A 115343-nucleotide genomic window follows, 5' to 3' on the forward strand; every position below is an offset into this window, starting at 1 on the left:
CTCCTCCACGTGCTCTACCGATCCACCCCGCACCTCGTACTCGTTGTCCCGACTCCTCTTTGCGCGCTGCCCCACCACGTTCTGGACAGGAGGGACCACGTTGCCGCGCAAACGCTGCTACCCCTCCGACACCTACGACGACGAGTGGGCGCTGATCGAACCACTGCTGCCCGTCCCGGCCTGCGACACCCGCACCGGCGGGCGCCCGGAGAAGCACCCGAGGCGGGAGATCGTCGACGCCATCCGCTACGTCGTGGACACCGGCTGCAAATGGCGGGCCCTGCCGAAGGACTTCCCGCCCTGGCGCACTTGTTACGGATTCATGGCCCGCTGGGCCGCCGCCGGCATCGTCGGACAGATCCGTGACCAGCTCCGCAAACGCATCCGCCGCGAGATGGGCCGATCCCCCGGAGCGGTCGCCACCGTAATCGACTCCCAGCCAGTCAAGGCCTCCGAGACCGTCGGACGCGACTCCCGCGGCTACGACGGAGCGAAGAAGATCAACGGCCGCAAACGCTACCTCGTGGTCGACACCAAGGGCCTGCCGCTGTTCGTCATGGTCACCCCGGCCGACATGACCGACCGCGACGCCGCGAAGGAAGTTCTCTTCCGACTGCGGCTCATGCACCCCGAAACCACCATCGCCTGGGCCGACTCCGGCTATGCCGGACAGCTCGTGACCCAACTGATCCAGCACTCTGAGACGTTGATCACCTGGGCCGCTATCACCCTGATAACCAGGCGAATCACCCGCCGATCCTCCCGCCGAAGCGGCCAGCCGGACTCCCGCGAAACCCACCGCGACTGACCCTCATGACGACGCTGGTCAGCGTCGCCACCCTCACTCCCCCAAGGCCATCTCCCCGCGAACTTTCTCATGTCCGACCGGCCCCCGCCGGAGGTATGCGTACAGGAAATCCCGACCAGATCACTCCGTCGCAGGCAGGCACTCGGCGAGCAGGCCGACGACGTCGCGCCAGGCTCGCTGCGCATGCCGTGGGTGGTAGCCGACGCCGGGGACCACGGGGTGGTCGACCGTCGGGTGGTGGAAGGCGTGCAAGGCGCCGCCGTAGACCGCGAGGCGCCAGTCGACGCCCGCGGCCTGCATCTCGGCGGTGAACGCGTCCCGTTGCGCGGGCGGCATGATCGGGTCTTCCGACCCGACCCCGGCCCACACCGGGCAGCGGATGCGCGCCGTCTCGCCCGGTCGGCCCGTGGTCAGTGCGTTGACTGTCCCGATCGCGCGCAGGTTGACGCCGTCGCGCCCGAGTTCCAGACCGATGGCGCCTCCGGTGCCGTAGCCGACGGCCGCGATCCGGTCGGGGTCGGTCCGCGGCTCGGCGCGCAACACGTCGAGCGCCGCGTGGCCTATGCCCCGCATCCGGTCGGGGTCGGCGAGCAGCGGCAGGCAACGGGCCAGCATCTCCTCGGGGTCGCTCAAATAGCGCCCGCCGTGGAGGTCGAAGGCCAGCACTACGTATCCCAGCTCGGCGAGCGCGTCGGCCCGGCGGCGCTCGACGTCGCTGAGCCCCGGGCCCTCTGGTCCGAGCAGCACTGCGGGCCGGCGGTCGACACCGGCGGGGAGCGCGAGGTGCCCGGTCATCGTCAGGCCGTCGGCCGGGTACGCGACCGTGCGTGTTGTAACCGTCGTCATGAGACTGGACGGTAGTGATTCGTCGAGCCCGGTTGGGCCGGTGTTCACCGCTGGCAGAACAGCGCGGGTGTGCCTCTGAAATGCGGTGATAGCTCACAAGATCCCTCACAAACCCCGTTCCCGTGGCAGCGTGATCGCCCGCCCTGGCCACGGTGCTGGAGGCGGACCTGCCGGCTCTTCCGCCGGGGGACCGGCGGATACACGATCTCCGAGACCGGCCACGAATCCACCAAGGTCACGTGAGACAGCGAGAACGTTGCGAGAGACGGGACAACCAGCAAACCGAGGTCGGCCCGTCAGCCGCCGACCTTGCCACCGAAGCCCCTCCGTTCGAATTCTGAGCTGGGCAAACGCGCACCGGAGCTTTGCAAACAGGCACTCATCCTGTGGAGGCGTGGGCGGGGACTGAAGCGGCTGACGGGCGGCCGCTCCGCCGTAGAAGGGCCGGGACGAATACAACTGCCGGCCCAGCAGACGCGCCCCCCGACGTTGTCTGCTGAGCACGCTGGTACGGACGGATTCCAAGGGCGACGACTGCAGCCATCCCGTGGTCGGGGTCGATGTCGAGATCGACCAGGTCGCGTTGTGGGCGGAGCCATTGATCACATGACCACTACTGCCCGCCGATGGTCGGTGGAAGGTTCTGTCGAGGAACATCGCGAAGACGATTTCGGCTCGACGGCGGGCAAGGCAGAGGAGTGCCTGGGTACGGTGCTTCCCCTGACCGCGGCGATGGTCCTGCTGGACAGCCTGGACCGTGCCATGGACGACCTCATCGAGCGGATGGCCGAGCACGGTGGAACTCAGTGCTCGGGCGCGGTGCGCCGGGGTAGATTCTCGGCGGGCCGCTCGTTCACGGTGTCGCGGTACGTCAGGCTTCTCGCTGGGGGGGCACAAATGGTCTGGTCACGTCTACGGCGCAGGCGGGCGGAAGTCATGCTTCCGTTCCCCGGTGCGTGCGGGCACCACCGGCACACCATCCGCACCGGGCGCCTGCTGCTCTACACACCTGACAACCTGCTGGACCTGGCAGCCGTGGCAGCGGCCGCTTCGGACCCGCAGGCCCAGCGGTGGCTCGGGTTCACTTCCCAGCAGGTCGTGGAGGATCCCAGGGTCAGACAGGCTCTGACCGAGATGCGTCCCGGCGACAACCACACGGTGCTCTCGTCACTTCCCGGGGATGCGCTCCAGCCGTACGAACCCCAGCGGCAGAAGGATTCAGTGCTGCTGGTCGCCGTGCGCCTGGACGACGGCCGGTACGCGGGCTGCGTCAACCTGGCGGTCGGCGAGAAAGCGATCGGTGGATGGCTGGCGCCCCACTCCCGTGGACAGGGCCTCGGCGCCGAGCTGTTCGGAGCGGGGGCGCTGCTTGCCCACGCCCATCTGGGGCTGGACACGGTACGGGCAGGCACGGAGGTGGAGAACACGGCGAGCCGGCGAGCCCTGCTCCGGGCGGGTTTCGTCCCGGGCGAAGGCCCGGACCAGCACACGCTCCCGGACGGCCGGGTGATCGACGCCTGCTGGTTCCGGCATCTGGACGGACCGATCTCACAGTGCGGCGGCGCCGGGCGAGGGAGCAGGGAAACACCGACGGTGTCCTTCGGTCACCTCACCGAGCCCGGCTGACACTGACGGTACGTCCGCTCCGGCCGCACCTTGCCCCTCTTGCCCCTCTTGCCCGGGTGGAGATCCCCTCGGCGCAGATCCGCCGGCAGCCGACCAGGGCGAGCGCGTCGAACCGGCCCTGGAGTCCCCGCGATCGAGCAGGGGACGTACCGGCTGCCGCAGACCTGCTTCTTCCGGGGCGGCCGCGCCTCGCCCCTGTGGCTGAGTGCCTCGGATTGACGGATTGGTGTCAGCCCTCGCTGGGCAGTGAGCAGGGGCCAAAGTTGTGTCATGTGCACGACTACCTTTCCTGCAAGGAGGTCCACCATGCACGTCCGTACGTTGACCGGAGGATTCGCCGCCGCCCTGGCCGTGACGTTTTCCCTGATGGGTGGCCAGGCCGTGGCCGCCCCAGTGGCGGACGCGGACGGAGCCTTGGCCGCGCGGGTGGTCACCTACGACGCCAGTGGCTCCGCGGAGTTCAGGTCCGCGGTCGACCGGGGCGCGGCGATCTGGAACGAGAGCGTCGACGCTGTCGAACTGCGGCCGGTCGCGGCCGGGCAACGCGCCAACATACGGGTCCTCGCGGACAACGGCTGGCCCCGCGCCATCACCACCTCCCTGGGCAACGGAACCGTCTACATCGGACGCCAGGCGGTGAACGAGGGCCACAACACCATCCGCATCTCGTCCCACGAACTGGGTCACATCCTGGGCCTGCCGGACCGCAAGCCCGGACCGTGCACGAGCCTGATGTCCGGTTCCAGTGCGGGAACCTCATGCACGAACGCCTATCCGAACACGGCCGAGAAGGCCGAGGTCGAAGGGTACTTCGGCGGTGCGTTCGCGCGGACGGCCGGAGCAGTACCGGTCAACTCCCTGATCGTGAACTGACACACGGCGCGAAACCCCAAGCGGGAGTGACCGTACGCCGCCCCGGAGCGCGGATCGCGTTCCGGGGCGGCGTGAGGACGCGGGCCCGGAGCGCGGATCGCGTTCCGGGGCGGCGTGAGGACGCGGGCCCGCTCACCCAACTGAAACGCCCCGCCGCCGGCAGCGGTTCACGGAGCGCGCCCGTGACGCCGAACACTGCCGCGACGGCCCGCGCACTGCCCAACTGCTTGAGCAGGGCAGCCGATCCGGCCACCGAGGTCCGAACTGCGCCGAGCCGCAGCGGCATGACCCGCGCGAGACGCGCGAGACCTGGTTCCGGCCAGCCGACCCCGACGGCATTCTGATCCCTTCCGCGGCGCTTCGTCGTTTCTCCGGGCCGTGCCGGGGGATTCCGGCGTTGACAGGTTTGGTTAATGGGATTGGCTTTTGGCTAACCATGTTAGCCAAACCTGGGGGATGTCATGCCCGAGTATCTTGCCGTCGACGGCGGCACGATCGCTTACGAGGTGGCGGGGTCCGGCCCGCTGATCGTTCTCGCGCACGGCATGGGCGACAGCCGCGCCGCGTACCGTGCCGTGATCCCGCCACTGGTGGCGGCCGGCTACCGGGTCGCCGCGGTCGATCTGCGCGGCTGCGGCGAGTCCAGCGTCGGCTGGCCTGCCTGGAGCCGCACCGCCATCGCCGGCGACCTGCTCGCCGTGATCCGCCACCTGGGCGGCCCGGCCCTGCTCGTCGGCCACTCGATCTCCGGCGGTACCGCCACCATCGCCGCCGCGCAGGAGCCCTCGTTGATCACGGCGGTGGTCGAGCCGGCGCCGTTCACCCGCAAGCAGTCGATCCGCCTCGGTGACCTGCGGGTGAAGCGCTTCCGGCAGGGCATGCTGCGGCTGCTCGGCACGGGCGCGTTCGGCAGCGTGCCGCTCTGGTGCTCGTACCTCGACGTGGCCTACCCCGGCGTCAAGCCGGCCGACTGGGCCGAGCGGCTCGGCCGCATCGACTCCCTGCTGCGCGAACCGGGCCGGATGAAGGCCATGCAGGGCATGGGCCGCAGCGCCCCGACCGACGCCGGCGCGCAGCTCGGCAACGTCCGCTGCCCGGTCCTGGTCGTGATGGGCACGCTCGACCCCGACTGGGCCGACCCGCACGCCGAGGGTTCGGCCGTCGTCGATGCCCTGCCCTCCGGCCTCGGCCGCCTTGAGATGATCGAGGGCGCCGGGCACTACCCGCACGACCAGTTCCCCGACCAGGTCGTTCCGCTCATACTCGACTTCCTCCGAGCGGACGCCGCCCGTGCCCAGGGCCGGCCTGGACCCGACGGCCGTGGTCGCGGCCGGTGCCGCCCTCGCCGACGAGGTGGGCCTCGCCAACCTGACGATGGGCCTGCTGGCCGAGCGGGTGGGCGTACGTACCCCGTCCCTGTACAAACACGTAGGCGGCCAGGAAGTCAACCGGCGCATCGCGGCCAGGCACTGAGCGAGGCCGCCGACGCCGTCGGCGACGCGGTCCGGGGATACGCGGGCCGCGACGCCCTCGCGGCCGCCGCGCTCGCCTTCCGCGCCTTCGTCCTGGAACACCCCGGCCGGTACGCCGCGACACTCGGCATGGAACCGTCCGGCCCGGACGATCCGCTGGCCGCCGCGAGTCAGCGGCTGCTCGCCGCGTTCACAGCAGTCCTGCGCGGCTACGAGATCACAGAATCCGACGCGGACCACGCCCTGCGCATGCTCCGCAGCCTCTGCCACGGCTTCGCCACACTCCAGGCAGCCAACGGCTTCCAGTGGAGCACCGACATCGACGAAAGCTTCGAATGGCTGATCGCCTTCACCGACCGGGGCCTGCGCGCAATCTGAGAACAAGGGCTGTTCCGATTCCGCTCAACGAGTCAGGATCCTGGTTGCGTACGGAGTGCGTACGTGCGTACGTGCGTACGGAGGAAGAGCGGGGTCAGGCTCCGCAGAACGGCATGGTCCGTACGTATCCGCCCAGGTTCTCGTCGTCGGTGCCCAAGAGGGCATCGGCGGACCCGGGCAGACACTCCACTCCCTCGATCTTGTACCGCGGGAACGTCCCGAGAACGGTCGGGGACGCCGCGAGGATGACCCGTACCCGGCCAGCAGCCGACACGCCCACCCGGCCCGCGTCACTCACTGCCGACTCGAAGGGGCCGTCGTCACCGGCGTCCGCCGCCGAACTCGTGATGATCCGGCCGGAGTTGGTCACCGAGATGTCGGAGATGTGCCGCGTGCCGGCGTCGGCCGGGTACGCCGCCCGGTAGGCCCGGCGCGTCACAGCGCCGAACTGCGGCTGACCCCACGGGGCGAACGTCAGGGGCGCCGCGTACAGCGTGGCCGGACGATCCGCGCCGGCGCCCCGGTCCGCCCACAGGGCCGCGAGCTTCCCGTTCTGGGCGACGAGTGCGAAGCTTTCGAAGTCGTCGCCCTCGCCGATCGCCGGCAGCGGCGAGTGGTCGACGACCGTCGCCGTGGAGCCGGTGACCTTCAGGCGGTACACAATGCCGCGGCCGGCGAGCGCCAGATACTCCCCCGGCATCCCCGGGATGGCTTCGATGGCCTCCAGGTCGACAGGTTCAGCACCGTCCCAGGTAACCGGGGAGATCCCGTCGGCGCCCTCCCGGTGAGTGATCCGGGACAGACGCTGCTGCCCGGACCGCTTGTTGTCATGCACAACCAGCGCGTGCACCCCAGCTCCGTCCCCGGTACGGCCCTCGTACGCGAGGCCGCTGACGCCGCTGCGGGCGTCGCCGCCCACCTTCTGCCATGCGCCGTCCGCAGCGGCGGGGACGGTGCCCAGCATCGTCAGCAGCGCAGTCGCCGCAGTGAGCGAGGCCATGCGCTGCAACATCGGGAGTTTCATGGGACCGCTCGCCTTCTGTGTCCGACAGACACGAGGTCACGCGCCGGGCGCCACGTTATTAATCACGGTCCGCCCGTCCCAGCGACGGTTACGCCATTCGGCGGAGCGCAAAGCCGCACTCGACAGGCACTCACCGCACAACCGAACGCCACCCCACCCCCACCCCCGCACGCCGCAGCGCCCCGGACGAGCCCCCCCCCGTCATCCGCAGCCCGTCATCCGCGGCCCGTCACCAGTCGTGGACCGTGCCGTCCTGGAGCCGGTTCACCGGCAGATACGCCTGCCGGTAGGGGTGGGCCGCGGCCAGGTCCTCGTCCAGTTCCACCCCGATACCCACCGCCTCGCCCGGGTGCAGATGGCCGTCGGTGAAGGTGTAGGCGTGACGGAAGACCTCCTGGGTCAGCGCGTTGTGGCCCGAGTACTCCTGGATGCCGAAGTTGTGGACCGCCAGATTGAGATGGATGGCCGCCGCCATACCGACGGGCGAGATGTCCTCCGGCCCGTGGATGCCGCTCTTGATCTGGTACTGGGCCGCGAAGTCGAAGAGCTTGCGCAGAGGTGTGACACCGCCGAAGTGGGTGACGGCGGAGCGTACGTAGTCGATCAACTGCTCGGTGACGAGGGTCTGGTAGTCGTGGACGGTGTTGAAGACCTCGCCGATGGCGAGCGGAACAGTGGTGTGCCGCCGTACCAGTCGCAGTGCCTCCTGGTTCTCGGCGGGTGTGCAGTCCTCCAGCCAGAACGGGCGGTACGGCTCCAACTCCTGGCCGAGTCTCGCGGCCTGAATCGGTGTCAGCCGGTGGTGAACGTCATGGAGCAGCGCCAGTTCCGGCCCGAACTCGGCCCGTACCGCCTCGAAGACCCGTGGGATGTGGCGCAGATACGCCTCCGTGTCCCAGTCCTCGACAAGGGGCTTCGCCCCCTGGTGCGGTACGGGCCTGTCGTCGGTGTCCGTGGTGTGCACCCCGTACACCGACTTGAGGCCGGGAATGCCGGTCTGGATCCGGATCGCCGGGTAGCCCTGGCTCAGCCGGGCGCGCACCGAGTCGAGGAGTTCGGGGAGGTCCCGGCCCTCCGCGTGGCCGTAGGTGCGGATGCGGTCACGGCTCGCCCCGCCCAGAAGCTGGTACAGCGGCAGCCCGGCCGCCTTCGCCTTGATGTCCCACAGGGCCACGTCGACGGCGGCGATCGCGGCCATCGTGACCGGGCCGCGGCGCCAGTACGCCCCCCGGTACAGCGACTGCCAGGTGTCCTCGATCCGGTGGGCGTCCAGCCCTATGAGCAGCGGTACGACATGATCCTCCAGGTAGCTCACCACGGCGAGTTCGCGGCCGTTGAGCGTGGCGTCCCCCAGGCCGGTGAGGCCATCGTCGGTCGTCACCTTCAGGGTGACGAAGTTGCGTCCGGGACTGGTGACGACGACCTTCGCGTCGACGATCTTCATGTATCCGCTCTTTCCGAGCCGGTGCTGTCCCGGCTGCGTCGGGGGGTGTGAGGGGAGGAACGGCCGGTCAGCCCTTGGAGGCTCCCGAGGTCAGACCGGCCACGAGGTACTTCTGACCGACGACCGCGGCCACCACGACCGGCACCGTGATGAGGGTTGCGGCAGCCATCAGGCCGCCCCAGTCGGTACTCGCGTAGGAGATGAAGTTGAACAGCGCCACCGGCACGGTCTGCGTACGGTCGTCGGCGAAGACGAGTGCGAACATGAAGTTGTTCCAGCTGAACACGAACGCCAGGAGCGAGGCCGTCGCCGTTCCGGGAGCCGCCAGGGGCAGGGTGATCCGCCAGAAGGCGCCGAACGCGGAGAGCCCGTCGGTACGGCCGGCCTCCTCCAGTTCGACAGGGAGCCCCGCGAAGAAGCTGATCATGATCCACATGATCAGCGGCACCGACACGAACATCTGGCTGAGGATCAGGACGGTATACGAGCCGACCAGCCCGATCTGCGCGAAGAGGTAGTACCAGGGCACGAGCAGGGAGATCGCGGGCACGATACGGGCGACCAGGACGAGGGAGCCGGTGCGGTGCATACGGAACCGGCCCACCGCCCAGGCGGCCGGTACGGCGATCACGGCGGAGAGCGCGGTGGAGACCACTCCGACCAGCAGCGAGTTCCCCATCGACCGCAGGATCTGGCCGGCCTCCACGATGTTGCGGAAGTTCTCCAGCGTGGGCGAGAACCACAGTCCGACCCGGGGGTCGGTCACCTGTACGTTCGTCTTGAAGGCCGCCGCGAACATCCACACGACCGGCAGCGCGAAGATCAGTGTCACCACGGTGATGGCGGCGCCGCGCAGCCAGGCCGGTCCACGGCGGCGGCCTGTGCGCCCGCGGGGCGCGGCGGTGGCGTGGGAGGCGGTCATGCGGCGTCCTTCCTTCCGGAACGGCGGCGCAGCAGCACGACGACGCCGACGATGAAGAGCGTGAACAGCACCAGCACGGCCGCGGCCAGACCGTACTCCTGGTAGTCGAAGGTGAGCCCGTACGCGTACACGTTGAGGGTCTCCGCCTCGAAGTCCGAGCCGCCGCCCGGGCCCTTGGTGGCGTAGAGGATGTCGAAGGTCTTGAGCGCGTCCACGGCGCGCAGGACGAGGGCGGTGCCGATCGCCGGGCCGAGCATGGGCAGGACGACATGGCGGAACCGCTGCCAGGCGTTGGCCCCGTCGACGAGCGCGGCCTCTTCGGGCTCCTCGGGCAGCGTGGTGAGCCCGGCCAGCAGGAGCAGCGTCATCATCGGTGTCCACTGCCACACATCGATGAGCATCAGTGTCGGAAGCGACTGGCTCACGGAGCCGAGGAATTCCATCCGGGGAATTCCCACCGAGGCGAGGAGATGGTTGGCGATGCCGTTGGTGGGGTCGAGGATCAGCAGCCACAGGATGCCGATCGCGACGGGCGTCGTCAGGAGCGGGATGATCAGGACCGTCCGTACCCAGCGCATTCCACGGAACGGCTTGCGCATGAGCATGGCGAGCGCCAGGCCCAGCACCGTTTCCAGCGCCACGGCTCCGACGGTGAAGATCACGGTCCGCTGTACGGCGGGCCAGAACCGGCGGGAATCGCTGAGCGCGTCCACGAAGTTCCGCAGTCCCACATGGTGTTTCTGGGCGTTCACCGCGCCGAAGGCGTCGGTGAGGCTCAGGTCGATGGTGAAGGCCAGCGGGAAGACGATCATCAGTCCGACGAAGGCGAGCGCCGGGGTGAGCATCGCCCACTTCAGCCGCCGGTTGGCCTGTTCGACGGTGCGCGGAGTCCGGCCGCGGGGCGGACGGGCGGAGTCCCGCGCCGTCGCGCTCGCACGGACCTCGGTGGTGGACATCAGGACTCCTTGTGGCGGTTGTCGCGGACGAGGAAATCGGCGAACTCCGCGTCGGCGTCGCGGATCACCGGCTTCACCGGCTTGCCGAGGATCCCGGCCACCAGCGGGCGCCCGACGATGTCCCGGGCCCGGCCGACCTGGAGCACCTGCGGGCGGTCGTGCCCGATGCCGCGCTCCGCGTTGATCCGCATCGCCTCGGCGAGATCGGGCGGGAACGACGCGAGCGTCTCGGGATCGGACCACACCGACTGCCGGGCACACGGAATTCCCGCGGACTGGAGCTCGGCGGCCATGTCCGGTCCCGCGGCCCAGCGGATGAACTCCCAAGCCTCGTCGCGCAGTCGGGAGAAGGTGTTGATACCGAGACTCCAGGACGGGATGTTGTGCGGACGGGCACCCGCGGGCCCCGCCGGGAACGGCGCGAAGCCCACGGTCTTCCCCACCGAGGAGATGGAGGGGTCCAGGAAGCTGCTGTAGATCGCGTCGGCGTCGATGTAGAACGCGGCCTTGCCCTGGGCGAAGATCGGCATGGCCTGTTCCAGGCTCATATTGGTGGCGCCGGGCGGGCCCGCCTCGTGGAGCAGCCTGCCGTAGTACTCGTACGCGGCGGTCGCGGCGCGGCTGCCGATGCCGGACCTGCCGTTCACGACGAAGTCGCCGCCGTACGAGTAGAGGTAGCTCGACCACTGGGAGACGGCGCCGCTGCGCTGCCCGCGGCCCACATACCCGAAGAAGCCCTTGCCCGGGTCGGTGAGCCGCATGGAGGCGTCCATCAGCTCGTCGAGCGTACGGGGAGGGTCGGCCAGATCCTTGCGGTAGTACAGCGCGGGGCGCTCGGTGACCACCGGGACGCTCAGCACCCTGCCCTTGGCCTCCGAGGCACCTCGCGGCGCCTTCTGGAAGTCCTGCCAGTCGAACTCCGCGTCGCCGTGGACCCGGTCGGTGAGGTCGGCGAGCCAGCCGTTGTGCGCGAAGACCGGCTGCTCCTGGAGGGCGCGGACCATCATCACGTCAACATCGGTACCGGAGGCGTTGAGCTTCACGTTGTAGCTGCTGGCGAGCTGGTCGGCGGTGAGCAGGGTCATGGAGACCCGCCGTCCGGCGCGCTCCTCGAACTCCTTCATCCGGCGGCGGACGGCCTGCGACCAGACATGATTGATCGCCATGATCCGCAGCGGCGTGTCCGCCGACGGTCTGCCGCCCCCGCGCGAACAGGCGCCGAGCGCTCCGGCACCGACGGCCGCCGCGGCTCCGGCGGCCAGCCTGCCGAAACCGCGCCGGCTGAGGAACTGGCTGCTCGTGGACATCCTCGTCCTCGTCTCTCTGCTGGTGATGCGTCCCGTACATCCGGCCACTGGTCCAACTGGTAGGACCAGTTTGGCTGTGCAGGGACGTTAACAGGCCATGCGGGTGCTGACCAGACCCTGGTCCGGACGGCGACGGAGTGATCTGCGGCACTCCAAATAAGGGCATACCGGATATCGCGAGACATCGCGCACACGGTGGCGGGCGTGCGCGCGAAAAGGGGCAGGCTAGCCGCCGGTTTGCCCGGTCTCTATCCGGTCCGGTGGTCGGATTCGGACAGCAGCAGCTCGATGTGCCGCCGCGCCATGACATCCACCTGGAGGTCGAGATCGGCGCCGTAGGTGCGCGTGCCGAGCAGGAGATGCTCCCGCATGTGCGCGCAGGCCAGCTCCTCGTCACGCGCGACGATCGCCTCGAAGATCTCGGGATGGTGCGGCACTCCCGGCTCCTCGATCGAGGGGTCCGAATTGGAGCGGAGCATCATCTCGAACATCATGCCGCTGATCGACGACAGCATGATCCGCAGGACCGGGTTGCCGCTGGCGACGGCGATCGCGTCATGAAAGGCGACATCCGCGCGCGCCTTGGTGACCACATCGGTCGCCGACTCCAGTGTGTCCTGCGCCGCCCGCATCGCCTCGATGTCGTCCTCGCCCGCCCGCCGGGTCGCCAGCCGGACCGTCTCCACCTCCAGCGGCAGCCGCGCCTCGATGAGCTGGCGCACCGTGGGCCGGCCCGTCCTGTAGAGGGCGTCGTACCCCCGGGCCTGCCCGGACGACTGGTCCCGTACGAAGGAGCCCCGGCCCGGCGCCACCTCGATCAGCTGCTGCGCCTCCAGCCGCTGAAGAGCCTCCCGTACCACATTCCGGCTGGAGCCGAACGTCGCGGCGAGCTCGCGCTCCGACGGCAGCTTGGCGCCGACGGCGATCGCTCCGGACCTGATGTCATGCTCCAGTTGACGCGCGATGCGCTCGGTGAGAAGCCCGCTCCGGGCACCGGTGGCGGCCCGGTGCGACTGCGAGGGCGGGGCAGGCGGCATAACCAGGAGGGTACAGCGTCCCCAAGAGGCGAGTCGCCGCCCGCGGGGCGGAGCGGGCGGGCGGGGGCACCACCCGGTCCGCCCCTCGTTCCACGAGCCCCATTTTCTGGACTTGCCGGTTCAATTTCTCCGGGTCGGCAGGAGTGCCCGAGCGCTATGTTGACCGCATGTACTCGACGCAGGTCTCCCGACATGTGAATGCCCCGCGTCCGGCCGTCTACCGGGCGCTTCTGGACGCGGACGCGATCGCGGCGTGGCGGGTGCCGGCCGGCATGAGCAGCCATGTGCACGAATTCGATGCCCGCGAAGGTGGACGGTTCCGCGTCTCCCTCACCTACGACGCGCCGACCGGCACGGGCAAGTCGGCCTCACACACCGACACGTACCACGGCCACTTCGTGACGCTCGTGCCGGACGAGCAGGTGGTCGAAGTGTTCGAGTTCGAGACCGCGGATCCCGCGCTCCAGGGCACCATGACGATGACGACCACGCTCACCGATACGGACGGCGGCACCGAAGTCCTCGTCGTGCACGACGGGATCCCCGACTCCGTGCCCGCCGCCGACAACGAGACGGGCACACGGATGGCACTGGCAAACCTCGCGCAGCTCGTTGAGGCGAACGGGCGTCACACGAGCTGACACCGACGCATGCGCGGGCGCGGTCCGGTCCGGGCCGGATGGTCCCGGCCCGGACCGGACTCGTACACCGGTCAGTTGAACGCGGCGGCGAACATGCCGGGCTCGTAGGAGCCTCCCCGCTGGTGCACGATCACGGCGAGCCGGTTGGCCGCGTTGATCAGGGCGACCAAGGAGACCAGCGCGGCGATCTGGTCGTCGTCGTAGTGCTCGCGCACCTGGGCCCAGGTCTCGTCGGACACACCATGGTGGGCGTCGGCGAGACGGGTGCCCTCCTCCGCGAGCGCCAGCGCGGCCCGCTCGGCCTCGGTGAACACGGTGGACTCGCGCCAGGCGGCGACCAGGTTGAGCCGGACCGCGGTTTCACCAGCGGCCGCGGCCTCCTTGGTGTGCATGTCGATGCACCAGCCGCAGCCGTTGATCTGGCTGGCGCGCAGCGACACCAGCTCCTGCGTGGACCTCGGCAGCGGCGACTGGTGGATCACCAGGCCCGCGTTGGCGAACCGCTTGGCGAACTTGACGGCGACCTCGTTGCCGAACATGTCGAATCGGGCATCCATGACTTCGTCCTCACTCACGGTCGTTGCACTGACGAACACGAGACGCCGGTGCCCCGCTCGCTGTGACAGGGCCGTGGTGTGACGTGCGACACCGCGCACCCGAGGTGTCGCTGACGCACCGTCAGTCCGCGTACACACTCAGCCCCGAGAGCTGGCCCGCCGGCCAGCCGGTGTTGGCGGTGAACTGCACCCGTACGTAGCGCGCCGACGAGCCCGCCGCGAGCGGAATGGTCACCGAGTTGCCGGTCGACGGGTTGAAGACGTACCCGGCCGAGGCGCTCAGCGGGGACATGGCGCCGCCGTCGGGCGCTGTCGAGCCGAGGACCGAGAGGGTCTGGGTACGGGTCGACCAGGCGGGGTTCGGGGGCAGGGACAGGACGATGCGCTTCACCGGGCGGGCCGCGCCCAGGTCGACCTGGATCCACTGCGGGAAGGCGTTGTTGGCGCTCTCCCAGTAGCTGTTGCTGTCACCGTCGACGGCGTTGCCCGGAGCGTAGTTCTGTGTCTGGCTGCTCGCGCTCGCCGGGCGGCGCAGCGCGAGGTCCCCGGTCGGCGGCGGCGGAGTCGTGCCGCCCGGCGGGGTGGGGCGGACCGGGGTCAGGGCCAGTTCGCCCTTCAGCATCCGCCCGCCGTCCCCGGTGAGCCGCAGATAGTAGTCCGACGAGCAGGCCGTACCGTCCTCGTCCAGCGCCCGGATACCCGAACCCACCGGAATCTGCGAGGAGTTCTCGGCGGTCTTCGCGATCTGGTTGCCCTCGTTGAACTCGTCGAACATGGAGATGTAGATCCCCGCGACCCCGAGCCGGGTCATGTTGTAGAACTGCCGCCACATGAAGTCGCCGTGCGCGCGGTGCCCCGACTGGAGATCACCCGGCAGGACACAGGGCTGGTAGTCGATGCCGTAGGCGTCACAGTGTGCCTGGTCGGGCGAGTTGACGTTGGCGTAGAAATTGTCGGCGCCCGCGATGTTGCCGATCCGGCCGACCATCCACGGCGAGAGCATGTCGAAGGCGTGGTACACGTCCAGGTATCCGGGCCGTGAGTCCTCGTTGCCGCTCCGCCAGTGGGTGGGCACCCCGCCCATCACATAACAGCCCTGTGCCTTGAACCAGTTGACGACATCCAGACACACCGGCGCCGACCAGGTCTTGTTGGGCTCGTTGAAACCGAAGCCCCAAATACCCACCACCGGCTTGCCGTTCTGCCGGGCATAGGCGGGCGACGCGGTGTACGCCTGCATCTTGTTCAGCCAGTCCGCCTTCATCTCCGGCTGCATGTTCGTCCAGCCGGTGGCGTCGTACATGATGTAGAACTTCCGCCCGTACCTCTCGGCGGCGCTGCGCACCTTCGCGGCCATCGCGTCCCGGGTCGCGCCCTCACCGCCGTTGGGGTTGAAGCGCTGGAGGGCGGCGGTGTCCATGCCGTACTGCTGCATCCACGAGAAGTGGGTGTCGACGGTCTGCTGGTCGTACGAGGAGAACAGCGCGGCCGGCTGACCGCTGCCCAGCGCCGGATAGGCCGTCCGGTACGTGTTGGTGTAGTCGCGTACGTCGGGCCAGCTCACGATCGCGGTGTTGGTCGGGGACGGCGACTGGCCCCAGTTCTGCGACCAGTGCCACCAGCCGTTGATCGGCGCGCCGTCACCGGAGCAGGCGAACCAGCCCTGGTAGCCGACGGTGATCTTGCCGACGACATCTCCCGGCGGGGAGGCCGCCGCCTGAGCGCTCTGGGCCTGGGCCCCCAGGCCCACCGCCGCTCCGGCACCTGCCAGTGCGGACGCGATGACGGTCCGTCGGGAAACGGCCATGGGATTCCTCGCAATCGGCTCGGTCCGGTCCGTGTCCCTACGTCCCGGCGCGCGTGGTGCGAACGCCACTCAACGTAGGGACACGGAAGGCCGTGAGCAAGACGAGGAACCGAAATTTATTGACCGGTCAGCGTCAATATCTGACGAAGTCGCCGAAATTACTGTTCAGGCGTTCGCCGAGACGGTCGGCACGTTGTATCCGTCGAGCGACAGCCGCGGCCGCCCCGAAGCAAGCGCCTCGGCGGGCCAGGACACCGTGACCGTCCGGGCCTCGTCGGGCAGCAGCCACAGATAGTTGTCGCCGTACAGAGCCGGCAGCACCCGGTCACCGGTCCGCGCGTCCCGCAGCGACAGCCTGACCATCGCCGCCACGGACGACCCCCGGTTGTGCACCCGTGCGGTCAGCTCCCTGCGCTCGCCCGACCGGCTCACCCGGCCCGGATCCACCGACACCTTGGTCGCACGGACCGAGTTGAGGGCCCGCATGTCCTCCGGATCGCGGTAGCGCCAGTAGGTGTTCTCCGACAGCACACGCCCGCGCGCGTCCGTGAGAGTCAGCCGCAGCAGATGGAACGCCGGCAGGTCCCCGGCCACGTCCGCCGTGAACACCCGGGTGGTCGCCGACGCCTTCAGGTCCGCCTTCTGCCGCTTCTCCGCACCGATCCGGCGGCCGTCGAGCCCGTAACACCGCGCTGTCACCACCGCGCCCGGGATGTCACGCGGTGTGTGGTTGACCGCCATCACACGCCAGTCGTTCGGGTCGGCCTGCACATGCAGGGTCTCGCACGCCGTCCGGGCGCCGTAGTACGTACCGTTGACATCGAAGTCGTAGTCGTACGTCTGCCACACCGTGCTGTACCAGGCGGGGTGCGACATCCACAGCATCAGACCGCTCGCGTCGTCCCACAGCCGCGCGTTCCACGCCTCGAACATGGCCCGCGTGTTCTCGTAGTTGACGAACTGCGCCTTCCGGCAGAAGTCGTCGAGACCCTTCGCGGTGCCGAGGCGCGCCTCGATCGCCGCCTGGTAGTTCTGCGGCGCCTGATTCCCCCGGGTGCTCCAGTCGTGGTAGAACCACGCACCGCCGATCGGCCACTCCGGCCCGTCGCCCACGAGATTGCGCATCGTCTCCGCCGTCGACACCGTGGGCATGCCGATCTCCGTGTGGAAGCCGAACACCCCGCCGCCGTAGGTCGAGGACGAGAAGTAGTCCGCCGGCTCGATCCAGCCGTACGGGCCGCCGCCGGACACAATCCCGCCCGCCGAGTTGTTCTGGTACAGCAGCCCGGGCGCCTCCGCCGTGACCGCCTCCCGCATCCCGGTGTCGATCGCCTCCGGCGGATTGCCCTCGTTGGCACCGCACCACACCACAACGCTGGGGTGGATCCGGTAGCGCCGTACGGTGTCCCGGGCGAGGCCGTTGAACGCGTCGTGGTCCGGCGGGTCCATGGCCCAGGCGTTGGGGAAATCGTTCCAGACGAGGATGCCGTGCTCGTCACAACTGGCGTAGAACTCCTCACGGTTGCTGCTCGCCACCCAGTTGCGGATCATGGTGAAGTTCATGTCCCGGTGCATCCGGACGGCCGCGTCCATGCGCGCCGCGGGCATGCGCCGCGCGAGTTCGTCCCAGCCCCAGTTGCCGCCCCGGCAGAACACCCGCACCCCGTTGACACTGATCTTCAGCGGTACGGTCGCGTTGTCGACGGAGGTCACATCGCGCCACGACTCGCCGTCGTCGGACACCTGGATGGTGTACGCGGCGGCGTACGCGGACTCCCAGACGATCGCGACCCGGTCGAAGGAGACCCGCTCACCGAGATCGACCTGGATCCACTCGCCGTCGCGGTACTCCGAGGACCAGCGCGTGGCGCCGTTCCCGTCCACCGCGTTGCCCGCCCCGCTGCCGCTCTCCGCGGACGAGGCGGTCGCGTCCTTGCGCAGCGCCAGGTCCGTACCGGGACGGCCGCTGTCCACCACGGACAGGCTCCACATCGAACAGCCCCAGCTCGTGGCCCTCTTGGTGCACAGCACCCGCACATGACGCGCTGTCTGAGCCGTGAACTCGGTCGTCTGCAGGCTCGCGCTGCCGCCGGTGAACGGCAGTGGTACGGCGGAGTGGTCGACCGCCTTCACCTCGGTCCACGTGTCACCGTCGGCGGACACCTCGACCGCGAACGTCTTCGCGTACGCCCGCTCCCACGTGATCACCGCCCGGTCGAACCGCACGGCGGAGCCGAGGTCCACCCGTACCCACTGGCCGTCCTCGAACGACGACGACCACCGCGTCCGCGGATTGCCGTCCGTCACATTGCCCGCCGCGTTGCCCGGGTCGTCCACGGAGGACGCGTTGGCCGGCTTGCCGAGCGCCAGATCGGTGTCGGCCCGGGAGCTGTCCATCACCGCGAGGCCCCACATCGACGAACCCCAGTCGGTGGCGCGCGTCCGGCACAGCACTCGCACATAACGGGCGGTCTGCGGGGCGAAGTCCACGGTCTCCGCGTAGGAGTCGGACGCCGACTGGAACGTCAGCGGGATGTCGTACTCGTAACCGAACTGCCGTATACCGAAACGGGTGGCACGCCGGTCGCTCTCGCGTCCGTCGGCCGACGCCACCAGGGTGAGGTCGTGGAGGTTCGCCTCGCCGTAGCCGTTGGGCCACCACAGCTCCGGATCGCGGAGCCGCAGCTCGGGATGGGTCGCGGGGGTGAAGGTGGCCTCGGCCGAGCCGCCGGCGGGCACGGTGACCGACTGCGAGACCTTGACCCGACCGAAGGACGCGGACACCGTGACACGCTTGTCGGTGGTGGCGGCGTTACGGACCGGGACCACAACGGTCAGCTCAGCGGTACGGGTGTCCGGCAGATCCGGCAGTGTGGTGTCCACACGCGGATCGCCGATGACGGCGTCACCGGTGGACCGCAGCCGTACATGGTTCCAGATCCCGGCGGCCCTGTCCCGTACGGCCGGCATCCAGTCCCAGCCGGAAGAGGCCAGATATGTGGGCGAATTGCGGTTCATCGTCGTCGCACCGGCGTCCACCCAGGCCAGACCCTCGGGCCCCTTGTCGGTCGGGCTGCCCGGGAACGGCATCGGGCTGATCCGTACCGCGAGGGCATGCTCGTCGGCCCCCGCCAGCAGTTCGGTCACATCGTACGAGCCACGGGCGAAGGGGAAGGTCTGAGTCGCCGCCCTGGTGCCGTTCAGCCAGATCTCGGCCTCGTGATTGATGCCGTCGAACTCCAGCCAGACCCGGCGGCCACGGCCGGAGTCGAAACCGCGCGGGAGCCGGAAGCGGCGCCGGTACCACCAGGCGTGGCGGGAGAGCGCCTCGGGGATCTGGAGGTTGTTCAGCCCCGCCACCGGGTCGGGAAGGTGGCCCTGGTCGACGAGCGAGGTGACCACGGTGCCCGGTACGGTCGCGGGCAGCCAGCCGCTCGTGTCCACAGCGGTCCTGGACAGTTCGGCGCCCTCGCCGCCCGCCCAGTCGTCCATGGTCAGGTCCCAGCCGGACTCCAGCGGTACGGTTCCGTCCGCGGCGACCTTCAGCGGCTCGACCTCACGACGGCGGGTCCCCCAGTCCGTCCATCCCGTGCCCTCCGGGCGCGCGCCGCGGCTCACGCCGTACACCTGGAAACCGTTGAGGCCCAGCGGGTTGGCGTTGGACCGCTTGTGTACGGTCATCCGCACCCAGCGCGCGGTGACCGGCTTCGGCAGCGTGATCTCCACGACCCCGCCCCGCCCGGAATCGGTGCGGTGGACCTGCGTCCAGGACCGGTTGTCCCGCGAGACCTCGATCTCGAACTCGACGGCGCAACTGGAGAGGATCTCCTGGCCCGTGGTGCGGTCGCGCGGGTTGCCGCCGGGGGCGTCGGTGTACGGCGGGTCATCGGCGGTCGCCTCGAAGACGAGCCGGAGCGACTCGACGTCGCACACGCCCTGGAGGTCGACGGAGATCCACTGCGGATCCCCGTCCGCCGCCCGCCACCCCGACCCGCGCACCCCGGCGGAGTCGAGCCGGTCCACGACGAACCGCCCGGGCGTCGGCGCGTAGTCGGTGGAGGAGACGGTCACGGGGCGGTACGCGGCAAGCTCGTCCTTGGTCCGGGCGGCGGCCGGGATGCCCTCGGTCGCGGCATAACTGTGGGCGGGAAGCACCATCCCCAGACCAAATCCGGCCAGCAGAGTGGAGCCTGCGCCAAGAACCGAGCGACGGGACGGCGGTGAGGGCGGGACAGACATCAACAGAAGCTCCGATCAGGCACGCTGCCACAGAATGGTGAACCAGCAACCGAATGACAACGATGTCAGATCGTGGTGCGCCCTGAGCGGCCTGTCAAGAGGTACGGCAGATTTCTGCCAGAAGAACCAAAGCGTACGAACCGCCCGCGGCGGGGCTCCCCCGGGCGGCCCGTCTCAGAACACCCGGACCGGGATCTCCGCCGGAGCCGCGAGCAGGTCCGAGATCTCGTCGTCCAGGCGGACCAGGGTGATCGAGGCGCCCGCCATGTCCAGTGAGGTGCAGTACTCGCCCACATAGCTGCGGCGGATCTCGATACCGCGCTCCGCGAGTTGCCGGTGCGCCAGCCCGTACACCAGATACAACTCCCCGATGGGAGTGCCGCCCAGGCCGTTGACCATCAGAGCCACACTGTCACCGGAGGTGTACGGGAGGTCGTCGACGACCGCTGTGACGAGTTCCCGCACCATCTCGTCCGCGGGCCGCAGCTTCTCGCGCCGCCGCCCCGGCTCGCCATGGATCCCCACGCCCATCTCGACCTCGTCGTCCGGCAGTTCGAACAGCGGGGAGCCCTTGGCCGGCGGGGTGCAGGCGGTGAGAGCCATCCCCATGGTGCGGGTGACGGAGTTGACCTTCGCGCCGATCCGGTACACCTCGTCGAGGTCGGCTCCACGCTCGGCCGCCGCCCCGACGGCCTTCATCACAAAGAAGTTGCCGGCCACTCCTCGCCGGCCGACCGTGTATGTCGAGTCCTGTACGGACACGTCGTCGTCGATGGCCAGTGTACGGACGGTGATTCCGTCGGCCTCGGCGAGTTCCTCGGCCATCTCGAACGCCATACGGTCGCCTGTGTAGTTGTTGACCAGCAGCAGCACGCCCTTCGGGGACGCGACCAGCTTGACCGTCTCGTACACATAGTCGGTGGGCGGCGCGGCGAAGACGTCGCCGGGGCACGCGGCGTCGAGCATTCCCCTGCCGACGCTCATGACATGGGCCGGTTCGTGTCCGGAGCCGGAGCCCTGGACGAGGGAGACCTTGTCGGCGCGCGGCGCGTCGGCGCGCATGATCAGGTTGTACTCGGGGACGTAACGGAGGCTGTCGGGGTTGGCGAGAGCCAGCCCCTGCAGCATCTCGGGCACATAGTTCTTCGGGTCGTTGACGAACTTCTTCATCGGGGTCGCTCCAAGATCTCGACGCTGAGGCACGGGAGGGGTGTTGAGGCACCGCGGAGGTGCTTGTGGCACGGGGCGGGTGCCGGGTCACGGAACAGGTACCGGGTCGGGGAACAGGTCAGGTACGCCGCGCCCATTCGTCGGCGATGCGCTCCGCGATGACCGCGATGGCCACGGCCCCCGCGTCGGGCGAGCCGATGCTGCGCTCGCCGGTGTAGCTCGGCCGGCCGCGTCTCGCCAGCATCGGGGTGGTCGCGTCGGCGGCGGTACGGGCGGCCGAGGCGGCGACCCGCGCGAGACCGACGGGGTCCGCGGCACCACCGCCGGTCCGTACGGCCCGGATCGCCTCCTCCAGCGCGTCGGTCATCGGGATCAGGGCGTCCAGCAGCGTCTTGTCGCCGAGGTCGGATCTGCCCCGTACCTTGATGCCCTCGGCGGCGGCGCGCAGCATGGCGACCGCGTCCGTACCGTCCAGTTCGGTCCGGTCGCTGACGGCTCCGGCCGCCCGGAGGAACGCGGTGCCCCACAGCGGCCCCGATGTCCCGCCCACGCGTTTGGAGATCACCAGGGCCACTTTCTTCAGAAAGGCCGACGGGGAGCTGCGGTCAAAGGTGTCCCAGTCGGCGAGTACGATCTCGAAGCCGCGCGCGAGCGAGTATCCGAAGTCGCCGTCGCCCACGACGGCGTCGAGTTCGCCGAATTCGCGTTCGTTGTCCACCGCGGTCTGCGCGATGGTTCTGACGACGAACTCCAGATCGCTGTTGGCCGTCGATTCGCTGCCCGCTGTCGGTGATGTCGCTGACATGTCGCTCCTGTCCGGCCTGTCGGGCCTGTTCGGCCTCTGTGGCCTGTCCGACCGGCCTGTTCGGCCTGGTGTCACTTCGCGCCAGGGGCGGCGGAGAGCAGGAATTCGAGATCGGCGAGCCGGACGAAAGGACGCGGGTCCGCGCCGAGGGGATCGCTCAGCACCTCCGTGGCGGTCTCCTGGGGCGCGGGGTCGCCGAGGGACGATACGACCAGCAGCGCGCCGGTGAAGTCCTCGTCACCGGTGTAGGCGCTGGGCGTGACGACGCACCCGAGGCCGGCGTCCAGCGCCGAGAGCATTCCATTCCGGCTGTCCTCGATCACGACCACGCCCGAGGGGCCGAGGCCGAGTTGGTCCAGCGCGTACAGATAGATGTCCGGGGCCGGTTTCTTGCGCGGGACGACGTCTCCGGCGAACACGGCGAAGCGCGCGGCGAGTTCGGGCCCCATGGCGAGTTCCAGCACACTCCGTACGGCGGGCTCCGCCGAGGTGGAGGCGACGGCCAGGGTCCATCCGGCGGCGTCGGCCTCGGCGGCGATCCGCCGTACCCCGGGCCGGGGCGGGATGGTGCCGCTCTGGATGATCCCGGTGTACACCTCGGTCTTGCGCCGGTGCCATCTCGCGATCTGCTGGTCGAGCGCGTCGGTGTCACTGGGCAGTCCGGCCGCGGCGATGAACCGGGGCGTGAGGAGCGTCTTCATCCGCTCCTTTCCCCCGCCGACCTTCACTTTCCCGGCGTATTCGCTGTCGCTCCAGCGCACGGGCAGACCGAATTCCCGGAACGTCTGGTTGAACGCGGGCAGATGCCCGTACCGCTCGGTGTCGGCGAGCACTCCGTCGCAGTCGAAGACAAGGGCGGGCATGGTGTCACCCGGCCCGTCCGGCGCTGCCGAACAGCGTCATGAGCGAGCCCGCCATTCCGATCACATCCTGGCGGACGGAACGGAACAGGGAGGGCGGATCCCATTTCTGCTTCTCGGCGGCCGATTCGAGGAAGGCCAGGCTCGACTTCATGAATGTCTCTTTGAGAGCGGTCGAGATATTGACCTTCGCGCAGCCACGGGCGATGAGGTCGTGGAACTGCTCGTCGGACAGTCCGCTGCCGCCGTGGAGTGCGATCGGGAGCGCATGGGCCGCGACAATGTCGGAGACCCGCTGGAAGTCCAGCACCGGTGCGCGCTTGTATGTGCCGTGGGCGTTTCCGATGGCGGGTGCGAAGACATCCACATGGGTTGTCGCGAGGAATTCCAGCGCCACGTCCAGGTCCTGCTGAGCGGCCGCCTTGTCGGTGCCGATGTCGTCCTCGACACCCGTGATGGACTCGATCTCGCCCTCCACATGGGCGCCGTACGCGCGGGCCTCGGCGACGACCTCGACCGTCTGCCGCATGTTCTCCTTCACCGGCAGGCGGGAGGCGTCGAAGAGAACGGAATTCCAGCCCCGCCGCAGGCACTCGCTGATGACCTCGCGCTCCGGACAGTGATCGAGATGCAGGGTGACCGGCACTTCGATACCCGCCGTCATGGACGTCCACATGGCGTACAGGACATCGCTGCCGATCGATCTGACCGTCTTGACGGATGTCTGCACGATCAGGGGCGACGATTTCTCCACGGCGGCCGCGAGGACCGCCTCCAGGGTGAGATCGTTGAAGATATTGATGGCCGGCACGCCGTAACGCTCTTTGAAGGCGTCGGACAGGATGTCGGTCAGCGGTACGACGGACACGGCGGACTCCTGGGCTCGGGCTCACCCCAATGGCCGTCCGGCCCTGGGGCGAGGGCCGGACGCTCCACGTCCATTCGACGCCAGTCGGCCGGGCGCCGCCACTCAGCCGGGATGCCCCCGGCGGGTCCCGCCCTGGGGCGCCGTGGAGTCGGTGAGTGCCCGGGGCGGCTCGACTCCGATTCCCCGGAGGAGACCCGCCACCTTGCGGTCCAGCTCCACGCCCACCTCGCTGACCTGTGGAATGCCGATGCCGGCGAAGACCGTGCTGGGCTGGTCGAGAGCGAAGACCGCCATGCCGGAGGCGTCGCTGTGGACCAGGATGCGCAGCGGCGCGTACAGCATGGCCAGAGGACTGTGGCGGAACATCTTTTCCGCGATCAGGTGGTTGCCGAGCAGATACTCGACGGCCTTGGTGTGGTGTCCCGCGGGCGCCATCAGTGAGGTGCCGTCGATGACTGCGAAGACGAGCAGGCCGTACGGTGCCTGGGCGTCGATGGCCGCCCGTACGTCGTCCCAGGTGCCGCCGGTATCGGTGATACGGAGCGTCGCGGCGGTGTCGAAGGCAGGAGCCGCCTCTTCGAAGCGTCGGCGGAACTCGTCGAAGCCCATCCCGGTCGGGATGTCGAGGCGGGTCATGGTGTGTTGCGTGGCGTGTGGTGCGGTGATGGTCATGGCGTCGGCCGATCTTTTCGAGAGCGCCCTTCATCACGTTACGAGCCGTCGGTGTGTCCGGCACCTTCTCCGGGGACGTCAGCCGCCGGTCCTGTCGGCTCCCGTGCGTGACGCGGGAGCGGGCGCCGGCGCGGTCAGCCGGCCGCGTGCAGGACGCGGCGGTTGTGGACGCGCAGCGCGAGTACGGCGAGATCGGTGAGGGGCGTGGCGACACCGAGGCCGCGGGCACGGTCGCACAGGTCGCCGAGCACACTGTCCACCTCCGTGTGCCGGCCTTCGGCGAGATCCCGCGACATCGAGGAGGTCATCGGCGATCCGGTGGCCGTCAGGGTGGCCCGGGTGGCCGCCAGTGCCTTCTCCGCCACCGGATGGCCCGCCGCCCGGGCGACAGCGGCCGCTTCGGCGAGGACCCCCTCCGCGAAGGCCGTCCCTCCCGGCACCGCCACGATGTCCCCCACAGGAGCCCGCATCAGCGAGGTCACCGCGCCGATCGCGGCGATGAAGACCCACTTGGCCCACATCGCGTCGACGATGTCGTTCCGTCCGCGCACCTCGATGCCGGGGACGTCGAACACCTCGACGACCCGGTCCAGCCGTGCGCTGGTCGAACCGTCCAGCTCGCCCGCCTCGATCTCGATGGCAGGGGCGAGCCGAACGATCGTGCCGTGGTCGTCGAGCTGGACGGCGACCCGGATGACACCGCCGATCACCGCGGTCCCGAACCGTCCGGTGAGTGCGTCGACATGCCGCATGCCGTTGAGGAAGGGCATGACGGCCGTGTCCGCTCCCACGGCCGGTGCGATGTCGTCCATCACCTGGGGCAGGGCGTCGGCCTTCACTGCGAGCAGGACCAGGTCGTACGGCGCGGTGAGCCGGTCGGCGGTGGCCACGTCCGGCCGTACCACCTGGGTGTTCCGGCCGTCGGTGATACGCAGACCGTGCTCACGGAGCTGCTCGGCGCGGGCGGGCCGGACAAGGAAGGTGACGTCGCGGCCGTTGTCGGTGAGACAGGCGCCGACCATGCCTCCGACGGCGCCCGCCCCCGCGATCAGGATCTTCATGTCGTGGCCTTTCACGCGAGGGGTCAGCACCGGCTGCTACGCGGGCGAAGGTACCCGACGGCGAGATCCCAGGCGGGGACTGACCCGCCGCCGGGCGGAGTGGCCGACGGCGGACCCCGACCCGGCCGCCGCACGGCGCTTCAACCGAGCAGCGGCTCAGTGCTGCCGAGGAGAGGGGCTCGCCCGCGACCGCCTCGGGCCAGCCGGGGTTACGAGGTCGCGAACGCCCGGAGGACAAGTGCGAGGAACGAGGAACAGCCGCTCAGGATCGGGTGGCCTCCCGGTGCAGGATCTGCGCCAGCTCGTGCGGCTGGGAGAACATCGGCCAGTGCCCGGTGTTCATCTTCACCAGTCGCCACCGCTCGCTGGTCAGCAGCCGGGCCACCTCCTCGTCCGGCTCGGGACCGTCGAGCAGGCACTTGATGTAGGTCGCCGGAAGCTCACCGAGCGGGCGCGGCAGCACGGCCGGTTCGGTGAGGCTGGCGCCCGGGTGCGGTGTCGAGCCGCCCACGATCCGGGCGATCTGTTCGTCGGTGAGGCCCTGGCCCGCGTATTCGGCCGCGGGCAGGGGTGCCCAGAAGCCGCCGTTCTCCGCGAGCGTGGCCTCGAACACCGCCCGGCCCTGCCACCAGCCGGAGGCGAACGACTCGCCGTCGACCGGAACCCCGGAGTCGACGAAGACGATACGGGCCAGCCGGTCGCCGATCCGTTCGGCGGCCTGGCCGACCGGGATGCCCGAGTAACTGTGCCCCACCAGCACGACCTCGCGCAGATCGTGCCGCTCCACCTCCTCGACGATGTCCTGGACATGGGTCTGCTGTCCGGCCGGCACACCCCGTCTGTCACCGAGGCCGGACAGTGTCAGGGGGTGGGTGCCGTGCCCGGCCGCGCGCAGTCCGGGCACCACCTCGTCCCACGCCCACGATCCGAGCCACGCGCCTGCCACCAATACGAATTCAGCCATGGTCGAAACGTAGCGCGAGGGTCTGACAACGCCCCCCGGCCACCCGCGCCCGCATGCCGTACGGGTTACCCGCTGCGCGCGGCGCGGAGAGCCGGTTCGGGGCGTATGGGCCAATGGAGACACCGTGCCGGCCGGCCCGGCGGCCCGGGCAACGGGCCCCGTCCGGGGCCGGCCCACCGGGCCGACCCGCCAGGTCACCTCACCGGCGCGACTCCGACTCGCGACTCCGACCACTGGAGACAGAATGAACTCCGCACAGCGCCCTCCTCTGCCGCCCTTCACCCGGGAAACCGCCATCGAGAAGGTCCGAGCGGCGGAAGACGCCTGGAACACGCGCAACGCCGAGAAGGTCGCGCTCGGGTACACCGTGGATTCCTACTGGCGCAACCGGTCGGAGTTCCCGATCGGCCGCGACAAAATCATCGCGTTCCTCACCCGCAAATGGGAGCGGGAGCTGGACTACCGGCTGATCAAGGAACTCTGGGCCTTCGACGGTGACCGTATCGCCGTGCGCTTCGCCTATGAGTGCCACGACGATTCCGGGAACTGGTACCGCTCGTACGGCAACGAGAACTGGCACTTCGACGAGAACGGTCTGATGCATCACCGCTACGCGTGCATCAACGACCTTCCGATCAAGGAATCCGAGCGCAAATACCACTGGCCCCTGGGGCGGCGCCCGGACGACCACCCGGGACTGAGCGCCCTCGGTCTCTGAAGTCAGGCCTTGACTATTGGACTCGCGCACCGAAAAGTGTCAGTTACCTCAAATGCATCGGAAAGAGAGGAATCTGCCATTCATGCAGCTCGCTCGTTCAGGCTCCTGATCGCTCCGAAGCGGCTTTCGCGACGGATGCGAGCAGAGGGCCGGCCGTTCGAGCCGGCGCTCCTCACCCCGCTGCTGACAATCGTGGTGATCACGGCGGCGGCCGTCCTCACCCCGCATCTGCAGTTCAACCGCCTGCTGGGAGTGGCGCCGGCGCTGGCCGCGGCCATGTACCCGGTGGGCGGCACGCTGGCCATCGGGCTGCTGGCCATGGTGGCCGACATCGCCCTCGGCCTGGCCACCGAGCACAACCTGAACCAGACTCCGGGCTACTTCACGCTGCTCGCGATCGCGGCCATCACCCTGGCCGCCGCGTACTCCAGCCACAAACGGCAGAACCGCGAGCGCACCCTCGCCGAGGTCCGCGCCGTGGCCGAGACCGCGCAGCAGGTGCTGCTGCGGCCGGTCCCCGCGCGCCTCGGCCAGATCGGCATCGAGGTGCTCTACCAGGCCGCCGCCGCGCACGCCCGGATCGGCGGCGACTTCTACGAGGCGCGGCAGACGCCGTACGGGGTGCGGCTGATCGTCGGCGATGTACGCGGCAAGGGGCTTCCCGCGGTCGAGGCCGCCTCGGTCATCCTCAGCTCGTTCCGGGTGTTCGTGCAGGACGCGCCGGACCTGCCCGCGCTGGCGCGGCGGCTGGAGACCAGCATCAACCGGTACTGCGACCATGTCCCCAGCGAGGATGTGCTGGAGCGTTTCGTGACCATCGTGCTGGTCGAGATTCCCGTCGGCGCGCCCGTCGCGCGCGTGGTGAACTGCGGGCATCCCCCGCCGCTGCTGCTGCACCGCGGTGAGGTGCGCGAGGTGGAACCCAGCCGGCCGTCGGCGCCCATGAACATGGCCGCGCTGCTCGGCGATCACTACCAGGTCGACATCATCCCGTTCACCGTCGGCGACCGCCTGCTGCTGTACACCGACGGTGTGAGCGAGACCCGTGACCGTACGGGGAGCTTCTACCCGCTCACGCAGCGCGTCCGCCAGTGGGCCTTCGCCCCGCCGCGCCAGCTCCTGGACGACCTCCACCAGGACATCCTCACGTATGTCTCGGGCGCCCATATGGACGATCTCGCGGCACTGGTCGCCCAGCGCGTCACCATGGCCCGCGGACTCGCCTGACCTTTCGCGTGATTCGGCGAACGCCCAGCAACGCCCTCGGCCGTGATCGTTCCGCTCGCGCGCCGACGACACATCATGTTCACATGGGAGCGCACAGTAGCCAACCGCTTCTGGTCAACTGGAGGAGTTGTCATGCGTAACCGTCACACCCTGCGCACCACAGTCATCTCGGCCGCGACGGCCGCCGTAATGGCCCTGGGCTCCGGAGCTGCGCTGGCGAGCGACTGGTACGGCTATCCGCTGTCCAATCAGAAGGGGCAGCCCCAGCACATCCGGGCCTGCGGCTGCAGCAATCTGGCCGAGGGCAACCGTGCCTCCTACTACTTCGACCACCGCGGCCAGGACGCCACGATGTACAACGACCGCGACTGCCCGAGAGGGCACGGGCACTACAAGTTCCGGGGCGACGGGGAGCGGAACGCGTCGTTCGGCTGGCGGAGCATCGAGATCCACTGCTGACGTCTGCCACTGACGGCTCCGCCCCCGGCCCCTCGCCTGTCACGGAAGGACGGCGAGGGGCCGGGGCGCGCGGCGGCGCGGGCACGGAGCGCTATTTCACCTCGGACGCGGCGCGCTTGCCGTACAGGGCGGCGCGCAGTGTCTTGGTGGTCTCCGCGACAGCGGCCTTGTCGGACTTGGTGTCCGCCAGCGCGTTGAGCATCATGAAGTCGTGGGTGATCGCCCCGTAGTGGATGTTGGTCACGGGGACCCCGGCGGAACGCAGCTTCGCCGCGTAGGCGTTGGCGCCGTCGAGCAGGACGTCGGAGTCGGTGATCACCAGTGCCTTCGGCAGACCTCGGAGCTGCTCGACGGAGGCGTTGAGCGGCGAGGCGAGCGGCTGGCTGCGGGATCCGATGTCCGGGGCGTAGGCGTTCCAGAACCACTCCATCGCGGGCCGGGTGAGCCAGCACCCCTCGGCGAACCGGTCGTACGACGCCGTGTCGAAGCGTGCGTCGACGACGGGGTAGAGCAGCACCTGCTGGAGGAACTTCGGTCCGCCGCGCTCCTTGGCCATGAGGGTGACGGCCGCGGTCATGTTGCCGCCGACCGAGTCGCCTGCGATGGCGAGCCGGGAGGAGTCGACATTGATCTCGGCGCCGTGGCGGGAGATCCAGTCGGCGACGGTGTAGGCCTGCTGGACCGGTACGGGGAACTTCGCCTCGGGGGACGGCGTGTAGTTGACGAAGATCACCGCCGCGCGGGCGCCGTTGGCGATCTGGCGTACGAGCCGGTCATGGGTCTGCGCGTTGCCGAGGATCCAGCCGCCGCCGTGGAGGTAGACGATGCCGGGGAGCGGGCCCTTCACTCCGGGCGGGCGGACGATCCGGATGGACACGGGTCCTGTCGGGCCGCCGGGGACGGTCCGTTCGGTGATCTCTGCGGGCAGCTTGTCGACGGGGCCGGCCTGGAGTTTGTTGAGCACCTCGCGCGCCGCCGCGTACGACAGGTCGTAGAGCGGTGTCCCGTCGGCCGCGGCGAGCTGGTTCAGGAACTCCTGGGCCTGAGGCTCCAGCTTCACCGGCGGGTTGCCGCAGGGGGCGTACGGAAATGCGGCCTGGTCGGCGGCGACACCGGGACGGCCGACGACGGATCCCGACGGGCCGGCCGCGGGTCCTGCGCAGGCACTGAGCGTGGCGGCCGCGGCGGTGACCGTCGCGACCAGGCCGTAGCGGGCCCTGTGTCGGGAACCCTTGGGTATGGATGGAGCCATGGCACGTCCTTTCCGGAAGGAGTGGGCCTTGGCGATCAGCTTGGGGCGGCGGCGGCCGCGGGGCACGCCCGGCTGGCCCAAACGAGTCGGACCCCCGGCCGGGCCCAGGAACTTCGCGCCGGGCTAGGCGGCGTTGAAGGATCAGCGGCGGCGTACCGGGGGTGCGGGGACGAGGCGTACGACCGTGTTGAGCAGGTGGTCGATCATGTCCCGCGAGGGCTTGTCGGTGAGGTTGGAGAGCAGCCGGGCCAGCGTATTGAGCAGGAAGGGCGAGCCCAGCACGGAGCGGTTCAGGACCGGCTGGAAACCCGAGCGGCTGAAGACGAGGTCGGCGGCGGCGTTGCCGAGACGGTAGTAGCGCCCCCAGCGGCGGTTCATCTCAACGGGGTAGTGGTGGAGCGCGCGTTCGCGCCTCGGCCCTTGCGGGAGGGCCAGGGCGAGCGTCACGCTCTCGGCCGCGACCTCGCCCGCTTCCATGGCCTGGCCGATGCCCTCGCCGTTCCACGGGCTGATCATGCCTCCCGAGTCGCCGACCAGCAGAAGCCCCCTGGTGTAGAGCGGATGGCGGTTGAAACCCAGGGGCAGGGCGGCGCTGCGGACCGGGCCCTCGGCGTTCTCCTCGCGCAGTCCCCATGCGTACGGGGTACGGGCCAGCCACTCGTCCAGCGCGGTGCGCAGGCCGGCGTTTCCGTACTGGCGATGGGGCAGTGCGCCGAGGCCGACATTGACCCGGCCGTCGCCCATCGGGAAGATCCAGCCGTACCCGGGCAGATAGCGGTCGGTCCCCGGAAAGCGGAGGTCGGCCCACAGCTCCAGATATTCGTCCTGGGAACGCTCGGGGCTGCGGTAGTAGCGGCGGGCGGCCGTGGCGATCTGCCGGTTCTTGTCGCGCTGGAGGCCCAGGGCGAGGGCGAGCCGGGCGGAGGCGCCGTCGGCGGCGATCACGATCGGGGCGCGGTACTCCACCGGCTCCTGTGCCTCGGACGTCGCGCCGACGCCGGTGACCCGGCCCGCGCGGTCCAGTACGGGATGGGTCACCTTCACTCCGGTGCGCAGCCGTGCTCCGGCGGCGACCGCGTGGTGGGCGAGGATGTCGTCGAAGTCATGCCGGCTGCGCGAGAGACCGAAGTCCGGATACCGGCCCAAGCTCGGCCAGTCGATGTGGACTTGGCGCTCCCCTTTCACCCACCGCATACCGCGGGAGCGCATCCATCCCGGGGCGTTGATGTCGATGCCCATGCGGATGAGCTGGTGCACGGCCCGTGGGGTCAGACCGTCCCCGCAGACCTTCTCCCGGGGGAAGTGGGACTTCTCCAGCAGCAGGACGTCGACGCCCGCCCTGGCCAGGTGGAAGGCGGCGGAGGAGCCGGCGGGCCCGGCGCCGACCACGATCACATCGGCTTCTTCCTCCGGGGCACGGCCGCCCGATTCCTCCGGGGCACGGCTGCCCGACGCCGAATCCTTTGTCGCTTCGCTCATAGGGGCACCTTCCTGGTACATGAGACAGCCGATGCGGCGCCGGTGACGGCACCCCTGCACGTCATCATCGGCCACGTACGGGCGAAGACGGAACCTGGCCTGGTTGCCCGGCCGACCGCGGGCCCGGGCTCGTCCCCGGCCCTGACCGCGCGCTCGGCCTCCCGATGGCCGAAAGGGTCCTGTACGGCCCCGCCGTCCGCACGGACCATCGTTTTACGGGCACCACTTACGGGCACCACGGCACTGAGGCCGTTCAGGGCTCGATGCCGCTGCTGCGAGACGTCATCCCGAAGCACCGGCCCACCCCCTGGAAGGCGGACATGGCCTCTTCGCCCCTGAACATCCTCTTACCCACCCCGGTCCAGCGCGGCGGCACGGGTCTGCCGAGCGGACGGACTCTGATGATCCATCCGCCGTACGTGCACGACAACTACCTCGCCCGGGACATCCCCTTCGCCCCCGACCGGCTGCCGTTCCTGCCCGTCGCGCCCTTGTACGCGGCGGAGTTGATGGAGCGTCACGGGATCGCGGAACCGACGCTGTTCGACTGCCAGCTCCACGATCTGCGCGAGGCCCCGGATCTGGAGGGGTACGACTCGTACGGGATCGCGGTCATGGGCGCCCAGAACATCGCCCCCGCCGCCGATGTCCACCGCTACCTCACCGTCGACCGCGCGGTGCCCGCCGAGCGCCTGCACATCGGCGGGCAGGGGATAGAGAAACTCTCCCGGGAGGAGTTCGGGCGGATCTTCCCCGGCTCGCAGAAGACCGACCGGCAGGCGCTGTCCGGGCTGCCCGGGGCCATGGACATCGATCTGCGGCGCCAGCTCGACCGGATCCCCGAGGCCGATCTGCGTGTCTATCTCACCCACGAGATGACGTTGCCGTTCAGCCAGGGGTGCATGTTCGGGTGCAGCTTCTGCGGGGCGCAGACGCGGAAGCGCGAGACGTTCTTCAACGTACGGGCCCATCTCGACACGGCCTGCCAGCTCGCAGAGCGGTTCGGTCTCTCGTCCCTGAATCTGTACTGCAGCTCGCTGGACTTCTTCCAACAGGCCCTGCCCGGCGGCGATCTGGAGCTGCTCACCGGGCAACTGGAGTCCATCATCGAGCTGAAGGAGCGGCACCCGGGGCTGCATATCGATCTGCACGCGCTGACCCGCGCCGACTCGTACAACGCCGCGATGAGTTCGGACCACGTCCGCGATCTGGTGCTGAACGCGGGCTTCAACCGCTTCGGTTTCGGTGCCGACGGCGCGGCCTCCGTCGAGGTGCTGCGGGCGATGCGCAAGCACGCCGACACCCTGCGCTCCGATCTGGTCACCGCGTTCCAGCACATGGAGGAGAACGGTCTGACACCGGAGATCCTCTATGTGTTCGGCATCCCCGAGGAGACCCCGGAGACACTGGCGGAGACGCGCGCGCTGTGCGGGCTGCTGCTGGAGACGTTCCCGTCCTCCGAGTACCGCGGCTTCCCCGCGAAGAACGAGATCCCCGGCAACGCCAACTGGAACCGTACGGGGTGGAAGGGCTCCGCGGCCCATCAGCGGCTGCTCGACGAGCCCGACCAGTTCCTGAACCTGGGCTTCGAGACGCTCGCCAACGAGATCTCCCACGAGGACCCGGAGATGCGGCTCCTCGTGAACCACTACGCCGTCGACATGAGCCGGCACGCACACGATCTCGGGCGTGTCCGCAGCTACTTGACGGTCCCCGTCTCCTCGCCGGGCGCGCCGGTGATGGACGAGCGTACGCTGGATGGCTTCCGTGAGATCGCCGCGAACTACGCTCCGGAGCTGACCGCGGACCTCACCACCGAGAACCTCTCGGAACGGCGTGCCGCGCTCAACTCGGCGATTCCGAAGGACTATTGAGGGCGCCGGTCACATAAGGGCGCCAGTGACACCGGACCCCCGGCCATCGGGGGTCCGGTCGGCCGGGTGTGTCGACCGGGTGTGTGCGGTCCGCTCCCGGGCGTTGTCAGGGGAACAGCAGGATCCCCACGAGCACCAGGATGACAAAGGCGATGAGGAACATCGTCCCCCTGCGCATCTTGTGGTGCTCGTAGACCTTCGGTCCCCCGCCGCGTGGCCGGTCCTCGGGAAGCCGAGGGTGTGCCGGCCGGTCTCGTGAGTAGAAGTCGGTGTCGGCCATGGGAACCCCTTAGAGGTCGTGGGTTCGCTCCGGGCCCCTCGTCCGGGACCTGGACAGCAGCCCCATATGGGCGATTTTACCCCTCTCCGACCCTGCCTTCAGGGGCCCTCAAGGGCCTCGGCCAGGTGAAGGGCCGTCCGCCTCGGGGCGGGAACCGGACGTGGCGGAAATGTGTCTGCCATGGGGACAGCGTGTGGGGCTACCGCGTGGGGGGAACGCGATGATCGGCACAGATATGAACGCATGGTCCGTCCCCGGATACACCGAGTCCCGTGAGCTGGGCTCCGGTGGCAGTGGGCGCGTCGTCCTCGCCGTCCATGACGCCACCGGCGTACCCGTCGCCGTCAAATACCTCGGCGAGAGGCTGCGGGCCGACGCCGGCTTCCTCCAGAGGTTCCGGGCCGAGGCGCGCCTGCTCAGCGGGCTCGATTCACCGTATGTGGTCAGGCTGTACGAATATGTCGAGGCACCCCAGGGCGCGGCCATCGTGATGGAACTGGTCGACGGGATCGCTCTGCGCGCGCTGCTGCGGCAGGAGGGTCCCACCGGTCCCGAAGCGGCGCTCGTGGTGCTCAAGGGCTCGCTGCTGGGGCTGGCCGCCGCGCACCGCGCGGGTGTCGTCCACCGCGACTACAAGCCGGAGAACGTGCTGGTCGCCCTGGACGGCTCGTCCAAGCTGGTCGATTTCGGTATCGCCACGGGCCGGGGCAGCACCCCGGGCGTGGCCGGAACGCCCGCGTACATGGCCCCGGAGCAGTGGAACGGCGAGCCCGCCTCACCTGCGGCCGATGTCTACGCGGCGACCGCGACCTTCTACGAGTGCCTCACCGGCCGCAAGCCGTTCTCCGGCGAGAACTTCGCCGAGCTGGCGCTCCAGCACATCGGCGCGCCCGTTCCCGAGGAGCAGGCGCCCAAGCCCGTACGGCCGCTGATCCGGCGGGGTCTGGCCAAGGAGCCTCAGGAACGGCCCCGTGACGCGGACGTGTTCGTCGCGGAGCTGGAGGAGATCGCCGGGGCGGCGTACGGACCGAACTGGGAGGAGCGCGGTCAGCGCAGACTCGCCGCCCTCGCCGCGCTTCTGCCGCTACTGTTCCCTTCCGGCGGGGGTCAGGCGGCGGGCACCACCGCGTTCGCCACGACCACGCTGGGCGACAGCGCCCCTGGCGGGGGCAGAGGGCATGGCCGGAGCTGGAAGCCCGGCGTGCGGGGAGCGCTGGCCACCGCCGTCGCGCTGATCATCGCCGCCGTGGCCGCCGTCGCGGCGGGGGCGGTCGGGAACAGTCCGGGGCAGACCACGGCTCAGGCGGTCACCACCGCGGGCCCGGTCGAAGACCCCGGAGCCACTCCGGGCGCCACATCCGCCGGGCCGTCCGGCTCCGCGAGTCCCTCGCCGACCGGCAGCGTGTCCACGAGCGGTTCACCCTACGCCTCGGACAGCCCGACCACCGGGACCAGCACACCTCCCGTGGCACCGCCGCCCCCGCCCTCCTCGCCGACCCCGTCCACGCCCACTCCCTCGGTCAAGCCCAGCACCACCGCTCCGACGACACAGGCCGTACAGGTAAAGGCCATTTCAGTCACGGGTCTACGGCAGACGGGTACGGCGAGCGCCACGGGCACGGTCGAGATCGTCACGGACGGGACCGGTCCCATCACCGTTGTCGTCACCTGGTTCGCCGGCGAGGCATACGGTCAACTCGGCGCCCAGGACGGCTCGGAGACGATCCGGCGCGAAGGCGCCACGCAGTACTCGATCCCGCTCGACCACACCTTCCAGCAGCAGGGCTGCTACTGGGGCATGCAGGCGGCCACGGACCCGGCCGCCGCGAACGGGGCCGCCTCGCAGCAGATCCTGACCCGGCGGTGCACGATCTCATGAGCGATCCGCGCATCCCCTACGACCACGACGGCGGGAAGCCCGGGCGTCCGGACGAACCGCAGGAGGACGCCCGCCGCCCCGAGCCGGCGGCCGGGTCCGCGTCGGGCTCCGCAGCCGATACGTACAGCGCGACCGTGCTCGGCAGCCACTGGTTCCAAGGCCCGGACCCCGAACCGGCCCCGGAGCCGGAGCCCGCGCCCCCGGCCGTGCCCGCACCCGACCGGATCGAGGGGGAGGTATTCCGCTTCGGACCGGGAGTGACCGCCGCCGTACGGAACCGCCACTACGAGAACACCACCGCAGCCCAGTGGGGCGCCCCCCTCCCCGGACAGCCGGCGGAACCGCAGCGCCGTCCCGAACGCCGTGGCGGAGGACTGCGCCGGTACGCGCTCGCCGCCGCGGTCCTTCTCGCCGTACTGGTGTATCTCGCCTGGCAGCGGTACGGGCCCGCCCTCGCCGTACAGGACGTGACCGTACGAACAGCCGCACGCGGGCCGGAATGTGACGGCACGTCGGACATCGTCGCGGTCGTGCGGACCAATGGCCGCCCCGGCACCCTCACTTACCGCTGGGTGCGCAGCGACGGCACCGCCTCCGGCACGCTGCGCGAGAAGCTGACCCGGGGTCAGGAAGAGGCGCGGCTGCATCTGTTGTGGACCTTCCGGGGCCGGGGCGAGTACCGCGCCACGGCCGAGCTGCGGATCACCGAGCCCTCCCGGCACACGGCGGTCACCCATGTCACCTACCGGTGTCCCTAAGGCCGCCCACCGCGCCCGCACGCGCGCCCGCACCACGGCCGGATGTGGTGCGAATGACCGACACCGCGCACCCTGCCTCCGACGGGCTGTCCGCTGACACGCTCGGGGCCGACCGTCAGCGATCACACCGATCACAGGAGGCCCCATGGGAATCAGCAGGCCCACACCGTCCACGCCGAGGTCCCGCCGACGCGGAGCCGTCACGGCCCTGGCCGCCGCGGCCACCGCCGTCGCCGCGCTCGCGGCACTCGCCGCGCCCAGCGCGACCGCCGCCCCGTCGGCGCCGTCCGGGCCCGCGGCGCCCTCGGCGGTCGCCGGGTGCGTCGACTGGCCGACGAGCAAGTTCCTGCAGACACCGCTCACCTACAAGGCGAACGGCGGCGCCGGATACGCCATGCAGAACGGCAGCCACTACGGCGAGGGCTACCACGTCGGCTGCAACGGCACGGGCTCGATGAACCAGTACTACGCGCTCGACCTGGGGATGCGGCAGGGCGACGAGGTGCTCGCGCCCGGCGGTCCCGGCACCGTCCTGTACGCGGGGTGGGCACCCGCCGGCTGGGAGACCTGCGGCCAGTACATCGTCGTCGACCACGGCGGCGGCTACTGGAGCGTGGTCTGCCATCTCAGCCAGATACGTGTCAGCAAGGGCCAGCGGATCACCGACGCCACGGTGATCGGGCTGGTGGGCGGCACCGGCGGCTTCGCCCCGCATCTGCACTTCTCGCTCATGTACAACGCGAAGCTCACCGCGGCGGGCGGCGTCTACGGCGGGCAGAGCGCCCAGCCGAGGCATCTGTTCCATTTGGGCTGCGGCGGCGGGCACTACGAGTACATCAACCGCGGCCAGCAGGTCTGTTACTGACCCCGGCAACCCGGCCCTGATCTTGACCCTGACCCGCCGTCACCGGCCGGGCGCCGTACCGCCCCCGCGCGGACAGGCGCCCGGCCGTCCCGTCTTCCCCGTACCGCGAGGAGAGGAGACAATGGCCGCCGCCGATCACGTTCCCCGCTTCCCTGCCGCCGAGGGGTCCAGCATGATCACCGTCGCCGTGGTGGACGATCATCCGATCGCCCGGCACGGCATCGCCCATGTACTCACCGCGCTGCCCGACGCGAACGTGGCGGCGGTCGCGTCCGTCGGTTCCCTGGCGGAGCTGGACGCGGCCCTCGCCACCGGTCCCGCGCCGGACGTCATCGTCATGGACCTCTATCTCGACGGGGACACCCCGGCGCTGGACGCGGTCGCCGCGCTGTCCGCCACCACCCGGGTCCTGGTGATGTCCGCCTCGGGGCTGCCCGCTGACGTACTCGGTGCGATCAGGGCCGGGGCCAGCGGTTATGTCACCAAGCACTGCTCCGCGGAGCTGCTCGTGGCGGCCGCGGAGACGGTGGCCGCGGGCGGCTTCTCGCTGTCCGCGGAACTCGCCGACATCCTCCAGGCCGAGCTGACGCGCCGCGGGCCCCGGTACGAGGACGGACTTCCCCATGGCGACGGACCCCGGCCGGACGAGGGGTCGGCGTACGGGGGCGGCGCGCGGCCCCGGCTGTCCGCGCGCGAGGAGGAGACGCTGAGCTATGTGGCGCGCGGCTTCACCCATGCGCAGATCGCGACCAGGCTGAGGGTGCGCAAGACCACCGTCGACACCTATGTCGAGAGGATCCGCGCGAAACTCCAGGTCGGCAACAAGGCCGAGCTGACCCGGGCGGCGCTCGCCCGGCTCACCCCCGCCCCGGGTATCCGTCCGCGCACCGGCCCCCGGTGACCACGCCCGCGCCCGCGCCCCGCGAAGGCCCGGCGTCCCCGGACCCCGGCGCCGCCACTGCCGCCCCCACCCCCGCCTCCGGCGTCCGGCGCGGCGAGAAGGTCCTGTTACGCGCGTACGTGCTGTTCCGGCTGGGCGGGCTGGTCCAGATCGCGATCGCCGCCTCCACCACCTGGCCCCGCTACCGGCCGCTCTGGGCGGGGCTGGCCCTGGTAGCGGTGGTGTTCGCCGAGAGCCTCGCGCTGATCACGGTCGCGCTGCGCCGTCGCCGGGTGCCCCCGCGCGCCCTGGTGGCCGCCGACGCGGTCGTGATGGCGGGCGCGCTGGTGGCGGGCGGCGCGCTCGCGGGCCCGGCTCACGGCCACACCTGGACCTATTTCGCCTATCCGTTCAGTCTTCTGGCCAGCGTCGGCTTCGGTCTGGTCTTCACCCGCCCGGCGGCCGTCCTCGCCCTGGCCTCGCTCCCGGCCGCCGCCTACGCAGTCACGGCCGTGACCCGGCTCGGCGATCCCGTGTGGAACGCGGTGCCCAACTCCGTCCCGTACCTCGTCAACGCCGGGATCGCCTGGGCCGTGGCGACGACTCTGCTCCGTACCGGCCGGGAGCTGGACGCCGCCACCGCGGCGAGCAGCGCCCATCAGGCCCAGCTCGCCACCGAACGCGAACGGCTGCGCCATGCCCGCCTCCTGCACGACCGGGTCCTCCAGACCATGGAGACCCTGGCGCGCACGCCCTGGATCGCCGACGCGCATCTGCACGCGCAGGTACGGGCCGAGGCCGCCTGGCTGCGGGCGTTCGTCCGGGGCGACCACTCCGCCCACTCCGGCGGGGATCTCGCCGACGGCCTCACCACGCTCGCCGAGGACATGGCCCGGATCGGCCAGAGCGTGGAGGTGCACACCGCCCAGCTCCGCAGCGCCGCTCACCACCACGCCGCCATCCCGAAGGAGATCGCCGACGCCCTGGTCGCGGCGGCCCGGGAGGCCCTGACCAATGTGGTGAAGCACGCGGGAGGCGCGCGCCGTCGTACGGGCCGAGCTGACCGGGGACGCGGTGCGGGTCAGCGTCCTCGACAACGGGAAGGGCTTCGATCCGGCGGAGCTGCCGCGCGGGCTGGGGCTCACCGGTTCCGTACGCGACCGTATCGGGGCGGTCGGGGGCCGTACGGTCGTCGACTCGGAGCCCGGCGCGGGCACCTATGTCGAGATGCGTGTACCGCTCCCCCGCCGGGCATCCGCCGAGGACCGGAGCTGATACGCCCCCTGAGCCCGGCCCGCCCGGCATCACCCGTTCGGGCCCGGCCCGTTGCCCGAACGGCCCTAGCGGGCGCCGCTCGCCCGCAACAAGGCTGGCCGGGACATCCACCAGCCCGGAGGAGAGCCATGCGCGAGGCGAGCACGTCGGAACGGACCACGGCCACCCCTACGGCCATGCCCCCGGGCGGGGCGGCGGCCGCCGTCACCGACGAGGAACTGGCCGCCCTGGTGGCCCACTGGCGTGCCGCCAACTATCTGGCGGCCGGTCAGATCTATCTCATGGGCAACCCGCTGCTCACCGAGCCGCTGCGCCCCGAGCACATCAAGCCCCGGCTGCTCGGCCACTGGGGCACCGCCCCCGGGCTGAATCTCGTCCACACCCATCTCAACCGGGTCGTCAAGGCCCGGCGTAAGGAGACGGTGTGTGTCTGGGGACCGGGCCACGGCGGCCCGGCGGTGCTGGCCAACTGCTGGCTGGAGGGCAGCTATTCGGAGGTCTACCCGGACGTCGGCAGGGACAGGGAGGGCATGGCCCGGCTCTTCCGCCAGTTCTCCTTCCCCGGCGGGGTGCCCAGCCATGTCGCGCCCGAGACGCCCGGCTCGATCCATGAGGGCGGTGAGCTGGGCTACTCCCTCTCGCACGCCTACGGGGCCGCGTTCGATCATCCGGATCTGCTGGTGGCGTGTGTGATCGGCGACGGGGAGGCGGAGACCGGGCCGCTGGCCGCGTCCTGGCACTCCAACAAGTTCCTCGACCCGGTGTACGACGGCGCGGTGCTGCCGATCCTCCATCTCAACGGCTACAAGATCGCCAATCCGGCCCTGCTCGCCCGTGTCCCCGAGGCGGAGCTGGACGAGCTGCTGCGCGGTTACGGCCATGAGGTGCTGCATGTCGGCGGCGACGATCCGGACACGGTCCACCGGGCCATGGCCCGCGCGATGGACACCGCGCTGGACCGGATCGCGCTGATCCAGCGCACGGCCAGGGAGGAGGGCGCCACCGGACGGGCCCGCTGGCCGGTGATCGTCCTGCGGACGCCGAAGGGCTGGACCGGGCCCGCCACCGTGGACGGACTGCCGGTCGAGGGGACCTGGCGCTCCCATCAGGTGCCGCTCGCCCGCGTCCGCGAGAACCCGGAGCATCTGCGGCAACTGGAGGCGTGGCTGCGCTCGTACCGGCCGGAGGAACTCTTCGACGGCCATGGGCGGCCCCGGCCCCAGGTCCTCTCCTGTGTGCCCGAGGGCACGCTGCGGCTCGGCGCCACTCCGTACGCCAACGGCGGTCTCCTGCTGCGCGATCTGCCCGTGCCGGACCTGGAGCCGTACGCGGTGAAGGTCGACCGGCCCGGTGTCACCCTGCACGAACCGACGCGGGTGCTCGGCGATGTACTGGAAGCCGTCATGGAGGCCACGAGTGGGCGCCGCGACTTCCGGGTGGTCGGCCCGGACGAGACGGCGTCCAACCGGCTCCAGGGTCTCTACAAGGCGTCGGGCAAGGCGTGGCAGGCGGGGACGCTGAGTGTCGACGAGAATCTCGACCGGCACGGCCGGGTCATGGAGATCCTCTCCGAACACACCTGCCAGGGCTGGCTGGAGGGCTATGTCCTCACCGGCAGGCACGGGCTGTTCTCCTGCTACGAGGCCTTCGTCCATATCGTCGACTCGATGGTCAACCAGCACATCAAGTGGCTGAAGGTGTCCCGCGGGCTGGCCTGGCGGCGCCCGGTCGCCTCGCTCAACTATCTGCTCACCTCGCATGTGTGGCGCCAGGACCACAACGGTTTCTCGCACCAGGACCCCGGTTTCATCGACCATGTGCTCAACAAGGCGCCCGCGGTCGTACGGGTCTATCTGCCGCCGGACACCAACTCCCTGCTCTGCGTGGCCGACCATGTGCTGCGCAGCCGGGACTACGTCAACGTGGTCGTCGCGGGGAAGCAGCCCTGCTACGACTGGCTCACCCTGGACGAGGCGCGCGCCCACTGCGCGCGGGGCGCGGGCGTCTGGTCCTGGGCGGGCACCGAGCGCGAGGGCGAGGAGCCGGACGTGGTGCTGGCCTGCGCGGGCGATGTGCCGACCCAGGAGGTGCTGGCCGCCGCGCTGCTGATCCGACGCCATCTGCCGCGGCTCGCGGTCCGGGTGGTCAATGTGGTGGATCTGGCCCGGCTGCTGCCGGAGACCTGGCATCCGCACGGTCTGTCCGACAGCCAGTACGACGCGCTGTTCACCCGCGACAAGCCGGTGATCTTCGCGTACCACGGCTATCCCTGGCTGATCCACCGGCTCGCCTACCGCCACACCGGCCACGGGAATCTGCATGTGCGCGGCTACGAGGAGTCGGGCACGACCACCACACCGTTCGACATGGTGGTCCGCAACAACCTGGACCGCTACCGGCTCGTCATGGATGTCATCGACCGGGTGCCGGGGCTGGCGGTGCGCGCCACGCACGCGCGGCAGGCGATGGAGGACGCCCGGTTCCGGCACCAGGCCTGGATCCGCGAGCACGGCACGGATCTGCCCGAGGTGACCGACTGGACCTGGCAGCCGCTGCCCGTGGACAGCGAGATCTATCCCACGACGCGCCTGTGACGGGGAGTCGTGGTGCCATGGGACTAGCCCGTGTCTGCCACATCCCGTCCGGCTCGCGACGCCTGGCACTTTCACGAAGGGACGGACCATGGCCGGTGCGCCGTTCCCGGCACCGCTGCTGCGCTCCGTGCTGGCCCTGCACCTCGGTGCGCCGGACGACCCGCCGGGGACGGATACGGTACGGGCGGTCGCGGCCCGCAAGGAGGAGCTGTTCACCGCGCGGCTGCGGAGCGAGGGGGTCGCGGTCTGGCCCGGGACCGTACGGCTGCTGAAGGCGCTGCGTGACGCGGGGGTGCCGTGCGCGGCCGTCTCGGCGTCCCGGCATGCGACCGAGCTGCTCGACACGGCCGGTGTGCTCGGCCTGCTGTCGACGGTCGTCGACGGCAGGGAGGCCGCGCGGCTCGGCCTGCCCGGCAAGCCGGATCCGGCGCTCTTCCTCGAAGCCGCGCGCCGCCTCGGCGTGGCGGCCCGGGACGCGGCGGTCGTGGAGGACGCGCCGGCCGGGGTGGAGGCGGGCAGGCGCGGCGGCTTCGGCCTGGTGATCGGGGTGGACCGTACGGCGGGTCCGACGAGCGCGGCCGATCTGCGGCGGCACGGCGCCGACGCGGTGGTCGGGGATCCCGGCGAGCTGCTGACCGCCGGCGGGGACTGACCGTGCGCGCCTGGACCTGGACGTACGAGGGTTACGACCCGGAGTCGGAGCGGCTGCGCGAGGCTCTGTGCACTCTCGGCAACGGCTATTTCGCCACCCGGGGCGCGGCCTCGGAGACCTCCGCGGGTCCCGCGCACTACCCCGGCACCTATGTGGCGGGCTGTTACAACCGGCTGGTGTCCACGGTGGCGGGGCGCCGGATCGAGAACGAGGACCTGGTCAATCTGCCCGACTGGCTGCCGCTGCGGTACCGCATGCGCCCCGAGGGCGCGGAGCCGGGGCCGTGGCTGTCGCCCCACGGCGCCGGGCTGGCCGCGCACCGGCAGATCCTGGATCTGCGGCAGGGCACCCTCGTCCGCGCTTCGGTGTACGAGGACGGTGCCGGGCGGCGCCTGACGGTGGAGCAGTGCCGGCTGGTGCACATGGGAGAGCCGCATCTCGCCGCGCAGCGCACCGCGTTCACCGCCGGCGGGTGGGCGGGGAGCGTGGAGGTGGAGTCGGGGCTCGACGGCGATGTGCGCAACGCCGGGGTGGAGCGTTACGGCGATCTCTCGAACCGTCATCTCACCCGCTGGCACACCGGTTCCGAGCACGGTGACACGCTCTGGCTGCGCTGCCGGACCGTCAACTCCGACATCCGGGTGGCGCTCGCCGCGCGCACCCGGGCCTCGCGCGGGAGCGTCGCGGCCGGCCCGGCGCGTACCCGGCTGACGGCCCGGCGGGCCTTCCAGAGGCTGACGGTTCCGGTGGCGCCGGGCGAGACGGTGACGGTCGACAAGACGGTCGCGCTCTACACCTCGCGCGACCCGGCGATCAGCGATCCGCTGACCGCCGCCGTCGAGGGGGCGCGGCGGGCGCCCGGATTCTCGCGGCTGCTCGCCTCGCACCAGCGTGCATGGGAGGACATCTGGCGCAGATCGACGCTGGACGTACCGGGGGAGGCGGGCCGGATCCTGCGGCTGCATCTCTTCCATGTCCTCCAGACGCTCTCCCCGCACACGGCCGACCTCGATGTGGGGGTGCCCGCACGGGGGCTGCACGGCGAGGCGTACCGCGGGCATGTCTTCTGGGACGAGCTGTTCGTCCTGCCGTATCTGAATCTGCACTTCCCGGAGGTCTCCCGGGCGCTGCTGGGCTACCGGTACCGGCGGCTCCCCGCGGCCTGCCGCGCGGCGCGGGACGTGGGCCGGGTGGGGGCGATGTTCCCGTGGCAGAGCGGCAGCGACGGGCGCGAGGAGACGCAGGAGCTGCATCTCAACCCGCGCTCAGGCCGCTGGGTGGCGGACCATTCGCGGTTGCAGCACCATGTCGGCTCGGCGGTGGCGTACAACGTGTGGCAGTACTGCCAGGCCAGCGGCGACCTGGAGTTCCTGCACACGAAAGGCGCGGAGACACTGCTCCAGATCGCCCGGTTCTGGGCGGCGGGCGCGGAGTGGGACCCGGCGCTGGAGCGGTACCGGATCCGCGGTGTCATGGGTCCCGACGAGTACCACGACGCCTATCCGGGGGCGACCGCGCCGGGTCTGGACGACAACGCCTATACGAATGTCACGGCGGCCTGGGTGTTGGCGCGGGCCCGCGAGCTGTGCCGGGCGCTGCCCGCCTCGCGCCGCCGCCGGCTCTTCGAGCGGCTCCAGCTCGACCGGCACGAGACGGACCGCTGGGAGGACGTCTCGCGCAGACTCCATGTGCCGTTCCACCACGGTGTCATCAGCCAGTTCGCGGGGTACGGGGAGCTGGCCGAGCTGGACTGGGCAGCGTACCGGAGGCGGTACGGCGACATCCGGCGGCTGGACCGGATCCTGGAGGCCGAGGGCGACACGGTCAACCGCTACCGGGTGTCCAAGCAGGCCGATGTGCTGATGCTGGGCTATCTGTTCTCGCCCGGGGAGCTGTCCGGTCTCTTCCGGCGGCTCGGCCACCGCCTCGACGACGACTCCTGGCGTACCACCGTCGAGTACTACGAGCGCCGTACGAGCCATGGCTCCACGCTGAGCGCGCTGGTGCACGCGTGGGTGCTGGCCCGGATCCACCGGGACGAGGCATGGACGTACGCCAGGGAGGCGCTGACCGGGGATGTGGCGGACGTACAGGGCGGCACCACGGCGGAGGGCATCCATCTGGGCGCGATGGCGGGGACCCTGGATTTCGTCCAGCGCGGTCTGACCGGTCTGGAGACCCGGGAGAACGCGCTGTGGCTGGATCCGGCGCCGCTGCCGCAGCTCTCGAAGTTCCGGGTGGGCATCCGCTACCGGAACCACTGGGACGTGGACCTGCGGATCCGGGCGGAGCGGCTGCGGGTCGGGGTGCCGGCGCCGGACGGGGAGCCGGTACGGGTGGTGCTGGGCGGCCGGGTGTCGACGATCGCGCCGGGCACGGCCCGCTGGCTGGACCTGCCCGGCGGATGAGACGCGGGCGGTCCGTCCCGTGTCCCGTACGTCAGCCGGGTACGAGGACGGCCGCGCCCTGGACGCGGTCGGCCGCCAGGTCCGCGAGTGCCCGGTCGGCGCGGCTCAGCGGGTACGGGGTGGTGGTGACCCGGATGCCGATGCGGTCGGCCAGCGCCAGGAAGTCACGGCCGTCCTGGCGGGTGTTGGACGTGACGCTGCGCAGATTCCGCTCCTGGAAGAGATGGCGCTCGTAGTTCAGCTCGGGAATGCCGGTGAGATGGATCCCGGCGATGGCGAGGGTGCCGGAGCGGTCCAGGGCCTCCATCGCGACCGGTACGAGATCGCCGACCGGGGCGAACAGGATCGCGGAGTCCAGCGGCTCGGGAGGCCGGTCGTAGGCGCCGCCGGCCGAGGCGGCACCCAGTTCCAGGGCGAGTTCACGGGCCCGCGGCGACCGGGTCAGCACATGGACGGTGGCGCCCTCGGCGATGGCCACCTGGGCGGCGAGATGGGCGGAGGCGCCGAATCCGTACAGTCCGAGACGGCCGCCCTCGGGCAGCGCGCTGCGGCGGAGCGACCGGTAGCCGATGATCCCGGCGCAGAGGAGGGGCGCGAGCAGGACGGGGTCCTGGGACTCCGGCAGCCGGTAGGCGAAGGCCTCGGGGATCAGGGTCAGATCGGCGAAGCCGCCGTCGGTGTCCCATCCGGTGTAGACGGACCAGGGGCAGAGGTTCTCGCGGCCCGTACGGCAGTAGTCGCAGGTCCCGCAGGTGCCGCGCAGCCAGGCCCCGCCGACCCGGTCGCCGGTGCGGTACGAGGTGACCGCGTCGCCGACGGCGATCACCCGGCCGACGATCTCGTGGCCGGGGACGGTGGAGGGGTGGTGCGGGGGCAGGTCTCCCTCGGCGAGATGCAGGTCCGTACGGCAGACACCGCAGGCCTCGATCCGTACGAGCAGGTCGCCCGGGCCGGGGACCGGCGTTCTGCGGCGGAGGTGGACCAGCGGGCCTGTGGCGATGGGTCCTGGCGTCTCGACGGCCCAGGCACCGAGGGTGTCCGGGACGGGCGCGGTGCGGGCGGTGGAAGCGGGAGAAGCCATATGTCCAGCGTGCGGCGGGTACGTGTACGAGGCAAACGGTCACCGCCGCTGCCGGGGCGCACGCTCAAGCGGCCGAGGCGGTCACCGCGCTCACGCGACCCCGGCGGTCACACGGCTTCAGGGCCCCGGCGCTCACGCGGCCTCCGCGGGCAGCCGGCCGGACTTCACCGCGTCCGTCAGCGCGCGGTGGTCGGCCTCGTTCAGGTCGGCGTAGCTCTCCGCGAATGCGGCGAGCGCGCGGTCGAAGGCGTCACCGGAGCCGAGGTAGGCGGCGATGGCGATCCGGTCGCCGGAGCGGGCATGGGCGCGGGCGAGGGTGGCGCCGCAGAGTCCGCCGAACACCCGCATCCCCCGGGGCACCATGTTCTGCGGCTCGGCGATGCCCTTCCAGTCGTGCAACTGGCGCACATAGAAGTCCCTGCGCCGGTTGTCGAGCCCGGACACCCGGTCCCAGCCGAGGAAGATGTCGCCGACGGCCTGCATCAGGCGCTGTCCCGCGACCACGCGGTGTCCCTGGTTGTCGTACGCGCTCGGGGCGACATGGTCGGCGAGCACCGACCGGTCGGCCTCCTTGGCCTGGAGGATCAGCGGGTCCTCGTCGTCCTTGCCGAGGAGCAGCAGGATCCAGCAGCGCGTACCGACGCTGCCCACGCCGACGACCTTGCGGGCGATGTCGGCCACCCGGTACTCGTGCAGGAGATGTCTGCGGTCCAAGGACAGGCTCCGTCCGTAGCGGTTGACGAGGTCGCGCAGCTCGTGGCCGATGATGTCCCGTCCGGTGCCCGGAAGCATGTCGTCGAGCCGTACGATCAGCGGCGGATCGGGGGCGAACCTGCGCTCGCCGCCGACCACGCAGGTCAGCTTCCCGAAGGCCTTGATGTTGTCCCTGCCGCGGGCCTTGGTCATGGCCCTGGTGAACTGGCCGCGGCCCCGTTTGCCGAGCTGGGTGCCCGTCATCGCCCGCAGTTCCTCGACATCGCCGCGGTCGTACCAGACGTCGAGGTTGCCCATGCCGGCGTAGTTCCGCATATGCGTGCGGTACGACTGTACGGCGGCGCGGACGATGCCCGCGCGGTCCCGCTCCGCGAAGCCGTTCTCCCGCCCGGCGATCACCAGGCTGGTGGCGAGCCGCTTGACGTCCCACTCCCAGGGGCCCGGGAGCGTCTCGTCGAAGTCGTTGATGTCGAAGACGAGACGCCGCTCGGGGGAGGCGAGCAGCCGGAAGTTCAGCAGGTGCGCGTCGCCGCAGAGCTGTGCGGTGAGGCCGGAGGAGGGGGTGGTGGCCAGGTCGTCGGCCATGATCGCGGCGGCGCCCCGGTAGAAGCGGAACGGTGACTCCGCCATCCGCCCGTAGCGGATGGGGACGAGTTCCGGGACGCGGGTGGCGGACTGCTCCTCGATGACCTTGAGGGGGTCGGGGCGGCCCAGGTCCGGGGTGAATCCGGAGTGTCCGGAGCGGGGCACCTGTTTACGGGCGGCCCTGCCGCGGTCGGCGCGCTCGCGGGGCGAGAGGTGTTCCCGGTGCGCCCCGTGGGCCCCATGTTCGACGTGGATTTGGTGGTCCCGGTGTTCCCCGGTCGGAAGATGTGGTGCGTGGCCTGGGGTTTCGCTGGCGCTGTTCATGGCGTACTCCTCCCATGCGCTCGCCGGACTCCCCCGGATCCGCCGCTCTCCCATTCTCCCCGCGGGCCGGTACCGCCCGCATCTCCGCTTCGTGCCCGTGCGGGCGCTTATGACCGCTCTACGACCGCTCTATGGCCGTTTCAGATACGCGAGGCCGGGGTGGACGCCCGTATAGCCCTCGACCAGGCGGTGTGCCACGGTCACCGAGTCGACCAGCGGGTGCAGGGCGAACGCCTTCGCGGCGGTGGCGCGGGAGCCGTTCTCGGCGGCGGCCAGGACCTCGCGTTCGACGGCCTTGACGGCGCACACCAGTCCGGTGGCATGGCCGGGCAGCGGCGCGACGGAGACCGGGTGTGCGCCGTTGGCGTCCACCAGGCAGGGCACCTCGATGACCGCTTCCTCGTCGAGCACCCGCAGGGTGGTGCGGTTGCGGACATTGAGGATCAGCGTGGTGCGTTCGTCGCGGGCGATGGCACGCATCAGGGCGAGGGCGACCTTCTCGTAGCCGCCGGACTCCAGGTCGTCGGCGTCCCGCTCGCCGACGCCCGCCGCGTCGCGGTTCTCCGCCATGTAGGTCGCTTCCCGTTCGGCGCGGGTACGGTCCCAGACGGGGAGGGCCGGCACGTCGGGGTGGGCCATCTCCTCGTAGAAGCGGGCCTGTTGGTCGCGGAGGAACGCGCCGCGGGTCTGCTCGGCCTCCTGGTAGGCGCGTACCGTCTCGCGGTTGAAGTAGTAGTAGTGCAGATACTCGTTGGGGATCGCGCCGAGGGACCTGAGCCACTCGGGGCCGAAGAGCCTGCCCTCCTCGAAGGAGCCCAGGGCCTCGGTGTCCGCGAGCAGACGCGGGAGTTCGTCGCGTCCGTCGACCCGCAGACCGCGGAGCCAGCCGAGGTGGTTGAGGCCGACATAGTCCGCCGACGCCCGGTCCGGGTCGGCTCCGAGGATCCGGGCGACACGGCGGGCCAGGCCCACGGGCGAGTCGCAGATGCCGATGACGCGGTCGCCGAGGTGACGGGACATGGCCTCGGTGACCAGACCGGCCGGATTGGTGAAGTTGATGACCCAGGCGTCGGGGGCGAGCCGGGCCACACGCCGCGCGATGTCCACGGCGACGGGCACGGTCCGCAGTCCGTACGCGATGCCGCCCGCGCCGACCGTCTCCTGGCCCAGCACGCCCAGCTCCAGGGCGACCCGCTCGTCGGCCGCGCGCCCTTCGAGCCCGCCGACGCGGATCGCCGAGAAGACGAAGTCGGCGCCGCGCAGCGCCTCGTCGAGATCGGTGGTGGCCGTGACCTCGGGGGCGCCGGGGATGCCCGCGGCCTGTTCGGCCAGGACCCGGGCGACGGCCGAGAGCCGGGCGGGATCGAGGTCGTGGAGGGTGACCCGGGTGACGCGGCCCTCTCCACGGTCGGTGAGGAGCGCTCCGTACACAAGCGGCACCCGGAATCCGCCGCCACCGAGAATAGTCAGCTTCACACCGTGAACACTACTGGTCGGACCGGGACGTTAACCGCGCGCTCACCTGTTGTGGTGCGGGCGCTGTCCGTCCGGTTCCTAGCGTCGGTTCCGAGGCGGTCGTCCGGCCGGCTCGTCCCCTGCGCAGAGGTGTCACGATGCGTCGTACCCTGTCCGCCGTGCTGACCGGTCTGGTGATCCTGACCGGAGCAGTGGCGTGTTCCTCCACCGGATCCGGCTCCGGATCCGATGCACCGTCATCCCCCGCTTCCGCGCCCGCGCCGGAGTCGAATCCCGCGGGCGACATCCCCGACAACCAGGTGTTCGTGGACTGGTCACCGGCCGGGGGCGGCTACACCGTCAAGGTGCCCGAGGGCTGGGCACGTCAGGCTTCCGGCGCGGCCACCGTCTTCAGCGACAAGTTCAACAGCGTCCGGATCGAGCAGTCGCCGGCCGCGCAGGCCCCGACCGTCGACTCGGTCCGTGCGGATGACCTGCCGGCGGTCGAACGGTCGGGGACGAATGTGACGGTGGGCAAGGTGAGCACCGTGAGCCGCCAGGGCGGCAGCTCCGTACTCGCCACGTACCGGGCGGACTCGGCCGCCGACGCGGTGACCGGCAAGAGTGTGCGGCAGGACGTGGAGCGGTACGCGTTCTGGCAGAGCGGCAGCCAAGTGGTGCTGACCCTCTCCGGTGCGGTCGGCGCGGACAACGTCGACCCGTGGCGTACCGTCACGGACTCCTTCCGGTGGTCACGATGACCTCGGCCGCTCCACTCAGCGCGCACTCCCTGTACCGGTTCTTCCGGGCGGGCGAGGAGGAGACCTTCGCCCTGCAAGGTGTCGGACTCGATGTGGGGAAAGGGGAGATCGTCGCGGTCATGGGACCTTCGGGATCCGGCAAGACAACGCTTCTGAGCTGTCTGGCCGGTCTGGACGAACCCGACGGCGGCATGGTGCGTATCACCGGTCTGCCCCTGTCCCACCAGCCGGAACATCTGCGCAGCCGGCTCCGGGCGCGCCATATCGGTGTGCTGTTCCAGTCCGGCAATCTGCTGGAGCACCTCACGGTCGCCGGCAATGTGCGGCTGGCACAGCGGCTCTCACGCACCCCGGACCACGCCAGGCAGCAGGTGCGGGATCTGCTGGACCGGACGGGTATCGCCGGGCGCGCGGACGCGCTGCCCCGGCAACTGTCCGGCGGTGAGGCCGCACGGGCCGGTCTGGCCGTGGCCCTGGCCAACGATCCGGCCGTCGTCCTCGCGGACGAACCCACCGGCGAGGTGGACGCGGAGACCGAGCGGCGGATTCTCGCGCTGCTGCGCGAACGGGCCGCGGCGGGGACCTCCATGGTGGTGGTCACCCACTCCCAGGCGGTGGCCTCCGCGGCCGACCGGGTCCTGCGGATGCGGGACGGACGGTGGGTGTGATGGGCACGGTCGGTATGACGGGGGCGGTCGGTGTGACGGCCGGGGAACCGCTGGTCGTCTGTACGGACGCGGCGCGCACCTATGGCTCGGGCACCGGTGCGGTGGTCGCCGTGCACGGCGCGAGCTGTACGGTCGCCGCGGGCGCCGGAATCGCGGTGGTGGGCCCCTCGGGCTCGGGCAAGTCGACGTTGCTGCATCTGATGGCGGGCCTGGACCGGCCCACGGCGGGAGAGATCACCCACCCCGGACTGCCCGAAGGGCCGCTCGCCCGGCACATCGGTTTCGTCTTCCAGGGTCCGAGTCTGCTGCCGCCGCTCACGGCGGCCGAAAACGTCGCCCTGCCGCTGCGCATCGACGGCGTGGAAGAGACCGACGCCGGTGAACAGGCCCTGGCGGCGCTGGAGAGTCTGGGCCTGGCGGCGCTGGCGGCGAAGCTGCCCGACGAACTCTCGGCCGGCCAGGCCCAGCGTGTCGCGGTGGCCCGGGTGCTGGCGCGGCGGCCACGGCTGATCCTGGCGGACGAGCCGACCGGACAGCTCGACCGCGGCAGTGCCGAGCAGGTGATGGCGGTGCTCCTCGGAGCCGCTGAGAGGCTCGGCGCGGCCGTTGTGGTCACCACGCACGACACCCGGGTGGCTGACGCGCTGCCCGCGCGGTGGCACATGACCGACGGCCGTCTCGTGCTGCCGGACGGTACGGACCGCGAACTCCAGGACCGTGAACTCCAGGACAGCGGACCTCGGGCGCCTCGCGAACCGCAGGTGCCTCAGGAATCTCAGGCGTCCCGGAGACACCGGGGACGTCAGGAGCGTGAGGCGCGATGATCAGGATGTGGCTTTCCGGGCTGCTGCGGGTGCGCGGCGGCCGTCTTCTCGCCACGGCCTCGGGGGTGATGGTGGCCGTGGCCCTGCTGTCCGTGCTCGGTGGCTTCCTCTCCACGACCCGGGCCACCATGACGTCCCAGTCGGTCCGTACGGTGTCCGTGGACTGGCAGGTGCAGGTCGCCGACGGGGCCGATCCGACCGGCGTGCTGTCCGCCGTGCGCGCTCTGGCCGGTACGAAGAAGGCCCTGCCGGTCGGCTACGGGCAGACCGAAGGGCTGGACGCGCGGACGGGCGGCACGCTCCAGAGCACCGGCCCCGGATCCGTGCTGGGTCTGCCCGCCGACTACGCCACCGTCTTCCCGGGCGAGATCCGGGTACTGGCGGGAAGCGGCCAGGGAGTGCTGCTCGCCCAGCAGACCGCCGCCAATCTGCACGCGGCTCCCGGCGACACGATCACCGTCAAGCGGGCCGGGCTGACCTCGGTGCCGCTCCGGGTGGACGGGGTGGTGGAACTGCCCCTCGCCGACTCGCTGTTCCAGAAGGTCGGGGCGCCGCCGCAGTCCCAGCCCTCGGCGCCGCCGGACAATATCGTCCTGCTTCCCGAGCGGACCTGGCACACCGTGTTTGATCCGCTCGCCGGTGCCCGGCCCGATCTCGTACGCACACAGATCCACACGCTGCGCGCCCATGACCTGCCCGCCGACCCGGCCGCCGCGTACACCGAGGCCACCGGCAGCGCGCACAACGCGGAGGTACGGCTCGCCGGTACCGGTCTGGTCGGCGACAATCTGGGCGCCGTTCTGGATGCCGCACGCTCGGACGCGCTCTACGCGCAGTTGCTGTTCCTCTTCCTCGGCGTGCCCGGTTCCGTACTGGCCGCGGCCCTGACCTGGGCGGTCGCCCAGGCCGGAGCGGGCCGCCGGCGCAGGGAACAGGCGCTGCTGCGGGCCCGCGGAGCCACCCTGCGGCAGCTCATGGGCCTGGCGGCGGTGGAAGCCGCGGTCGTCGGCGCGGCCGGCACGGCGGGCGGGCTGGCGCTCGCCGCGCTGGTGGGCCGGACGGTGTTCCACACGGCGGGGATCCCGCTGTCGTGGGCGCTGACCGCGTCCGCGGTGGGCATCGCGGTGGCGGGCGCGACGGTCCTGGTGCCCGCGCGGTTCGACGCGCGGCGGGCGACCGTCGTCTCCGGCCGTACGGTGGTCGGGCGGCGCCCGGTGCCGCGCCCCGCGTGGTGGGCGCTGGCCGCCGTCCTGCTGGCCGGCTCGCTGGCGGTCTTCCGTGCCACGAGTACGACGAACTACGCGCTGGTCCTGGCCCCGGAGGGCACCGCGAGCCTGTCCGTCGACTATTGGGCCTTCGCGGGCCCCGCCCTGCTGTGGGCGGCCGGCGCGGTGCTGGCCTGGCTGCTGACCGACGGCCTGCTGCGCCGTGGCCGGCCCGTACTGCGACGGCTGTTCCACCCGGCGGCCGGCGCCCTCTCCGGTACGGTCGCGGCCAGTATGTCCCGGCAGCGGGGGACGGTGGTGCGCTCCGTGGTCCTGCTCTCGCTGGCCTGCGCGTTCGCCGCGTCCACCGCCGTGTTCAACTCCACGTACCGGCAACAGGCCGAGGTCGACGCCGTACTGACCAATGGCGCCGATGTCACGGTCACCACGTCGACGGCCACGGGCACCGGCTCCGCGGACGCCGCGAAGCTGGCCAGGGTGCCGGGCGTACGTCATGTCGAGCCGCTCCAGCACCGGTTCGCGTATGTCGGCGCCGATCTCCAGGACCTGTACGGCGTACGGCCCGCCAGCATCGTGTCGGCTGGGCGGTTGCAGGACGCCTATTTCTCCGGCGGTACGGCGGGCGCCCTGATGGACCGTCTGGCCGGGCGTCCCGACGGGCTGCTGGTGAGCGCGGAGACCGCGCACGACTTCCAGCTCCGTCCGGGCGATCAGGTGCGGCTCCGGCTGACGGACGCCTCGACCGGCCGGCTGCGTACGGTTCCCTTCCGCTTCGCGGGAGTGGTGAAGGAGTTCCCGACGGCGCCCAAGGACAGCTTCCTGGTGGCCAACGCCTCGTACATCGCCCGTACGACGGGCAGCGGAGCCGCCAGTACGCTGCTGGTCGACACGGGAGGAACGGATCAGCGGGCGGTCGCGGCGCGGGCCCGGTCGCTGCTCGGGCCGAACGCGCACATCACGGATCTGCCGTCGTCGCGGAAGGCGATCGGCTCCAGTCTCACCGCCGTCGATCTCGCCGGACTCACACGGGTCGAGCTGGGGTTCGCGCTGGTGATCGCCGCAGCGGCGGGCGGCCTGGTGCTGGCGCTCGGCCTGGCCGAGCGGCGGCGCACGCTGGCCCTGGCGTCGGTACTGGGCGCGCGCGGCCGGCAGTTGTCGGGATTCGTGTGGAGCGAGGCGGCGCTCGTGGCCGTGTCGGGGCTCGCCGCTGGCGCGGTGCTCGGCTGGGCCCTGTCGCGGATGCTGGTGAAGGTCCTGTCAGGGGTGTTCGATCCGCCGCCGTCGCAGGTCGCCGTTCCGTGGGCCTATCTCACCGCGATGGCGGGGGTCACGGTGGCCGCGCTGGCGGTGGCGGCATGGGCCGCCGTACGGCACGCGCGCAGACCGCCGCTCACCGAGCTGCGGGAGCTGTGACGGCGCGGGGCGTGCGAGCGTTACGAAGGTGACGGCGGCCCGGGGTTCGCCGGCCGGGCGACGAGCCAGGTGAACCTGGGGTGCGGGCGGGGGCGGGAGACGAAGAGTCTGCCGCCCTCCGCCTCGGCCAGCGAGCGGGCCAGCGCGAGGCCGATGCCATGGCCGTCCTCCGTCGCGTGGCTCCGCCGCGAGAACGGGTCCGTACCGTCGGGGATTCCCCCGCCTTCGTCCTCGACGTCCACGGCCAGGACCCCCGCGCTGTCCCGGACGCGGACGGTCACCGTTCCCCTGCCGTGCGTCCGGGCATTGGCGATCAGCACATCGAGGACCTGCCGGGCGGCTCGCGGTGAGCCGACCGCGTCCGGCAGGTCCTCTTCGATCACCACCCGCAGCCGTCGGCCGTCCGCCGCTAGCTCGCCGTGCCAGTGCTGTTCGATCCCGTCGAGGAGCGGCGCCGGATCGAGCGGTGCCCGCTCGGGCACGTCACGGGCCAGGGCCAGCAGATCGGTCAGGGTGGTCTCCATCCGTTCGACCTGCTGGAGGGCCGCACGCAGCGCGGTGTACGGGTCGGTGCGCGCTCCGGGTGCCAGCGAGGTCTCCAGTTCCAGGCGTACGCCGGTGAGTGCGGTGCGCAGCTGGTGCGACGCGTCCGCGCTGAAGGCCCGCTCGCGCCGCAGCAGACCGCCGATCCGCTCGGCGGCGCGGGCGAGTGCCTCGGCGACCGCGTCGGCCTCCGGCAGCCCGGACGGGAGAGGTCCTGACGGGCTCCGTCCCGCCGGAGTGGCCGCGGAGGGCGTCGCTCCGGCCGCGACGGCCGGGAGTTCCTCCCGCTCCATGTCGTGTGCCGCGGCGGCCAGCGCCTCCAGCGGGCGGGCCAGCCGGCGGCTGGACCGGACGGCCAGCAGTGCGCCGACGCCCACGGCGAGGGCTGCGGGGACCGTCATCCCGGCCCAGGTGAGGGCGGCTCGCCGGAGCGGATCAGCGGCGGGGGAGGCGACCCGTACCACCGCGCGCACGTGTTCGGAGCCACCGACCGGAACAGCCGCGACCAGCCGGTCACCGGTACGGGCGGTGGCGGCTCTCCCCGTCACCGCGGTCCGTACCGGCCCGTCTCCGGTCCCGGGACCGCTGCCGAGCACACGCCGGCCGTCGGGCCTGTACACGGCGATACGGGTGCCCGCTTCGGTACGGGGCAGCTCCACCGGATCGCCGGGGTGACCGAGCGGTACGGGCAGGCCGACCGCGACCCGCTCGCCGAGCTGCCGCAGTTCGCGCTCCTCGTCCTGTTCGTACAGTCGCAGCGACGCGTATGCGAGCGGCAGTGCGAAGAGCAGCACCGCGCAGACGACGGCCAGGACGGTCGACCGCAGGATGCGGCGGCGCACGGTCCGGCCCTCCCGTTCAGGGAACCGCCGGGGCCGCCGGCGCTTCGAGGCGGTAGCCGAACTGGCGCAGTGTCGTGATCCGCAGATGGGCGCCGAGTTTGCGGCGCAGGGCGGCCACATGCACATCGAGGGTCTTGGTGGAGCCGAACCAGTTCTCGTCCCAGACGTCGTTCATCAGGTCCTCGCGGCTGACGGCCTGCCCGGGGTGCGCGGCCAGCCGTACCAGCAGATCGAACTCGCGGGGGCGCAGCGCGATCTCGCCGCCGGGGGTGAGGCAGCGCCGTGCCGGCCGGTCGATCACGAGATCACCGAGCCCGGTCCGTGCCGCCCCCGCGGGGGCGTGGGGGACACCGCGGCGCAGATGGGCGGTGACTCGGGCCTGGAGCTCCGCGATCCGGACGGGCTTGGTCAGATAGTCGTCGGCGCCGCATTCCAGGGCCTGGACGACATCCATCTCGCCGGTCCTGGCGGTCAGTACGACGATGACGGCGTCCGGTGCCCGCTCCCGCAGGAGCCGGCACAGTTCGAACCCGTCGATGTCGGGCAGTCCCAGATCGACGAGGAGCAGATCGGCCGGGGCGGACCGGGTGTGTGCCAGCGCGGTGGCGCCGTCGGGACACCACCGGGTGTCGTGGCCCAGGACGCGCAGTGTCGCGCTGAGTCCGCCGCCGATGGTCGGGTCGTCCTCGACGACCGTGATGTGTGCCATCGCCTCACCCCGCCTGGCGCGGTGGACTGACGCGCCTGTACACGCGGCCGTCCGCGCCCTGGATTGCGGTCACGTCCCGAGGATGCCGGGCCGTACCTGAACACAACCTGAACGCGCGCGTCGCGGACCGGGACGGTGGACGGCGGACCTGCGTGCGTGGTCATACTGGCGGGATGACGGCTCCCCGCGTGCTGATCGTCGAGGACGACCACGGACTGCGCGACGTGCTCGCCCGCGGCCTGCGCGACGAGGACTTCCTCGTGGTCACGGCCGCCGACGGCGCCACCGCCCTGCGCGCCGCCGACCACTCGGTGGACGCGGTCGTACTCGATGTCGGGCTGCCCGACTCCGACGGCCGGGACGTGTGCCAGGCGATGCGGGCGGCGGGAGTGACCGCGCCGGTGGTGTTTCTCACCGCCCACGACACACTGACCGACCGTCTCTCCGGCTTCTCCTCCGGCGGCGACGACTATCTGGCCAAGCCCTTCCACCTCACCGAACTCGCAGCCCGGATCCGGGCCGCACTGCGCCGCTCCGGCCGTGACCCGGCGATCGGCACCAGCACCGTACGGCTGGATCCGGTACGCCATGAACTGGAGGTGCGCGGGACGGCGGTGGCACTCACACCCACCGAGTTCCGGCTGCTGGCCTGCCTGATGGCCGCCCCCGGAACCGCCGTACGACGGCGCACCCTGCTGCGGGCGGGCTGGCCGGAAGGCGCCCAGGTCACCGACAACACCCTCGACCAGTACCTGCTCCGGCTGCGGCGCAAGCTCCGCGAGGCCGACGCACCGCACAGCATCGCCACACTCCGCGGCATCGGATACCGCTTCGCATGACCGCGCGCCCGTACCCCCGCCGCCTCGCTCCCCGTACGCTGCGCGGCCGGCTCGCGCTGATCGCCCTGGCCACCAGCTTCCTGTGGATCGCCCTGCTGACCACGGTGTTCAACCTCGCCCTCGACACAAGACTGCACGCACAGGCCGACGACGTGCTGCGCACCCGCGCCGAGGCCGTGGCCGCCACCATCGACACCCGCCCGGACGGCCGCCTGACCGTCCGGGAGCCCGCCGAGGACCAGGCCCTGGACACGGGAGTGTGGATCTACGAGCGCGGCCGCGCGATCGAACTGCCACCGAACGTCCCCTCCGCCCTCCAACGGCAGGCGGACGCACTGGCCGGGCACGGCACCCGGTTCGCGGAGACCGACTCCCCCACGGCGACCCGGCTCTACGCGCTGCCCGTCGCCGGACCCGCGGACCGCGGACAGGCGGGCACCGTCATCACCTCCGTCAGCCTCGACCCCTACCTCAGCACTGCGGACACCGCGCTGGCCGGCTCCATCGCCCTGTCGCTGGTACTGCTCGGCGGTGTCTACCTGCTGACCAGGCTGGTCGTACGGCGGGCCCTGCGGCCGGTGGGCGACATGAGCACGCAGGCCGCCGAATGGAGCAAAGCAGGCGTGGCGGAACGGTTCGGGAAGGACGACCGTCCCGCCGAACTCGTCTCCCTGGCCGCCAATCTCGACGAACTGCTCGACCGGCTCGCCACCGTACTGCGCCATGAACAGCAGCAAGCGGCCGACATCTCACACGAGCTGCGCACCCCGCTCGCCCGGATCACCGCGGAAACCGAGTGGCTCACCCGGCGCCCACGCACCCCCGCCGAACAGCGGGCCTCACACGAAGCCATCGCAAGCGCCGCCGCCACAATGGGCCAGATCTGCGAAACCCTGCTCTCCGAAGCCCGCACACGCACCGGACAGACCCCGGGAAGCTGCAACGTCCCGGCCCTCGCGCACGAACTGGCCCTGCGCGGCACGGACGGGCCGCCACAGACGCCGATGATCGAGGTCCATGGCGGCCCGGCCACCGCCGGAGTCTCCGCAGCACTGGCCGAACGCATCCTGAGCCCGCTGCTGGACAACGCCCGCCGCTACGCCACGCACACCGTCGTAATCGAGTGCACGGCGGTGGCGGGCACGATACGGGTGACCGTCGCCGACGACGGGCCCGGAATCCCAGAGGACTTCAGAGACTCGCTGTTCGAACCAGGCCGACGCGCGACACCCGACGACGGCCACGACGGCGCGGGCCTCGGGCTGGCACTCGCCCGCCGGCTCGCCCGAGCCGCCGACGGCGACATCACACTCGACACCGACGGCACGGGCGCACGGTTCACCGTCACTCTGCCCGCAGGCTGAGCGGCTCCGACGGTACGACATCCCTCCTGGTCCGGGTCAGATACACCACCAGGCCGAGGATCACCGCCAGAAACAGCACGCTGGTCCCCACGGTGCCCAGACCGAGTCCCCCGTCCGCCCGCGCCTGGGACAGATAGTCACCGAACGACGCGCCGAGCGGACGGGTAAGGACATACGCGATCCAGAACGACCAGACGGCATTGAGGTCGAGCGCGTAGTGGGCCAGGGCCACAGCGGCGATCAGCGCGGCGAAGATCACGGCGGAGAGCCAGTATCCGAGGTTCAGCCGCTCGGCGGTGAGGTCGCCCGCGGCGGTGCCCAGGGCGAAGGTGAAGAGGATCGCCAGCCAGTAGAAGCCCTCGCGCCGGCCGGTGCGGATGGAGTGGATGGAGAGGGTGCGCTCGCTCGCGTACCAGCCGGCGAAGGTGAGGGCCAGGGCGACCGCGAAGACGGCGGTCGTGGTCTCCAGCGGAACGCCGAGGTTGTCGGTGAGATTGTCGCTGACCAGTGTGCCGACCACGCTGATCAGCACAACGGCGAGCCAGTACAGACCCGGCACATAGGCGCGCGCCCGGAACTGGAAGAAGAGGGCGGCCAGAAGCAGGGCGCCCATGACGTACGACGTATTGGTCAGCCCCAGGCCGAGGTTGGCGTTCAGCAGGTCAGCCGCGGTCTCCCCCACCGTGGTGCAGAGGACCTTGATGACCCAGAAGTAGAGGGTGACTTCGGGAACCTTGTTCATCAGCTCGCGGCGGCCTGTGAGGACACCCGGCTGGTGCGTGTCTGCTGTCATGACACGGCACGCTGGCAGGGTTCACCTGAACGTTTCCTGACCGGCCGGGCCGGGCACCGGGCCGCGCGTCGGCCGCGCCACGCGTCAGCCGCCGTCCGGCCCGGGGAGCGGCAGCCGTACCACGAAGGCGGTGTGTCCGGGGCGGCTGGTCACCTTCACCGTGCCGCCGTGGGCGGTGACCACCGCGGCGACGATCGCCAGGCCGAGGCCGGTGCCTCCGGCGGTCCGCTGCCTCGCCTGGTCGGCGCGGCTGAACCGCTGGAAGACCTCGGGCTGGAGTTCCTCGGGGATGCCGGGGCCGGTGTCGGTCACGGTGAGTTCGGCGAAGCCTTCCACGGCGGCGATGCCCAGGGTCACGGTGGTGCCCGGCGGGGTGTGTGTCCCCGCGTTGCCCAGGAGGTTGGCCACGACCTGGTAGAGGCGGTGCTCGTCGCCCAGGACGGTCACCGGTTCCCCGGGCAGGTCCAGCAGCCAGCGGTGGTCCGGCGAGGCGGCGCGCGCGTCGCCGACGGCGTCGAGGACGAGCCGGGTGAGATCGACGGTGCCGCGCTCCAGCGGGCGGCCCGCGTCGAGGCGGGCCAGCAGCAGGAGGTCGTCGACCAGGCCGCTCATCCGTTCGCTCTCGTAGTGGATGCGCTCCAGCGCGTGCAGGACGTCGTCGGGCACCGGTCCGGGGTGGCGCAGGGCGAGTTCCGCGTGGGCGCGCACGGTGGCGACGGGAGTGCGCAGTTCGTGGCTGGCGTCGGCGGCGAAGTGGCGCAGCCGCTCCTCGATGGCATGGCGGCGGGAGAGGGCGTCGCCGACGTGGCCGAGCATCCGGTTGAGCGCGACACCGACCCTGCCGACCTCGGTACGGGTGTCGGTGTCCGGCACCGGGGGCGGCATGGCGACCTCGCCGCTGGCCAGGGGCAGCCTGGTCACCTCGGTGGCGGTCGCGGCGACCCGGCTGAGGGGCCGCAGGGAGAGCCGTACCAGCAGCGCCCCCAGCACCCCGGTGATCAGGAGCGCGGCGGCGAAGACGGCCGTCTCCACGGCTTCCAGTTGGTGCACGGTGTCCATGACCCGGGAGTACGGCAGCCCGGTGAGGAGTGTGTCGCCCTCGTCGCCGTCCTCGGAGACCACGCGGTAGTCGCCGAGGGCGGAGAGATGGATGGTGTGGCCCTTGCCGTCGCGGGGCACGGAGGCGAGCGCGGCCCGGTCGGCGGGGGTGATCGGTACGGGAACATGTGATTCGCGGTGCACGATGGACGCCTGGGTCACGACGCCGAACAGCAGCCGGGCGCCGAAGGTGCCCTCCGCCTGGCCCCGGGTGTCGGCGACGTACTGCGTGTCCGGGTGCGCCTCTTGCTCCAGGCTGGCCGCGAACCGGCCGTCGGCAGCGATCAGCGAGCGGTCCAGCTTGTTCAGCAGGAACCCTTCGATCGCCATGACGGTGATCAGCCCGACGGCGAGGCAGGCGAGGGCGAGCAGCACCAGGAGCCCGATGGTCAGCCGGGCCTTCAGGGTGCGCGGCAGCGGCAGCCGCCTCAGCAGGGCTCCCACCCCGCGGCCCGCCTGTGCCGCGCGGCTCATGGTGCCCGGCGGACCGGCGGGTCCGCCGGGGTCCACGCCGCTCACGCGTCCGGCTTCAGTACGTAACCGACCCCGCGCACGGTGTGGATCAGCGGGGTCCGGCCCGCGTCGATCTTCTTGCGCAGATAGCTGATGTACAGCTCGACGACATGCGCCTGGCCGCCGAAGTCGTACGACCAGACCCGGTCCAGGATCTGGTCCTTGGACAGCACCCGGCGTGGGTTGCGCATCAGGAAGCGCAGCAGTTCGAACTCGGTACGGGACAGCTCCACCGGGACGCCCGCCCTGCTGACCTCGCGGGTGTCCTCGTCCATCGCCAGATCCCCCACCACCAGCCGGTCGCCGCCCGGCTCCCGGGCCATACCGGCCCTGCGCAGCAGTCCGCGCAGCCGCGCCAGCACCTCCTCCAGGCTGAAGGGCTTGGTCACATAGTCGTCGCCGCCTGCGGTGATGCCCCTGATCCGGTCCTCCACGGTGTCGCGGGCGGTCAGGAAGAGCACGCAGACGTCCGGCAGGACGGCCCGCAGCTCACGCAGGACCCGCAGGCCGTTCATGTCGGGCAGCATCCAGTCGAGCACGACCGCGTCGGGGCGGAACGTACCGGCGATACGGACCGCCGAGGCGCCGTCGCCCGCGCTCCGTACGTCCCACTGTTCATAGCGGAGCGCCGCGCCGAGGACCTCGGTCAGGTCGGGTTCGTCGTCGACGACCAGGACCCGCACCGGGGTGCCGTCGGGCCTGCTCAGGACGGGAGAGGCGGCGGAGCTCGCGTCAAAGGCGTCACTGGCGTCACTGTGCATGGTGGACACAGCTTCCCTCGCCGTGATCACCGACACCGGCAGGCGGGCCCCCGCGTCACCGGCGTGGCGGCGCGCACGGACCGGGCCCGGGGCCTGCCGGGCGTCTTCAGAGGTTCCTCAGAGGTCGGCTTGCGACGGTGTGACTTACGCCACTAAACAGCGGTATGCCACTCCACGGCGGCATGCCTCTCCGAAAGGGAAACGCGGTGATCACCCAACAGGACCCGCAGAGCAGGCAGAGTCCTCATCCGGGTCTACGGCACTTCGAGCACGCCATGGGGACGGTGTTCTCCTTCGACATCCATGACCCGGTCACCCAGCAGGTGGGCCGTGCTCTCACGGACGCGGTGCTCTGGCTGCACGAGGTGGACGCGGTGTTCTCCACGTACCGCGCGGACAGCACCATCAACCGGCTGGCACACGGCGAGACGACTCTGGAGCAGTGCCCGGAGATGGTGGCCGAGGTCCTCGCGCTGTGCGACGTGGCGGCCCGTGACACGGACGGATTCTTCACCGCCACCGCGGGCGGCCGGCTCGATCCGTCCGGTGTGGTCACGGGGTGGGCGGTGGAGCATGCCTCGTCGATGCTGTACGAGGCCGGGGCGCGCAACACGTACATCGACGCCGGGGGCGATCTCCAGCTCCGGGGCGAGGCGTCGCCGGGAGTGGCCTGGCGGGTCGGTGTCGCCCACCCGATCTACCGGGACCAGCTCATCGCGGTGGTCCACGGCCAGGATCTGGCGGTGGCTACCTCGGGTTCGGCGGAGCGGAGCGGCCACATCATCGATCCCCGTACGGGCCTGCCGGCGTCCGAGCTGCTGTCGGCCACGGTGGCGGGCCCGAATCTCACCCGGGCGGACGTCTTCGCCACGGCCGCCTTCGCGATGGGTGATCTGGCGCGGTCGTGGATCGCGTCGCAGGACGGGTACGAGCTGCTGGCCGTCACGGCGGACGGCGAGACCTGGCGGAGCGCGGGGTTCCCCGCGTAGGAGCCCCGTTCCGCAGGGGTCCCGTTCCGCGGAGTCCGCCTCTGACTGCCCCCGCCCCGGTGTGTCCCCCCGGGGCGGGGGCCTCGTCGTACGGCCGTACGGCCTGGTCGGCTGCCCTGCCGTACGGTCCAGGAGCCGTCAGCAGACGGGCACGCCCGGCAACTGGGCGGCGGGATGGTCGATGTAGATGTTGGAGATGAAGCCGCCCTGGTCTCGGAGCTTGCTCCACCAGTTGTTGGTGTAGCCCTCGGCGGTGACGGTGCTGCCCTGCTTCTGGCAGAGCACCACGACATTGGTCGGTCCGGCGAGGACGGTGACGACCGGCGAGGTCAGATAGGCGTCGGCCCTGACCCTGATGTCCGTACCCCAGGTGCGGAAGTTGCTTCCGCCGCCCCCGCCGCAGCCGTTGTCACTGGTCAGGTACGACTGGTTGTACTGCGAGGGGTACGGCAGGCCCGCCCCGTTGATGACGATGTTCTGGCCCACACCGTTCAGGAGCTGCTCGTAGTGGATGTGCGCCCCGGTGGAGTTTCCGGTGGAGCCGGTGACACCGATCTGCTGGCCCTGGGCGACGGCGGCGCCGCTGGGCACCGAGTAGGACGCCAGATGGAAGTAGTAGGTGGTCCAGCCGCCGCCGTGGTCGATGACGATGTAGTTTCCGGCGCCGCTGGGCTGGGACATCCGCGTCGCGGTGCCGGCGGCGGAGGCCAGGACCGGGGTGCCGGCGGTCGCGCCGCCGTCGGCGCGTACGAAGTCCAGAGCCCGGCGGACCTCGGCGGAGTGGTGGCTGAGGGTCCACCGCTGGCCGCACGGGTAGGGCGCCTTGAAGTTCGGGGCCGCGAGCGCGGTGTCCGCGCCGGGCTGGGGCCGCGCCTGGGCGGGGACGGCGGCGAGGCCGACGAGCGCCAGGAGCACGGCGGCGAGGACGGTCAGCGGCCGTCGGGAACGCATACGCATCGGAAGTGCTCCTTTGCCGTGGCGGTGTGCGGGGGCGCGCCGGTGCGCGGCGCCGTACGGGCTGTTCGGCGAGGTCAGCACTGCGGAACGCCCGGCAGCCACTGCTCGGGGACGTCGATGTAGATGTTGGTGATGTAACCGCCGTAGTCCGGCAGATAGGACCAGGCGTCATTGGTGATGCCGTCGACCGTGATCCGCTGGCCGTGGACCTGGCACTTGACGTTGACCTGCGTGGGCCCGGCGAGCCGCGCCACCTCGGGGGACGCCGTCGTGGCCTGCTGCCTGATGCGTACGTCGGTGCCCCAGGTGGGGAAGGACTTGCCGGTCTGGGAGCCGGTCCAGAGGTAGGTGACGGTCACCCATCCGTTGTCCCGCAGGCCGACATTGGCGAAGGTGCCGTCGGCGAGGTCGATGCCGGCCGGGTTGAGCACCCGCCGTCCCGAGCCGTCGAGTCCGCCGTTGTAGCCGTTCTCGTACGCGGCCTGCGCCTCGGGCTTGCCCTGCGGCAGGTCCTTGAAGCTCTCCCGGACCGAGGAGGGGTTCCAGTAGTCGTCCCGGATGTTCCACGGGCCGACGTCCCAGACGGGCGCGGTCTCGCAGCGGGCGGGGCCGCAGACCTGGACGGAGTACTGGCCGCTGCCGTTGGGCGACAGGCCGCGGCGCGAGGGCAGCGCCACGAAGTGGTCGTTCGGCTGGATGACATGGCCGTTGGCGGTGGTCCCGCCGACGAGCCCTTCGCGGGTGGCGAAGACCCGGGCGCTGAACGCCGCGGCGGCGCGGGGCGTCCGCGCCTCGGGACCCTGGTCCGCGGTCAGCCGCAGACCGCGGACCCGTATCCGTCCTTCGGTGTCCCAGAGGGTGATTCGGGCCTGGACGGCGGTGACGGTACGGGGCAGGGTCACCGCGGCACCGTCGGCTGCGGCCTCGCGCCACTCGGTCCAGGAGCCGTCCTCGGCGCGCCCCCGGACATCGACGGCCACGCGCGCTCCGGAGGGGACGTCGGCGGAGAGCCGCGCCTTGACCCGGTTGACGGGACGGTCGAGCGTCCTGGGCGTGAGCACCTGCGAGCCGTAACCGGCTTCGCCGCCCTCGGCGGCGGGACGGAAGCCGCGCTGCTGTACGCGGAGTGCGCCCTGCGTGTAGCGGACGTTGACATCGTCGGCGTCGACGCGGGAGAGACCCGCGTTCCAGGTGACGGGGGCCGGCGCGGCGCCGGACGCTACGCGCGTGGATTTTTGGGTGTCGGCGGCCCCGGCCGGTGGCGCGGTCACCGCCAGCCCCAGACAGACGAGTGCGGACAGGGCTCCGGTCAGTGAACGGTGGAGCTGACGTCTCTGGCGCATCGGGTGCCTTTCGCGTTCCGGGCCGGGCGAACGCCTTCCCGGTGGCGCACGCAGGAGGTTCCCGTGGCGCACGCGTGGGGGGCGGCCGGCGCAGGGTCTGGTGAACGGGTCGCGCCGGGGCGGCGCGACCCGGCACACCGTAGCGATTCCGCCATGTCCACAACAAGAGTTGCCGGGGTTCTTCACGTACGACGGGCCCGTCCGGCGGGAGTCCGGCGGGCGGGCGGACGGCAGACGGACGGCAGTCGACCGGGGTGCGCCGGGGGTACGCCGAACAGCCTTTCCGGCAGGGGCGGTTCGAGGCCTCGGCGGCTCTCCGAGCGGGCCCGGTGCCACCCATTGGCCGTCCCCTGCTCGCGGACACCGGGCGCGGCACGCATGGTCGATCTGTGTCCCTACCAGTGGAACCGGGCCGGGAGGTGGTGCCCGGCGCACTGCCGCGGAGCGAGCCGTCGCGGGCCACGGCGCTCGCCCTCGCCCTCACCCTCGCGCCGTTCACCCTGGCGCTGGCCCTCGGGCTGTGGGGGATCCGCCGCCGGGGCACGCTCTGGGCGGACGAGGCGGTCACGTACGAGATGGCGCACCGCGGCGTTCCGCAGCTCCTGCGCACGCTGGGCCACGCCGACGCCGTGCACGGTCTCTACTACCTGCTGATGCACGGGGTGTTCGCGCTCTGGGACGGCGGGGAAGCGGCCCTGCGGCTGCCGTCCGTCGTGGCGGTGGCCGCGGCGGCGGTGGCGGTCGCCCTGCTCGGGCGGAATCTCGCCGGGCCGCGCGCCGGGGTGCTGGCCGGTCTGGTCTTCCCGCTGATCCCGGCGGTGCAGCGGTATGCGCAGGAGGGGCGTTCGTACGCGCTGGTCTGCATACTGATCGCCTGGGCGACCTGTCTGCTGCCGTCCGCGCTCGCCCGGCCGGGAAAGCTCCGCTGGACCGCTTACGCCACCCTGCTGCTGACCGCCTGTCTGCTCCATGAACTGGCGGTCGTGACCTTGCTGGCCCATGGGGCGGCGGTGTTCCGGTCCGGGCTGCCGCGCGCGGTGATCCGCGGCTGGGGCATCTCTGCGGGGTGTGTGATCGCCGGGGTGCTTCCGCTCGCGGCCTTCAGCGCCACGCAGTCCGGACAGGTCGACTGGATCGGCTTCCCCGACCCCTGGCAGACGGCGCGATGGGGGATCGCGGTGCTGCTGGGGCTGATGTGCGCGCGGGTTCTGGGGCCCGCGTGGTCCTCGGGCGCGGGGTGGTCCTCCGGCGCGGGGCAGCCGAGCGGGGTGCGGGCCGGCGGGGTGCCCGCCGGCGGGGTGCGGTCCGGTACGGAGCGGCCGGTGGCGCTGCGGACGCTCGCGCTCTCCCTGCTGGTCCTGCCCACCGCGCTGCTCATCCTGCTGATCCCGGTGCGGCCGCTGTATGTGGACCGCTATGTCCTCTCGTACACCATCGGCCTCGCTCTGCTCGTCGGCGCCGCGCTCGACCGGATCTGGCGCGGGGCCGGCCGGCCCCGGGCGCTGCGCGGGGCGGTGACCGTGGCGGCGGCGGGGACGGCGCTGGCCGCGCTGTTCCCGGTGGGCGCGCTTCTGCGGACTCCGCAGAGCCGTCCGAACGACGCCGTCGCGGTGGCGCGGGCGGTACGGGAGTCAGGGCGGCCGGGGGACGGTCTGCTCTTCATGCCGGCCCGCCGGCGCGTGTGGACGCTGGCGCGGCCCGAGGAGTTCCGGGGGCTGTCGGATCTCGCGCTGGACCGTTCCCCGGTCGCCTCGGACACCTTGCACGGTACGGAGCTGACGCCCGGCCGGATCCGGGCCCGCATCCTGGCCGCCCCGCGGATCGTCGCCGTACACGATCTGCCCGGGCAGCCGCTGGACGAGACCGAGGGGGAGGTCGTCAAACGCGAGACGCTGCGTGACCACTTCGAGGAGTGCGGAAGCCGTACGGTGACAGAGGCCCGGATCACGGTGTACGCCCGCCCCGGCACTTGTTGAGCCAACGAGGCGCTGCCACGGGGCACTTGTGCCGTACGGGCAATGGCGCAAGCGCCTGCCCGGTGGCCGTTCACGGACTATCCTCATTTTCTGACTGGCAGTAAAGAATCGGGGGCTTGTCCGCGTGCGGTTCATTTTCGTCCATGGGACCGGTGTGCGCCGCGAGCGCTACGACCGGCTGTCCGCCCTGATCACCACGGCACTCGCCAAACGCTTCCCGGACGCCTCCTTCGTCCCCTGCTACTGGGGCGGCACGCATGGCGCCACTCTCAGTGCCGGGGGCAGGTCGATCCCCGGGATCGACGGAACACGCGCGGCCGACGGTGGTCCAGTGGCTGGGCCACCGGACCAGGAGGCGGCCGAGTGGCTGCTCCTGCTGACCGATCCGCTGTGTGAGCTGCGGGTGCTCGCCGAGCTTCCGGAGGACGAGGACGACGGTCTCGGGATGCCCGGTGTGCGGAGTGCCGGGGAGATGGTGGCCGGACTGCTGACGGCGCTCTCCACCGAACTGCCCTCCGCCGAACCCCCGCCCGCCGCACTGCCCGCTGCCGAACTCCCCTCCTCCGACGAGCTGTTCGTACTGCTGCGGACCACCGGGCTCGACACGCACTACGGTCCCGCGCTCACGGAAGTCGCCGGTTCCGCCGAGTTCGGCGAGGCATGCGCGGTCGCGCTGGACGTGCCGGCGAGCCGGGAGGTCGCGACGGCCGCGAGCCGCGCGGTTGTCGCCGCCGCGCTGGCCGCCGCTGGCGAGGACGCGCTGTGCACGGGTGACGAACGCGACCGGCTGGTCGATCTCGTCGCCGGCCGGCTGGGCGGTACGGGCCGGGTACCGGGCGGCCGGGCCGCGGCCGTACTGGGCACGCTCGCCCTGCGGATGACCACCCAGCCCGTACTCGACCTGTGGCGCGGCCCGATCACCCGGAAGAACGTGCCGAAGCTCGGCGACATCCTGCGCTACCAGGCACGCGGCGGTCCCCTGCGGGACCATCTCGCGGAACTGATCACCGGGGACGCCGATCCCGCCGGGCCCGCCGAACCGACCGTGCTGATCGGGCACAGCCTGGGCGGGATCGCCCTGGTCGACCTCTATGCCCTGGCGGCGATGGAGCAATCCCCGCTGCCGAAGCCGGAGCTGCTGGTGACGGTCGGCTCGCAGGCTCCGTTCCTGCATGAACTCGGCGCGCTCACCGGGCTCCCGCCGACGGCGACCGCCCTGCCGCCCGGCTTTCCGCGCTGGCTCAACATCTACGACCGCAAGGACCTCCTGGCGTACCGGGCGGAGCCGGTGTTCGCCGACGATCCGCGGGTCGTCGATTACGAGGTGTCCAGCCGCCAGCCGTTCCCGGTCAGCCATGGCGCGTACTGGAAGCTCGACGCGGTGTACGACCGGATCGCGGAGGAGATCGAGGCGCCGCGATGACCGCGGTGGACGCCGCCCGAGCCGCCGCCGAAGCTGCCTTGGGAGCGGAGGCGGGTACGGGTACGGACTCCTGGACCCCGATCGATCCCGGCCGGGTCTTCGCACTGGTCGTGGGCATCGAGTCGTACGAGGTGAGCCACCGCTGGAATCTGACGGGCGCGGCCCGCGACGCCGAGCGGTTCGCCGGCTGGCTCACCGGCCAGGCCGGGGTGCCCGCCGACAACGTACGGCTCCTCGTGTCACCCCTCGAACGGACGGACTCCGAGCAGGACTTGACAGTGCGTCAGCTCCCGACCAAGGAGAACATCGAGCGGATCCTGTTCAAGGAGCTGCCCGCCTGCGACGGCGATCTGCTCTGGCTCTACTGGGCCGGCCACGGCTATCTCGACCAGTCCCACCGGATGCTGCTCCCCTACGCCGATGCCACCAAGGACTTCACCTCCCACCTCAATCTGGAGGAGGCCCTGCGCTGGTGGAAGAGCAGCCGACTGCCGCCTGGACGCTTCCACCGGCAGATAGCGATCGGTGACGCCTGCCGGGTCGACACCGGCCGGGCGGCCAAACTCGCCTTCGGCTCCTCGGCGTACGGCGTCGGCGGCACGGTTCCCGAACGGCGCCAGTTCACGCTCTACGCCTCCCACCAGGGCGAGGTCGCGCAGAATCTCACCGACAAAGGCGCGGGCCAGTTCACCGACACACTGCTGCGCCGTCTCGACGGCAGGTCCCTGGACGAGACCGTGCAGGGACTGGTGGGCATCGCACGTTCCGTACAGGCCGACTTCCATCTGCTGCGCAGCCGTGGACTCGCCTGGCAGGAACCGCAGTTCGTCATCGGACGCGACTGGAGCGGCTCGGCGGTCCTGGGCGATGCCTGGACCGAATCGGGGCCGGACGGTGGCGGCCCCGGTGCGCCCGGTCTCGACCAGACCGCCTGGACGGAGCTGGGCGCGCTGCTGCGCAACCGGGATATCCCGCCCTTCGCCTGCGACGCCTATCTCTGGGCCTTCGAGGTGACCGGCTGCGCTCCCCCGGCCCGCCGCAGTCTGCCCCCGGGCGGGCTCACCGACATCGCCCGCGATCTCGACAACCGGCAGGGCAGACAGCGTGACATGCCGCTGACACTGCCCTTCGTACGGCATCTCGCGGCCCGCTCCGACGATCCGGCCTGGGCACGCAGCGCCGACACCTGGGTGGACACCACCCGCGAACGGCTGGGCGCCGCGCCCGTACCCGCGCCGCCGGAACCCGCGCGCGAGGGCACCGCGCTCCATGTGCGGCTGACGGCGGAGGAGGCCGAGGCGGACGAGGTGCACTGGGTGCGGATGTGGCTGTACCGCAACTCCGCGTTCGAGACGGTGTGGGAGTCGGAGCGCCCGCTGCCCATGGCGACTGTCCGGGAAAAGCTGGGCGAACAGCTGCTGGCCGGCTCCGCCGACCGGCTCACCCGGATCGAGTTCCATGTGCCGTACGAGCTGCTGGGCGAGGCGTTCGAGTGCTGGGGCCTGCCGATCGGCAGAGCCGACAGGACGATCGAACTGGGCTCCCACTACGAGGTGATGGTGCGCTGCCCCGACGAACGGACCGGGATCGCCCACTCCCACTGGAGACGGAAGTGGGACTGGTTCAAGACGCATGGCGGCGAGGACCGGAAGGCGGTGCACCAGGTGCGCGACGACGATGTGTCCTCGATGCTCGGAGTCTTCCTCCAGGCGGCCGAGCCGCCGGTGTGTGTCCTCGCCGAGGTGTCGGAGGACCGGCTGATGGACGCGCTGGACGCGGTGCTGGACGCCGGGGTGCCCATCGCGGTCTGGCGGCGCGACGGCCGTACGGAGGACACCGAACTGTCCTCGGAACTGGCGGCCGGGGCCGATGCGGGCATCGACGTACGCCAACTGCCTGCCGTCCTGAGGACCTTACGGATCCCCGGCCCGCAGCGGGCACATCAGTCCCCGCGTCCCCTCGCGCTGATGTGGGACGACCCCGAGCGCGTACCCGAAAGGCGGTCGTTGTCATGAGTGGTGAGGGCATGAGCGGGAGTACGAGTATGAGTGCGGCGGCGACGGGTACGGACACGGAACCCACCGGCACAAAGGACTGGTGGATCTACCAGGGACCCGGCGATGCCATGCGGAAGTGCGAGCGGCTCGCCGAACAGCTCCCGCCCTGGCGGGAGTTCACCGGCGACCAGGACCCGGAGTACGTACCGCCGGACAGCACCGACCCGGCGTGGCCGGAGACGGACCGGCGCGGTTCGGGGTATGTACCGGACGCGGAGGAGAAGGACGCGGTCAACACCGCGCTGTATCTGCGCCGTCCGCTGCTTGTGACGGGCAAGCCCGGTGTCGGCAAGTCGACGCTCGCGTACAGCATCGCGGCCGACCTGGAGCTGGGGCCCGTACTGCACTGGCCGGTCACCAGCCGGAGCACCCTGCGCGACGGTCTGTACCAGTACGACGCGATCGGCCGGCTGCACGACGCCAACCTCGGCCATCTGCATGCCTCCAGGGAGGCCGACGCCCCCGTCCCCGATCAGTCGATCGCCCCGTATCTGCGTCTCGGACCGCTGGGCACCGCGCTGCTGCCGCAGGAGAAGCCCCGGGTGCTGCTGGTCGACGAGATCGACAAGAGCGACATCGATCTGCCCGGTGATCTGCTCACCGTCTTCGAGGAGGGGTTCTTCGAGATTCCCGAACTGGCGCGGGTCGCGGGTCAGGAGCCGAGGGTACGGATCGGGACGCACGACGATCCGAACCCGCGGGTGTGGGTGGAGAAGGGGCAGGTCAAGTGCCGGGCGTTCCCGGTGGTCGTGCTCACCAGCAATGGCGAACGCGACTTTCCCCCGCCCTTCCTGCGGCGCTGCATCCGGCTGCACATGGCGCCGCCGGGCAGGGAGAAGCTGACCCGGATCGTACGGCAGCGGCTCGGTCTGGACCCGGCCGCCGACGACCGGTACGGCGATCTGGTCGAGGCGTTCCTGAAGCGCAGGATGGACGGTGACCTCGCCACGGACCAGTTGCTCAACGCCGTGCAGCTCAGGCTGAGCGGGGCGTGGCCGGACCCGGAGGAGCGTGAGCGGTTCCTGGGGACGGTCCTGCAGCAGCTCACCGGCGCGCCGTCCGCGTAGGGGCGCGCGGAATGATGGAGCACCTGCTGCGCCTCCTGGAGGAGTCGGGCGCGGACGCCGGCCCGGAGGAGCTGGCCGACATCCTGTGGCTCGCCGAGCGTGTCGGCGGTACGGGCCGTGGGCCGTCGGTGCCGGGCGACGACGGGCCGGCGGAGGGCGTGGAGCCCGCACCGGTGCCCGGCGGGGAGCCGGTGTTCCAGGAGTCGGACGCTCTCGGGCCGGGCGACGAGCTGTACGGCCCGGCATCGGCCGAGGGGGCGGCGCCGGGCGACGGACCCGCGCGGCGCGGTGAACCCGTGCTGGTACGGCGGGCGATGGCGCTCGACGACCCGCTGGGGCTGATGCGGGCACTGCGCCCGTTCGGCCGCCGGACGGCGGAGGGCGGCAGGACGGAGCTGGACGAGGAGCTGAGCGTCCGGAGCAGCATCGAACAGCGCATGGTGCTGCCGGTGCTCAAGCCCGTGCGAGGGCGGTGGCTGGAGCTGGCCCTGGTGGTGGACACGCACCACTCGATGCTGCTCTGGCACGACCTGGTGACCGAGTTGTGCCGCACGATCACGCAGACCGGGATCTTCCGCGATGTACGGATCTGGTACTTGAGCGGTACGGAGGCGGGCGGCACGCCCAAAGTGACCAGCCCGACGGGCGGGGAGCCGCGCCGCCCCCGGGAGATCTCCGATCCCTCGGGCCGCCGCCTGGTGCTGGTGCTGACGGACACGGTGGCGGACGGGTGGAGCGGGCCCGGTGTCGAGTCGATGCTGCGCCAGTGGGCGGCGCACGGGCCGACTGCGGTCCTGAATGTCCTGCCCCGGCGGCTCTGGAACCGGGGCGCGGGCCGTCCGTCCGGACTGCTGGTACGAGCGGCAAGGCCGGCCGCGCCCAACGCCACCTGGCGGCTGGGCCGGAGCAGAACACGCACGCGCGGACCGCTGACGGGCCGGATCGCGGTACCGGTGGTGGAGGTGAGCCCGGCGGGGTTCGCGGCGCTGGCCGATCTGGTGGCGGGGGGCGGGCGGTGGAGCAGGATGTCGTGCCTGCTGATCGACCGGGTGGCGCGGGATGTTGCGTCGGGCGCTGAGTCCGTGCCCGGTTCCGATCACGAGCCCCTTGGGGAGACCGGTCCCGACCAGACCGTACGCCGCTTCCAGGCCGACGCGTCGCCGGTGGCACAGGAGTTGGCGGGCTATCTGTCCGCCGTACCGCTGACACTGCCCATCATGACGCTCGTACGCCGGGTCATGCTCAGGGAGTCGGAGCACGGCCATCTCGCGGAGGTCGCGCTAGGGGGCCTCTTCGAACCCTGGCGGGGCGGCCACCGGGAGATCGACACGGACCGGTTCCGCTTCGAGTTCCGACCGGGGGTACGGGAGGCGCTGCTCGGCTCCCAACTGCGGCACGAGATCACGACGGTGCAGGAAGTGGTACGGCGGGAGATCGCGGCGTATGTGGACCGACCGCCGACGGGCGGGGGCGAGTTCCCGGCAACGCGGGTGGCGTCGGAGGGGAGCGCGGACTCAGGCCCCGGCGGGCAGCTTGTGGAGGAGGGCGAGATCCCGTTCGCGGTACGGCCTGCTGCGGTGCGGGAGGACGAGGGCATCGGACGCCCGCTGGAGGAGGTGACGGACCCGCTGGAGTTCGGGGTCCATCGGGCGATCGAGGTGGAGGGGGTCGAGGGGCTGCCGGTGCTGCCTGCCTTTGTGGAACGGGAGCACGACCGTGAGTTGGCGGATCTGATGGCTCTGGCGGCTTCGGGCGGGAGTCAGTTCGTCGAACTGGTGAGCAACAGCCTTTCAGGCACCTCGCGTTCGGCCTGGGAGGCGGTGCGCAAACTGCCGCGGAACTGGCGGCTGTGGGCACCCCGGAGCGTGGCGGAAGTGAAAGCGGGGCTGGCCCGGGTGCGTCCGCGCACGGTGGTGTGGCTGGACCGGCTCTGGCCGTACGAGGGGTGGGACGACGATCTGGGGGCGGTGGCACGGGACTGGACACGGGCGCCGGTCGTGGTGCTCGGCGGCGGGCAGCTGCTGACCAGAGAACGGGACTCCGCGGTGTCCCTGGTCCGGGTCTCCGATCGTTTCAGCTCCCAGGACATGGCGGTGCTGCGCACGATGGAGGCCAGCGATCCGCGACTCGTACGCGCACGGGAAGAAGAGCCATCGGGCTTCGTCCCCCGGTCCCTGAGCGGGGCGACCTGGCTGATCCGGCGTTACCTGAGCGCTCCTGCCACAGCGCGTGCCCTGGTCAACGCATTGATGGACGCACGGAGTTCGTCCCAGCCTCCGGCCATGCCTGCTGAGAGGCTGCGTCAGCGGACCGCGACGCTGCACATCGTGCCGAAGGAGGAGCGGGCCGACTGGTTCGAGCAGGCACTCGGATACGCCACAACGCCCGGGCCCGGGACACCGGGGCTGGTACGTGTCGAGGGGACGCGCGACCTGCCGCTCTATGCGATGCCGGAACTCGCCTTCCACACGTTGCAGTCCTACCGCGAGGAAACGCGGCCCGAGCGCTGGCCGGACATCGGACCGCGCCTGGCGAGGGTCAGCACGGGAGAAAGCATCAGTACGGGTGTGGTGATGGGGGGGCGCCGCATTCTCACCACGGCCCATCAATTGCGTGGCCTTTCAGGCAGAATGCGCGCATCGGTCGAGGTGACGCCCTGGCCGACAGACGTTCAATCCCGGGCCTCCGTCTCCTGGTTCGACGAGGTGCGGGACCTCGCGGTGCTGCAAGTGATGAGCCCCACCACGCTGTCAAGGAGCGAAGAACCGCCCGATCTCGCAGAGCACCTTCCCGAACCCGGTGACAGCGTCCAGATCTTCGGGTTTCCGCTGACGCTCACCGCCAACTCGCACGAGACCGAACGGTGGTCGCTCGTCGGGCGGTTCTCCGGAATGTCACCCCATGCTCCGTCCGACATGATGCTGGAGGTGCCGGGCCTGTCCTCATCCGCTCGGACCGTCTTGCCCACCAGGATGTCGGGATCCGTGGTTCTCGACAGCTCGGGGGCGGTCGTGGGTCTGGTGACCTCTCGCGGCGGAGCCGGCCAGCTCTGGGCGACTCCGGTCGCAGGGTTCGACCCGGCCAACCCCGATGGCGCCGCCGAAAGCCGTCATCCGCTCCTCCCCGATCCGGCACGCTCCCGGGCCGTACTCATCGGCGCCGCCTCGTACGAAGACCCCGGGCTGAGCAATCTGCCTGAGGTACGCGCCAACCTGGCCGACCTGGCATATGTCCTGGCTCCCGGCGATCCGGACGGGAGTTTCGATCCACGCCACGTCACGCGCGTACAGGATCCCCGTACTCCCAGTGAGGTCCTCCAAACGATCGAGCGTGCGGCCTCGGAGGCGGAGGACGTTCTCCTCATCTACTTCGTCGGCCACTCCTCCCGCGACGATGAAGACCTCGCCCTGTACCTCTCGTCCACCGATCCGGAGCGATGGCAGTCGAACTCGGTCTCCCTGGCTCATCTGCACCGCATCGCCGCGCAGAGCCGCGCCCGTCGCTGTGTCTTCATTCTCGACTGCTCCTACGCGGGAGCCGCCGTCACGTACGAAGGCAGGTCTGGGGCGAGGCAGGAAAGCTGGCTCCTGGGGGCGTCGGGACGTACCACTCATGCGCGAGCCGCCGGACCGGGTGAGTCTCACACCCCCTTCACCGAGGCCCTGATCGGCGCGCTAGGCACACCGACGGCCGATGGCACGGGAGTGCTCTCCTTCGACACGCTCTTCGATCAGCTCAGAGACGCGGCGCGGCACCGTCAACTGCCGCCCCCCGAGTTGCACGTCAACCACTACTCGTCGGTGGCGAACCTCGCCCTGGCCGTCCCGGCGCGCACCCCGCCCTCCGGCCCCGTATGACCGCCACCTCCCGCCGCGCATGGCCGAGAATGGGGAACTACCCTGCCCCGCACGGTAGTTCCGATGGCGTCCCGCCCTCGGGCACTCCCCCACGGGCCAGGACCAACGCACTCTGTACGCATCATATGAAGGAGTGAACGCCACGATGGTGTTCAAGAAGCTGCTCGGATCCTTGGGGGTCGGCGGTCCCTCGGTCGACACCGTGCTGGACGCCGGGTCCGTCGTACCGGGCGGCACGCTCACCGGGCGGGTCAATCTGCTCGGCGGGCAGGCGGACGCGGAGATCGAGCAGATCACCCTCGATCTGGTGGCGAGAGTCGAGGCCGAGGGGCACGACGAGGAGACCGAGGGCACGGTTGTCTTCGACCGTGTCACCATCGGGGGTGGTTTCCGGCTGGCGGAGGGCGCGGAGTTCACCGTCCCGTTCTCGCTGACCGTTCCGTGGGAGACACCGCTGACGGAGCTGTACGGCCAGCCCCTCGGTGTGGTGCTGGGGGTACGGACCGAACTCGCGGTGGCGGGCGCGCGGGACAAGGGCGATCTCGACCCGCTGTCCGTCTCCCCGCTGCCGGTTCAGGAAGCCGTCCTGGAGGCGCTCGGGCAGCTCGGCTGGGGGTTCAGGTCCGCCGATCTGGAGCTCGGGCGCATCGGCGGCACGGGCCAGCGGCTTCCCTTCTACCAGGAGCTGGAGCTGACCCCGCCGGCTCGGTACGCGCACGCGCTGAACGAGATCGAGGTGACGTTCCTGGCCACGCCCGAAGGGATGGAGGTCGCCATCGAGGCCGACAAGCGCGGCGGCCTGTTCTCCGAAGGGCATGACGCGCTCAACCGGTTCACCGTCTCGCACCACAACGTCCCGCACCTGGACTGGAACGCCGAGGTCGACCGCTGGATCAGGCAGCTCGTCGGGAGCCGCGGCACACACTCCACGCACCACTCCGGCCACGGTTCGTACGCCCATCACGGCACGCACCACGACTCCCACCACCGTTCGGGTCCCGGTACGGGTGCGGTGATCGCCGGAGCCGCCGTGGGTGTGGCGGCCGGTGTGGTGGGTGGCATGGTCGCCGCCGAGATCATCGACGAAATCGGGGACGCCTTCGAGGGCGAGGAGGAGGACGAGGGCTCGGAGGACGAGTGACCTCCTGAGCACCTCGGTACGGAGGTGACGGCGGCCGGGGGCGGGCACAATCCCCGGCCGCCGAGCCGTACCACGAACGGCAGGACACGGCCCGGCTCAAGGCCGAACTGGACGCGCCCACCGGTGACTTGCGGTCGAGTTGCGAAAACACTGGCGAATACACCAGGTGCAGACCTTCGGTGTCATCGGACCAGGTCCGGTGTCATGCCGTAACAGCAGCGTCTTCCGTCCGTGGTGCTGTTGAGCCACCGGGGATGTCCGCATTTCGCCTTGACCCGGCGACAACGACAGTGGGCCGTGTGTTGACCGACCCAACACGACACACCCTAGGCTGCTGTACAGCGGTCACCGACGGGTCAAGTGGTGACCCGGAACGAAAGGGCGACACCATGACATCCGTATCCGGCGCACCGGGCAGCATCGAGGCGACCACAGCGCTCCTCCTGGGCGAACTCCCCGAGCTGGAAGCACAACAGCGGACACTTCAGACGGAACTGGCGACCGTCACCGAACGCCTGGACTCGGTGCGCGCCGCACTGAGCGCCTTGCAGGCGTTGTCACTCGCTCCCCGGGTGGTGGAAAGCGGCGCGTCCGAGGCGGCGGAGGCAGTGGCACCGGCGGAGGGCGACGTCCCGGCCGGGGAGTCCGCGGAGCCGTCGGCCGAGGCGCCCGCCGGGGAAGCGGACTCGGAAGCGGGTACGGACACCGCCGGTACGGAGACCGCCGGTACAGAAGCCGATGAAGCGCCCGTGCGTCCCAGAATTCCTCGGGCCCGCGCGGGCCGGAAGGCGGCGGAGGACGCCGCGGCCGAGGACGCGCCGAAGGAGCGGAAGCGGCGCACGGCGAAGAAGGCCGTCGCGGACGCCGGTACGGAGGACCAGCCCGCCGGGGGTCTGACCGAGCAGATCCTCACGGTCCTGGCCGACGCGGGCGACACCCCGGTCCGGGCCCGTGATGTGGCGCAGGTGCTGGGCCGGGACGACAGTCCGGGCAGTATCAACGCCGTGCGGAGCACCCTCGACCGCCTTGTCGGTTCGTCGCGGGCCCATCGCGCCGGCCGCGGTCTCTACCAGGCTGTCCAGGACTGACGGCGGACCGTCCGGGGCCGCCCGGCCCCGGAGGCGGTTACCGTCGGTCCGGATTCTGCTGTCACCGGCCGGAATACCGGGCAATGTACGGGAAAGGCCGGTCGTGCACTGTGTCAGGGAAACATATCTGCGTGCGTCGCACACCGGATCATGGTTCCCGATGCCCGGACCGGCCCGTCGGAGCCCTATCAGAAATCGCCGGTCGAATCGGGCATTAAAACCACACGGCCAGGTGAGTAAAACCACACGGCGGTCAATTTGTTCGAATTCATAACCGGAAACCCGGCGTTCGGAGCACAATTACGGTGGGCTCCATGATCGCGCGAACAGGCAACGGGCGGTCAGAAACGGGCAGGCGTAGGGACAGTTCTACGCCGATAAGCCCGCGGTGCCGCCCCGCCGGGTCCCGCGGAAAACGCGGAAGCCCGCACAGAGCAGCGGTGCCCCGATGGGGGTCCACAGTTCTGTGCGGGCGGAAACCTTCGCGCCGGGCCAGTCCCTACGGTCCGGCGGACCGGCCGTATCACTTGATGAAGTCCTCGACAACCTTGGGCGGCCAGGTGCCGACGTTGAGAACGCCCATCGAGTAGGCACGCGAGACAAGGGCGGCCCGGTTGGGAACCCTCAGCTTCCGGAGCAGACCGGTGACGTGGTATTCGACGCCCTGCCGGCTGAGATAGAGCCGTGAGGCCAGCGGAATGGTCGACAGACCCGCCGCTATGCCTTCGAGGATCCGGGCGTCGATCTCGGTGAGGATCTTCTTCTGGCTGGTCAGCACGCCCGCGTCGGCCGAGTCCTGCGAGGAGCGCATCAGCACCAGGATCGCGGCCACGTCAGGGCTTTCCCCGCTGACGGCCGCGGCCGTGAGGGTGCCTGCGAACGCGGAGTCCTCCGGCCCGAGGGCCACCACATGTGAGGCGAACCGCTGCCGTTTGCCTTCGACCAGCCGGGAGAACTGTCTCATCAGCGGCTGCTGCACACTGGGGTGCACCAGCTCGCGGAAGCTGCGGCCGCACAGATCGGACGAGGAGTCGCCGAACCGGCGGAAGAACTCCTGGTTCGCCTGCTGGATGGTCAGAGCCGGGTCGAGCGAGGCCATACAGAGCCCCGGCTGGTCGAACTGCTGGGCACCTCCGTGCCCGTCCTGGTCGGGTAGTTCGCTGGGGTTGAGCTGCGCCGAGTCTGCAAGTGCAGCAATCGCCACGAGACCGCCATCCTTTCGGGTCCCCCGGTTCTCTGGAAATTGACAGCGACGCTATGCGTCGAATAAAGCGGTATCCGGCCCTACGCGTACTGATTGACCGGTTATCGATTTACCGAATTGAGACTAGATAACTTCGCACTCGCCCGTCAACAAGCTCCCCTGCTCATCGGGCTAAAGCTGTGGTCGAACGCCGGGGAGGTTCGGTCCGCAATGACGGTGACGCGGGACGGGAAAATCCCGGCATGCCGGGCGGGGCCGACAGGGCATGGATCCCTCAATTGAGCCTCCTTTGAGGTTCTCCTGAGCTTTGTCCGGCGCGGGCGGGCCGAACCAGCGGGCGCAGCCGTCGCAGAGGTCACACCGTGCGTAGCACGCCGTTAACACAAATGTGTTCGCACGCTACGCCGGGAGAGCGCCCGCCAGCTCATGCCGTCCCGAGATGCCAAGTTTCCGATAGGAATTCGTAAGATGTTTCTCGACGGCCCGTGAACTCACACCCAGTTCACCCGCAATTTCCTGGTTGGTGAGGCCGCGGCCGACGAGGGAGACGACCCGCCGCTCACTGCGGGTGAGCACGGCGGTCCTGGGCGGGGGAACGGGCGTGCCGAGGCCGTGCTCCGCCTGCTCGACCAGCCAGGGGGCGCCGGAGGCCGCGGCGAGGGCGCCCGCCTCGCGCAGGGCGGACTCCGCCTCCGGGCCGCTGCCGAGCCTGCGGCCCAACAGCACCAGGGTCCTGGCGAGTTCGAGGCTGTGCGTGGAGCCGCGCAGTACGCCGACGGCCTCGCGCAGCAGCGGGACGCCCTCGCTGCCGTGGAGCCAGCCCTTGAGCCGCAGGGCTCGGCCGAGTCCGGTCGGTGCTCCCCAGGCCGCGGCCCAGGTGTGTTCCTCCTCGACGAGCCGCAGCGCGGAGGCCGAGTCGCCGAGCCGGTGGTGGAGCCCGATCGCCTGCGGGCGCCAGGGGAAGAGCGCCGAGTTCCGCCAGCCCGAGGTCTCCAGCCGCCGGCCGCAGGCCAGCACGCTCTCCAGCGCTTTGGCCCGGTGGCCGCGCTGGGCGTCCACGGACGCCTGGAGGATCTGGAGGGCCGCGGTCAGGGCCAGACCGGCGGGCCTGCGGTCGTGGGCCCGGTCCAGGATCCGTTCACTGAGCGCAGGGTCGCGCAGTTCGAGGGCGACCGCGCCGAGGACGAGGATGGCCGGCTCGCGCCATTCGGCGCCGTCCAGTCCGAGGGCGCGCTCGGCGTACTCGCGTGCCTGGGCGGGCCTGCCCTGCATGGCCAGGGCCATCGCCCGTTCGGCGAAGAGGAGTACGCCGTCGGCGCCGGTGGTGTTCTGGCGGCGGGTCTGCTGCTCGCTGGACAGCCAGGAGGTGACGCCCCGGATCGATTCGGCGGCGAAGAGGGTGATCACGACCAGCGGCAGTCCGGTGTACGCGCCGGCGGAGGTGGCGGGTTCGCGCTCCAGGACGCGGTTGGCCGTACGGGCGGCCCAGGCAGCGGTGAGACGGCCGGTGAGGGTGCCCGCGCAGAGCAGCGCCCCCACGAGTTCGCGTTCGGCGGCCGAGCCGAGGGGCGGCATGTCGCCCATCTCACCCAGGCGTTCGGCCGCCGAGGCCAGTTCGCCGGGGTTCTCGTGGCCGTGGTGCCGGAGCCGTGCTTCCAGCAGCAGGGCCAGCTCGCGGGTGGGTTCGTCCAGGGCCGCGGGCGCGCCGAGTTCGGCGGCGGCCGCGCGCAGCAGGGCGTCGGTCGCGGGGGGTACGGCGCCCAGCAGGGTCGGCGGGATCCGCAGCGCGGCGGCGGCCCGGTCCCTGGGAGTGGTGAGCAGCGGCACGGCCTGGACGATATGGCGTTCGCACGCGCCGGGGTCGAACCCCCGCTCCACGGTGGCCAGATCGATCAGCAGCCGGGCCCGCCCCTCGTCCTGGGTGCGGTGGGCGAGCAGCGCACGGCGCAGATAGCGGGCCGCGGTCTCGGGCGCGCCCCGGCGCAGCGCGGTGTCGGCCGCGGACCGCAGCATCGGCACCGTCCAGGGTCGTCCCGGGCCGGTGGCGGCCAGCAGATGGGCGGCGACCTGTTCGGCCGGGCGGCCGCTGCGGTAGAGCAGATCGGCGGCGGCGGCGTGCGAACGCTCGCGTTCGGCCGGAGTCATGGACGATTCGACGGCGTCCCGTACGACGCGGTGGGTGAAGCGCGGCTCGCGGGCGCCGGTGAGCAGTCCGGTCTCGTGGAGCGCGCGCCGCGCGGCGCCGAAGCCGGTCTCGTCGAGTCCGGCGAGCTGGGCGACGAGCGCGGGGTCGGCCTGGTCGCCGAATGCCGCGATCGCCGCGGCCAGCTTCCGTACGCCGGGCGCCTGGGTACGCAGATGGCTGGCGAGCCGCTCCCGCAGCTCCGCGGGGCGCAGGGCGCGCACCAGGCCGGTGTGCTCGGCGGTCGGCGTCAGTCCCCGGGCCACCGTGCCGCGTAACACCGACATCAGGAACAGCGGGTTGCCGCCGGAGGCTTCGTGGCAGGCGCGCGCGTACTCCTCGTGGGCCGGGCGGCCGTGGCGTGCGCGGACGAGGGTTCTGGTGGCGTCGAGGGACAGCGGTTCGGGGCGCAGTACGCGGGTGGCGCCGAGGGCGATCTCGCGGACCAGGGGGTGGCGGGTCCTCGGCTCCCCGTCGCGGAGCGCGCAGACGAGGACGGCGCGCAGGCCGTGCAGCCGTTTGACGAGGTGGGCGAGCCAGCGCAGCGAGGGCGCGTCGACCCATTGCAGATCGTCGACGAGGATGAGCAGCCGGGCGTTCTCGCCGAGCCCGGCGGTCAGTGACCGGGGGCCGTGCAGGATGGCCTCGGACGCGACGGCCCCGCCGTCACGACGACCGGCGCCGTCGGCGTCGCTGTCAACGCTCCCCTCACCGACACCCTCACCGACACTGTCGCCGACGCCGTCGACGGAGCCGTCGGCGGTGAACATCCCGCTGATGCAGGCGGCTTCCCGCGCCCAGTGCGTACCGTCCCCGTCCGGGACACCTGCCGCCGCGCTGTCGAAGAGCTGCCGTACCACCCCGAACGCGAAGTCCTCCTCCATCGGCGCCGCGTTGGCGCGCAGGACCCGTACGTCCTCGCCCTCGCACAGGGCGGGCAGCCGCCGCAGCAGCGCGGACCGTCCGATACCGAGCGGTCCTGACAGCAGTATCGACGCCGACGTGCCCTCGCGGGCGGCTCTCAGGGCGGCGCTCACGCGCGCGAGTTCGGTCTCCCGTTCAAGAAGCATCCGCCGCCCGTCCTTCCATCGTCCTCACCAGTTCGCACAGTTCCTCACGGCCGGTGATACGCAGCTTGCGGTACGTATTGCTCAGCCTCAGCTCCACCGTGCGTCTGCTCACCGCCAGCAGTTCGGCGATCTCCCGGTTGCCGTGCCCGCGCCCCGCGAGGGTCGCCGTGCGCTGTTCCGCGGTCGTGAGTGTCGTCCAGCCCCGGGGCGGCGCGGGCTGCGACGGCCGTACGGGCCTCTCCAGCCGCTCGGCGAACCGGCGCAGGGACACGGCGAGCCGGCTCGACGGATGGGCGGCGGTGAAGGCCGACAGTTCGGCGGCGGTACGGGCGGCGGCCTGCCGGTCGCCCTCCTCCAGTTCGGCGCCGGCGAGCCGGACGAGCGCCCAGAGATGGGCCAGCCGGGCCGGTGAGTCCCGCAGCAGGCGGGCCGCAGAGCGGGCCCCGGACGTCGGCCTGCCGCTGGCGCCCGTCAGCGGCCCGGCCCACAGCTCGGCCAGGCCGAGCGCGCTCGCCGTGCCCCACCGGCGGGCCGACGCCAGCTCCGCGAGGCTCAGCCGGGTTGCCTCCTCACGGTCGCCGAGGAAGTGGCAGGCCTCGGCGGCCGACGCGCGCCAGGGCAGCAGCGCGGGGTTGTGCCAACCCCTGCGCAGCAGCAGCCGGCCGCTCTCCTTGGACAGTTCCAGGACTTCCGTCCAGCGTTCGTCCGCGGCGGCCAGCCGCGCCCTGGCGAGCAGCAGCCCGGACCAGGCCACACCGTCCTCGGCGCCGGCGGGCAGGGGCAGTCCGCCCAGCGCCCTCGCCCGTTCCTGGCGCCCCGACTCCAGGGCGATGACGATCCGCAGGGACACCAGCTCGGGTGCGACCAGCGGATGGCGGCTGGCCGGCGGCAGCGCGCGTTCGGCGGCCTCGGCGTCCCGGTCGGCCGCGTCGAGCCGGCCCGCGTTCAGATGCAGTCCTGCCCGTACGGTGAGCACCCGCGCGGCCGCGGCCGGGAGGTGATCGCGCCGGGCGGCGGTGAGCAGCGCGTCCAGTTCGATGCCCGCCTCCGCCCAGTCGTCGGTGAGAATCAGCGCCTTGCAGGCGGCCAGCCGGGGCAGGACCGGCGCGCCCCCCGGTCCGCCGCGGGCGAGGGCGGCGCGGGCCAACTCCCGTACCGTTTCCGGGTCTTCGCCTCTCGCGGCGAGCCACCAGGCCCGTACCGCCGCCTGGGCGGGCCGTACGGGACGGTCGCGCAGCGCGGGCACCTCGGGCACCATCGGCTCGGATTCGTCCCTGGCCTCGTCGGCCAGCCAGAACAGCGCGATCAGATCGTCCCGTTCGCCGTCGCCGACGGCGTGCAGGGCCGCTGCCGCCTCTCTGCGTACCCCGTCGCTGTTGCCGCGGGCGAGGGCGAGGTCGGCGGCGCGGGCCGTCAGTCCGGCGGGGAGTCCGCCGCCTCTGACGAGTTCGCCGAGTCTGCGGTCCGCGGCCTCGGGTGCGGCGACGGCTTCGACGGCGGCGAGTTCCAGGGTCAGCCGGGCGCGCTCGTCCGGCTCCAGCGGTTCGCGCAGCGCCCGGGCCAGACAGGCGGCGGCGTGCTCGGGGTCGTCGGCGCGCAGGGCGGCGGCGAAGCCCCGGCGCAGTGCGGGGACGACCCAGGGGGATGCCAGCGGCGGGGACATGAGCAGGACGCGGGTGAGGTCGTCGTCGCCGACGGACGCCCGGTGGGCCAGTTCGGCGGCGCGGGAGCGCAGAGAGGCGCGTTCGCCGGGAGGCATGTCCTCCAGCAGCCGGGCCTTCACGACCGGGCAGAGCAGGACCTTCATGCCCACGGAGGTGACAAGGCCGGTGGATTCCAGCGTCGCGCGCAGGTCCCGGCCGGAGTCGGGCTCCAGCCCGGCCAGGGTGGGGACGAGCGAGAAGGGCAGCACATCGCCGCAGACGGCGAGGACGCCCAGGAACGTGGTCAGTTCGGCGGGCAGCCCGCTCAGGGTACGGGCGATGAGGTCGCCCGCGACCGCGCCGGTGATGCTCCTCAGCTCGGCCAGCCGGGTCGCGACCGGTTCGTGGCCATGGCTGGTGAACCGCCGCAGAACTTCGTACAGCACGACCGGATTGCCCGCGGTGCCGATGCGGGCGGCCCGGGTGAAGCGCGGGTCGCCCGGGGTGCCGCAGACCAGCTTGACCGCGGCGGCGACTCCGCCCTCGCTGAGGCCGTGGACGACGAGGTGCTTGGCGGGCACGCGGGCCGGGGGGAGGTGGTGCAGCCAGTCGTGGCCCTGGGCGGTGAGGCCGCTGCCGCTCGCCATCAGCGCGAGGGGGGTGTCCGGGGTCAGCCGCCGGACCAGTGTCTCAAGCCAGTCGAGGGAGGCGCGGTCGAGCCACTGCGTGTCCTCGACGACCACCAGCGTCGGTACGGTGCGCGCGGCGCGCAGGAGGCCGTCGAACTCCGGGGCGGGGCGGGGGCCCGCCGGCGTGTGCCCGCCCGGCGGGGTCCCGGCGCCCGGTGGAGCGTCCGCGCCGGGCGAAGCCGGTCCGCCGGGCGGGGACTCCGCGCCCGGTGGAGCGCAGCCGTCCTCCGGAGTCCGTCCGCCCGGTGGGGCGTCTCCGTCCGGGGGCGCCGCTTCGTCCGGTGGCGCCGCCTCGTCCACCGGAAGCGGCCCGTCCAGCGGCGCGAGGCCGTCCGGCGGGGCCGTTCCGTACAGCGCCGTCATGAGCTGGAGGATCGCTCCGTACGGCAACTCCCGCTCCGCCGGGGTGGCTTGTGCGCGCAGCACCCGCAGCCCGGTCTCCTGGGCGAGCCGCGCGGCCCAGCCCAGCAGGGCGTTCTGCCCGTGGCCCGGTTTGCCGCCGAGGGTCACGACCGCCCCGCGCCCGCCGCACAGCTCGGCGAGCACCGACTGGAGCGCCTTCTGCTCGGACCGCCGTTCGAGCAGGGGGAGTTCATCGCTGTGGTCGCCCGGAGCGTGCGTCCACTCCGTGGACCGCGTGCTCAGACATTCGTCGTTCCGGCCAGTCCCGCGCACCGCCTCGCTCCGATCGCTTCAGCGTCGCCAGCGTGACTCGACTACCCAGCCCGGCGGTTGTCCATCGGGGATGTCCGGAGTGTGCAGGACCGCGCCCAGTTCGGTCCGGCGGCTGACGCCGAGTTTCCGGTAGACGCTCGTCAGATGCGTCTCGATGGTTCTCACTGTCACGAAGAGGGATTCCGCGATGGAGCGGTTACTCTCCCCCGTGGCGGCGAGGCCGGCCACCCTGCGCTCCATTCCGGTCAGCATGTCCAGTGGCGAGGCGCTCATCTTCCGCATCCTGCCGCCTGCCGTGACCAGCAGTTTGCGGGAGGCCCCGGCGAGGGCGAGCGCGCCGCAGCGCTGGGCGAGGTCGGTGGCGGCGCGCAGCCGCTCGCGGGCGCCGCGCTGATCGCCGGTCTTCAACAGGGCCCGGCCGAGCAGGTATTCGGCCTCGGCGTGCATGGACCGGGCGGGCGACTCCGCCAGGAGGCGTACCGATTCGGTGAGCAGCTCGACGCCGGCCCCGCCGGGGGTGATCATTCCCCGGGAGAGCGCGGCGAGGCCGAGCGCGCGGGAAGTGCCCCAGCGGCCGGCCAGCTCGGTTCCGTACTCGGCGATCTCCCGCGCCTCGTCGGCTCGGTTCATCTTCACGAGCAGCCGCACGGCCTCCGCCCACCAGGGGAGGAACGACGGGTTGGTGAACCGGGACTTCTCCAGCGAGTCACCGCATTCGAGGAACAGCGCGAGCGCCGCCTCGCGGTCGCCGAGCGCCCGGCGGGCCCGGGCGCGGGCCATCAGATACCAGTGGTACTGGAGCACGAACCGGTCCAGGTCCGGCCGTTTGATGCCGAGCAGCAGCTCCTCCGCGCGCCGGGGCTCGCCGCGGTCGACGAGGACGGTGGCGAGCGCGGCCTGCGGCATCACGGCGCCGTCGCCCCACCGCTCCTCGCCGATGATCTCGATGGCCGTCTGCGCGTCGGCCAGCGCGTCCGGGATGGCACCCGCGCTGTGCAGGATGAACGTACGGGCGGAGAGCCCGAGCACATAGGTCCAGACGGCGGCGGTCGCCTGGCTGTGCTGGAGCAGTCCGTCCAGCGCGTCCAGCGCCTCGCCCACCTCGTCGGCGAGACTGAGCGCGAACGAGGAGGAGATCAGCGACCAGCTCTCCAGCCCGGTGCCCGGGAAGCGCAGCGCGCGCCGGGCCTGTTCGGCCGTCCGCCCGGCGGAGCAGCCCTCCATCGCGTTCAGTACGGACATCATCGCGAGCATCTGCCGCTGGGCGGGGGTGTCGCCGGGCGGTTCGGGCAGCCGCGCGGCCCGGTCCCTGGCCGCCGAGACGGTGGCCTTCTCATCGGTCCCGATGATCAGCAGGACCGATTCGACCAGGGTGTGCAGCTCGCGGTCGGCGGGGTCGGGCTCGGGTCCGAGACCGGCCTCCAGCGCCGCCAGGACCTCCTCGAGCACCCGGGCCCCGGCCGGCGACTGCTGGACGGCGAGGCAGGTCATCCCGTACCGGACGGCGACCGTCGCTCTCGTACGGATGTCGCCGACCCTGTCGAGCGCCTCCTCCAGCAGCCGGAGGGCCTCGGCCGGGTTGATCTCCGCGAGCGAGGTGGCCATCTGGACACGGACGGGCACGCTGTGCGGTTCGACTTCGAGCACCCGGTACAGATAGCGCACCGCGGCTTCGGGTGCGCCCCGGCTCTCGGCCTGGGCGGCGGCCTCGCGGAGCACGCCCGGCATCCAGGGCTGGCTCACCGCGGGCAGCAGCATGAGCTGGCCCGCGACATCCTCGGCGGCCCGGCCCGCGTCGCTCAGCAGCAGGGCCGCTCTGGTCCGCAGCTCGGCCGTCGCTTCGCCGCCGTCGGGTCCGAGGACGGCGCAACGGACCATGTCGTGCACCAGATCGGGCCGGTCGGGCGCCATCAGCTCGGCGCGCCGCAGGACGAGCACGGCGTCGGCCACCAGCGAGGGGGGCACATCGGCCAGGGTGGCGATCAGCTCCGGGGACTCCTCGCCGAGCACGGCGATGGCTCTGGCGACCTCGCGGACCCAGGGCGGCTGCCGGTCCAGCAGCGCGCCGACGGACAGGCTGACGACCTGGCCGCCCACCTCGGCGAGTCTGCGCGCGCCCCTCTCGTCGGGCTGGACGCCTTCGGCACGCAGCTCGGTCAGCAGCCGGCTGAGGGTGAAGGGGTTGCCGCCGGAGACGGTGGCGGCGCGCTCGACGAAGCCCGGTTCGACCGGTCCCGGGAAGACCCGGCGGGCCATCTCGGCCACGTCCCGCGTGCTCAGCGGCGCCAGCCGGAGCAGGGTGGGGCCGCGCTGGGCAACGATGTCCGCGAGGGCGGCGGGTGCGACGGGCTCTGCCTCGCCGCGCTGGGCGAGGACGACGAGCAGGGGCAGGCCTTCGGCGCGGCGGAGCAGGAAGTCGACCCAGCAGAGGGAGCGTTCGTCGCACCACTGGACATCGTCGAGGACGAGCACGAGCGGGCGGTCCGCCATCAGGTTCGCCACGAGCCAGTAGAGCCCGTGCAGGACGGGGTAGACGCCGGGGCCGCCGGGGGTCCCCTCGTCGGCCGGTCCCGAGGTGAGCGCTGGCAGCGCCCGCCGGGCGAGACCGCGCAGCAGGGGGGAGTTCCTGGCGTCCTCGCCGCTGAGGCCGAGGGAGCCGAACAGCTCGCGCACGCCGCCGTATCCGGCGCCTCCGACGACCTGGCGGCACGATCCGTACAGCACCGCCATGTTCCGGCAGGCGTCGCTCTTCAGGAAGGCCCGGAGCAGGCTGGTCTTCCCGATGCCGGCCGGCCCGGACAGATGCACCAGTCCCGCGCGCCGGGCGCGCGCCGCCTCGGCATGGCGGGCCAGCACCCGCAGCTCATCGGCGCGGCCGAGCAGAGCGCTGGACAAACCCCTGAGATCGGCCTGGTCCAGCATCAAGGTCTCCTCGCATCTCGGGGGACACAACAGACGCAGTGACTCGTCGATGACATCCCGCACAACAGGAACAACAATCGACCGGACGCGAGGGTACGTGATCTCAGGATCCCGCTTGCCCCTTGAGCCTCCGGAGCCCCGGCGCCGGTGGCTCCGGGCGCGCGCTGAGCAGGTCATCGACCGATCGATGCCTGGGGACTACCCCGCGCGGACTGGATCACTCACCACCGTCTCCCAGACGCCAGAAGTCGTTCAGGAGACGACGGCACACCTTTCGGTGAACACCGCTGTTTTCGGGGCAGGACACCGCGCCGGAAGAGCAACTCCCTTCCGGTGTACGGCATTCCGGCGCTCCCGGCGCCGTGGTCCGGGGTCTGTCGGCCGTGTCGCTGGTCTCCGGTGTCCGGTGCCCTGAGTCCGGTGGGCGGTGGATGTCGGTTGGTGGGGGGAGGAGTTGTGGTTTCCGGTGCCCGGTCAGCCGGAGGACGAGAGGTGCTGTCGCAGCAGCGCGATCACAGCGGGCGCCTGGCTGCCCAGGAAGAAGTGCCCGCCGGGGAAGACCTTCAGGTCGAACGCCCCTGTGGTGTGCCCGCGCCAGTCCTCGGCCTCGTCCAGCGTGGTCTTCGGATCGCTGTCGCCGGTCAGCGCGGAGATGGGGGCACGGACGGCCGTACCCGGCTCGCACCGGTAGGTCTCGATGGCCCGGTAGTCGCTGCGGATCGCCGGCAGGATCATGCGCAGGATCTCCTCGTCGCCGAGGAGCGCCGTGTTCGTACCGGAGAGCAGCTTCAGCTCCGCGACGATCCCGTCGTCACTGCGCCGGTGCACGTTCTCGTCGCGGAAGCGCGACGGCGCGCGCCGCCCCGATGCGAAGAGATGCGACAGCTCACCGCCGTCGGCCTCGAACCGGCGCGCGACCTCGAAGGCGATCGTGGCGCCCATGCTGTGTCCGAAGAAGGTGGTCGGCCGCGCGTGGAACTGGCCGCGCAGCGCCGCGTAGACCTGGTCGGCCATGGCGTTGATGTCGTCGGGGCTGGTCTCCTTCCGCCGGTCCTGCCGCCCCGGATACTGCACCGAGAACACCTCGGCCACGGACGACAGTTGAGCGGAGACCGGGAAGTAGAAAGACGCCGAGCCACCCGCGTGGGGGAAACAGAAGAGCTGTCTGGGACTCTCCGGTGCCGGATGAAAGCACCGTGCCCACAGGCTCTCCTCCGTGGACGTCGTCATCGTGTCGCATCCTCCTAGACCTGGGCAGGCGTTCCGGACCGGCCGGCGGTCCCTGCCATCGACATGCGGACTCGTACGGCGGCGTGGCCGGGCATGCGCACTCCGGCCGGCGGCCACCGCGCTCCCGTGCACGGCCACCCCATTCCACTAGGGCGGACAGTGGGTAATTCCCTAGTCTCTTCGCGCTCCACAGTGACAGAACCCACCCATGCCGGGCACGGGGACCCGGCCGGACCGCGATCCGGCCAGGAACCCGTATCACTTTCAGGACAGGCCTTCAGGACAGGCCCAGTTCGTCGTCGAGGAGAGCGAACACGTCGTCGTCGGATGCGGCGTCCAGATCGAACTCACCGGTGCCGCCGGCCGAATCCTGCCGCAGCGCCGCCCACTTGGTCCTCAGTACCTCGATCCGTCCGGCCACATGCTTGAACTCCTGTGCGTCGACGCTCATTTCGGCGATCGCCTTCTCCAACTGGTCGAGCGTGGCGAGTACGGAGCCCGCGCCGGTGACCTCCTCGGTGACGAGCTGCGAGTGGAGATGGCCGACGACATCGGCCGCCGTGGGGTAGTCGAACAGCAGGGTGGCCGGCAGCCGCAGTCCGGTCGCTGCGTTCAGCCGGTTCCGGAAGTCCACCGCCGTCAGCGAGTCGAAGCCCAGTTCCTGGAACTGGCGCGTGGCACCGATCGCCGTACCGTCGGCGTGGCCGAGCACCAGGGCGGCCTGGTCCCGTACCAGCTTGAGCAGAACCTCGCGGCGCTCCTCGTCGGCCAGTCCGGTGAGCCGCCGGGCGAGCCCCGCGGCCGTCTGCGGAGCGGCTGTCGCGGCCCGCCGGGACGGGGTACGGACGAGACCCCGGAGCAGGGCCGGGACGGCGCCCTGCGCGCGCAGGGCCGCGAGATCCAGCCGTACGGGTACCACCAGCGCCCGCGCCCCGGCGACCGCGGCGTCGAACAGCGCCACGCCCTGGCCGGCGGAGAGCGGCGGCATGCCCGAGCGTGCCAGCCGTTCCATGTCGGCCTCGGTGACGCTTCCGGTCATGCCTCCCGTCTGCTCCCAGGGGCCCCAGGCGAGCGATACGCCGGGCAGCCCTTCGGCCCTGCGGTGTTCCATCAGGGCGTCCAGGAAGGTGTTGGCGGCGGCGTAGTTGGCCTGTCCGGCGCCGCCGAACACGCCTGCCACGGAGGAGAAGACAACGAACGCGCCGAGGTCGAGGTCCCGGGTCAGTTCGTGCAGATGCCAGGCGGCATCGGCCTTGGGTCGCAGTACGGTGTCGAGCCGCTCGGGCGTCAGCGAACCGATGGTGCCGTCGTCCAGCACACCGGCCGTATGCACCACCGCGGTGAGCGGGTGCTCGGCGGGTACGGCGGCCAGCACCTCGGCGAGCGCGGCGCGGTCGGCGACATCGCAGGCCGCGAGCGTGACGTCGGCACCGAGTTCTTCGAGTTCGCCGACGAGGTGCCCGGCACCGTCGGCGCCGGGGCCGCGGCGGCTGAGCAGGAGGAGACGCCGTACTCCGTGGTCGGCGACGAGATGCCGGGCCAGGACTCCGCCCAGGCCGCCGGTTCCGCCGGTGATCAGTACGGTGCCGCCGCGCTCCCACCGGCCGTCGTCGGCCGGGCCGGGCTGCCCGTCGGCCGTGGCCGGCTCGGGGCGGGCGATCCGGTCGAGCCGCGCCGCCCTGATCTCCCTTGCGCGGAGGGCGAGTTGGGGTTCGTCGGAGCCGAGGGCCCCCGGGAGTCCGGGAGCATCGGTGTCTGCTTCCGGGTGCGTCACCGGGTCGAGATCCAGCAGGCCGAAGCTGCCCGGATTCTCGGACTGTGCCGAGCGCACCAGCCCCCAGACGGCCGCGGCCGCCGGATCGGGCACTCCCCCGCCGTCCACCGCCACCGCGCCCCGGGTGACGAACACCAGGCGCGATCCGGCGAACCGCTCCTCGGCCGACCACTGCCGCACCTGCTCCAGCGTCCGGTCCAGGACCGCCCGTACGGATCCGGGTACGGTACCGGCGGCCGAGTTGCCGCGTACGGCCTCCAGGTCACCGCGTACGGCCACCAGCACGGCATCCGGCACGGGGCCGCCTTCCGTGGCCGCGGCGGCGAGCGAGGCGAGATCGTCGTAGGTCTCGGCTCGGGTGCCCGATCCGGTCAGGTCCTCGGCGAGTCCGAAGGGATCCGGCCCGATGAGCGCGACCGACTCGGGGCCGGCCTGGGGCGCCGGTACGTTGATCCACTCGACAGCGAACAGCGCATCGTGGGCGCTGCCCGCGGACTGGTTCAACTGCTCGCCGGACACCGCCCGTACGAGCAGGGAGTCGACCGTGGCGACCGGTGCGCCGGAACTGTCCGCGACGGCGATCGCCACGGCGTCCTTGCCGCCGGAGGGCGTGATCCGTACGCGCAGCGAGCCGGCGCCGGTGGCGTGCAGCGAGACACCTTCCCACGAGAAGGGCAGTCCGCCGCTGTTCTCCGTGCTCTCTCCCGCGAGGAGGGAGGCGTGGAGGGCGGAGTCGAGGAGGGCGGGGTGCAGACCGAAGGCGTCGGGCTCGGTGCCTTCGGGGAGGCTCACCTCGGCGAAGATCTCACCGTCGCGGCGCCAGGCGGCCCGTAGCCCCTGGAACACCGGACCGTACGCGAACCCGATCTCCGCGAACCGCTCGTAGCAACCGTCGATGTCCATTGTTTCGCCGCCTGTTGGCGGCCATTGCGTGGCATCGAAGTCGGTGTCCGACGAGTGGGCACGGCTGGTGAGGGTGCCGGTGGCGTGCTGGGCCCAGGGGGCGTCGGCGGCGCCTTCGGGCCGCGAGTAGACGCCTACGATGCGGCGGTCCGACTCGTCGGGGTTGCCCACCGCGACCTGCACCTGTACGGCGCCGCGCTCGGGCAGGACCAGCGGGGCGGCGAGGGTCAGTTCCTCGACGCGGTCGGCGCCGACTTCGTCGCCGGCGCGCAGGGCCAGTTCGAGCAGGGCCGTTCCGGGCAGCAGGATCCGGTCCATGACCGCGTGGTCCGCGAGCCAGGGATGGGACTGTACGGAGAGCCGTCCGGTGAACAACACGCCCTGTCCGGCGGCCAGTTCGACTGCGGCGCCGAGCAGCGGATGACCGGCGGAACCGAGACCGGCCGCGCGCACATCACCCGTACCACCAGCGCTGCCGAGTTGACCGGCCGGCCAGAACCACTGGTGCTGGAAGGCGTACGTCGGCAGCTCCACACGTCGGGCGTCTGTTCCGGCGAAGAACCGGGCCCAGCCGACCGATACACCGTGTGCGTGGGCCTGGGCCAGCGCGGTGAGAGCGGTCAGCTCCTCCGCCCTGTCCTTGCGCAGGACCGGTACGGTGACCGTCCCGTCCGGCACCGACTGTTGGGCCATGGCGGAGAGCACTCCGTCCGGACCCAACTCCAGGAGGGTGGTCACGCCTTCGTCGGTGAGGGTGCGGACGCCATCGGCGAAGCGGACGGCTTCGCGGACATGCCGTACCCAGTACTCGGCCGAGCAGAGTTCGCCGGCCGATGCGAGAGCACCGCTCACATTCGAGATCACCGGAATCGACGGCGACTGGAACGCCAGACCCTCCACGACTGTACGGAAATCATCAAGCATCGGGTCCATGAGCGGCGAGTGGAAAGCGTGCGAGACCCGCAGCCGGCTGGTCTTACGCCCGAGAGCCTCCAGTTGAGCAGCAGCCTCCACGACCGCGGCCTCGGCACCGGAAAGCACCACCGAGGAGGGGCCGTTGACGGCCCCGATCGAGACCTGGTCGGAGAGGTACGGGGTGACCTCGTCCTCAGTGGCCTGGACCGCGACCATCGCACCGCCAGCGGGCAGCGCCTGCATCAGCGCGCCTCGCGCCACCACCAGACGGCACGCATCCGCCAACGAGAAGACACCTGACACATGAGCCGCGGCGATCTCGCCGATCGAGTGCCCGGCCACAAAATCGGGCCGCACTCCCCACGACTCCACCAACCGGAAGAGAGCCACTTCGATCGCGAAGAGCGCGGGCTGGGTGAAGCCCGTCTCATTCAGCCTGTCGGTATCCTCGCCCCAGATCACCTCCCGCAGCGAACCGCCCAACTCCCCTTCCAGCACGGCGAGTACGGAGTCGAGTGCCTCGGCGAAGACCGGGAACCGCTCATACAACTCCCGGCCCATCCCCAACCGCTGCGACCCCTGCCCCGAAAACAGCACCGCCGACTTACCGCCAGCCGCCGAACCCGAGACCGCCAGCGGATCCGGCTCACCGGCCACCAGCGCGGACAGCGCCCGTACCGCCTCCGCCCCATCACCCGCCAGCACCACCGCACGATGCTCGAACACCGACCGGCCCGTCGCCAACGAGAAACCAACATCCAGCGACCGAGACCCGGCCTCCTCCACCAGAGCCAACAGCCGCGCCGCCTGCTCACGCAGCGCCTCCGGCGACTTGCCCGACAGCACCCACGGCACCACCACCTTCGCCGCATCGACCGGTTCCTCCGAAGAGGATTCCGGCTCCGCCACCGCCGTCGGCTGCTCCAGGATGATGTGGGCGTTCGTCCCGCTGATACCGAAGGACGACACACCCGCGCGCCGCACCCGCTCGGTCTCGGGCCATGCGGTCTGCTCCGTCAGCAGCTCCACCGCGCCCGCCGACCAGTCGACATGCGACGACGGCTCGGTCACATGCAGTGTCCGGGGCAGAGTCCCGTGCCGCATCGCCATGACCATCTTGATCACACCGGCCACGCCGGCTGCTGCCTGAGTGTGCCCGATGTTGGACTTCACGGAGCCGAGCAGCAGCGGACGCTCGGGGTCGCGGTCACGCCCGTACGTGGCAAGCAGCGCCTGCGCCTCGATCGGGTCACCCAGCGTCGTACCCGTACCGTGCGCCTCGACCACATCGACATCGTCGGCCGACAACCCACCGCTGGCCAGCGCCTGCCGGATCACCCGCTGCTGCGACGGACCATTCGGAGCCGTCAGGCCATTCGACGCACCATCCTGGTTGACCGCCGACCCACGCAGCACCGCCAGCACGTCACGCCCGTTGCGCCGCGCGTCCGACAGCCGCTCCAGGACCAGGATGCCAACGCCCTCCGACCAGCCCACGCCATCGGCCGTGTCCGAGAAGGCCTTGCACCGCCCGTCAGGCGAAAGCCCCCGCTGCCGCGAGAACTCCACAAACGTGCCAGGAGTCGACATCACCGTCACACCGCCGGCCAGCGCCAGCGAGCACTCGCCGCCCCGCAGGGCCTGGGCCGCGAGATGCATCGCCACGAGCGACGACGAACATGCCGTGTCCACGGTCATCGCCGGGCCTTCGAGGCCCAGGGTGTACGACACCCGGCCCGAGGCCACACTGCCCGCGCTGCCCTGGCCCTGATGCCCCTCGAACTCCTTGCCGTTCAGGGTGGTTCCGTAGTCGTTGTACATCACACCAGCGAACACACCGGTCTGACTGTCCCGCAACGACACCGGGTCGATACCCGCCCGCTCGATCGCCTCCCACGAGGCTTCCAGCAGAAGTCGTTGCTGTGAATCGGTCGCCATGGCTTCCCGGGGTGACATCCCGAAGAACGCCGGGTCGAACTCCCCCGCGTTCTCAAGGAATCCGCCCGAGCGGGTGTAGGCGGTTCCGGCGTGGTCCGGGTCGGGGTGGTACAGCGACTCGATGTCCCAGCCACGGTTGGCGGGGAACCCGGAGATCGCGTCCGTACCCTCGGTGACCAGCCGCCACAGATCCTCCGGCGACTCCACCCCGCCCGGGAACCGGCAGCTCATTCCCACGACCACGATCGGATCGTCCGCCGTCGGCGGCAGCAGCCGGGCCGGGACCGACGCCTCGGCCTCGGTGCCGAACAGTTCGTCGCGGAGATGGTCGGCCAGCGCCGCCGCGGTCGGGTAGTCGAAGATCAGTGTCGCGGTGAGCCGCAGCCCGGTCACCGTACTCAGCCGGTTCCGCAGCTCGACCGCCGTCAGCGAGTCGAAGCCCAGGTCACGGAACGGGGCGACCGCGTCGACCGCTCGCCCATCGGCGTGGCCGAGCACCAGGGCGACCTGGCTCCGTACGAGGTCCAGCAGTTCCGCCCGTCGCTCGGCGGAGGCCAGTCCCTCCAGCCGGCTCAGCAGTCCGGTGGCGGCGGCCGATCCGGCCGTGGCGTTCCGGCGGGCGCGGTTGCGGACCAACGCCCGTAGCAGCGGAGGCACTTCGCCCTGCGCTCGGAGCGCCGGGAGATCCAGCCGTACGGGTACGAGCGCCGCATCGCCGTTGGCGAGCGCGGCATCGAAGAGTGCCACGCCCTGGTCGATGGAGAGCGGTGGCATACCCGAGCGGGCCATCCGCCGCATATCGGCCTCGGTGACGCTGCCGGTCATGCCTCCCGTCCGGTCCCAGGGACCCCAGGCGAGTGACAGCCCGGGCAAGCCCTCGGCCCTGCGGTGTGCGGCCAGTGCGTCCAGGAAGGCGTTCGCGGCGGCGTAGTTGGCCTGCCCCGCGCCGCCGAACAGACCGGCCACGGAGGAGAAGACCACAAAGGCGGTGAGATCGAGGCCCTTGGTCAGTTCGTGCAGATGCCAGGCCGCGTCCGCCTTCGGGCGCAGTACGGTGTCGAGCCGCTCGGGCGTCAGCGAACCGATCGTCCCGTCGTCCAGCACACCGGCCGTATGCACCACGGCCGTCAGCGGATGCTCGGACGGCACCGAAGCCAACAAGGCCGAAGTCGCAGACCGGTCAGCGAGATCGCAGGCGGTCAGGGTGATCTCGGCGCCGTGCGCGGCGAGTTCGGCGGCCAGTTCGGATGCGCCGGGCGCTTCGGCGCCCCGTCGGCTCGCCAGCAGGAGATGCCGTACACCCCGCTCGGTCACAAGATACCGGGCGAAGACCGCGCCCAGGCCGCCCGTACCGCCGGTGATCAGGACCGTACCGTCGGCGTTCCAGAGGTGACCCGTGTCGGTGCCGGATTCGGTGCTGGTTGTACGGGTGAGGCGGCCTGCGAGGAAGTCGCCTTGTCGGACGAGCAGTTGAGGCTCGGTCGTACCGAGTGCGAGCGCCTGCGGCAGGGCTGCGAGTGACGGCTCGTCGGAGCCGAGATCCAGCAGCCCGAAGCGGCCCGGGTGTTCGGTCTGCGCGGAGCGCACCAGGCCCCAGACCGAGGCCGCGGCCACATCGGTGACCTCCTCGCCACCACCCGAGACCGCACCCGTGGTGACGAACACCAGCCGGGAGCCGGCGAACCGTTCCTCGGCGAGCCATCCGTGGACCAGCGCGAGCGCCTGGGCGCTCAACGTGTGAGCGGATTCCGCGACTTGGGCGTTCTGCTCACCGGCCACGCCCACCAGGACGGTGTCCGGCACCGGGCCTTCTCCCGCTGCCAGCGCGGCGAGGTCCGCGTATGTCTCCACGGGAGCGTCCGGCCGCGTCAGCCGTGCGGCGAGGTCCAGCGCGTCGGTGCCGAGTACGGCGACCGAGGGCAGGGCGTCCGGGCCGGCGCCGGGCACCGGAGTCCAGGCGAGCCGGAACAGGGAGTTCGCGGCGGCAGCGGCGGCTCCGGTGTCACCGAGTCCGTCGCCCGAAATGGCTCGTACGAGGAGCGCGTCGACCGAGGCGACCGGGGCACCGGCTGTGTCGGCGACGCTGATCGAGAGCGATTCGTTGCCGGCGGGCGCGATCCGTACGCGGAGCGCCGAGGCGCCGGTGGCGTACAGCGAAACACCCTGCCAGGAGAAGGGCAGTCCACCGCTGTTCTCCGTGCCCTCTCCCGCGAGGAGGGAGGCGTGGAGGGCGGAGTCGAGGAGGGCGGGGTGCAGACCGAAGGCGTCGGGCTCGATGCCTTCGGGGAGGCTCACCTCGGCAAAGATCTCACCATCACGGCGCCAGGCGGCCCGCAGCCCCTGGAACACCGGACCGTACGCGAAGCCGATCTCCGCGAACCGCTCGTAGCAGCCGTCGACTTCAAGCGCTTTGGCGTTCGCTGGCGGCCATTGTGTCGCGTCGAATCCGGTGGGTGCCTGGGTCCGGGGGTCGGCCGTCAGAACACCGGTGGCGTGCTGGGTCCATGGGACATCCGTAGCGCCTTCGGGGCGGGAGTGAATGGTGACGGTACGCCGACCGGTGTCATCGGCGACTCCGACCCGTACCTGCGTCTGGATGGCACCGCGCTCCGGCAGGACGAGCGGGGCCGCGAGGGTCAGCTCGTCGACGTGGTCGCAACCGACCTCGTCGCCGGCCCGGAAGGCCAGTTCGAGCAGGGCGGTTCCGGGCAGCAGGACCCTGCCCATGACGGTGTGATCGACGAGCCACGGGTGGGTACCGACCGAGAGCCGGCCGGTGAAGAGCATTCCCTCGCCCTCGGCCAGCTCGACCGCGGCGCCCAGCAGCGGATGCCCGGCGGAGCCGAGTCCGGCCGCGCGCACATCACCTGTACCGCTGCCCGCGAGAGGGCCAGCCGGCCAGAACCACTGGTGCTGGAAAGCGTATGTCGGCAGCTCCACGCGCTGAGCACCTGTTCCGGCGAAGAACCCGGTCCAGTCGACCGCCACGCCCTTCGCGTGCATCTGTGCCAACGCGGTGAGGGCGCTCAGCTCTTCCGGCCTGCCCTTGCGGAGAACCGGTACGGTGACCGTCCCGTCCGGCACCGACTCCTGGGCCATGGTGGAGAGCACCCCGTCCGGGCCCAACTCGATGAACTTCGTTACGCCTTGACCGGCGAGCGAGCCGATGCCATCGGCGAAGCGCACGGCTTCGCGGACATGCCGTACCCAGTACTCGGCCGAGCAGAGTTCGTCGGCCGATGCGAGAGCACCGCTCACATTCGAGATCACCGGGATGGACGGCGGCTGGAACGCCAGGCCCTCCACGACTGTACGGAAATCATCGAGCATCGGATCCATGAGCGGCGAGTGGAAAGCGTGCGAGACGCGCAGCCGGCTGATCTTGCGGCTGAGAGCCTCCAGTTGAGCGGCAGCCTCCAACACCGCGTCCTCGGCACCCGAAACCACCACCGAGGAGGGGCCGTTGACCGCGGCGATCGACACGTGCTCGGAGAGGTACGGAGTGACCTCGTCCTCGGTCGCCTGGATCGCGACCATCGCGCCGCCAGCAGGCAGCGCCTGCATCAGCGCGCCTCGCGCCACCACCAGACGGCACGCATCCGCCAGCGAGAACACCCCCGCCACATGAGCCGCCGCGATCTCGCCAATCGAGTGCCCGGCCACAAAATCGGGCCGCACTCCCCACGACTCCACCAACCGGAACAGTGCCACTTCGATCGCAAAGAGCGCGGGCTGCGTGAACCCCGTCTCATTCAGCCGGTCGGCATCCTCGCCCCAGATCACCTCCCGCAGCGAGCACCCCAACTCCCCGTCCAGCAGGGCGAGTACGGAGTCGAGTGCCTCGGCGAAGACCGGGAACCGCTCATACAACTCACGGCCCATCCCCAACCGCTGCGAACCCTGCCCCGAGAACAGCACCGCCGACTTACCGCCAAGCACCGAACCCGAGACCGCCAGCGGATCCGGCTCACCGGCCACCAGCGCCGACAGCGCCCGTACCGCCTCCGCCCGATCACCCGCCAGCACCACCGCACGATGCTCAAACACCGACCGGCCCGTCACCAACGAGAAACCAACATCCAGCGACCGAGACCCGACCTCCTCCACCAGCGCCAGCAACCGCGCCGCCTGGTCACGCAACGCCTCCGGCGACTTGCCCGACAGCACCCACGGCACCACCGCAGGCTCGGCCAGTACCTCCGAAGAAGTCTCCGGCGCGCTCACGCTCGTCGGCTGTTCCAGGATGACGTGCGCGTTCGTACCACTGATCCCGAACGACGACACACCCGCTCGCCGCGCACGCCCCGCCTCCGGCCAGGCGGTCTGCTCGGTGAGCAGTTCCACCGCGCCTTCCGACCAGTCCACATGCGACGAGGGAGCGTCAACGTGGAGCGTCTGCGGCAGCACGCCGTACCGCATCGCCAGCACCATCTTGATCACACCGGCCACACCGGCCGCGGCCTGCGTGTGCCCGATGTTGGACTTCACCGACCCCAGCCACAGCGGTCGCTCCGGGTCGCGGTCACGACCGTACGTGGCAAGCAGCGCCTGCGCCTCGATCGGGTCACCCAGCGTCGTGCCCGTACCGTGCGCCTCGACCACATCCACATCGTCGGCCGACAGTCCACCACTGGCCAACGCCTGCCGAATAACACGCTGCTGCGAAGGACCATTCGGAGCCGTCAGACCATTCGACGCACCGTCCTGGTTCACCGCCGACCCGCGCACCACCGCCAGCACGTCATGCCCATTGCGCCGGGCATCCGACAGCCGCTCCAGCACCAGCATGCCCACACCCTCGGACCAGCCCACACCGTCAGCCGTGTCCGAGAACGCCTTGCACCGCCCGTCGGGCGAAAGCCCTCGCTGCCGCGAGAACTCCACAAACGTGCCCGGAGTCGACATCACCGTCACACCGCCGGCCAACGCCAGCGAGCATTCACCACTTCGCAGCGCCTGCATCGCCCAGTGCATCGCCACCAACGACGACGAACACGCCGTATCCACCGTCACCGCAGGCCCCTCAAGACCCAGCGTGTACGACACCCGCCCCGACGCCACACTGCCCGCGCTGCCCTGACCCTGGAACCCTTCGAATTCTTCGCCGTTGAGCGTTGTCCCGTAGTCGTTGTACATCACACCGGCGAACACACCGGTCTGGCTGTCCCGCAACGACACCGGGTCAATACCGGCCCGCTCGATCGCCTCCCACGAGGTCTCCAGCAACAGCCTCTGCTGCGAGTCCGTCGCCATCGCCTCACGCGGCGACATCCCGAAGAACGCAGGGTCGAACTCCCCTGCGTCGTGCAGGAATCCACCCGACCGCGTGTACGACGTGCCGGTGCGCTCCGGGTCCGGGTCGTAGAGTGCGTCCACATCCCAGCCACGATTCACCGGGAAGTCCGACACCACATCCGCGCCCTCGGACACCACACGCCACAGATCCTCCGGCGACGCCACCCCGCCCGGGAAGCGGCAGGCCATACCGACCACCACAACCGGATCGTCGCCCATCGGCGGCAGCGAGGACACCGGGATCGCCACCTCGGCCTCGGTGCCGAGCAGTTCATCGAGGAGATGGTCCGCCAGCGCCGACAGTGTCGGGTAGTCGAACACCATCGTGGCGGGCAGCCGCAGGCCGGTGGCGGTGTTGAGCCGGTTGCGCAGTTCCACCGCGGTGAGCGAGTCGAAGCCGAGGTCACGGAACGCCCGACCCGAGTCGATGTCGGCGCCGCCGGCATGCCCCAGCACCAGGGCCGCCTGGGCCCGTACGAGGTCCAGCACCACTTCCCTCTGATCGGCCGTTTCCAGCAGGCCCAGCCGCCGTACCAGACCGCCATCCGCACCCGGACCGGCCGACGCCACACGGCGCGACGGTGTCCGGATCAGCCCGCGCAGGAGCGCCGGTACGGTGCCCAGGGCCCGCAGCACCGGCAGGTCCAGCCGTACGGGTACGACGGCGGCCTCACCGGTCGCGAGCGCGGCGTCGAACAAGGCCAGGCCCTGCTCCACCGACAGCAGCGGCATACCCGCGTCCGCGGCCCGTCGTACATCGCGCTCGTCAAGGGTGCTGGTCATACCCGCGCCCTGGCCCCATGGACCCCAGGCGAGCGACAGCCCCGGCAGGCCCTCGGCCTGGCGGCGCGCCGCCAGGGCATCCAGGAAGGCGTTGCCCGCCGCGTAGTTGGCCTGGCCCGCGCCACCGAACGTACCGGCGACCGAGGAGAACACCACAAACCCGGCGAGATCGAGATCCCGGGTCAGTTCGTGAAGATGCCAGGCCGCGTCCGCCTTCGGCCGCAGCACCCGCGCCAGCCGCTCGGGTGACAGCGAACCGACCACACCGTCGTCCAGTACACCGGCCGTATGCACCACTGCGGTCAGCGGATGTTCGGCGGGCACCGACGCCAGCAGTCCGGCCAGCGCTTCCCGGTCCGCCACATCACACGCGGCGATCGAGACATCGGCACCCAAGTCCCGCAGGTCCGCAGCCAGTTCCTCGGCACTGTCGGCAGCCGGGCCTCGACGGCTGGTCAGCAGGAGATGCCGTACGCCGCGCTCACCGACAAGATGGCGGGCCAGCACACCACCGAGACCGCCCGTACCGCCCGTGATCAGAACCGTGCCTTCGGGGTCCCATACGGGGCTGTCCGTGGCGGGCTCGGTCGCGGTCATCCTGGCCAGGCGTCCGGCGCGGATGCCGCCGTCGCGGACGAGCAATTGCGGCTCTTCCACGCCAAGTGCCCCGGGCAGCAGGGCAACTGACGATTCGTCGGAGTCCAGGTCGATCAGTCCGAAGCTGCCCGGGTTCTCCGTCTGTGCGGAGCGCACCAGGCCCCAGACCGAGGCCGCGGCCACATCGGCGACCTCCTCGCCACCGCCCGCGACCGCGCCCGTGGTGACAAACACCAGCCGGGAGTCGGCGAACCGTTCCTCGGCGAGCCATTCCTGCACCAGGGCCAGGGCGCCGGCGGTCAACGCATGGACGGAGTCGACGACTTCGGCTCCGTACGCGCTGGCCACGCCCACCAGCACCGCGCCCGCCACCGGCTCGGCACCGGCCGCGAGCGAGGCCAGATCGGTGTGCCGGGTGACCTCGGTGCCCGTACGTTCCAGCCCCTCGGCCAGTCCAACGACGTCCGCGCCGACCAGCGCGACCGCGCCGGAAAGCGCTTCGGACGGCAGCGCGACCGGCACCCAGCCGACCCCGAACAGCGCGTCCTGGTCCTGCCCGCCAGCACCGTTCAACTGCTCGCCCGACACGGCCCGTACGAGGAGCGAGTCGACCGAGGCAACCGGGGCACCGGCCGTATCGGCGACAGCGATCGAGAGCGCTTCATTGCCGGCGGGGGCGATCCGTACGCGGAGTGCCGAAGCGCCGGTCGCGTACAGCGAGACACCTTCCCAGGAGAAGGGCAGTCCGCCGCCGTTTTCCGTGCTCTCCCCCGCGAGGAGGGAGGCGTGCAGGGCGGAGTCGAGCAGCGCGGGGTGCAGACCGAACGCACCCGGCTCAGTGCCTTCGGGGAGGCTCACCTCGGCGAAGATCTCACCGTCACGGCGCCAGGCGGCCCGCAGCCCCTGGAACACCGGACCGTACGCGAACCCGATCTCCGCGAACCGCTCATAGCAGCCCTCAACGGCCAGGGATTCAGCGTTCGTCGGCGGCCACACGGTGGCATCGAAGTCGGTGGACCCGGTCCGGGCACCCGCGGTCAGCAGCACACCTGCGGCATGCTGTGTCCACGGCCGCTCGTCGGCTCCATCGGGGCGGGAATGGACCACCATCGCGCGGCGGCCGGTGTCGTCGGCGACTCCGACGCGTACCTGCACCTGCACCGCGCCCTGCTCGGGCAGCACCAGCGGGGCGGCAAGGGTCAGCTCCTCGACCCGGTCACAACCCACCTCGTCCCCCGCCCGGAACGCCAGCTCCAGCAGCCCCGTCCCGGGCAGCAGCACCCGGCCCATCACGGCGTGGTCGGCGAGCCAGGGATGTGACTGCACCGACAGCCGACCGGTGAACAACACCCCTTCGCCCTCGGCCAGTTCGACAGCGGCTCCGAGGAGCGGGTGACCGGCCGGACCAAGGCCCGCGGCCCGCATATCACCCGTACGGCCGCCGAGCGCGCCCACCGGCCAGAACCAGCGGTGCTGGAAGGCGTACGTCGGAAGATCCACCCGCCGGGCACCGGTACCGGCGAACACTGCGGCCCGGTCGAGGGGCACGCCCTGCACATGGAGGGACGCCCAGGCGGTGAGAGCGGTCAGCTCTTCCGGCCGGTCCTTGCGGAGGACCGGCACCATGACCGCGTCGTCCCCGGCGGACTCGCGCGCCAGGGCCGAGAGAACTCCGTCGGGCCCCAGCTCCAGGTACGTGCGAACGCCCGCGGTCTCCAAGGTGCGGACGCCATCGGCGAAGCGGACGGCTTCGCGGACATGGCGTACCCAGTACTCGGGCGAGCACAGCTCGTCGGCAGAAGCGAGAGCACCGCTCACATTCGAGATCACCGGAATCGACGGCGACTGGAAGGCCAGCCCCTCGGCCACCGCGCGGAAGTCGTCCAGCATCGGGTCCATCAACGGCGAGTGGAAGGCGTGCGAGACGCGCAGACGGCTGGTCTTGCGGCCCAGGGCCTCCAGCTCGGCCGCGACCGCCACGACCGCGTCCTCCGCGCCGGAGATCACCACCGAAGTCGGACCGTTGACGGCGGCGATCGACACGCGCTCGGAGAGGTACGGGGTGACCTCGTCCTCCGTCGCCTGCACCGCGACCATCGCACCACCGGCCGGGAGCGCCCGCATCAGCGCACCCCGAGCCACCACCAGACGGCACGCATCGTCCAGCGAGAACACCCCCGCCACATGAGCAGCGGCAATCTCACCGATCGAATGCCCAGCAACGAAATCGGGCCGAACTCCCCACGATTCCACCAGCCGGAACAACGCCACTTCGATCGCGAAGAGCGCTGGCTGGGTGAACCCCGTATCGTTCAGCGATTCGGCGTCGTCGCCCCAGATGACCTCCCGCAGCGAGCAGTCCAACTCCCCGTCCAACAGGGCGAGTACGGAGTCGAGCGCCTCGGCGAAGACCGGGAACCGCTCATACAACTCCCGGCCCATCCCCAGCCGCTGCGACCCCTGACCCGAGAACAGCACCGCCGACTTACCGCCGAGCACCGAACCCGAGACCGCCAGCGGATCCGGCTCGCCGGCCACCAGCGCCGACAACGCCCGCACGGCCTCCTCCCGATCACCCGCCAGCACCACCGCACGCTGATCAAACAAAGACCGGCCTGTCGCCAACGAGAAGCCGACGTCCACCGGCCGCAACTCGGAACCCCGCGTTTCGATCAACGACTGCAGTCGCGCCGCCTGACCCCGCAGCGCCTCGGGCGACTTCCCCGACAGCACCCACGGCACCACCGCAGGCTCCGTCGCCGAAGCCGCAGAGGCTGCGGAAGCCGCCGTAGCTTCCGTCCCGCCGACCACCGTCCCCTGGATCACCGTGGGCGGCTGCTCCAAGATCACATGCGCGTTCGTCCCGCTGATCCCGAACGATGACACCGCCGCCCGCCGCGCCCGGTCGACCTCCGGCCAGGCGGTCTGCTCGGACAGCAGCTCCACCGCGCCTTCCGACCAGTCGACATGCGAGGACGGCGCCTCGGCGTGGAGCGACTGCGGCAGCACCCCATGGCGCATCGCCATGACCATCTTGATGATGCCCGCGACACCGGCCGCCGCCTGGGTGTGACCGATGTTGGACTTCACCGACCCCAGCAGCAGCGGTCGCTCGGGATCCCGGTCCCGCCCGTACGTCGCGAGCAGCGCCTGCGCCTCGATCGGGTCACCCAGCGTCGTACCCGTACCATGCGCCTCCACCACATCGACGTCATCGGCCGACAACCCACCACTGGCCAGCGCCTGCCGGATCACACGCTGCTGCGAAGGACCATTCGGAGCCGTCAGACCATTGGAAGCGCCGTCCTGGTTGACCGCCGACCCGCGCACCACCGCCAGCACCTCATGCCCATTACGCCGGGCATCCGAAAGACGCTCCAGCACCAGCATGCCCACACCCTCCGACCAGCCCACACCATCGGCCGACTCGGAGAACGCCTTGCACCGCCCGTCGGGGGCAAGGCCCCGCTGGCGCGAGAAGTCCACGAACACCGTCGGTGTCGACATGACGGTCACACCGCCGGCCAGCGCCAGCGAGCACTCACCACTCCGCAGCGCCTGCATCGCCCAGTGCATCGCCACCAACGACGACGAACACGCCGTATCCACCGTCACCGCAGGCCCCTCAAGACCCAGTGTGTACGACACCCGCCCCGACGCCAGGCTGGTGCTGCCTCCGCCCTGGAAGCCCTCGAACTCGGGGCTCGCCAGTACGGCGGTGTAGTCGCTGTACATCACACCGGCGAACACACCGGTCGCTGTGCCCCGCAGCGACACCGGGTCGATTCCCGCCCGCTCGACGGCCTCCCACGAGGCTTCCAGAAGCAACCGCTGCTGCGAGTCCGTGGCGAGCGCCTCGCGCGGTGACATGCCGAAGAAGTCCGGGTCGAACTCCCCCGCCTGGTGCAGGAATCCGCCTTCACGGGTGTAGGAGGTGCCCATGTGGTCGGGGTCCGGGTGGAACAGTCCGTCGACGTCCCAGCCCCGGTTGGTCGGGAATCCCGAGATGGCGTCCCCGCCCTCCGTGACGAGCTGCCACAGATCCTCGGGCGAGGTCACACCGCCCGGATACCGGCAGCTCATCCCCACGACGACGATCGGATCGTCGGCCACCGCGGCCGACCGTACCGCGACAGGTGCTGCCAACTCGGCTTCCGAGCCGAGCAGTTCATCGAGAAGATGGTCGACGAGTGTCTGTACGGTGGGGTAGTCGAAGGCCATCGTCGCGGGCAGCCGGAGCCCGGTGACGGTGTTGAGGCGGTTACGCAGTTCGACCGCAGTCAGGGAGTCGAAGCCCAACTCGCGGAAGGCACGCCCCGGATGGACGGCTGCGGCGTCGGCATGGCCCAGGACGAGGGCGACCTGCCCGCGTACGAGATCCAGCAGCACCTCTTGACGCTCGACACCGGTGAGACCGACCAGGCGTTCGACCAGTCCGGTCGCCGCGGCCGATCCGGCCACCGCGGCCCGCCGGGAGCGGGTGCGGATCAACGCCCGTAGCAGCGGCGGGACTTCGCCCTGTGCGCGGAGTGCCGGCAGGTCCAGCCGTACCGGCGCCAGTACGGCGTCCCCGGTGGCCAGCGCCGCTTCGAACAGCGCGAGGCCCTGGGCCACCGGCAGGGGCGGTACGCCCGAGCGCGCCATCCGGTCGGTGTCGGCGTCCGTCAGTGTGCCGGTCATACCGCCGGACTGGTCCCATGGGCCCCAGGCCAGCGAGACGCCTGGCAGCCCCTCGGCCCGGCGACGCTCGATGAGCGCGTCCAGGAAGGCGTTGCCAGCCGCGTAGTTGCCCTGACCGGGGCTGCCGAAGACGGCCGCCGCCGAGGAGAAGACGACAAACGCGGTGAGATCGAGGTCCCGGGTCAGTTCGTGCAGATGCCAGGCCGCATCGACCTTGGGCCGCAGCACATGGTCCAGCCGTTCCGGGGTGAGCGAGCCCGCCAGGCCGTCGTCCAGGACTCCCGCCGCGTGCACGACGGCCGAGATACGGTGCCGCTCCAGCAGTTCCGCGAGTGCGTCGCGGTCCGTCACGTCGCAGGCTTCCGCGATGGCGTCGACGCCTTGCGACTCCAGCTCCGCGACGAGTTCCGCCGCGCCTTCGGCGGCCGGACCGCGCCGGCTGACCAGCAGGAGCCGTCGTACGTTGTGTTCCGCCACCAGGTGGCGCGCCAGCAGGGCGCCCAGACCGCCCGTTCCACCGCTGATCAGCACACTGCCGCCGTCGGTGTCCCAGACGGGGCGCGCGTCGTGTTCGGCGGCCGGCCTGCGCACCAGGCGTCCGGCGCGGACCTCACCGCCCCGTACGAGCAGTTGTGGTTCGTCCAGGTCCAGTGCCCACAGCGGAAGATCCGCCGCGGCCTCATCGCCCGCGAGCCCAGGGCGGGCGCCGGGATCGATGCCGGGGTCAAGGCCGGGGTCGAGATCGATCAGGCCGAAGCAGCCGGGGTTCTCCGACTGCGCGGACCGTACGAGACCCCTGGCCGCGGCCGCCGCCGGATCGTGCCCGCCCACAGCGCCGCGCGTCACAAAGACAAAGCGGGAGCCGGCGAGGCGTTCCTCGGTCAGGCGCTCCTGGATCCGCTCCAGGACCTGGTGGGTGAGGGCGTGCGCGGTGTCGGCGGGGTCGGCGGTGTCGGTGCCAGGCGCTCCCGACACCGGGATCAGCACCACATCGGCGGCCGTGGTGTCATGCGCGGAGTCGGTCCACACCTCGGCCGACGCGTCGGCCAGGGCGTCGGTCAGGCCCAGGGTGTCCGGGCCGGCCACCGCCACCGTACGGCCGGAGACCGCACCGGACGACGGAGCCGCGACCGGGGTCCAGTCCAGGCGGAACAGCGCGTCCCGCGTCAGTGCCGCGGAGTCGTCGAGGGTGTCGGTGGACAGCGCCCGCATCGCCAGCGACTCCACCGACGCGACCGGCGCCCCCGTGGTGTCGGCGACGGCGATCGACACCGCTCCGTCGGCGGTACGGGACAGCCTGACCCGTACGGCGGACGCCCCCGAAGCGCGCAGGGACACACCGCTCCACGAGAAGGGGATACGGCCGCCCTGCCGCTCAGCACCATCGGCGGGCGCGTCGATGAACCAGGCCGCGTGGAGGCCCGCGTCCAGCAGTGCGGGGTGCAGTCCGAACGCGTCCGCGTCGGCCAGGACGCCTTCGGGCAGGCTCAGTTCGGCGAAGACCTCGCCGTCGAGCCGCCAGGCGGCGCGCAGGCCCTGGAAGACCGGACCGTACGCGAAACCGTGCTCGGCGCGCGCTTCGTAGAAGCCGTCCAGGTCGACGGGTTCGGCGCCCGCCGGGGGCCAGACCGTGGCATCGAAGTCGGTGACAGCGAGATCAGTGGCAGCCGTGTGAGTGTCGGCGTTGTGCGGATCGGCGGTCAGTACGCCCGTGGCGTGCTGGGTCCAGGGTTCCTCGGCCGCCCCTTCGGGCCGCGAGTGGATGGTGACCGTACGCCGGCCACGCTCGTCGGCGACACCGACTCGTACCTGTGTCTGCATGGCGCCACGCTCGGGCAGCACCAGCGGGGCGGCAAGGGTCAGCTCCTCGACGCGGTCGCTGCCGACTTCGTCACCGGCGCGGATCGCCAGTTCCAGCAGGGCGGTTCCGGGCAGCAGGATCCGGCCCATGACCGCGTGGTCGGCCAGCCAGGGGTGCGACCGTACGGAGAGGCGGCCGGTGAACAACACGCCTTCGTCCTCGGCCAGTTCGACCACACCGTTGAGCAGCGGATGCCCCGCGGACACCAGGCCGACGGCGGTTGCGTCGGCGACGCCGCGCGAGCCGTCCGGCCAGAACGGCTGGTGCTCGAAGGCGTAGGTGGGCAGCTCGACACGGGAGGCGCCGGTCCCGGCGAAATACCGGTGCCAGTTCACGGCGACACCGCTCACATGGAGCTGAGCGAGTGCGGTGACGGCCGACAGTTCCTCGGAGCGGTTCTTGCGGAGTGCCGGCACCGTGATCGCACCGTCGGGCACCGACTCCCGGGCCATCGCGGAGAGGACTCCGTCGGGTCCCAGCTCCAGCAGAACGGTGACGCCTTGGTCGGCGAGGGTACGGACACCGTCCGCGAACCGGACCGCTTCGCGGACATGCCGTACCCAGTAGTCCGCCGAGCACAGCTCCTCGGACGAAGCGAGAGCACCGCTCACATTCGAGATCACCGGAATCGACGGCGTCTGGAACGTCAGCCCCTCGGCCACGGCCCGGAAGTCATCCAGCATCGGATCCATCAACGGCGAGTGGAAGGCATGCGAAACCCGCAGCCGGCTGGTCTTACGGCCCAGCGCCTCCAGTTCCGCCGCCACCTCCAGAACCGCATCCTCAGCACCGGAAAGCACCACCGAGGACGGTCCGTTGACGGCCGCGATCGAGACGCGGTCGTTGAGGTACGGAGTGACTTCGTCCTCCGTCGCCTGCACCGCGACCATCGCACCGCCGGCCGGCAGCGCCCGCATCAGCGACCCCCGCGCCACCACCAGACGACACGCATCCTCCAGCGAGAACACCCCCGCCACATGAGCAGCCGCGACCTCACCGATCGAATGACCCGCCACAAAATCAGGAGTCACACCCCACGACTCCACCAACCGGAACAACGCGACCTCAACCGCGAACAACGCAGGCTGAGTAAAGCCCGTATCGTTCAGCAGCTCAGCGTCTTCGCCCCACATCACCTCCCGCAGCGAGCGCCCCAACTCCCGGTCCAGCAAGGCCAGTACAGAATCCAGCGCCTCCGCGAACACCGGGAACCGCCCGTACAACTCCCGGCCCATGCCGAGCCGTTGAGAACCCTGGCCGGTGAACAAGAACGCCGTCTTCCCGGCGACGACCGATCCCGACACCACCAAGGCGTCCGGCTCGCCCACCGCGAGCGCCGCCAACGCCCTTACCGTCTCCGTGGGTTCACCAGTCGGCACCACCGCGCGGTGCTCGAACCTCGACCGGCCCGTGGCCAGCGAGAAACCGATGTCCACCGGCCGCAGTCCGGGCCGGGCCTGGAGGTACGAGAGGAGCCGGGCGGCCTGGCCGCGCAGCGCCTCGGGCGTCTTGCCCGAAAGCACCCATGGCACCACACCGGGCTCGGCCACCGGCGCTTCGGCACCGTCGGCCACCGTTTCCTGGATCACCATGGGCGGCTGTTCCAGCACCACATGGGCGTTGGTGCCGCTGATACCGAACGACGACACACCGGCCCGCCGCACCCGGTCGACGTCCGGCCATGCGGTCGGCTGGGTGACCAGTTCCACCGCGCCCGCCGACCAGTCGACGTGGGAGGAGGGTTCGGTGACATTGAGTGTGCGCGGGAATGTGCCGTGCCGCATCGCCATGACCATCTTGATCACACCCGCGGCACCGGCGGCGGCCTGGGTGTGGCCGAGGTTGGACTTCACCGACCCCAGCAGCAGCGGACGCTCGGGGTCGCGATCACGACCGTACGTCGCGAGCAGTGCCTGCGCCTCGATCGGGTCGCCCAGGATCGTACCCGTACCATGCGCCTCCACCGCGTCCACATCCGCAGGCGACAGACCACCACTGGCCAGAGCCTGCCGGATCACCCGCTGCTGCGAAGGACCATTCGGCGCGGTGAGACCGTTCGACGCGCCGTCCTGATTCACCGCACTGCCCCGCACCACAGCCAGAATCTCGTGGCCGTTGCGCCGCGCGTCCGACATGCGTTCCAGGAGGAGCATGCCGATGCCCTCGGACCAGCCGACGCCGTCGGCGGACTCGGAGAAGGGCTTGGAGCGGCCGTCGGGGGCGAGACCGCGCTGCCGCGAGAATTCCACAAAGGTGTCGGGGACGGACATCACGGTGACACCGCCGGCCAGCGCCAGCGAGCATTCACCGCTCCTGAGCGCCTGGGCCGCGAGATGCATCGCGACGAGCGACGATGAGCACGCCGTGTCGACCGTCATCGCGGGGCCTTCAAAACCGAAGGTGTACGAGACACGGCCCGAGGCCACACTCAGTGCGCTGCCCTGGCCCTGGAATCCTTCGAACTCCTTCCCGTTCAGGGTGGTGTTGTAGCCGCTGTACATCACACCGGCGAACACACCGGTCTGGCTGTCACGCAGCGAGAGCGGGTCGATTCCGGCTCGCTCGATCGCCTCCCACGACGTCTCCAGCAACAGCCGCTGCTGCGAGTCCGTCGCCATCGCCTCCCGCGGTGACATCCCGAAGAACGCAGGGTCGAACTCCCCCGCGTCGTGCAGGAATCCACCCGAGCGTGTGTACGACGTGCCGGTGTGCTCCGGATCCGGGTCGTAGAGTGCGTCCACATCCCAGCCACGGTTGACCGGGAAGTCCGACACCACGTCGGCCCCCTCGGACACCACACGCCACAGATCCTCCGGCGAACCGATGCCACCGGGGAAGCGGCAGGCCATACCGACCACCACAACCGGGTCGTCGTCGAGCAGGGCCCGGGAGAGTTCGGGTGCGACGGCGGCCAAGTCGGCGTCCGGGCCGAGGAGTTCTTCGAGGAGATGGTCCGCCAGGGCCACCACTGTCGGATAGTCGAAGACCATGGTGGCCGGCAGCCGCAGGCCGGTCGCGGTGTTGAGCCGGTTGCGCAGTTCCACCGCGGTGAGCGAGTCGAAGCCCAGATCGCGGAAGGCGCGCGCCGGGTCGACCCCGTCGCCGCTCGCGTGGCCCAGCACCATGGCCGCCTGGTCGCGCACCAGCGTGAGCAGTGTGGTGTGCCGTTCGGCGCGCTCCAGCCGGCTGAGGCGCTCGGCCAGACCGCCGTCCGCGCCCGCTCCGGCCGCTCCGGGGCCGGTGGCCACGGTACGCCGGGTGCCCGTACGGACCAGCCCGCGCAGGACCGCTGGTACGGAGCCCTTGGCCCGCAGGACGGGCAGGTCGAGCCGTACGGGTACGACAGCAGCGTCGCCGGTCGCGAGCGCAGCGTCGAACAGGGCGAGGCCCTGCTCCACCGAGAGCAGCGGCATGCCCGACTCGGCGGCCCTGCGCACATCGCGCTCGTCGAGACCGCTGGTCATGCCCGCGCCCTGGCCCCAGGGGCCCCAGGCGAGCGAGAGACCAGGCAGGGCCTCGGCCTGTCGGCGGGCGGCCAGAGCATCCAGGAAGGCGTTGCCCGCCGCGTAGTTGGCCTGTCCGGGGCCGCCGAACGTACCGGCGACCGAGGAGAACACCACAAACCCGGCCAGGTCGAGATCCCGGGTCAGTTCGTGAAGGTGCCAGGCGGCGTCGGCCTTGGGACGGAGTACGGAGGCGAGCCGCTCGGGCGTCAGGGAACCGATGACACCGTCGTCCAGCACACCGGCCGTATGCACGACGGCGGTCAGGGGATGCTCAGCGGGCACCGAGGCCAGCAGTCCGGCCAGCGCATCCCGGTCCGCCACGTCACACGCGGTAATAACGACCTCGGCAGCGCCCAACTCCCGTAGTTCGGCAGCAAGTTCCTCCGCGCCCTCGGCAGCCGGGCCACGACGGCTGGTCAGCAGCAGATGCCGGACACCCCGCTCCCGCACCAAGTGGCGTGCCAGCAGACCGCCCAGACCGCCCGTGCCGCCGGTGATCAGGACCGTACCCGCCGGATCCCACACACGCGGCATCGTCAGCACGATCTTGCCCACATGCCTGGCCATGCTCATGAAACGGAACGCATCCCGCGCCCGACGCACATCCCACGACCGCACCGGCAGCGGCTCCAGCACACCCCGGCCGAACAGACCCATCAGCGAGACAAGCATCCGCTGAATGCCCTCGGGCTCCACCCAGCCGAGGTCGAACGCCTGGTAGTCCACCCCCTCGGGCAGGCCTCCGGCCTCGCGGATGTCCGTCTTGCCCATCTCCAGGAACCGGCCACCGGGACTCATCAGCCGCAGCGACGCGTCCACGAACTCACCGGCCAGCGAGTTCAGAACGACATCGACACCCTCGCCATCGGTGACCTGGGAGAAGGCCGCCTCGAAGTCGGTGGTACGGGAGGACGCGATGTGGTCCTCGGCGACACCGAGTCCGCGCAGGGCGTCCCACTTGCCCTCGCTCGCCGTCGCGAAGACCTCAGCGCCCAGATGGTGGGCCAGTTGAATGGCCGCCATACCCACACCACCGGCACCGGCGTGGATCAGCACCCGCTCGCCCCGGCCCAGGCCCGCCAGTTCGATGAGGGCGTGATAGGCCGTCAGGAACACCAGCGGCATCGAGGCCGCCGTCTCCCACGACCACTCCCCGGGCAGCGGGGCGAGAAGCCGCGCGTCGCCCACCACCAGTGAGCCGAAACCGCCCGAGACCAGACCGGTGACCCGGTCGCCGGGGCGCAGTCCGGTGACCTCGGGACCGACCTCGACAACCACGCCGGAGGCCTCGCGCCCCATGCGCCCGGCGTCGCCGGGATACATGTCGAGCGCCTTGAGGACATCGCGGAAGTTCACTCCGGCCGCGCGGACCTCGATCCGTACGTCGTGGCCGGTCAGCGGATCGAGCACCTCCGGGAACGGCTCCAGCGCCAGACCGTCCAGGCTGCCCTTCTCCCGGCTGTCCAGCCGCCAGGGCACTCCGGCCGGCGGCACCAGGCCCGTACCGGACTCCAGGCGCGCGAGCCGACCGACACGCAGTCCTCCGTCGCGGACGGCCATCTGTGGCTCGTCCGTACCGAGCGAGTCGGCGAGCCGGGCGGGGCCGTCGTCCTCAAAGCCGAGGTCGAGCAGGCCGAAGCAGCCCGGGTTCTCCGTCTGGGCCGAGCGGACCAGGCCCCAGACCGCGGCGGCGGCCACATCGGTGACCTCCTCGTCGCCCGCCGCCACGGCGCCTCGGGTCACGAACACCAGCCGGGAACCGGCGAACCGCTCACCGGCCAGCCACTCCTGGACCAGCGCCAGGGCGCCGGCGGTCAGGGTGTGGGCCGACTGGGCCGCTCCGGCGTTGTGCCTGCCGTCGACGCCGACCAGTACGGTGCCGGGCACCGGGGACTCGTCCGCCGCCAGCGACGTCAGATCGGGGTACGCCTCGACGTCGATGCCCGTACCGTCCAGGCCTCCGGCCAGCCCGATGACATCGGGGCCGACCAGCGCGAGCCGGTCCGCCACGGGCCGGGCGGCCCCGGGAACCGGTACCCACTCCAGCGCGAACAGCGCGTCGCGCGCCGACTCGGCGGCGCCGCTGAGTTGTTCGCCCGACACGGCCCGTACGAGAAGCGCGTCGACCGAGGCGACCGGGGCACCGGCCGTGTCGGCGACGGTGATCGATACGGCGTCCTTGCCGTGGGCGGGGGCGATGCGTACGCGCAGGGCCGCGGCGCCGGTCGCGTGGAGCGAGACGCCTTCCCAGGAGAAGGGCAGACCGCCGCCTTGTGTGGTCTCTTCAGCGAGGAGGGAGGCGTGGAGGGCGGAGTCGAGCAGCGCGGGGTGCAGACCGAACGCCCCTGCCTCGGTGCCCTCGGGGAGGCTGACCTCGGCGAAGATCTCACCGTCGCGGCGCCAGGCGGCCCGTAGCCCCTGGAACACCGGACCGTACGCGAAGCCGATCTCCGCGAACCGCTCGTAGCAGCCCTCAACGGCCAGCGATTCGGCGCCTGTTGGCGGCCACTGGGTGGCGTCGAAGCCGGAGACGGGCTCCTGGGTGCCGGTGGTCAGCACACCTGTCGCGTGCTGGGTCCAGGGCCGCTCGTCGGCTCCGTCGGGTCGGGAATGGATGGCGATCGGGCGGCGGCCGGTGTCATCGGCGACTCCGACACGTACCTGCACCTGGACCGCGCCCTGCTCGGGCAGCACCAGCGGGGCGGCAAGGGTCAGTTCCTCGACCCGGTCACAGCCCACCTCGTCGCCCGCCCGGAACGCCAACTCCAGCAGCCCCGTCCCGGGCAGCAGCACCCGGCCCATGACGGTGTGATCGACGAGCCAGGGATGCGACTGCACCGACAGCCGACCGGTGAACAACACCCCTTCGCCCTCGGCCAGTTCAACGGCGGCGCCCAGCAGCGGATGCCCGGCGGAACCGAGTCCGGCCGCGCGCATGTCGCCCGTACCGCCGAGCTGACCGGACGGCCAGAACCAGCGGTGCTGGAAGGCGTACGTCGGAAGATCCACCCGCCGGGCGCCAACACCCTCGAAGAAGGCCGGCCATTCAATACCCGTGCCGCGCACATGGAGTTGGGCGAGGGCCGTGAGGGCCGCAGTCTCCTCCGGGCGGTCCTTGCGCAGTACGGGTACGGTCAGCGAGCCGTCCGGCACCGACTCCTGAGCCATCGCGGACAGCACACCGTCCGGCCCCAGCTCCAGGAACGTCCGTACGCCCCGCTCCCCCAACACCCCTACGCCATCCGCGAATCGGACGGCTTCACGGACATGCCGTACCCAGTAGTCCGCCGAGCACAGCTCCTCGGCCGATGCGAGAGCACCGCTCACATTCGAGATCACCGGAATACGAGGCGCCTCAAAGGCCAGCCCCTCGACCACCACTCGGAAGCCGTCCAGCATCGGATCCATCAACGGCGAGTGGAAGGCATGCGAAACCCGCAGACGGCTGGTCTTACGGCCCAACGCCTCCAGCTCAGCCACTACCGCCAGAACCGCATCCTCAGCACCGGAAAGCACCACCGAGGACGGGCCATTGACGGCCGCAATGGAGACCTGGTCGGACAGATACGGAACGACCTCGTCCTCCGTCGCCCGCACCGCAACCATCGCGCCGCCGACCGGCAGCGCCCGCATCAGCGAACCCCGCGCCGCCACCAGTCGGCAGGCGTCCTCCAGCGAGAACACCCCGGCCACATGAGCCGCCGCGACCTCACCGATCGAATGCCCGGCCACAAAATCGGGCCGCACACCCCACGACTCCACCAGCCGGAACAGCGCCACCTCAACCGCGAACAACGCGGGCTGAGTAAAGCCCGTATCGTTCAGCAGCTCAGCGTCCTCGCCCCACATCACCTCCCGCAGCGAGCACCCCAACTCCCCGTCCAGCAGAGCCAGTACGGAATCCAGCGCCTCCGCGAACACCGGGAACCGCCCGTACAGCTCACGGCCCATCCCCAGCCGCTGCGAGCCCTGGCCCGAGAACAGCACCGCCGACTTGCCGGCGACGACCGAACCCGACACCACCGATCCGTCCGGTTCTCCGGCCGCCAGCGCGCTCAGGGCGTCCACCGCACTCGTGGATCCGCCGCCCGTCAGGACCACCGCGCGGTGGTCGAATGCCGACCGGCC

Annotated in this window: 65 protein-coding genes and 4 pseudogenes (1 of these 69 cut by a window edge); 32 read left to right on the forward strand and 37 right to left on the reverse strand. The window is 71.1% G+C overall.

Translation table 11 applies throughout. The annotated features are described in order from the left end of the window. Positions 1-100: 100 nt before the first annotated feature. Positions 101-900 (forward strand): annotated as a pseudogene (locus tag ACFU9P_RS27055) (IS5 family transposase); the annotation flags it as partial. 28 nt (positions 901-928) lie between these two features. On the opposite strand, the gene ACFU9P_RS27060 reads toward ACFU9P_RS27055, so the two are convergent. After that, positions 929-1654 (reverse strand): dienelactone hydrolase family protein, encoded by a 726-nt coding sequence (locus ACFU9P_RS27060; protein ID WP_376382779.1) that lies wholly within the window; start codon positions 1652-1654, stop codon positions 929-931. A gap of 606 nt (positions 1655-2260) precedes the next feature. Between ACFU9P_RS27060 and ACFU9P_RS27065 the strand changes: the two genes are divergently transcribed. The 4 genes and pseudogenes from ACFU9P_RS27065 to ACFU9P_RS27080 all read left to right on the forward strand — a co-directional run bounded on the left by ACFU9P_RS27065 (position 2261) and on the right by ACFU9P_RS27080 (position 6003). Beyond that, positions 2261-3280, forward strand: a complete 1020-nt coding sequence (locus tag ACFU9P_RS27065) for a GNAT family N-acetyltransferase (protein ID WP_384085533.1) — start codon at positions 2261-2263, stop codon at positions 3278-3280. A gap of 306 nt (positions 3281-3586) precedes the next feature. Beyond that, positions 3587-4153, forward strand: a complete 567-nt coding sequence (locus ACFU9P_RS27070; protein WP_384085536.1) for a snapalysin family zinc-dependent metalloprotease — start codon at positions 3587-3589, stop codon at positions 4151-4153. 461 nt (positions 4154-4614) lie between these two features. Further along, positions 4615-5448, forward strand: a pseudogene (locus ACFU9P_RS27075) (alpha/beta fold hydrolase); the annotation flags it as partial. Positions 5449-5473: 25 nt separating this feature from the next. Further along, a pseudogene (locus ACFU9P_RS27080) lies at positions 5474-6003 on the forward strand (TetR/AcrR family transcriptional regulator). A gap of 94 nt (positions 6004-6097) precedes the next feature. Here the strand turns inward: ACFU9P_RS27080 and ACFU9P_RS27085 are convergent. The 6 genes from ACFU9P_RS27085 to ACFU9P_RS27110 form a co-directional block, all read right to left on the reverse strand. Next, entirely contained in the window at positions 6098-7003 is a 906-nt protein-coding gene (locus ACFU9P_RS27085) for a hypothetical protein (RefSeq protein ID WP_384085539.1), read from the reverse strand. A 253-nt stretch (positions 7004-7256) separates the two neighbouring features. Continuing rightward, positions 7257-8471 carry a D-mannonate dehydratase ManD gene (manD, locus tag ACFU9P_RS27090; protein ID WP_384085542.1) on the reverse strand — a complete coding sequence of 405 codons (1215 nt, stop codon included), beginning with the start codon at positions 8469-8471 and terminating at the stop codon, positions 7257-7259. Between the two features lie 67 nt (positions 8472-8538). Further along, positions 8539-9393: a carbohydrate ABC transporter permease gene (locus ACFU9P_RS27095; RefSeq protein ID WP_376382769.1), complete on the reverse strand. Its 855-nt coding sequence runs from the start codon at positions 9391-9393 to the stop codon at positions 8539-8541. Continuing rightward, the gene (locus ACFU9P_RS27100; protein ID WP_376382767.1) at positions 9390-10349 is read right to left on the reverse strand and encodes a carbohydrate ABC transporter permease; all 960 of its coding nucleotides are present in this window, start codon (positions 10347-10349) and stop codon (positions 9390-9392) included. The genes ACFU9P_RS27095 and ACFU9P_RS27100 overlap by 4 nt, the downstream gene beginning before the upstream one ends. Next, positions 10349-11656, reverse strand: coding sequence for an ABC transporter substrate-binding protein (locus tag ACFU9P_RS27105; protein WP_376382765.1), 1308 nt, complete (start codon positions 11654-11656; stop codon positions 10349-10351). The genes ACFU9P_RS27100 and ACFU9P_RS27105 overlap by 1 nt, the downstream gene beginning before the upstream one ends. A gap of 248 nt (positions 11657-11904) precedes the next feature. Next, the gene (locus tag ACFU9P_RS27110; RefSeq protein ID WP_376382763.1) at positions 11905-12693 is read right to left on the reverse strand and encodes a FadR/GntR family transcriptional regulator; all 789 of its coding nucleotides are present in this window, start codon (positions 12691-12693) and stop codon (positions 11905-11907) included. A gap of 167 nt (positions 12694-12860) precedes the next feature. Here ACFU9P_RS27110 and ACFU9P_RS27115 point away from each other — a divergent pair, with 167 nt between their 5' ends. After that, positions 12861-13334 (forward strand): SRPBCC domain-containing protein, encoded by a 474-nt coding sequence (locus tag ACFU9P_RS27115; protein ID WP_376382761.1) that lies wholly within the window; start codon positions 12861-12863, stop codon positions 13332-13334. Between the two features lie 71 nt (positions 13335-13405). Here ACFU9P_RS27115 and ACFU9P_RS27120 read toward each other — a convergent pair whose 3' ends face one another. The 10 genes from ACFU9P_RS27120 to ACFU9P_RS27165 form a co-directional block, all read right to left on the reverse strand. Next, positions 13406-13891 carry a carboxymuconolactone decarboxylase family protein gene (locus tag ACFU9P_RS27120; protein WP_376382760.1) on the reverse strand — a complete coding sequence of 162 codons (486 nt, stop codon included), beginning with the start codon at positions 13889-13891 and terminating at the stop codon, positions 13406-13408. Between the two features lie 121 nt (positions 13892-14012). Next, on the reverse strand, positions 14013-15698 hold the full coding sequence (locus ACFU9P_RS27125; protein ID WP_376382758.1) for a discoidin domain-containing protein: 1686 nt from the start codon (positions 15696-15698) through the stop codon (positions 14013-14015). 165 nt (positions 15699-15863) lie between these two features. Further along, entirely contained in the window at positions 15864-19937 is a 4074-nt protein-coding gene (locus ACFU9P_RS27130; RefSeq protein WP_376382756.1) for a discoidin domain-containing protein, read from the reverse strand. A 174-nt stretch (positions 19938-20111) separates the two neighbouring features. Further along, positions 20112-21107, reverse strand: a complete 996-nt coding sequence (gene dhaK / locus ACFU9P_RS27135) for a dihydroxyacetone kinase subunit DhaK (protein WP_376382754.1) — start codon at positions 21105-21107, stop codon at positions 20112-20114. Positions 21108-21225: 118 nt separating this feature from the next. Beyond that, the gene (dhaL, locus tag ACFU9P_RS27140) at positions 21226-21912 is read right to left on the reverse strand and encodes a dihydroxyacetone kinase subunit DhaL (RefSeq protein WP_376382753.1); all 687 of its coding nucleotides are present in this window, start codon (positions 21910-21912) and stop codon (positions 21226-21228) included. 71 nt (positions 21913-21983) lie between these two features. After that, complete coding sequence (locus ACFU9P_RS27145; protein ID WP_384085553.1) at positions 21984-22775, reverse strand: HAD-IA family hydrolase; 792 nt, start codon at positions 22773-22775, stop codon at positions 21984-21986. Positions 22776-22779: 4 nt separating this feature from the next. Then, positions 22780-23640, reverse strand: coding sequence for a ketose-bisphosphate aldolase (locus ACFU9P_RS27150; protein WP_384085556.1), 861 nt, complete (start codon positions 23638-23640; stop codon positions 22780-22782). Positions 23641-23742: 102 nt separating this feature from the next. Next, complete coding sequence (locus ACFU9P_RS27155; RefSeq protein ID WP_376382748.1) at positions 23743-24276, reverse strand: DUF302 domain-containing protein; 534 nt, start codon at positions 24274-24276, stop codon at positions 23743-23745. Between the two features lie 170 nt (positions 24277-24446). Then, positions 24447-25373 (reverse strand): ketopantoate reductase family protein, encoded by a 927-nt coding sequence (locus tag ACFU9P_RS27160; protein ID WP_384085560.1) that lies wholly within the window; start codon positions 25371-25373, stop codon positions 24447-24449. A 262-nt stretch (positions 25374-25635) separates the two neighbouring features. Beyond that, a complete protein-coding gene (locus tag ACFU9P_RS27165; protein WP_384085563.1) occupies positions 25636-26337 on the reverse strand; it encodes an alpha/beta fold hydrolase in 702 nt (233 codons plus the stop codon). Between the two features lie 244 nt (positions 26338-26581). Between ACFU9P_RS27165 and ACFU9P_RS27170 the strand changes: the two genes are divergently transcribed. The 3 genes from ACFU9P_RS27170 (at position 26582) to ACFU9P_RS27180 (ending at position 28741) form a co-directional block, all read left to right on the forward strand. Further along, entirely contained in the window at positions 26582-27055 is a 474-nt protein-coding gene (locus ACFU9P_RS27170; RefSeq protein WP_384085566.1) for a DUF1348 family protein, read from the forward strand. 135 nt (positions 27056-27190) lie between these two features. Beyond that, entirely contained in the window at positions 27191-28282 is a 1092-nt protein-coding gene (locus ACFU9P_RS27175) for a PP2C family protein-serine/threonine phosphatase (RefSeq protein ID WP_384085569.1), read from the forward strand. A 132-nt stretch (positions 28283-28414) separates the two neighbouring features. After that, positions 28415-28741, forward strand: a complete 327-nt coding sequence (locus tag ACFU9P_RS27180) for a MiAMP1 family antimicrobial peptide (RefSeq protein WP_384085572.1) — start codon at positions 28415-28417, stop codon at positions 28739-28741. Between the two features lie 91 nt (positions 28742-28832). Here the strand turns inward: ACFU9P_RS27180 and ACFU9P_RS27185 are convergent, their stop codons facing one another. Further along, positions 28833-29993: an alpha/beta hydrolase gene (locus ACFU9P_RS27185; protein WP_376382736.1), complete on the reverse strand. Its 1161-nt coding sequence runs from the start codon at positions 29991-29993 to the stop codon at positions 28833-28835. A 141-nt stretch (positions 29994-30134) separates the two neighbouring features. Further along, the gene (locus ACFU9P_RS27190) at positions 30135-31472 is read right to left on the reverse strand and encodes a geranylgeranyl reductase family protein (protein ID WP_384085576.1); all 1338 of its coding nucleotides are present in this window, start codon (positions 31470-31472) and stop codon (positions 30135-30137) included. 164 nt (positions 31473-31636) lie between these two features. On the opposite strand from ACFU9P_RS27190, the gene ACFU9P_RS27195 reads away from it, so the two are divergent. After that, on the forward strand, positions 31637-33346 hold the full coding sequence (locus ACFU9P_RS27195) for a hypothetical protein (protein WP_384085579.1): 1710 nt from the start codon (positions 31637-31639) through the stop codon (positions 33344-33346). A gap of 106 nt (positions 33347-33452) precedes the next feature. Here ACFU9P_RS27195 and ACFU9P_RS27200 read toward each other — a convergent pair whose 3' ends face one another. Next, complete coding sequence (locus ACFU9P_RS27200; RefSeq protein WP_376382730.1) at positions 33453-33626, reverse strand: hypothetical protein; 174 nt, start codon at positions 33624-33626, stop codon at positions 33453-33455. Positions 33627-33861: 235 nt separating this feature from the next. On the opposite strand from ACFU9P_RS27200, the gene ACFU9P_RS27205 reads away from it, so the two are divergent. From ACFU9P_RS27205 to ACFU9P_RS27220, 4 genes are all read left to right on the forward strand, one after another. Beyond that, a complete protein-coding gene (locus ACFU9P_RS27205) occupies positions 33862-35505 on the forward strand; it encodes a serine/threonine-protein kinase (RefSeq protein ID WP_384085583.1) in 1644 nt (547 codons plus the stop codon). Then, positions 35502-36263, forward strand: coding sequence for a hypothetical protein (locus ACFU9P_RS27210; RefSeq protein WP_384085586.1), 762 nt, complete (start codon positions 35502-35504; stop codon positions 36261-36263). Before ACFU9P_RS27205 ends, ACFU9P_RS27210 begins: the two co-directional genes overlap by 4 nt. A gap of 145 nt (positions 36264-36408) precedes the next feature. Next, complete coding sequence (locus ACFU9P_RS27215; protein ID WP_384085589.1) at positions 36409-37128, forward strand: M23 family metallopeptidase; 720 nt, start codon at positions 36409-36411, stop codon at positions 37126-37128. 121 nt (positions 37129-37249) lie between these two features. Next, the gene (locus ACFU9P_RS27220; protein WP_384085592.1) at positions 37250-38029 is read left to right on the forward strand and encodes a response regulator; all 780 of its coding nucleotides are present in this window, start codon (positions 37250-37252) and stop codon (positions 38027-38029) included. Between the two features lie 107 nt (positions 38030-38136). On the opposite strand, the gene ACFU9P_RS27225 is transcribed toward ACFU9P_RS27220, so the two are convergent. Next, complete coding sequence (locus ACFU9P_RS27225) at positions 38137-38961, reverse strand: hypothetical protein (RefSeq protein ID WP_384085595.1); 825 nt, start codon at positions 38959-38961, stop codon at positions 38137-38139. 121 nt (positions 38962-39082) lie between these two features. On the opposite strand from ACFU9P_RS27225, the gene ACFU9P_RS27230 reads away from it, so the two are divergent. From ACFU9P_RS27230 to ACFU9P_RS27245, 4 genes and pseudogenes are all read left to right on the forward strand, one after another. After that, the gene (locus tag ACFU9P_RS27230) at positions 39083-39283 is read left to right on the forward strand and encodes an ATP-binding protein (protein ID WP_384085598.1); all 201 of its coding nucleotides are present in this window, start codon (positions 39083-39085) and stop codon (positions 39281-39283) included. 176 nt (positions 39284-39459) lie between these two features. Continuing rightward, entirely contained in the window at positions 39460-41877 is a 2418-nt protein-coding gene (locus ACFU9P_RS27235; RefSeq protein ID WP_376382788.1) for a phosphoketolase, read from the forward strand. A gap of 136 nt (positions 41878-42013) precedes the next feature. Further along, positions 42014-42529: pseudogene (locus ACFU9P_RS27240) on the forward strand (HAD family hydrolase); the annotation flags it as partial. 2 nt (positions 42530-42531) lie between these two features. Then, entirely contained in the window at positions 42532-44937 is a 2406-nt protein-coding gene (locus ACFU9P_RS27245; RefSeq protein ID WP_384085601.1) for a glycoside hydrolase family 65 protein, read from the forward strand. Between the two features lie 31 nt (positions 44938-44968). Here the strand turns inward: ACFU9P_RS27245 and ACFU9P_RS27250 are convergent, their stop codons facing one another. The 3 genes from ACFU9P_RS27250 to ACFU9P_RS27260 form a co-directional block, all read right to left on the reverse strand. Then, positions 44969-46018 (reverse strand): zinc-binding alcohol dehydrogenase family protein, encoded by a 1050-nt coding sequence (locus ACFU9P_RS27250; protein ID WP_384085604.1) that lies wholly within the window; start codon positions 46016-46018, stop codon positions 44969-44971. Positions 46019-46150: 132 nt separating this feature from the next. Beyond that, on the reverse strand, positions 46151-47482 hold the full coding sequence (locus tag ACFU9P_RS27255) for a DUF2252 domain-containing protein (protein WP_384085607.1): 1332 nt from the start codon (positions 47480-47482) through the stop codon (positions 46151-46153). A 288-nt stretch (positions 47483-47770) separates the two neighbouring features. Then, positions 47771-49117, reverse strand: a complete 1347-nt coding sequence (locus tag ACFU9P_RS27260) for a 6-phospho-beta-glucosidase (protein WP_384085610.1) — start codon at positions 49115-49117, stop codon at positions 47771-47773. Positions 49118-49254: 137 nt separating this feature from the next. Here ACFU9P_RS27260 and ACFU9P_RS27265 point away from each other — a divergent pair, with 137 nt between their 5' ends. From ACFU9P_RS27265 to ACFU9P_RS27280, 4 genes are read left to right on the forward strand one after another with little or no spacing between them, the layout of a single operon-like run. Next, the gene (locus tag ACFU9P_RS27265; RefSeq protein WP_384085613.1) at positions 49255-49857 is read left to right on the forward strand and encodes a hypothetical protein; all 603 of its coding nucleotides are present in this window, start codon (positions 49255-49257) and stop codon (positions 49855-49857) included. Beyond that, positions 49854-50525: an ABC transporter ATP-binding protein gene (locus ACFU9P_RS27270; RefSeq protein WP_384085616.1), complete on the forward strand. Its 672-nt coding sequence runs from the start codon at positions 49854-49856 to the stop codon at positions 50523-50525. The genes ACFU9P_RS27265 and ACFU9P_RS27270 overlap by 4 nt, the downstream gene beginning before the upstream one ends. Continuing rightward, positions 50525-51349 (forward strand): ABC transporter ATP-binding protein, encoded by an 825-nt coding sequence (locus ACFU9P_RS27275; RefSeq protein WP_384085619.1) that lies wholly within the window; start codon positions 50525-50527, stop codon positions 51347-51349. The genes ACFU9P_RS27270 and ACFU9P_RS27275 overlap by 1 nt, the downstream gene beginning before the upstream one ends. Next, positions 51346-53988 (forward strand): ABC transporter permease, encoded by a 2643-nt coding sequence (locus ACFU9P_RS27280; protein ID WP_384085622.1) that lies wholly within the window; start codon positions 51346-51348, stop codon positions 53986-53988. The genes ACFU9P_RS27275 and ACFU9P_RS27280 overlap by 4 nt, the downstream gene beginning before the upstream one ends. Before the next feature lie 20 nt (positions 53989-54008). On the opposite strand, the gene ACFU9P_RS27285 is transcribed toward ACFU9P_RS27280, so the two are convergent. Together ACFU9P_RS27285 and ACFU9P_RS27290 are read right to left on the reverse strand one after the other, a co-directional pair. Beyond that, positions 54009-55373: a sensor histidine kinase gene (locus ACFU9P_RS27285; RefSeq protein WP_384085626.1), complete on the reverse strand. Its 1365-nt coding sequence runs from the start codon at positions 55371-55373 to the stop codon at positions 54009-54011. 16 nt (positions 55374-55389) lie between these two features. Further along, on the reverse strand, positions 55390-56082 hold the full coding sequence (locus tag ACFU9P_RS27290; protein WP_384085629.1) for a response regulator transcription factor: 693 nt from the start codon (positions 56080-56082) through the stop codon (positions 55390-55392). A 173-nt stretch (positions 56083-56255) separates the two neighbouring features. On the opposite strand from ACFU9P_RS27290, the gene ACFU9P_RS27295 reads away from it, so the two are divergent. Together ACFU9P_RS27295 and ACFU9P_RS27300 are read left to right on the forward strand one after the other, a co-directional pair. Next, the gene (locus ACFU9P_RS27295; protein ID WP_384085632.1) at positions 56256-56921 is read left to right on the forward strand and encodes a response regulator transcription factor; all 666 of its coding nucleotides are present in this window, start codon (positions 56256-56258) and stop codon (positions 56919-56921) included. After that, on the forward strand, positions 56918-58285 hold the full coding sequence (locus ACFU9P_RS27300; protein ID WP_384085635.1) for a sensor histidine kinase: 1368 nt from the start codon (positions 56918-56920) through the stop codon (positions 58283-58285). Before ACFU9P_RS27295 ends, ACFU9P_RS27300 begins: the two co-directional genes overlap by 4 nt. Here ACFU9P_RS27300 and ACFU9P_RS27305 read toward each other — a convergent pair. The 3 genes from ACFU9P_RS27305 to ACFU9P_RS27315 all read right to left on the reverse strand — a co-directional run bounded on the left by ACFU9P_RS27305 (position 58266) and on the right by ACFU9P_RS27315 (position 61450). After that, the gene (locus ACFU9P_RS27305) at positions 58266-59078 is read right to left on the reverse strand and encodes a hypothetical protein (RefSeq protein ID WP_384085638.1); all 813 of its coding nucleotides are present in this window, start codon (positions 59076-59078) and stop codon (positions 58266-58268) included. The genes ACFU9P_RS27300 and ACFU9P_RS27305 overlap by 20 nt on opposite strands. An 84-nt stretch (positions 59079-59162) precedes the next feature. Then, complete coding sequence (locus ACFU9P_RS27310) at positions 59163-60650, reverse strand: sensor histidine kinase (protein ID WP_384085834.1); 1488 nt, start codon at positions 60648-60650, stop codon at positions 59163-59165. A gap of 41 nt (positions 60651-60691) precedes the next feature. Beyond that, the gene (locus ACFU9P_RS27315) at positions 60692-61450 is read right to left on the reverse strand and encodes a response regulator transcription factor (protein ID WP_384085837.1); all 759 of its coding nucleotides are present in this window, start codon (positions 61448-61450) and stop codon (positions 60692-60694) included. Positions 61451-61725: 275 nt separating this feature from the next. Here ACFU9P_RS27315 and ACFU9P_RS27320 point away from each other — a divergent pair, with 275 nt between their 5' ends. Next, positions 61726-62439 (forward strand): FAD:protein FMN transferase, encoded by a 714-nt coding sequence (locus ACFU9P_RS27320; RefSeq protein ID WP_384085840.1) that lies wholly within the window; start codon positions 61726-61728, stop codon positions 62437-62439. A 138-nt stretch (positions 62440-62577) separates the two neighbouring features. On the opposite strand, the gene ACFU9P_RS27325 is transcribed toward ACFU9P_RS27320, so the two are convergent. Both ACFU9P_RS27325 and ACFU9P_RS27330 read right to left on the reverse strand, forming a co-directional pair. Next, positions 62578-63390: a M23 family metallopeptidase gene (locus tag ACFU9P_RS27325; protein WP_384085843.1), complete on the reverse strand. Its 813-nt coding sequence runs from the start codon at positions 63388-63390 to the stop codon at positions 62578-62580. An 80-nt stretch (positions 63391-63470) separates the two neighbouring features. Next, the gene (locus ACFU9P_RS27330) at positions 63471-64739 is read right to left on the reverse strand and encodes a hypothetical protein (protein ID WP_384085641.1); all 1269 of its coding nucleotides are present in this window, start codon (positions 64737-64739) and stop codon (positions 63471-63473) included. 389 nt (positions 64740-65128) lie between these two features. On the opposite strand from ACFU9P_RS27330, the gene ACFU9P_RS27335 reads away from it, so the two are divergent. The 7 genes from ACFU9P_RS27335 (at position 65129) to ACFU9P_RS27365 (ending at position 77348) form a co-directional block, all read left to right on the forward strand. After that, positions 65129-66715 (forward strand): hypothetical protein, encoded by a 1587-nt coding sequence (locus ACFU9P_RS27335; RefSeq protein ID WP_384085644.1) that lies wholly within the window; start codon positions 65129-65131, stop codon positions 66713-66715. A gap of 124 nt (positions 66716-66839) precedes the next feature. Then, positions 66840-68138 (forward strand): hypothetical protein, encoded by a 1299-nt coding sequence (locus ACFU9P_RS27340; protein WP_384085647.1) that lies wholly within the window; start codon positions 66840-66842, stop codon positions 68136-68138. Next, positions 68135-70153 carry a hypothetical protein gene (locus ACFU9P_RS27345; protein ID WP_384085650.1) on the forward strand — a complete coding sequence of 673 codons (2019 nt, stop codon included), beginning with the start codon at positions 68135-68137 and terminating at the stop codon, positions 70151-70153. Before ACFU9P_RS27340 ends, ACFU9P_RS27345 begins: the two co-directional genes overlap by 4 nt. Before the next feature lie 29 nt (positions 70154-70182). After that, entirely contained in the window at positions 70183-71262 is a 1080-nt protein-coding gene (locus ACFU9P_RS27350) for an AAA family ATPase (protein ID WP_384085652.1), read from the forward strand. 11 nt (positions 71263-71273) lie between these two features. After that, positions 71274-75119 (forward strand): SAV_2336 N-terminal domain-related protein, encoded by a 3846-nt coding sequence (locus ACFU9P_RS27355; RefSeq protein ID WP_384085655.1) that lies wholly within the window; start codon positions 71274-71276, stop codon positions 75117-75119. Between the two features lie 145 nt (positions 75120-75264). Then, a complete protein-coding gene (locus tag ACFU9P_RS27360) occupies positions 75265-76260 on the forward strand; it encodes a sporulation protein (protein WP_384085658.1) in 996 nt (331 codons plus the stop codon). Positions 76261-76649: 389 nt separating this feature from the next. Further along, complete coding sequence (locus ACFU9P_RS27365) at positions 76650-77348, forward strand: hypothetical protein (RefSeq protein WP_384085661.1); 699 nt, start codon at positions 76650-76652, stop codon at positions 77346-77348. Between the two features lie 523 nt (positions 77349-77871). Here the strand turns inward: ACFU9P_RS27365 and ACFU9P_RS27370 are convergent. The 6 genes from ACFU9P_RS27370 to ACFU9P_RS27395 all read right to left on the reverse strand — a co-directional run. Then, complete coding sequence (locus ACFU9P_RS27370) at positions 77872-78546, reverse strand: PAS domain-containing protein (protein ID WP_376382781.1); 675 nt, start codon at positions 78544-78546, stop codon at positions 77872-77874. Positions 78547-78951: 405 nt separating this feature from the next. Further along, positions 78952-81804, reverse strand: coding sequence for an ATP-binding protein (locus ACFU9P_RS27375; protein ID WP_384085664.1), 2853 nt, complete (start codon positions 81802-81804; stop codon positions 78952-78954). Continuing rightward, the gene (locus ACFU9P_RS27380; RefSeq protein ID WP_384085667.1) at positions 81794-84811 is read right to left on the reverse strand and encodes an AAA family ATPase; all 3018 of its coding nucleotides are present in this window, start codon (positions 84809-84811) and stop codon (positions 81794-81796) included. Before ACFU9P_RS27380 ends, ACFU9P_RS27375 begins: the two co-directional genes overlap by 11 nt. 18 nt (positions 84812-84829) lie before the next feature. Beyond that, positions 84830-87733 (reverse strand): AAA family ATPase, encoded by a 2904-nt coding sequence (locus ACFU9P_RS27385; RefSeq protein WP_384085670.1) that lies wholly within the window; start codon positions 87731-87733, stop codon positions 84830-84832. Between the two features lie 474 nt (positions 87734-88207). Next, a complete protein-coding gene (locus tag ACFU9P_RS27390) occupies positions 88208-88963 on the reverse strand; it encodes a thioesterase II family protein (protein ID WP_376382670.1) in 756 nt (251 codons plus the stop codon). Positions 88964-89240: 277 nt separating this feature from the next. Then, positions 89241-115343 carry the 3' portion of an SDR family NAD(P)-dependent oxidoreductase gene (locus tag ACFU9P_RS27395; RefSeq protein ID WP_384085673.1) on the reverse strand. It continues 6852 nt past the right edge of the window, so the window shows 26103 of its 32955 coding nt (coding positions 6853-32955); its start codon lies off the right edge, out of view — the gene reads right to left on this strand; its stop codon occupies positions 89241-89243.

This window comes from Streptomyces sp. NPDC057617, assembly GCF_042800555.1.
GTDB lineage: Bacteria > Actinomycetota > Actinomycetes > Streptomycetales > Streptomycetaceae > Streptomyces.

Excerpts from the sequence above, each read along its gene's own strand:
- ACFU9P_RS27060 (WP_376382779.1), bottom strand. The coding sequence starts at position 1,654 with ATGACGACGGTTACAACACGCACGGTCGCGTACCCGGCCGACGGCCTG.
- ACFU9P_RS27065 (WP_384085533.1), top strand. The coding sequence starts at position 2,261 with ATGACCACTACTGCCCGCCGATGGTCGGTGGAAGGTTCTGTCGAGGAA.
- ACFU9P_RS27070 (WP_384085536.1), top strand. The coding sequence starts at position 3,587 with ATGCACGTCCGTACGTTGACCGGAGGATTCGCCGCCGCCCTGGCCGTG.
- ACFU9P_RS27085 (WP_384085539.1), bottom strand. The coding sequence starts at position 7,003 with ATGGCCTCGCTCACTGCGGCGACTGCGCTGCTGACGATGCTGGGCACC.
- manD (WP_384085542.1), bottom strand. The coding sequence starts at position 8,471 with ATGAAGATCGTCGACGCGAAGGTCGTCGTCACCAGTCCCGGACGCAAC.
- ACFU9P_RS27095 (WP_376382769.1), bottom strand. The coding sequence starts at position 9,393 with ATGACCGCCTCCCACGCCACCGCCGCGCCCCGCGGGCGCACAGGCCGC.
- ACFU9P_RS27100 (WP_376382767.1), bottom strand. The coding sequence starts at position 10,349 with ATGTCCACCACCGAGGTCCGTGCGAGCGCGACGGCGCGGGACTCCGCC.
- ACFU9P_RS27105 (WP_376382765.1), bottom strand. The coding sequence starts at position 11,656 with ATGTCCACGAGCAGCCAGTTCCTCAGCCGGCGCGGTTTCGGCAGGCTG.
- ACFU9P_RS27110 (WP_376382763.1), bottom strand. The coding sequence starts at position 12,693 with ATGCCGCCTGCCCCGCCCTCGCAGTCGCACCGGGCCGCCACCGGTGCC.
- ACFU9P_RS27115 (WP_376382761.1), top strand. The coding sequence starts at position 12,861 with ATGTACTCGACGCAGGTCTCCCGACATGTGAATGCCCCGCGTCCGGCC.
- ACFU9P_RS27120 (WP_376382760.1), bottom strand. The coding sequence starts at position 13,891 with ATGGATGCCCGATTCGACATGTTCGGCAACGAGGTCGCCGTCAAGTTC.
- ACFU9P_RS27125 (WP_376382758.1), bottom strand. The coding sequence starts at position 15,698 with ATGGCCGTTTCCCGACGGACCGTCATCGCGTCCGCACTGGCAGGTGCC.
- ACFU9P_RS27130 (WP_376382756.1), bottom strand. The coding sequence starts at position 19,937 with ATGTCTGTCCCGCCCTCACCGCCGTCCCGTCGCTCGGTTCTTGGCGCA.
- dhaK (WP_376382754.1), bottom strand. The coding sequence starts at position 21,107 with ATGAAGAAGTTCGTCAACGACCCGAAGAACTATGTGCCCGAGATGCTG.
- dhaL (WP_376382753.1), bottom strand. The coding sequence starts at position 21,912 with ATGTCAGCGACATCACCGACAGCGGGCAGCGAATCGACGGCCAACAGC.
- ACFU9P_RS27145 (WP_384085553.1), bottom strand. The coding sequence starts at position 22,775 with ATGCCCGCCCTTGTCTTCGACTGCGACGGAGTGCTCGCCGACACCGAG.
- ACFU9P_RS27155 (WP_376382748.1), bottom strand. The coding sequence starts at position 24,276 with ATGACCCGCCTCGACATCCCGACCGGGATGGGCTTCGACGAGTTCCGC.
- ACFU9P_RS27160 (WP_384085560.1), bottom strand. The coding sequence starts at position 25,373 with ATGAAGATCCTGATCGCGGGGGCGGGCGCCGTCGGAGGCATGGTCGGC.
- ACFU9P_RS27165 (WP_384085563.1), bottom strand. The coding sequence starts at position 26,337 with ATGGCTGAATTCGTATTGGTGGCAGGCGCGTGGCTCGGATCGTGGGCG.
- ACFU9P_RS27170 (WP_384085566.1), top strand. The coding sequence starts at position 26,582 with ATGAACTCCGCACAGCGCCCTCCTCTGCCGCCCTTCACCCGGGAAACC.
- ACFU9P_RS27175 (WP_384085569.1), top strand. The coding sequence starts at position 27,191 with ATGCGAGCAGAGGGCCGGCCGTTCGAGCCGGCGCTCCTCACCCCGCTG.
- ACFU9P_RS27180 (WP_384085572.1), top strand. The coding sequence starts at position 28,415 with ATGCGTAACCGTCACACCCTGCGCACCACAGTCATCTCGGCCGCGACG.
- ACFU9P_RS27185 (WP_376382736.1), bottom strand. The coding sequence starts at position 29,993 with ATGGCTCCATCCATACCCAAGGGTTCCCGACACAGGGCCCGCTACGGC.
- ACFU9P_RS27190 (WP_384085576.1), bottom strand. The coding sequence starts at position 31,472 with ATGAGCGAAGCGACAAAGGATTCGGCGTCGGGCAGCCGTGCCCCGGAG.
- ACFU9P_RS27195 (WP_384085579.1), top strand. The coding sequence starts at position 31,637 with ATGGCCGAAAGGGTCCTGTACGGCCCCGCCGTCCGCACGGACCATCGT.
- ACFU9P_RS27200 (WP_376382730.1), bottom strand. The coding sequence starts at position 33,626 with ATGGCCGACACCGACTTCTACTCACGAGACCGGCCGGCACACCCTCGG.
- ACFU9P_RS27205 (WP_384085583.1), top strand. The coding sequence starts at position 33,862 with ATGAACGCATGGTCCGTCCCCGGATACACCGAGTCCCGTGAGCTGGGC.
- ACFU9P_RS27210 (WP_384085586.1), top strand. The coding sequence starts at position 35,502 with ATGAGCGATCCGCGCATCCCCTACGACCACGACGGCGGGAAGCCCGGG.
- ACFU9P_RS27215 (WP_384085589.1), top strand. The coding sequence starts at position 36,409 with ATGGGAATCAGCAGGCCCACACCGTCCACGCCGAGGTCCCGCCGACGC.
- ACFU9P_RS27220 (WP_384085592.1), top strand. The coding sequence starts at position 37,250 with ATGGCCGCCGCCGATCACGTTCCCCGCTTCCCTGCCGCCGAGGGGTCC.
- ACFU9P_RS27235 (WP_376382788.1), top strand. The coding sequence starts at position 39,460 with ATGCCCCCGGGCGGGGCGGCGGCCGCCGTCACCGACGAGGAACTGGCC.
- ACFU9P_RS27250 (WP_384085604.1), bottom strand. The coding sequence starts at position 46,018 with ATGGCTTCTCCCGCTTCCACCGCCCGCACCGCGCCCGTCCCGGACACC.
- ACFU9P_RS27265 (WP_384085613.1), top strand. The coding sequence starts at position 49,255 with ATGCGTCGTACCCTGTCCGCCGTGCTGACCGGTCTGGTGATCCTGACC.
- ACFU9P_RS27270 (WP_384085616.1), top strand. The coding sequence starts at position 49,854 with ATGACCTCGGCCGCTCCACTCAGCGCGCACTCCCTGTACCGGTTCTTC.
- ACFU9P_RS27275 (WP_384085619.1), top strand. The coding sequence starts at position 50,525 with ATGGGCACGGTCGGTATGACGGGGGCGGTCGGTGTGACGGCCGGGGAA.
- ACFU9P_RS27280 (WP_384085622.1), top strand. The coding sequence starts at position 51,346 with ATGATCAGGATGTGGCTTTCCGGGCTGCTGCGGGTGCGCGGCGGCCGT.
- ACFU9P_RS27290 (WP_384085629.1), bottom strand. The coding sequence starts at position 56,082 with ATGGCACACATCACGGTCGTCGAGGACGACCCGACCATCGGCGGCGGA.
- ACFU9P_RS27295 (WP_384085632.1), top strand. The coding sequence starts at position 56,256 with ATGACGGCTCCCCGCGTGCTGATCGTCGAGGACGACCACGGACTGCGC.
- ACFU9P_RS27300 (WP_384085635.1), top strand. The coding sequence starts at position 56,918 with ATGACCGCGCGCCCGTACCCCCGCCGCCTCGCTCCCCGTACGCTGCGC.
- ACFU9P_RS27305 (WP_384085638.1), bottom strand. The coding sequence starts at position 59,078 with ATGACAGCAGACACGCACCAGCCGGGTGTCCTCACAGGCCGCCGCGAG.
- ACFU9P_RS27310 (WP_384085834.1), bottom strand. The coding sequence starts at position 60,650 with ATGAGCCGCGCGGCACAGGCGGGCCGCGGGGTGGGAGCCCTGCTGAGG.
- ACFU9P_RS27315 (WP_384085837.1), bottom strand. The coding sequence starts at position 61,450 with ATGCACAGTGACGCCAGTGACGCCTTTGACGCGAGCTCCGCCGCCTCT.
- ACFU9P_RS27320 (WP_384085840.1), top strand. The coding sequence starts at position 61,726 with ATGGGGACGGTGTTCTCCTTCGACATCCATGACCCGGTCACCCAGCAG.
- ACFU9P_RS27325 (WP_384085843.1), bottom strand. The coding sequence starts at position 63,390 with ATGCGTTCCCGACGGCCGCTGACCGTCCTCGCCGCCGTGCTCCTGGCG.
- ACFU9P_RS27330 (WP_384085641.1), bottom strand. The coding sequence starts at position 64,739 with ATGCGCCAGAGACGTCAGCTCCACCGTTCACTGACCGGAGCCCTGTCC.
- ACFU9P_RS27345 (WP_384085650.1), top strand. The coding sequence starts at position 68,135 with ATGACCGCGGTGGACGCCGCCCGAGCCGCCGCCGAAGCTGCCTTGGGA.
- ACFU9P_RS27350 (WP_384085652.1), top strand. The coding sequence starts at position 70,183 with ATGAGTGCGGCGGCGACGGGTACGGACACGGAACCCACCGGCACAAAG.
- ACFU9P_RS27355 (WP_384085655.1), top strand. The coding sequence starts at position 71,274 with ATGATGGAGCACCTGCTGCGCCTCCTGGAGGAGTCGGGCGCGGACGCC.
- ACFU9P_RS27360 (WP_384085658.1), top strand. The coding sequence starts at position 75,265 with ATGGTGTTCAAGAAGCTGCTCGGATCCTTGGGGGTCGGCGGTCCCTCG.
- ACFU9P_RS27365 (WP_384085661.1), top strand. The coding sequence starts at position 76,650 with ATGACATCCGTATCCGGCGCACCGGGCAGCATCGAGGCGACCACAGCG.
- ACFU9P_RS27375 (WP_384085664.1), bottom strand. The coding sequence starts at position 81,804 with ATGCTTCTTGAACGGGAGACCGAACTCGCGCGCGTGAGCGCCGCCCTG.
- ACFU9P_RS27385 (WP_384085670.1), bottom strand. The coding sequence starts at position 87,733 with ATGCTGGACCAGGCCGATCTCAGGGGTTTGTCCAGCGCTCTGCTCGGC.
- ACFU9P_RS27390 (WP_376382670.1), bottom strand. The coding sequence starts at position 88,963 with ATGACGACGTCCACGGAGGAGAGCCTGTGGGCACGGTGCTTTCATCCG.